Source organism: Micromonospora sp. WMMD967 (assembly GCF_029626165.1).
GTDB classification, from domain to species: Bacteria; Actinomycetota; Actinomycetes; order Mycobacteriales; family Micromonosporaceae; genus Micromonospora; species Micromonospora taraxaci.
The window spans coordinates 6,606,886-6,721,391 of sequence record NZ_JARUBK010000001.1 but is presented as its reverse complement, the minus strand read 5'-3'; the positions used below and the strand labels follow the sequence as shown (position 1 = coordinate 6,721,391).

Below are 114,506 nucleotides of genomic sequence, written 5' to 3'. Positions count from 1 at the left end.
GCGCCTGGAACATCGACTGTCAGCTTGGCCCACTCCACGACATGTTGGAGATCGCCGACATCCATCGACTCGACCCACCCGACGACAATCCCGAACCGTTGTGGCACATCGAAGGTCAGAATTTCGACATTCGCCTGCGGGCTGCCGGATACACCCAGTTCCTCCGGACGCCGCCACAGCACGCCCGCCGGCAGATGCTTACCGTCGCCGAGCGCTCGGGGATCAGTTTCGTCGAGCAGTCGTTCGCCTGACAGTGGTGCCGGTGTCGCAGCGGACTGTTCCGCTGAAGAGGCCCATACCGGCGGGGATCGCTGCGCTCGGCGGATCAGTCGCCGGATCGGCGGGGGCGTAGTCCGTCGAGGGCGGTGGTGACGACCTGGTCGGCGTACTCGGTGGTGAGCGGACAGCTGCGGTAGAGCCACCGGTTGAGCACCGGCCCCCAGATCAGGTCCACTGCCACGTCGAGGTCGAGGTCGTCGGCGAGTTGCCCGACCTGCTGGGCGCTGCGCAGGCGTCGCCGTTTGGCCTCCCGCAGCGGTCCGTCCAACCGTTGGGCGTACGCGGCTGCCAGCTCGGGGTCGAGCGTGATCTCGGTGGCGAGCGCGCGCATCGGTTGCTCGTACCGTGGATCGTTCATCTCCTCGACGGTGGCGCGGAGCACCAGGCGCAGGTCCGCGGCCAGGTCGCCGGTGTCCGGCAGGGTCGGCGGTTCGCCCTCGGCGCCCTCGCTGAGCAGGAGGAAGGCGTCGAAGATGACAGCGCCCTTGGACGGCCACCAGCGGTAGATGGTCTGTTTGCCGACGCCGGCCCGGGTGGCGATGCCCTCGATGCTGACCTTCGTGTACCCGACCTCCTGGAGCAGGTCGAAGGCCGCGGCGAGGATGGCGCGCCGCGACGTCTCGTTGCGGCGGGCCGTGTTGGGCGTCATGGGTCGACACGATATCAGTAACGAGACGGACCGTCTCGTCTTGACGGTGGCGTCATAAGCGCCTAACCTTCTGGCCATAGCGAGACGGACCGTCTCGTCTCGCAATGACCAAGGGGAGACCTTCATGCGTACCTGGTTCATCACCGGCGCCAGCCGGGGCCTTGGCCGCGCCTTCGCGGACGCCGCGCTCGACCGGGGCGACCAGGTGGTCGCCGCGTCCCGCAGCATCGCCCAGAGCGACTTCGACGAGCGGCACGCGGACCGACTGTTGGTCCTGCCGCTCGACGTGACCGACCGGGCGGCGGTCGTCGCCGCAGTGGACACCGCCGTCGCGCACGTCGGACGGCTCGACATCGTCGTCAACAACGCCGGCACCATGTCCACGGGCATGGTGGAGGAGTTCACCGAGGCCGAGGCTCGCGCCCAGTTCGAGGTGAACTTCTTCGGCGCGCTCTGGGTCGGTCAGGCCGTGCTGCCGCACCTGCGGGCGCAGCGGTCCGGCCACATCGTGCAGGTGTCCAGCATCGCCGCGCTCGGCGGTTTCCCGAGCACCGGCATGTACAGTGCGAGCAAATTCGCCCTGGAAGGCATGAGCGAGGCCCTGGCCATGGAGGCTGCGGCCTTCGACATCACGGTCAGCATCGTGCAGCCGGGCGGATACTGGACCGACCTCTACACCAACATCGCCGCCACCACCCCGTTGGAGGCGTACGCGCCACTGCGCGCCGAACTGGAACGACAGTGGGCGGAAGGCTCGATCGACAGCGAACCCCGACTGGCCGCCGAGGCGTTGCTCCGACTCGTCGACAGCGACGACCCGCCGCTGCGACTCCTGCTCGGGAGCATGGTGTACGACCTGGCGTTCGACATCTCCCGCCGGCGGATGGACACCTGGGCTCGCTGGGAGCAGGTCAGTCGAGCCGCCGAGCAGGCGGTCCCAGCCCCCTGACCGCCGTAACGCCACGGGCCCCGGGTGCGGCGTTCTAGGCTCCGAGATATGGCGGTGGCGTGCCCATTTCGACATGGCGCACAGGACCACGAATTCTCCTCGCAGGGCGCAAACCTCAACGGAGAGGAACCCGCATGGCTGTCAAAACCAAGACCCGTCCCGGCACCACGGAGATTCGGCCGTTCTCGGTCGACATTCCCCAGGCCGACCTCGACGACCTGAAAAGGCGCATCAAGGCGACCCGCTGGCCGGACAAGGAGACGGTGGACGACCAGTCGCAGGGCGTGCCTCTCGCGACCATTCAGGCCGTCGCCCGCTATTGGGAGAAGGAGTACGACTGGCGCAAGGTCGAGGCACGACTGAACGCCCTGCCGCAGTTCATGACGACGATCGACGGAGTGGACATCCACTTCATCCACGTGCGCTCCAAGCACGAGGACGCGCTGCCGCTCATCGTCACCCACGGCTGGCCCGGCTCGGTGATCGAGCAGATGAAAGTCATCGAACCGCTCACCGATCCCACCGCCCACGGCGGCAGCGCGGCCGACGCCTTCCACCTGGTGATCCCGTCGCTGCCCGGGCACGGCTTCTCCGGCAAGCCGACCGAGTCGGGCTGGAGCCCGCAGAAGATCGCCACCGCCTGGACCGAGCTGATGAAGCGCCTCGGCTACACGCGGTTCGTCGCCCAGGGCGGCGACTGGGGTGCCGTCATCGTCGACCAGATGGGCCTCCAGGCGCCCCCGGAACTGCTCGGCATCCACACCAACATGCCCGGCGCGATCCCACCCGAGATCGACCTGCTGTTCCAGGGCGACACCACCGGCGCGAACAACGCCATGGGCTCACTGCCGTCCGGTCTCTCCGCCGACGAGATGCGGGCCGCCGAGGAAGCCAACTACGTCTGGAAGCACGTCGCGTACGCCCTGATGATGGCGACGCGTCCGCAGACGCTCACCGGGCTGGCGGACTCCCCGGTCGGCCTGGCGTCCTTCCTGCTCGACCACGACGCGAAGAGTCTCGCGCTGATCGCGCAGGTCTTCGACGGCGCCACTGCGGGCCTGACCCGTGACGACATCCTGGACAACATCTCGCTCTACTGGTTGACCAACACCGCGGTCTCCGCGTCCCGTCTGTACGCGGAGAACAAGCTCTCGTTCTTCGCCGCCAAGGGCGTCAAGGTGCCGGTCGCCGTGAGCGTCTTCCCCGACGAGTTGTACGAGGCGCCGCAGAGTTGGGCCGAGCAGGCGTACTCCAATCTCATCTACTACAACAAGCTCGACGTGGGCGGGCACTTCGCGGCCTGGGAACAGCCGAAGATCTTCTCCGAGGAGCTTCGGACCGCCTTCCGGTCGCTGCGGTAGATGGCCGTGCACCTGCCCCCGCTCAGCGGGGCGGCCGAGTGGCTCAACTCCGCGCCACTCGGCCCGGACGACCTGCGCGGACGCGTCGTCCTGGTGAACTTCTGGACGCTGACCTGCATCAACTGGCTACGCCAGGAGCCGTACGTCCGGGCCTGGTCGCAGGCGTACCGCGACGACGGGTTGGTCGTCGTCGGGGTGCACACCCCGGAGTTCTCGTTCGAGCACGACGTCGACCAGGTGCGCCGGGCGGTCACGGCGCGGTCGATCGACTACCCGGTCGCCGTCGACAACGACTACGCGATCTGGCAGGCCTTCGACAACCACTACTGGCCGGCGCTCTACTTCGTCGACCGCGACGGCGTGTTCCGTGACGAGCACTTCGGCGAGGGGCGCTACGAGCAGTCCGAGCGGAGCCTCCAACACCTGCTCGGCATCGAGCGGGATCCCGTACCCGTCAACGGGGTGGGGCCGGAGGCGGAGGCCGACTGGGACAACCTGCGGACGCCTGAGACGTACCTCGGCTTCCGCCGCGGCGAACACTTCGCGTCGCCGGACGGCGCGGCGCTCGACGAACGCCGCGCCTACCACCTGCCGGAGCGTCTGGGCCTCAACCAGTGGGCGCTGGCGGGGGAGTGGACGATCGGGGCGGAGAGCGTCGTGGCCGGCCAGGCCGGCGGCAGCATCGCGTTCCGGTTCCACGCCCGTGACGCCCACCTCGTGCTGGGCCCCGGGCCGGGACGGTCGATCCCGTTCCGGGTGCTTCTCGACGGGGAGGCTCCCGGCAGGTCCCACGGCGTCGACGTGGACGCCGACGGCAACGGGGTGCTCCAGGACGGTCGCCTCTACCAGCTCGTACGCCAGGACGACGCGGTCCGCGAGCGGACTCTGGAGATCACGTTCGGTGAGCCCGGCGCGGCCGCGTACGCCTTCACCTTCGGGTAGTGCGTGTGTCGGATCCGGGCCGCTCAGCGGCGTAGGTCGACGCTGACCGTGCCGGAAACCGGTGACATGCACTGCACCTGCGGGCCGGGGCGGAGTCGGGTGTCGCTGGCGTACCGGTCGGCGAGGGCCTTCTCCGCTGCCTCGTCGCCGTCGTCGGCGGCCAGCAGCAACGCGGCGATCTCGTCCACGAGCGTGAGGTCGGCGGTGGCGAGGTCCTCGGTCATCGCGCCGAAGCCGTCCCAGAGCAGCAACTCGTCCTTCTGCCGGTGGGCCAGTTCGATCAGGACGTAGTCGTGGATGAACCAGTCGCCTCGGACCGGCAGCTCCGGGCTCACCCCGTAGCGGTCGGGGTCGATCGTCCCGGCCCGGTAGGCCGACCACACCCGCGCCGCCGAGTCGAAGAGCCCGGCCTTCGGGTCGATGTCGTAGCCGTCGAACCCCCAGTCGCCGGCCGGGTCGAGTTCCGGGTCGGCCCAGACCCACCGGTGGCCGTCCCAGTACTCCACCAGCACGTGGTCGTGGTGCCAGTCGGGTGCGAAGTACGAGGCGAAACCGACCCGGCTGCGGCTGGGAATGCCGTGCTGACGCAGCACCGCGACGGAGAGCAGCGTGTGGTCCCGGCAGCAGCCGGCCACCCGGTCCACGGCCGGACGCTCCGCAGCGAGCGGCAGCGGAAATCGGGACTGGTCGGTGTCGAGGATGCGGTCCACCCAGCGGCAGTTCACCTCCTCGAGCCGGTCGGGGGGCAACTCGACGCCGCCCGCGCGGTAGTGGACGATCACGTTGCGGACGGTCGCCGCCACCGAGGCGATGTCGGCCGGGACGGCGTCGAGCAGCGCGGCGTGCCGACCGGGATCGCTGTACGCGGAGTGCTGCCGGTAGTCATCGATGTTCATGCGACGAGTCTGCCGTCCTGCGCCGGGGTCGGTGGGGCCGGACGGCCTGCAATATCGTCAATCTCATGACGACGCCCGAGATCACCATCGCCACCCCAGCGGACCGCGAGGCGGTCGTCGGTTGCCTGGTCGCCGCGTTCGTCAAGGACCCCGTCCTGCGACACCTGTTCCCCGACGAGGCCACCTACCCGCGCTACGCCGCCGCCTTCTTCGGGCACCTCTTCGACAAGCGGGTGCACCTGTCGTCCGTCTGGACGCTGGGCGGCGGCGCGTCGGTCGCCCTGTGGGACCCGCCGGCCGGGCAACCGGCTGCCGTGCCGGCTGCCGTGCCGGCCGCCGCGCACGGGTCGCCGGAGGTGTCTCCCTATCCGGCCGACGTGCGGGCCCGCGTGCAGGGCTACGACGACGCGATGCACGCTGCCCTGCCGACGTACCCGTTCTGGTATCTCGGTGTGCTGGGCACCCACCCGGACAGCGCCGGACGCGGTTGGGGCAGGGCCGTCATGCGGGCCGGACTGGATCGCGCCGCGGCCGAAGGGCTTCCGGCGATCCTGGAGACCAGCAACCCGGGCAACGTCGAGTTGTACCGTCGAGCCGGCTGGGAGGTGCTGGGCTCGCTGTCGGAGCCCGTACCCACCTGGATCATGCAGCAGCCACTGCGCTGAGCATCGTGATTGCGCGCCTCCTACGATCGGCGGTGTGCACACCACCCCCTCCAGCCCCATCGACGTGCCGCAGGTCTTTGCGCCGGTTGCCCCATTGGCACGGACGACCGTCCGGTTGCATCCCCGCCCAGGTTCGCCGACGGCGGACCAGAGTTCGGTGGGCGGCCCGCTGCTGTGGCCGGCCGACGAGGCCTGGCCGATGTGCGACGGACCGGAGCCCGGCGACCACTACGAGGGTGGTCCGGGTGAGCCGGCGGCGCCGTTGGTGCCGGTAGTGCAGTTGCTGGCCGAGGACGTGCCCGAGGTGCCGTTCCCAGCGGGTACGGACGTGCTGCAGATCCTGTGGTGCCCATTCGACCATGACCCGTGGACGACACCTCGCCCTGCACTGCGGTGGCGTCGCCGCGCCGACATCGGTGCCCGACGTCAGGACATGCCCGCACCGGATGGGGAGTCAGATCCAACGCACGTCCCCAACCCGTGCGTGCTCGACCCGGAGCGGGTCACCGAGTACCCGTCCTGGGACCTTCCGGATGCCGTCTGGCCGCAGATCAGAGACACGATGAGTCGGGTGGCGCAGGAGACCGGTTGGGAGTACCAAACCGATCTGGCGGTCGCCCCGGGGATCAAGGTCGGCGGTTACCCCGGCTGGACCCAGTCTCCGGACTGGCCGGTCTGCGGGTGCGGCGCGTCCATGGATCATCTGCTGACAGTCGCGAGTTGGGAGTTCAGCCGCGGTGACGAGAAGCGGTGGATTCCGGTAGAGGATCGTCCGGCGATGGCTGGGTGGGGATGGGACACCACCGACGATCACCCGTGGCGGACGATTCAGAACCCGAGCGGCATCATGCTGGGCGATGTCGGCGGGATCTACCTGTTCGTCTGCACGACGTGCCCCACCAGGCCGTTCGACTACCGCTTCGACTGTTCCTGACGAATCCGGATGGTCATTGGCAGGTTCACACTCTCGGCCTACGGCCGAATCTTGGACAGTTTCCGTTAGCTCCTAACGGAAAGTGTCCAAGATCTACGTGTGCTCCGTCAGGCGGCGAAGATGCGCGCGTAGATCTCGTCGATGACGTCGTTCTTCGCCAGGCTGTAGTCGCGGGGGCGATGCGCGGTGTCCCGTGCGAGGCGTCGCTTCGCCGCGGCGTACCGCTCCCGGTCTTCCGGATGCGAGCGCAACCAGTCGCGGAACAGCCGGTGCCGGACGGGTTCCGGCGCGTTCCGGGGCCAGACGTGCAGGTTGACGTCCTCGGCGGGGCTGAGCAGCATCCGGTGCCCGTGCCACCAGGGCTCCCGCAGGACGAGTCGGTAACCGAGCCGTTCCAGGGTCGGAAGATAGCTCGGCTCCTCAGCGGTGTCCTCGATGACGAGGTCGACGTCGACGACGGGCTTGGCCGCCAGCCCCGGCACCGCCGTGGACCCGACGTGTTCCACACCGACGACCAGCGGTCCCAACGCCTCGGTGAGCGACGCGTGGACGGCGGTGAACAGCTGCGCTCACGCCCTGTCGTACTCCTCGATGACCACGGCCCTCCAGCTCCGGGGCAGCTCGCCGACCAGTCCGGCGTCCACCTGCTCGGGGGTGCCGTGAAAGCGCTGCACGACGTCCTGCGGATACTCGGCCACGTCAACCTCCTCGAAGAAGCAAAGTCCGCCAGGCTACGACAGGACGGTCGACCCGACCATTGCGGGCACCGGATGTCGGGTGCGGCAAGGGCCTCGCTGCCTAGCGTTACTGCTCGAAAGGGAAGGAGATCCTGGTGCTGGAGCGGCTCAACGAAGCCATGACGTACATCGAGCGGCACCTCGAGGAGAAGATCGAGGTGGCGGAGCTGGCGCGGATCGCGCTGACGTCGGAGTACCACTTCCGGCGGCTGTTCTCCGCGCTGGCCGGGATGCCGTTGTCGGAGTACATCCGTCGCCGTCGGCTCACCGTCGCCGGGGCGGACGTGCTGGCGGGGGAGCGGACGTTGCTCGACGTCGCGGTGCACTACGGCTACGGGTCGACCGAGGCGTTCGCCCGGGCGTTCCAGGCCGTACACGGCGTGGGGCCCGGAGAGGCTCGGCGTACGGGGGCGACGCTGCGCGCCCAGCCCCGGATGTCCTTCCGACTCACCGTCGAAGGGAGCGGCAGCATGGATTACCGGATCGTCGACAAGGACGCGTTCGCGCTGGTGGGGCGCAAGGCCCGGGTTCCGCTGGTGCACGAGGGGATGAACCCGGCGATCGTCGCGTTCATCAAGGGCATCGACAAGGAGACGACGGCGCGGATCGAGGCCCTCTCCGATCAGGAGCCGAAGGGGATCGTGAACGTCAGCGACAACCTCGCCGACAGCCGGGCCGAGGGCACCGAGCTGGACTACTGGCACGGGGTGGTGACCGGCGCCGTCCCGCCGGAGGACATGGACGCGTTGCCGGTGCAGGCGGGCACGTGGGCGGTGTTCACCACGTCGGGCGCGTTCCCGCAGGCGGTGCAGTACCTGTGGCGGGACGTGTTCACCCAGTGGTTTCCGTCCAACCCGTACCGCAGCCGACCTGGACCGGAGATCTCCCGGGTCCGGGTCTCCGCGGACGGCACCGAGGCGGACGCCGAGCTGTGGATTCCCGTCGAACGGGTACCCACCCCTATGTAGAGTTCCGATACAGTTGCCGGATGCGGATGACCATTCCGGTGGCGAAGGTGCTCGCGGCGCTGCTCGCCGAACCCGACGCGCAGCGCTACGGGTTGGACCTGATGCGGATGACCGACCTGCCCAGCGGCACCCTCTACCCGGTGCTGCACCGGCTCACCGAGGCCGGCTGGCTGGCCGCCGACTGGGAGGACATCGATCCCGTCGCGGCCGGTCGGCCGGCCCGCCGCTACTACCGGCTCACCGCCGTCGGGGTGACGCGGGCCCGACAGGCGCTCGCCGACCTGCGAGCCGCGATCCCCGACAGCCGTCCATCGTGGGGCGGCACCGAGCCGACCGGAGCGCCGGCGTGGTGAGCCGACGGGTCGCGGCGTTGCTGGTGGAGATGGCCGCCCGCCGCTGGTCCGTCGACGTCCGAGACGACCTGCGCCGCGAATGGGCCGCCGAGTTGCACGTGCTCGCCGAGAGCGGCCGTCGGACGAAGATGCTCGGCTTCGCGATGAGCCTGGCCGTCGGTCGCGCCGGTGCCCCGGTCGTCGACCGTGCCGTCATGCGTGGTCGGGCCGGCAGCACCGTCGCCGCGCTCCTGCTCTCCCCGATCGCCTGCGTCGGGATCGTGCTCGTCAGTGCGTTCGCCCTCAACCCGATCGCGCGCGTACTGGCCGACGGCTGGTCGGAGCGGGCGCAGAAGCCGATCTGGACGACGCTCACCGTCGCGATGGCGGTGCTGCTGGCGATGTTCGCCGGACGCTGGGCCCGGCACACCGCACTCGACGGCCCGTTGCGGATCGCGCTCGGCGTGGTGCTTCCCATCGGCGCGACCACTGTCGTGTTCCTGTCCGCCATCTCCCCGGACGACCTGGCCACCTTCGTGCCCGGGCTGCTGCTCTGGTTGGCCGGGCTGACGCTGGCCCTCTGGGCCGCAGCGAGCCTCGCCTCCCGCAATCGCCTCCGTACGGCCTGGTGGGTGGGCGTCGTCGGCGCGCTCGCCGCCGCCGACCTCGCGGTGATTCTCGCCGTTCTCGACGCCGTCTCGGCAGGCAGTCGCGCCGGCCCGGTCAGCGGTCCGACCCCATTGGGCGGCGTCGACCACATCTCCGCGCCGCTGTGGCTCCTCGCCGCCTGGACGGACTGGAACGTGGGCGTACCCCGGCCCGCCATCCCATGGGAGATCTTCCACATCATCACCAACGAGGTGCTGGCGGAACCCATGCTCTACCTGGCCTGCATGCCGTACGCCCTCGCGTACACCATCGGGGCGGCCCGGGCGACCCCGGCCGAGCCGGTCGCCCTCGCGGCGACCCCGGTGTGAACCTCAGTCGGGCACGTCGTCCCAGGTGGTGCCCGGCTCCAGGTAACCGGCGACCGGGTTCTCGCGCAACGCGTACGCGAGGACCAGCAGGGCGTGCTTGTCCAACTCGGGCAACCGGTCCACCGGGAACCACCCGACGGCCAACGACTCGTCGTCGTTGACCCGGGCGGTGCCGGACACCAACCGGCACAGGAAGCCCAGGTTGAGGTATTCGCAGCGGTCCCCGTTGGGGTAGGTGTGCGGGTGCGAGACGGCGCTGGACAACCGCACCGGCGCGACCTCCAGACCCGTCTCCTCCCGCACCTCGCGGACCAGCGCCGCGGCCGGCTGTTCGCCCGGCTCGACGAAACCACTGATCACCGACCAGCGGCCGTCGTCGGCACGCTGACCGAGCAGCAGCTCACCGGCGTCGTTGCGGACCACCGCGCTGACGCTGGGCAGCCAGAGCAGGTCGTGCCCGACATGCTTGCGCATACCCACGATGTAGTCCGGTGTTCCCATCCGGCGATCATAGGCAGGAGCCCGCCGGCCAGCGCCGTCCCGGCACGCCACGTCGGGCGTCAGGCCGACCAGCTGACGGTACGGCGGAAGCGCTCGTACTCCCGGACGAGCTCAGCGTCGATCTCTTCCATGCGGGCCTCGGTGACCACCACCGAGGGGTCCTGCCACTGTCGGTCGGTGAGCATCCGGCGACGCAGCCCGGCCGGCGGGTGGGCGGCGAACAGCGACGCCTCGTCGCGGACCGACAGTTGGCGCAGCAGCGGCAGCCGATCGGCGTTCGCGGCGCGGGCCTCGGCCAACGCCGAACGCCACCGCTCCGGGCCGTGCCCCGCCCGGGTCTCCCGGCGCACCGCCAGCGCCATCGACTCCGCGCTGAGCAGCGCGTCGAGCAACTCGGTCGCGCCAGCCGAACCGGCCACCCGGGCGGAGAGTTCGTCGGCGAGGTACTCGGCCCGTTGGCTGTCCCGCAGCGCCACGCTCACCAGCACCAGGTGGCCGACGAACAGCACCCGGGACACCACCCACTGGAACGCCCGACCCAGCGCGTCGCCCACCATCTCCACCAGCCCACCGCCGCCGCCGGTCCGCACCGGCCGGAACAGGTCCGCGGCAGAGCCGAGCATGGTGAACGCGGGCTGCGTGAGCAGGCCCCGGCGCGGGTCACCGTTGACGAAGTGGCCCAACTCGTGGCCGAGCAACGCCACCCGCTCGCCGCCGGTGAGCGAACCCCACAGCGGCAGTCCGAGGCACAGCACCTTCCGTCGCCGCAGGCCGACCGTGCCCGCGTACGCGTTGATCTGGCTGTCGACGCCGACCACGTCGGGCGTCGGCGCCCCGATCGCGGTGGCCACCTCGTCGATCAGCGCGAACAACTCCGGCGCCTGGTCCCGGGAGAGCACCTCCAGGTCCGGGTCGAGCCGACCGAAGCGAGGCCGCAGCGCGATCGCCAAACCCACCATCACGACACCGGGCAGGATCGCCAGGTTGGGAAACGGGAACGCCACGGTCAGCCACACACCGGTCACCGCGAGAGCGAGCACCCCCGCGACGAGCACCAGGGACGCCAACGCGGTGAGCGTTCGGGCGCGACCGGACCCGTCGGCGCCCAGCGGTCTCCCGGCCAACTCGGTGAACTGCCGCGTGGTCGCCCGGAACGCCATCCGGTAGGTCCACCTGTCCACCCAGGTCCAGCCGAACTCGCGTTCGCGCCGCACCGGGTCGTACGTGTCCAGATTCCACTCGCAACGGGGGCACCAGGGCACCGCGTCGCGTACGGATCTCGTCGTGGCCCCACACCCCGGGCACGCCCCCGTACCGGTCACCGTGTTGATCACGGGGACGATCCTGCACCAGCCACGCCGTACGCCGGAACTGGCCGTTCAGCCGACGGTCACCGGTGGGAAAAGTGTCCCGGCCTGCGCTTCTTTTGCTGTTCCGGCCCGACGAACGCAATGCATATCTACTGTGGAGAGGGTCGGCGACTTGTGCGATCCGGTGGCGGCCGGCCGGATCGCGGTGCACAGTGATTCCCATGAGCGACAGCGGACGTGGTGGGCAGTTCTACTGGTGCACCCGGCATCACCGGGTCGAGACGGACGCCGACGTGTGTCCGGCCAAGCACGTACTCGGCCCGTACAACTCGGCGGCCGACGCGGAGAACGCCCTGCAACGAGTGCAGGAGCGGAACGAGGCGTGGGATGCCGAGGACGCTCGTTGGGCCGGAGAAGACAGGTAGGCGGCGCGGGACGGCTCGCGCCGAGGCATTTCGTGCTCCGCGAGGACGCACGCGAGAGCACGTCCCCAAGGAGGGAACCACGATGGCCGAAGCACAGCAGGCCACCACCCGCCCGGCTGCCCGACGGACCACCGCGAAGAAGACCGCCGCGGCGGAACGGAACACCGGGGCGAGCCGGACCACCCCCGTCCGCAAGTCCACCGCCGGTGCGACGGCGGCGAAGGCCCCGGCGCGTAAGGCGGCCGGCGGCGCGGGGCGTGCCCCGGCCAAGAAGACCACCACGGCGGCCAAGAAGGCCCCCGCGAAGAAGGCTCCCGCAAAGAAGGCCGCCACGACGAGCAGGACCACCACGACCAGCCGGGCCACGACGGCCAAGAAGGCCCCGGCGAAGAAGACCACCACCCGCACGACGACAGTCGCCGCGAAGCGGGCCCCGGCATCACGCACCTCCACCGCCGCCACGACGCGGCCCGCGACGCGCAAGAGCACCGCGACCGCGAAGAAGACCACCGCCGCCGCGAGGAAGACCGCGGGTACGGCGAAGAAGACCACCGGCGCCGCGAAGAAGACCGCGAGCGCCGCGAAGAAGACCACCACCTCGGCGGCGAAGAAGACCACCGCCGCGGCGAAGGCACCTGCCCGCAAGACCGCCACCGCGACGAGGGCGACGGCACGCAAGACCGCCACCGCGGCGAAGGCCCCGGCGCGCAAGACCGCGACGAAGGCGTCCGCCGCCAAGAAGACGGTGGCGAAGAAGACGGCCGCGACGAAGGCCCCCGCCAAGAAGGCCCCCGCCAAGAAGGCCGCGTCCACCCGCCCCAGCGGCGGCGCCCGCAAGGCCACGGCCAGGACGGCACCCGCCGCGAAGGTGACCGGCACCTCGTCGACCACCGCGCGCAAGGCGGCGGCGAAGAAAGCGCCGGCGAAGAGGACCGCCGCGGCGAAGGCCCCGGCCCGCAAGGTCACCGCCCGTAAGTCGCCGGCCCGCCCGGTCGCCGCACGCGCCACCGCCCCCAGGGGTACGCGTAGCACCGCCCGGAAGGCCACCGGCTGAGCGGGCCGCCCCGGCGCGCCGGGCGGACATCTCGGCCGGTCACCGGAAGCGGATCACCGGTGGCGCTGTCAGGATTGACCCGTGGTCATCCGACGCGTACTCGCGCCCCGCATCGACTTCGGCGCGCTGCGCCGCGAACTCGGCCTGCCCGAGGAGTTCCCGCCCGACGCCCAGCGTGAGGCGGACGAGGCGGCGAGCGCGCCGCCCCGTCCGCCCGTCGACCGCACCGACACACCGTTCGTCACCGTCGACCCGGCGACCTCGCGGGACCTGGACCAGGCGATGCACCTCGCCCGCCGTCCCGGCGGGGGCTACCGGGTGCGGTACGCGATCGCCGACGTCGCCGCGCACGTCAAGCCGGGCGGCGCTTTGGAGGCGGAGACCTGGCGGCGGGGGCAGACCATCTACCTGCCCGACGGGAACGTGCCGTTGCACCCGCACACGCTCAGCGAGGGCGCCGCCAGTCTGCTGCCCGACGACGACCGGGCCGCAGTGGTCTGGACGATCGACCTGGACGCCGACGGCGGCACCGTGGCGGTCGAGCTGGAACGCGCCCTGGTCCGCAGCCGGGCCAAACTCGACTACACCGGGGTGCAGGCGGCAGCCGAGGCCGGCCGGCTGCCCGACCCGATCGCGCTCCTGCCCGAGATCGGCGAACTGCTGACCGCCCGTGGGTTGCGTCGCGGCGCGATCAACCTGCCGCTGCCCGAGCAGGATCTGGAGCCCGACGGTGAGGGCTGGCAGTTGGTGCTGCGCGCACCGGTGCCCATGGAGGAGCACAACGCCCAGATCTCACTGCTGACCGGGATGGCCGCCGCCGACATCATGCTGGCCGGGCGGGTCGGGTTGCTGCGGACCATGCCGGCGCCGAAGCCGGAGGCCGTGCAGCGGCTACGGGCCGCCGCCGCGCCGCTGGGCGTGCACTGGCCGGATGAGATGGGCCCCGGTCAGGTGATCGCCGGTCTGGACGCCTCCCAGCCGCGCGCCGCCGCGTTCATCGACCAGGCGGCCGAGCTGATGCGCGGCGCCGCGTACACCGCCTTCGACGGGACCGTGCCGGAGCAGCCGGAGCACGGCGGTGTGGCGGCGGCGTACGCCCACGTCACGGCGCCCTTGCGACGCCTCGCCGACCGGTACGCCACCGAGGTGTGCCTGGCGCTGCACGCCGGCCAGCCGGTGCCCGACTGGGCCCGTGCCGCGTTGCCCCGACTGCCGGAGGTGATGGCGAGCACCGACCGGACCGCCTCGGCGGCCGCCCGGGGCGCCGTCGACCTGGCCGAGGCCGCCGTGCTGGAGCACCGGGTGGGCGAAACCTTCGACGCGGCCGTCCTCGACGTCGACGCCCCACCCAACGGCCGGTCCCGGCCCCGACCGCCGGGCGGCACCGTGGCCCTGGACGCCCCTCCGGTGCGGGCCCGCTGCCTCGGGCAACTGCCGCTCGGTGAACGGGTCCGGGTCCGCCTGGTCACCGCCGACCCGGCGGCCCGCACCGTCCTGTTCGAGCTGGCCTGAACGACCCGACCGGCGGCGGCCCCGACGTGGTGCCGGGCCGTCCTCTCCGAGCTGGCCCGACCGACCCGACCGGCGGCGGCCCGACGCGGTTGCGGCACCGCCTCTCCGAGCTGGCCTGACTGTGAGCATGGCGGGGTCGGTTCAGCAGTGGTGAGCTGATAGCTGGCAGCGGTGGGCGTGACTCTTGGCCTGACTGGCTTCGTGCCCTTGACCGGACTTGTCCGTCTGCTGCTGCCTGCGCCGGCCCGGCGGGAGACGTTTGGCCTGATCAGGAGCTTGACCGCCAGTTAGCGGCTGGCGTGTCTCATCACAGTCCTGCCATCTCCGCACCGGACCGGACCATTGCGTCCCCACGGTGAGGAGAGAACGCATGTCCATGCTGGCAGATCTGGTCGAGGTCGTCATCGGCGTCGACACGCACCGAGATACGCACACCGCCGCGGTGCTCGACACCCGCACCGGTGGTGTCCTGGCCAGGGCCACGGTGAACACCGACCCGGACGGCTATGCCGAGTTGGTGGCTCTGGCCGGACAGCACTCAGGGCTGCGGGCCTGGGCCCTCGAGGGCTGCGGCGGCTACGGCGCCGGCCTGGCCCGGCACCTGGCCGACGCCGGTGAGCTGGTCGTAGAGCTGGACCGGCCGGTGCGACCGGCGCGCCGCGCGGGGGCGAAGTCCGACCCGATCGACGCCGAACGGGCTGCCCGCGACGCACTGGCCCGCACCCGCTTGGCGCAGCCCAAGACGGGATCCGAGCGGGCGGCGTTGCAGGCACGACTCACCGCCCGCCGGGCAGCTGTGGAAGCCAGTTCGGACGCCCAGCGGCAGCTGCACGCGTTGGTGATCACCGCCCCCGAGGTGGTGCGAGCCCGCTTCCGTGGCCAGAGCACCCGCCTCATGCTCACGACCGCCACCCGACTACGCCCCACCACCAGCGCGGATGTCGACGTGTTCACCTGCCTGAGCGTGTTGCGGGACCTCGCCCGCCGCGTCCGCTTCCTCGAAGCCGAAGCCCTTGAGCACGAGAAGGCGATCCGGACGATCGTGCGTTCCTGGCGCCCGGACCTGCTGCAGCTGACCGGCGTCGGACCGATCGTCGCGGCCACCGTACTCACCGCCTGGTCGCACCCCGGACGCTGCCGCAACGACGCCGCGTTCGCCATGCTCGCCGGCGCCGCACCCATCCCCGCTTCATCCGGCAAGACCATCCGCTACCGGCTCAACCGCTCAGGCGACCGCCAACTCAACCGCGCCCTACACACCATCGTCCTGACCCGCCTACAACGCGACGAGACCACCCGCACCTACGCCGAGCGCCGCCGCGCCCAAGGCAGAACCGATCGCGAGATCAAACGCTGCCTCAAACGCTACGTCGCCCGAGACCTCTACCGACGCCTCGAAAACCCTCCCCAGCCACTTGACGCGTCATAGGAGCGTCCGACCCGACCGGCGGCGGCCCGACGCGGTGCCGGGCCGGCCTCTCCGAGCTGGCCCGACCGACCCGACCGGCGGCGGGCTGACGCGGTGGCGGGCCGGACGGTTTGCGAGGATGACCGCATGGCATACGACGCGAGCACGCTCCCCGACGTGTCCGGGCTAACTGTCGGCATCATCGGTGGCACCGGCGACCAGGGGCGGGGCCTCGCCTACCGGTTCGCACGGGCCGGGCAGACGGTGCTGATCGGGTCCCGCTCCGCCGAACGGGCCGCCGAGTCCGCCGCCGAGATCGCCGCGCTGCCCGGCGTACCGGCCGACGGCAGTGTCACCGGCGCGGCCAACGACGAGGTGGCCCGACGCAGCGATGTGGTGATCATCGCGGTGCCGTGGGACGGGCACGCCGCCACCGTCGCCGCCCTCGCCGAGCCGCTCGCCGGCCGGATCGTCGTCGACTGCGTCAACCCGCTCGGTTTCGACAAGCAGGGCCCGTACGCGTTGACCGTCGCCGAGGGCAGCGCCGTGCAGCAGGCCGCCGCGCTCCTGCCCGACTCCCGCGTGTGCGCGGCGTTCAACCACGTCAGCGCCCCGCTGCTGGCCGACCCCGAGGTCGACCGGATCGACCTGGACGTGCTGATCTGCACCGAGGACCGCGAGCTGGTCGGCATCGTCGGTGCGCTCGCCGCGCGGATTCCGGGGATGCGTGGCATCTACGCCGGCCGGCTGCGCAACGCCCACCAGATCGAGGCGTTCACCGCCAACCTGATCGCCATCAACAAGCGCTACAAGGCCCACGCCGGAATCCGCGTCACCGACATCTGACGCCCCTTGCTTGATGGCGTCTCCTGCCGTCGCTGCGCCCGGCGTGCGGCTGCGCCCGATGGGTCGCTGCACCCGGTGCGTGGGTGGTTGCGCTCCCTAGGTCGCTGCACCCGGTGCGTGGGTGGTTGCGCTCCCTAGGTCGCTGCACCCGGTGCGTGGGTGGTTGCGCTCCCTAGGTCGCTGCACCCGGTGCGTGGGTGGTTGCGCTCCATAGATCGCCGCACCGCTGCGTGGCTGCGCGTGCTGGGGCGGTCCGCGGCGGTGCGGCAGTGCCCGGTGCATGGCGTGCCCGGTGCATGGCGTGCCCGGCCGCGCCTCTGCGCCTCTGCGCCTCTGCGCCTACGCGCCTACGCGCCTACGCGCCTACGCGCCTACGCGACTGGCGTTCGGTGCGTCGTCTTCCTATGTCCGTCGGTGGTAGTGGTTGCGGCGGGGAAGTTGTTGCGGGTCGAGCCAGGCAGGTGGGACGAACTCAGGGTGGCCGTCGTTGGCGAGCTGCACCGTCCAGTCGCTGTGGTGCAGAAGCCGGTGGTGGTGGGCGCAGAGCAGGACGGCGTTGGCGATGCTGGTGCTGCCGCCGTCAGCCCAGTGCTGGATGTGGTGGGCGTCGCACCATCGTGGTGGGCGGTCGCAGCTGGGGAAGGCGCATCCACGATCGCGCAGCACGAGGGCGCGTCGGAGTGGGCCGGTGATGAGGCGGCGTTGGCGGCCGACGTCGAGTGGTTGGCCAGCGCTGTTGAGGACGGCGGGGATGATGGCGGCGTCGCAGGCGAGTCGGCGCACGGCACCGGGCGTGAGCTGTAGGCCGGTGTCGAGGGTGCCGGCTCTGAGCTGTCGGGTCAGCGCGTCGTAGTCGGTGGTGATGACGATCTGGGTGGGGTCGCCGCCGTGTTCGGGCAGGTCGCTGGTGCGCAGGGCGAGGCGGCACACGTCGGCGAGGGCGTCGTGGCGGCGTTGCCCGGCAGTGCGGGTGTCGTCGGGGCCGGATGGTGCGGCGAGCGGGTCGAGTGCGGCGCGCAGCAGGGCTGCTGCCTCGACGTCGAGAACGCCGGAGAGACGTAGCCGACCGTCGGACTGGCTGCTGATGGTGACGTGCCGGTCCCGGACGGCACGCGCCTCCTCCGCGCGCAGCGCCGCCTCGGCGGTCGCGTCGGCGATCTCCGGGGCGACATGGTCGAGGATGCGGGTGGCCATCCGGCGCAGCAGGGTGGGGTCGAACTGCCCGGCCCAGTCGACCAGTACGCCGACGGCCTTGTCGGCGACCTCGGTGCCGGCGGTGGTGGACACCGTGGTGGCCGTCTCGGCGATGACCCTGGCCTGTTCGACGGTGATGGTCGCGTCGAGCAGTGCCTGGCGTACAGCGGGATTGCCGGTGTCGAGGGTGGCAGCGAGGTCGACCAGGCGGCGGGCCGCGGTGACGGTGAGGTGGAGTCGCTCGCGTAGCCACACTGTCGTCGAGGAGGCACCGTGCGCGCGGGCGATGCCTCGACCGTCCAGCTCGCGGATCAGGTCGAGCTTTACCGCGGCGAGGCGTTGCTCGACGCGGTGTGCGGTGTCGAGCGCGGCGATCAACTCATGCGCGGGCAGGGCCCAGGCCGCCGTGTCGGCGCAGGCGGCGACAACCTCTTCCGCCTGCGCCAACGCTTCCACCATGGCGACAGTTTAGAACGCGTGTACGACAGTTTCAGTTACCAAGATCGATCGGCGTGACGTAGGTCCGAGAGTGGGCGGCGGGGCACCGATACTGGACTACGAGCGCCCCGCCGCTGTCGGCTCTAGAAGGTGTGTTCGGCGGCGGGGAACTCCCCACCCCGGACCTCGTCGGCGAACCGGCGGGTGGCGTCGGTGAGGGCGCCGGCCAGGTCCGCGTACCGCTTCACGAAGCGTGGCGTCTTCCCGGTACGCAGACCGGCCATGTCCTGCCAGACCAGCACCTGCGCGTCGGTGTCCGGGCCGGCGCCGATGCCCACCGTCGGGATCGGCACCTCGTTGGTGATGCGCTTGGCCACCTCGCCGGGCACCATCTCCAGCACCACGGCGAACGCGCCCGCCTCGGCCACCGCCCGCGCGTCGGCCAGCACCTCGTCGGCGGCGTCGCCCCGGCCCTGCACGCGGTAACCGCCCAGGGTGTGCTCGCTCTGCGGGGTGAAACCGATGTGCGCCATCACCGGGATGCCGGCACCCACGATCGCGGCGATCTGCGCGGCGCAGCGACGGCCACCCTCCAGCTTCACCGCGTGGCAGCCACCCTCCTTCATGAACCGGACGGCGGTGCGCAGCGCCTGGGCCGGCCCCTCCTCGTACGAGCCGAACGGCAGGTCACCCACGATCAGTGACTGCCGGGTCGCCCGCACCACGGCCCGTACCAGCGGAAGCAGCTCGTCGGCGGTGATCGGCAGGGTCGTCTCGTAGCCGAACACGTTGTTCGCCGCCGAGTCGCCGACCAGCAGCACCGGGACACCGGCCTGGTCGAAGATCGACGCCGTGTACTGGTCGTACGAGGTGAGCATCGGCCACCGCTCACCGCGTTCCTTGGCGGCGATCAGGTCCCGGGTGCGGACCCGTCGGGTGGCCGGGCCCCCGTAAAGGGCTGTCACCTCGTTCGGAGTGGACTCCACCATCTCTGTCTCCCTTCCTCGAGGCCGCGTGCGCGGTCCCCGGGTTCCGTCGCGATCGTCGCACCGCGAGACGGGGCGATGGCAGGGCCCAGTGCAAGATGTCACTCCACCGCGACGCGAGGCCACCGGCGACAGAGCCGCAAGGCCGTCGCGTGCGGCGCCGCGAGGCGGTGCCGGGCCGTGCCACCGACCCGACACCCCACGGTGTACGGCTCAGCCGTGCTCGCGCCACCGGTTGGTGATCGGCAGACGGCGGTCCCGACCGAACGCCTTCATCGAGATCTTCGTGCCCGGCGCGGACTGCCGTCGCTTGTACTCGGCGGTATCCACCAGCCGCAGCACCTTGTCCACCACCGCCGGGTCGTGACCCGACTCGACCAGCCCGTCACGGCCGAGGTCACCGTCGACGTAGCCGATGAGGATCGGGTCCAGGACGTCGTACTCGGGCAGGCTGTCGCTGTCGAGCTGCCCCGGGCTCAGCTCGGCGCTCGGCGGCTTGCCGATCGAGTTCTCCGGGATCGGAGGGGTCTCGCCGCGCCGCGCCGCGTCCGTGTTGCGCCACTTCGCGAGTCGCCAGATCAGCGTCTTCCAGACGTCCTTGACCGGGTTGAAGCCGCCCACCGAGTCGCCGTACAGGGTGGAGTAGCCGACCGCCAGCTCACTCTTGTTGCCGGTGGTCAGCACCAGGTGGCCCTCCTGGTTCGACAACGCCATCAGGATCACGCCACGGACCCGGGCCTGCAGGTTCTCCACCGCCAGACCGGACAGCGACAGGTTGGCCAGGAAACCGTCCACCATCGGCTGGATCGGCTCGATGCGATAGTCCAGGCCGGTGCGCTTGGCCAGGTCCGCGGCGTCCTCCCGGGAGTGTTCGGAGGAGTGCTGGCTGGGCAGCGACACCCCGACCACCCGGTCCGGCCCGAGGGCGTCGACGGCCAACGCGGCCACCACCGCCGAGTCGATGCCGCCGGAGAGGCCGAGCACCACCGACGGGAAGCGGTTCTTGTTGACGTAGTCGCGCAGACCGAGGACCAGTGCCTGCCACACCTCGGCCTCGTCGGCCACCGGCTCGATCAGACCTCCGGTGGCGGCCGGGCCGGTCGGTGTGGCCGGAACGCTGTCCAGCGTGCTGTGCACGATGCGCATGCCGTCCGCGACGTTCTCCGTGGTCGTCGCGGCGGTGGCGGCCGGCAGCTCGACGTCGTGCACGAGCAGGTGCTCGACGAACTGGGGGGCCCGGGTGAGCAGGTCACCGTCCGCGGTGACGATCATCGAGTCGCCCTCGAAGACCAGCTCGTCCTGGCCGCCGACCATGTTCACGTACGCGATGGCGGCGCCCGCCTCGGCGGCCCGGCGACGCACCAGCGGCAACCGGACGTCGTCCTTGTTCAGCTCGTACGGCGAGCCGTTGATGTTGACCACCAGGCCGACGCCGGCGCGCCGGGCGGCGGCGAACGGGCCCCCGGCCTGCCACAGGTCCTCGCAGATGGTCAGCGCGACGTCCACACCGCCGATCCGCACCACGGTCAGCGCGTCGCCCGAGACGAAGTAGCGGTCCTCGTCGAAGACGCCGTAGTTGGGCAGGTGGTGCTTGAAGTAACGGGCGGCGACGGTGCCCCGGTGCAGCAGCGCGGCGGCGTTGCGGGCGCCCCGGCCCGGCTCGGCGTCCCCGCTGACCTGCGGTGGGCCGTCGGCGTCCAGGTAGCCGACCACGACCGGCACCTCACCGAGGCCGTCGGTGGCGAGGTCGGCGGCGAGCCGCTCCACGGCGGCCCGGGACGCGGCCACGAAGGAACGCCGGAAGACCAGGTCCTCGACCGGGTAGCCGGTGAGCATCATCTCCGGGAACAGCACCAACTGGGCACCGGCATCGGCGGCCTGGCGAGTCCAGCTGCGGACCAGGTCGGCGTTTCCGGCGAGGTCGCCGACGCTCGGGTTGACCTGGGACAGGGCGAGACGCAGGGTGGGCATGTCCTCATCTTGCCCCAGCCTCCGCAGGTGAATCTCACCCCTCGGGCGAGATGGTCGCCACGCTGCGGCGGGCGTATCCGCCGGGCGGGGGGTCCGGGCTGGGCTTCGCGGCGGGGCGTCCGTCCGTCGGGCGGGAGGTGAGGGGACGACCGGCGGCAGTTCGCGTAACGTCTGCGTAACCAGGCCCGGGAAGACTGGGCGATCAGGTCGGGTGCAGCCCGGCCAATGCGGACAAATGAGCGTCGCGAGGGGTTGGGGAAGTGGACCGTCAGCAGGAGTTCGTCCTCCGTACGCTGGAAGAGCGGGACATCCGGTTCGTCCGGCTGTGGTTCACGGACGTGCTGGGCACGCTGAAGAGCGTCTCGGTGGCGCCGGCGGAGTTGGAGGCGGCCTTCGAGGAGGGCATCGGCTTCGACGGCTCGGCGATCGAGGGCTTCGCCCGGGTCTTCGAATCGGACATGGTGGCCATGCCCGACCCGACCACCTTCCAGGTCTTCCCGTTCGAGGGCGGGGTCAGCGGCGAGAGCGCCCGGATGTTCTGCGACATCCTGCTGCCCGACGGCGGGCCGTCCTGGGCCGACCCCCGGCACGTGCTGCGCCGGGCGCTGTCCAAGGCCGCCGAGAAGGGCTTCACCTTCTACACCCACCCGGAGATCGAGTTCTTCCTGCTGGAGAACGGTCCGCAGGACGGCTCGCTGCCCACCCCGGTCGACACCGGCGGCTACTTCGAGCACACCACCCACGCCGTGGCCCGCGACTTCCGCCGCCAGGGCGTGCTGGCGCTGGAGCGCATCGGCATCTCGGTGGAGTTCAGCCACCACGAGGTCGCGCCCGGCCAGCAGGAGATCGACCTGCGCTACGCCGACGCGCTGACCACCGCCGACAACATCATGACCTTCCGGCACGTGGTGAAGGAGGTGGCGCTCTCCACCGGTGTGCAGGCCAGCTTCATGCCGAAGCCCTTCACCGACCAGCCGGGCAGCGGGATGCACACCCACCTGTCGCTGTTCGAGGGGGAGCGCAACGCCTTCCACGACAGCGGCGACCCGATGAAGCTCTCCAAGGTGGCCAAGTCGTTCATCGCCGGCCTGCTGGTGCACGCCCGGGAATACACGGCGGTCACCAACCAGTGGGTCAACTCGTACAAGCGGCTCTTCCCGCAGCACCTGCCGGACCGCATCACCGAGAGCCCGGCGTACGTCTGCTGGGGTCACCTCAACCGGTCCGCGCTGGTCCGCGTGCCCGCGTACGGCAAGCCCAACTCGGCCCGGGTCGAGGTCCGCTCGCTGGACTCGGCGACCAACCCGTACCTCGCCTTCGCGGTGCTGCTCGGCGCCGGCCTGAAGGGCATCGAGGAGGGGTACGAGCTGCCGCCCGGCGCCGAGGACGACGTCTGGTCGCTGACCAGCGCGGAGCGGCGTGCGATGGGCTACGAGGCGCTGCCGGAGAACCTGGCCGAGGCGATCGACGTGATGGCCGAGTCCGAGCTGGTCGCCGAGGTGCTCGGCGAGCACGTCTTCGACTTCTTCCTGCGCAACAAGCGGGCCGAGTGGGAGCAGTACCGCCGCGAGGTCACCCCGTACGAGCGGCAGCGCTACCTGGCGCTGTAACGGCGGGGCTGACGCGGTTGCGCCCTGCCGCTATCGTCTCGATCACCGCGCCGGTACCCCTCCGGGCGGAGAGTCGGGAGGCAGTCGGTGCTGGAGGATCTGCTCAGCGGTGCCTGGCAGAGCGTCGTGTTCGGGATCGTGGGCGTCGGGCTCATGGCGGCCGGGTTCGGGCTGGTCGACCTGCTGACCCCGGGCCGGCTGCGGGACCTGATCTGGGTCGACCGCAACGCCAACGCCGGGCTGTTGCTCGCCGCCAACCAGCTCGGCATCGCCGGGATCGTGTTCACCGCGATCCTGACCAGCTACAGCGACTTCGGTAAGGGGCTCGCCTCCACCGTGGTCTTCGGGCTGGTCGGGTTGGCCATCATGGCGCTGGCCTTCTTCGTGCTGGACCTGCTCACCCCGGGCAAGCTCGGCGAGGTCATCTGCTCGCCCGAGCCGCACCCGGCGGCCCGGGTCAGCGCCGCCACCCACTTCGGGGCCGCGCTGATCGTCTGTGCCTGCATCGCCTGAGCACGGTCCGGCTGGTCGTACCCCGGCCGTAGCGTGCCGGGCATGAACCGCACGGACCGTCTCTACGCGCTGGTCGAGGAACTGCGGGCGGTGTCCCCGAGGCCGCGCAGCGCCCGCTGGTTGGCTGCCCGTTTCGAGGTGAGCAGCCGCACCATCGAACGGGACATCGGCGCCCTCCAGGAGGCCGGGGTGCCGATCTGGGCCGAGCCGGGGCGCACCGGCGGCTACGTGGTGGACCGCGCCCGTACCCTGCCGCCGGTCAACCTGACCGCCGCCGAGGCGGTCGCGATGGCCGTCGCGCTGCACCGACTCGCCGGAACGCCGTTCGCCGGGCCGGGCGGCACCGCGCTGCGCAAGCTGGTGGCGGTGCTGCCGGCGGCCGACGCCGCCGAGGCGCACCGCCTCGCCGGCCGGGTGCACCTGGTCGGCGACGGCCCGGCCACGCCCGTCCCGGCCATCGTCGCCGACGCGGTCTCCGCGCGGCGGGTGCTGCGCATCGGGTACGCCGACCGCGACGGCACGGGCTCGCTGCGCGACGTCGAGCCGCTGGGCTACCTCGGCAACACCCGCCACTGGTATCTGGTCGCCTGGTGTCGACTCCGCGACGAGCTGCGCTGCTTCCGGACCGACCGGATCCGCAGCGTCCGGGCGCTGCCCGACGTGGTGTCCCGGGAGTTGCACCTGACGGACCTCGACATCCCGCACCGGCGTGTCCGCCCGCTGAGCCTGGTCTGAGGCGCGGCGGCCGGCTCGTCCGGCGTCTTCGTCGGCACGGAAACCCCGTCGGGTGATCCGGAAACACCGACAGGACGGTGTCGCGGACGGCCCGGAGACTGCTCCGAGACGACGGCCGCAGAGCCGGCACGGGAAACCTTGGAGGCAGCAGATGTCCACGACGACGCCCATCACCTGGTTCGAGATCGGCACCGACCGGCCGGAGGAGGCGGAGCGCTTCTACGGGGAGCTGTTCGGTTGGACCTTCGAGGAGCAGGGATCGGCCGACGGCGGCTCCTACCGGGTGACAGGTGCCGGCGGCGACACCGGGATCGGCGGAGCGATCCGGGCGACCGACGGGACGTCACCGAACTACGCGGTGTTCTACGCCGAGGTCAGCGACGTGGCGGAGACCTGCCGGCAGGCCGAGGCGGCCGGTGGCAAGGTGCTGGTCGCCCCGCGTACGACGCCGGCCGGTCTCACCCTCGCCCACCTGCTCGACCCGGCCGGCAACCACCTCGGCGTGTTCGCGCCGCCGCCCGGCCAGAACTGACGGCCACGCGCCCACGCGCCCCCGACGGCCAGGGGGTCACGCGGCCAGGCGGTCGGTCCCGGACGGGCCTGGCCTGGCGGTGCAGGGCGGTGATCGACTCGGTTTCGCCGGAACCGGGGTGTCCGAATGCCTTCGACACCGCCGATTCCGTGAAACCGAGTCGATCAAGTCCCGGCCGGGCTCACTTGCCGGGCATACCCGCCCACCGCCACCTCGGGGGCACCCTCAGCTTCGGCCTCGACGGGGCGGTGCGGCCTGCGGAGCCGTCACAGCTCGGACGACGATGTCGCCTTCGCGGGCTGCAGGGCCGTGACGGCTCGTATGGCGATGTCCACCGAGGCCTGCAGCTCGTCGTGGCTCGCGCCGGCCGCGGCGTGCACGGCGTGGCCCTCGCTCAGTGCCGTCACGAACCGGGCCAGGGCGCGGGCGTCGACGCCGTCCGGCAGCTCGCCCTCCTGCTCGGCGCGGGTCAGCCGCTCGACGAGGGCGTTCTCGGTGGCGGCGCGGCCGGCGGCCAGGACCTCGGTGATGTGCGAGTTCTCGGGTGAGCAGGCCAGGCCGCCCTGGATGGATAAGCAGCCCGGCGGGTGGTCGGCCACGGTGAACTCCGTGACGCTGGCCCGTAGGAAGGACTCGATGGCGGCGATCGCGGTGGGCTGCTCCAGCGACGCGCGGGCGTTGGCCAGCTGGGTCTCGCGGTAGCGGGCGAACGCGCGGCGGAACAGTTGCTCCTTGCTGCCGAACGTGGCGTACAGGCTGGGCTTGTTGATGCCCATGGCGGCGGTGAGCACGCTCAGCGACGCGCCCTCGTAGCCGTGCCGCCAGAAGGCCGTGGCGGCGCGGTCGAGGACCGTCTCCTCGTCGAAGGCCCGCGGCCGGCCACCGGTGGAAACACTCATGCGTGACATCTTACCGCTCGGTTCAAAAGTGCTTCGCATCACCAACCGATCGGTTCAAAACCTTGTTACGGTCACTGCGTCAGCGACCTACGGGGGGAAAGCATGTCGACCACCATCGCGCCGCCGCACTTGCACCAGAAGGCATCCTGGGCCGGCGTCGTCTCGCTGAGCCTGGGCGTCTTCGCCTTCGTCATGGCGGAGTTCTTGCCCGCCAGCCTGCTGCCGCGCATCGCCGCGGACCTCGGCGTCTCCGAGGGCACCGCGGGCCAGACGGTCACCGTCACCGCCATCGGCGCCGGCCTGGCGGGCCTCCTGCTCCCGATCGCCCTTCCCCGTTTGGACCGGCGCCACGTCATGCTGGGCCTCACCGTTCTCGCCGTCGTGGCCAACCTGCTGGTGGCCGTGGCGCCGAACCTCGTCGTGCTGCTCGCCGCGCGGCTGCTGCTCGGCATCGGCCTCGGCGGCTTCTGGGCCCTGGCCATCGCGATCGCCGCGCAGCTCGTGCCCGGCGACCACATCGGCCGCGCGGTCACCGTCATCAACAGCGGCGTCGCCATAGCCACCATCGGCGCCGTGCCGCTCGGCACCTGGCTGGGCGAGCTGTGGGGCTGGCGGGCCGTGTTCGTGCTCGCCGCCGGGGCCGCCGTGCTCGCCGTCAGCTTCCAGGCCGTCACCCTGCCCCGCGTCACCCCGCAATCGACCGGCGGCCTGCGCGCCCTCGGCACGACCCTGCGCTCCGGCGTCCTGGTGCTCGGCCTGATCGCGATCCTGCTGGTCGCCGCAGGCCAGTTCACCGGCTTCACCTACATCCGCCCGGCCGCGGAAGCCGTCTCCGGCATCGACGCCGGCGGGCTCGCCGTGCTGCTGCTCGTCTACGGCATCGCCAACATGGCCGGCACCGCGCTCGGCGGCTTCCTGGCCGACCGCAGCCTGCGCGTCGCCTCCGTGTTCTTCCCGGCGATCCTCGGCCTGGGCATGCTCGCCATGATCACGACCGGCAGCACCACCGCCGGTCTGTTCGTGGCGGCGGCGCTGTGGGGCTTCGGCTTCGGCGGCTTCCCGACCACCAACCAGACCTGGGGCGCCCGCACCGAACCCGAGCGCCTCGAACAGGTCGGCGGCCTCATCATCACCGTCCTCCAGATCGCCATCGCCCTCGGCGCGGTCGGCGGCGGCCTCCTCGTCGACGGCGTGTCAGCTTCCGCGCCGCTGCTCGCGGGCGGCATCGCCGCCATCGCCGGTGGGGTGCTGCTCGCCAACGCGTACCGGCGCGCCTGACCGGCGCTCAGCTTCCGCCCCACCCGCGGGGGCCGCGGCCGGCCCCGGGGAAGACGCCGGCCTCGACGGCCTTGGTGATGGCGTCGGCCTGCTCCTGGGTGAGCTTGCCGTCCTTGACGGCCTGGTCCAGCCGCTCCTTGAGCGCGGCCTTGCGGTCCTCGCCGGAGGGGCGCTGCGGCCGATCGGCCGGTCGGTGCTGCTCGCGGACCTTCTCCAGGGCGGCGGTCACCTTGTCGGTGGGCACGCCCAGCTCCTTGGCGAGCGCCTCGGCGAACTCGCCCTGCCGGTCGGCCTTCGCACCGGGGGCCGGGGCGCTGCTGACGCTCGGTGCCGGGGTGGGGGTGTCCGCGGCGAACGCGATCGTCGGGGCCGCGATCCCCACGCCGAGGACGCCGGCGGTGGCCAGGCCGGCCAACAGGTGCTTTTTGCGGATGGTGCGGGACATGCTGTCCTCCAGAGGTTCGATCATCCTGCGCTGTCGTCACCGACAGTGACCGGGCAGCCTGGGTGGAAGCCGTGGCGATCCTGTCAGCGGGCTGACAATCGCGGCGGGTGGCGGACGAAACCGGTTGTGCCGTCGCTGGCCGACGGGTCAGGGTGGGCGATCCGACCACGGAAGGACACCGCACGTGACGACCTCCGACATTCGGGAGATACCGCTCGCCGAGCCGGGTGCCGGCCCGTACGGCATCACGGCCGGCCCCGACGGCGCGTTGTGGCTGACGCTGGTCCACGCCGGCGCGATCGCCCGCCTCGGGGTGGACGGCTCGGTCCGTACCTATCCGCTGGAGCCGGCCGGCGGTCGCCCCTTGATCATCACTGCCGGGCCGGACGACGCGCTCTGGTTCACCCGCTCCGGCGACGACCGGATCGGCCGCATCAGCGTCGACGGTGAGCAGCGCACCATCGCCCTGCCCGCCGGCACCGGGCCCGGTGGCATCGCCGTCGGAGCCGACGGCGCGCTCTGGTACGCTGGGATGACCTCCGACACGATCGGCCGGGTGGACACCGACGGCACCCTCACGGTCTTCCCGTTGCCGGTGACCGGCGGGTTCGCCTCGATGATCACCGCGGGCGCGGACCAGGTGCTCTGGTTCACCCTCAACCAGGCGAACGCGATCGGCCGCATCGACCTCGACGGTCGTACCACGCTGCACCCGCTGCCCACCGCGAACGCCGGCCCGGTCGGCATCACCCTCGGCGCCGACGGTGCCGTCTGGTTCGTGGAGATCGCCGCCGGTCAGCTCGGCCGGATCGCCCCGGACGGCGAGATCGTCGAGTTTCCCCTGCCGAACCGTGCGGCCCGTCCGCACGCCATCGTGGCCGACCCGGCGGGCGGCGCGTGGTTCACGGAGTGGGGCGCCAACCGGATCGGTCACCTCGACCCGACCGGCCGGATCGAGGGCTACGACCTGCTCACCCCCAATGCCGAACCACACGGCATCGCCCGCACCGCCGACGGCGTCTGGGCCGCCCTGGAAACCGGCGCGGTAGCCCACCTGCCCCGCCCCACCTGCCCCGCCCCACCCACCTGCCCCGCCCCGCCCGCCCCGCCTAGGTGATCAAGAGGTTTGCGTCAGATTCCGGGCCGGACATGACGCAAACCTCTTGATCACCGGCGGGGGCGGCGGGGGCGGGGGCGGCGGGGGCGGGGCGGGGGCGGCGGAGGGCGGGGCGGGGGCGGCGATCACCGGTGGGGGCGGTGGGGGCGGTGGGGGGAGACGGCGGGGGCGGCGGTCAGGGTGTTGGTTTCCGTGTCCACTGTCGCTCTGGTGCCCACCGGGACCGTCAGTTGGCCGGGGCCGTGGCCGATGGGGAGGCCGCCGAGGACCGGTACGCCCAGGTCGCCGAGGCGTTCGCCGAGCACGTCGACGATCGTGGTGTCCCAGCCGTCACCGCAGTCGGTGAACTGCCCCACCGCCACCCCGGCCAGGCCGTCCAGCGCGCCGGCCCGACGCAGGTGGGTCAACATCCGGTCGACCTTGTACGGGGGTTCCTGCACGTCCTCGATCAACAGCACCGCACCGGTGAGGTCGGGCAGGTCCGGTGTGCCGATCGACGCGGCGATCATGCACAGGTTGCCGCCGAGCAGGGTGCCGGTGGCGTGACCCGGCACGCGGACGTCGAACGTCTCCTCGGTGGGCACCGCGCTGATCGTCACCGGCTCGGTCGTCATCAGCGCCGCGTGCAGGGACTCGGCGGAGCGCAGCGGGGTCCGCTCGTCGCGCCACGCCGCCCCCGGGCCGTGCACCCCGGCCAGCCGGGCGCCCCGCCACAACGCGAACTGCAACGCGGTGATGTCCGAGAAGCCGGCCACCACCTTCGGGTCGTGCCGGACGGCGGCCATGTCGATGGCGTCCACGATGCGCTGGACGCCGTACCCGCCCCGGGTGCAGATGACCCCTCGGATCTCCGGATCGGCGAAGGCGGCGTTCAGGTCGGCGGCGCGCAGATCGTCAGTGCCGGCGAGGAAGCCGTGCCGGGCGTACGCGTTCGGGGCCGGCACCGGGCGCAGACCCCACCCGACGAGCAGTTCCATGCCCCGGGCCACCCGCTCCGGCGAGGTCGGCCCGGACGGTGACACCAGCAGCACCGCGTCCCCCGGCACCAGCACGGGTGGGCGGACGGCGGCGGTGGTGTCCTCGCTGATCACAACCGCAGAGCCTAACGAGCCCACGACGGAGCGAGCCTGTGGCGTGGCACGACGCGGCGTACCCGCTAGCCTCGACGGGTGGCAACCGCGCTGGTGATCGAGAACGACCCGACGGACGACGCCCGCCTCCTGGGCGAGTGGCTGACCGAGGCTGGGCTGGAACTGTGGGTGGTACGCCCGCACGCCGGCGACGAACTCCCCGCCGACCTGGAGGGGTACGCGGCGCTGGTGGTGCTCGGCGGCGAACAACAGGCGTATCCGCTGCCGGACGGATCGCCCGGCGCGCCCTGGTTCCCCGCCGTGGAGGGCCTGCTGCGCAAGGCGGTCCGGCACCGGGTGCCGACCCTGGCCGTCTGCCTGGGCGCGCAACTGCTCGCCACCGCGCACGCCGGGCTGGTCGAACGCAGCCCGTCCGGGCCGGAGATCGGTCCCGGCGTGGTGGGCCGGCGCGACGCCGCCGAGGGCGACCCGCTGTTCCGGTACGTGCCGCTGATCCCGGACGTGCTCCAGTGGCACGTCGACGAGATCACCGAGCTGCCCCGGGGCGCGACGCTGCTGGCCGCGTCGACCCGCTACCCGAACCAGGCGTTCCGGCTCGGTGACCGGGCCTGGGGTCTGCAGTTCCACATTGAGTGCGACGCCGCGATGATCGCCGACTGGTCCACCGACTCGGCCCAACTCGCCGAGCTGGGCTACGACCCGGAGTTGGTGGTGGCGGCCTGCGCCTCGGTGCTGCCCGACATCGAGGAGGTCTGGCAGCCGTTCGCCGCCCGGTTCGCCGCGCTGGCCCTCGGCGAGTTGGACGACAGCGTGACGCGGCGCGGCCTGCCGCTGCTCGGGCACTGATGAGCCGGCCGACCAGGGCGCCGGGGCGGCTCGCCCGGTACGGGTTCGGCACCGCCGAGGGCGACGGCGGCGCGCGCGCCGCGGACCTCCTCGGCCCGGACGGGCTGCGGCTGTGGCGGCCGGAGGAGCAGGAGCCGACCGACGAGGCGGCCGGGGAGTTGCTCGCCGCGCTGTCCCGGGCCGCAGATCCGGACCTGGCGCTGCGTCAACTGCACCGCATCGTCGAGGCCGAACGCCGCGCGACCGAGGGTAGCGGTGCGTCGAGCGGCGGCAGCGGCGACGACGCGCACCCGCCGCTGCTCGCGGAGCTGCACGCCGATCCGGGGCTGCGGCGGCGACTCATCGCCGTGCTGGGCGCGTCGTCGGCGCTCGGCGACCACCTGGTGGCGAACCCCGAGCACTGTCTGACGCTGCGCACCGCGCCCGACGGGCTCGCCCCGATCGCCGAGGGGCGGCTGGAACCGACCGACGGTGGCAACCCGACGGCGGCGTTGCGTTCCGCGTACCGGCTGGCGTTGCTGCGGATCGCGGCGGCGGACCTCACCGGTGGGCGCGGCCTGGAGCAGACCATGGCCGCGCTGTCCGCGCTCGCCGACGCGACGCTGGCCGCCGCGTACGAGATCGCTGTCACGGAGCTGGCGGACGGCACCGAGCGGCCCCGGCTCGCGGTGGTGGCGATGGGCAAGTGCGGTGGTGGGGAGCTGAACTACGTCTCCGACGTGGACGTCATCTTCGTCGCCGCCGAGGACGCCGACCTGTCCGCAGCGACACTGGTGGCGACCCGGTTGATCTCCATCTGCGGGCTGGTCGCCTGGCCGGTGGACGCCGCGCTGCGCCCCGAGGGCAACCGGGGCCCGCTGGTGCGTACCCTCGCCAGCCACCTCGCGTACTACCGGCGGTGGGCGCGCACCTGGGAGTTCCAGGCGCTGCTCAAGGCCCGCCCGGCCGCCGGTGACCTGCCGCTGGCCCAGGAGTGGATCGACCAGCTCGCGCCGCTGGTGTGGCGGGCGGCCGAACGGCCCGAGGCGGTCGAGGACGTCCGCGCCATGCGTCGCCGGATCATCGACCACATCCCGCCGAAGGAGCTGGAGCGGGAGATCAAGCGCGGCCCCGGCGGGTTGCGCGACATCGAGTTCGCCGTCCAGCTGCTGCAACTGGTGCACGGTCGCGGCGACGAGACGCTGCGGGAACCGGGCACCATCCCGGCGCTGCGCGCGCTCGTCGCCGGCGGCTACGTCGGTCGCGCCGACGGCGAGGCACTGCTGCGCGGCTACCGCTTCCTGCGCAGCGTCGAGCACCGGCTGCAACTCCAGGGTCTACGCCGTACGCACACGGTGCCCACCGAGCCGGGCGCGCTGCGCTGGCTCGCCGCCGCGCTGGGTTTCACGGCCGCGCCGGGGCGCAGCGCCGTGGAGAGCTTCCGGGCCGAGTGGGTCACCCACGCCACCGAGGTACGCCGACTGCACGCCAAACTGCTCTACCGGCCGCTGTTGGAGTCGGTGGCCCGGGTGCCGGCGGACGGGCTGCGGCTAACTCCCGAGGCCGCCCGGCACCGACTGGAGATCCTCGGCTTCGCCGATCCGGCCGGGGCGCTGCGGCACCTCCAGGCGCTCACCGGCGGGGTGAGTCGCACGGCGGCCATCCAGCGGACCCTGCTGCCGGTGCTGCTCAGCGAGTTCGCCGACGCGCCGGAGCCGGACCGGGGGCTGCTCAACTACCGCAAGGTCTCCGACAAACTCGGCAGCACCCCCTGGTACCTGCGGCTGCTGCGCGACGGTGGCCCGGTCGCCCGTCGGCTGGCCCGGGTCCTCTCGCTGTCCCGGTACGTGGCCGACCTGCTCGCCCGCGACCCGGAGGCGCTGCGACTGCTGGCCGAGGAGAACGAGCTGGTCCCGCGCTCCCGGGAGGTGCTCCGGGAGGGGTTCCTCGCGGCGGCAGCCCGGCACACCGACCCGGTCGAGGCGACCAGCGCGGTGCGCGCGCTGCGGCGTCGGGAACTGGTCCGGGTGGCCTGTGCCGACGTGCTCTGCCGCGCGGGCTCGCTCGCACCCAGCCCCACCCGGCCGGACGGCACGAGCCGGCCGGCTCCCGGCCTGTCCGACATCACCCAGGTCGGCACGGCGCTCGCCGACGTCACCGACGCCACGCTGGCCGCCGCGCTGCGCGCCGCCCAGGCCAGCCAACCCGCGCCGGAAGGGTTGCGGTTCGCCGTGATCGGGATGGGACGGCTCGGCGGGTACGAGTCGAACTACCTCTCCGACGCCGACGTGCTCTTCGTCTACGACCCGCCCGCCGGGGCCAGCGACAGCGCCGCCAGCGCCGCCGCGCACGCGATCGCCGAGGAGCTGCGTCGGCTGCTCGGCGTGCCCGCGCCCGACCCGCCGCTGGGCGTCGACGCCGACCTGCGCCCGGAGGGCCGGCAGGGTCCGCTGGTGCGCAGCCTCGCCGCGTACGCGGCGTACTACGCCCGCTGGTCGCGGGTGTGGGAGTCGCAGGCGCTGCTGCGCGCCCGGTTCGTCTGCGGAGACGCGGGTCTGGGTGCCGAGTTCGAGGCGATGATCGACCCGGTGCGGTACCCGGCCGAAGGGCTGACCCGTGAGCAGATCGTCGAGATCCGGCGCATCAAGGCCCGGGTGGAGAACGAGCGGCTGCCCCGGGGTGCCGACCCGGCCACCCACACCAAACTGGGTCGCGGCGCGCTGGCCGACGTGGAGTGGGCGGTGCAGCTCGTCCAGCTCCGGCACGCCGGTGCGAACCCGGCGCTGCGCGGCACGCGTACCCTCGACGCTCTCGCGGCCGCCGAGCGGGCCGGCCTGATCGACCCGGCGGACGCCGCCGAGATGGCCGCCGGGTGGTCCCTGGCCGCGCAGGTCCGCAACGCGTTGATGCTGGTCCGCGGTCGGGCCGGCGACCAGTTGCCCCGGCACGGGGTGGAGTTGGCCGGCGTGGTCCGGCTGCTCGGCCGCGACGACCCGGGGGAGTTCCTCGACGAGTACCTGCGCGTCGGTCGTCGCTCCCGGGCCGCCACCGAACGGGTCCTCAATGCCTGACGCGTCGCCACGCCCGTTCGGGCGGCGCACCGGCTGGACGACGGCGACCGGGGTCGCTGTGGTGCTCGCCGTCGCGTTCCTGGTCGCGCCCCGAATGGGCACCGACCTCGCGGCGCAGGTGGCGCGGGCCGAGTTCGCCGACCGGTACGGTGCGACGCCGATCGACCTCGGCTGGTACGGCGGTGTCAACCAGTACGGCTACAGCCTGTTCACGGCCCGGCTGGGCGCGCTGATCGGGATGCGTCCACTGGGGGCGGTCGCCGCCGTGCTCGGCGCGTTCGCGCTGGCGTGGTTGTTCGCCCGGAACCGGGCCCGACGCCCGCTGCTGGCCGGCGTCCTCGGTGCCGTGGTCCTGGTCGGCAACCTGGCGAGCGGACGGGTCACCTTCGCCGTCGGGCTGACGTTCGGGCTGCTCGCGCTCTGCGCCGTCAGCACGGAACGCCCGCCACGTGCCGCCCGGTTGGCGCTCGCCGCGATCTGCGCCGCCCTGGCGACGGCGGCGAGCCCGGTCGCCGGCCTGTTCACCGGGCTGGCCGGCGCGGCGTTGCTGCTGGCCGCCCTCCGCCGTGGGGACGGGCCGGGTCGGGCGCTGGCTGGTGGGTGGCGGGTGGAGGGTCCACTGGCGGAAGGTGTCGTCCTGGCCGTCACGCCCGCTGTCACCCTCGCGCCGATCGCGTTCCTCTTCGGCAACGGGGGCACCCAGCCGTACTCGGCCGAGTCGATGCGGATCAACGTCGCGCTCGCCGTGCTGGTGGCGGTCCTGGTGCCGCGACGCCGCCGGGTGCTGCGGGTCGGCGCGGCGCTCACCGTCCTGCTCCTGGTCGCCGCCTACTACGTGCCCAGCCCGATCGGGTCCAACGCGCTGCGCCTGCCGTTGCTCTTCGCGCTGCCCGTGCTGGCCGGGTACGCTCCGCTGCCCGGCCCGTGGCTGGCCGGGCTGCTCGCCGCGACGGTGTGGTGGCAGTCGCCGGTGATGACGAGCGACGTCACCCGGGCCGGTGCCCCGGAGAGCGCCCCGGCGTTCCACCGCCCGCTCGCGGAGGAACTGCAACGGCGGCAACCCGTCGGACGGGTCGAGGTGGTGCCGCTGCGCGACCACTGGGAATCCGCGTACCTGCCACCGACAGTGCCCCTGGCCCGTGGCTGGGAACGCCAGGTCGACAGCGATCGCAACGCGCTGTTCTACGACGGCACCCTGAACGCGCAGACCTACGGGCAGTGGCTGCACGACGAGGCGGTGACCTACGTGGCGATCGCCCCGGGCGCCCCCGCCGACCGGTGGGGCCGGGACGAGGCCGCGATGATTCGCGCCGGCCTGCCGTACCTGCGGGAGGTCTGGCGCGACAGGACCTGGCGGCTGTACGCGGTGGCCGACCCGACGCCCCTGGTCGGCGCACCCGGCCGGCTCATCGCCTCGGACCGGGGCTCGGTGCGGCTGACCGCCGAGCCCGGCGACATGCCGGTGCGGGTGCGCTGGTCACGGTGGCTGTCGCTCGACGGCCCCGACGGCTGCGTGCGACAGGGCGCGGACGGCTGGACCGAGGTGCGGGTCCGCGCGGCCGGCGACTACACGATCTCCAGCAGTCTGGCCCCGGCCCGGCACTGCTGACGGTTCCTGCCGTCACCCACCGACCGGTGTGCTGGCAGCATGTCGGGCGTGCCTTCCCACCTCGCGCGCTGGACCGGCCTGGTCGGCTCGACGCTGCTCGCGCTGTCCGCGTTCCTCGGGGGAGCGTTCCCCAGCGGCCCGCTGCGCAGCACCCCGGTCAGCATCTGGCAGGGCCCCGACGGGCCACTGGTCCTGGCCGCCTGGGTGGTCGGCACCGGCCTGCTCGCGTACGCCTGGTGGGCGCTGCGCGACGGAGTGCCGTCGACCCGCTGGGCGCTGGTCACCGTAGGGCTGTGGCTGTTGCCGCTGCTCGTCGCGCCACCGTTCGGCAGCCGCGACGTGTACGCGTACGCCTGCCAGGGCGCCAGCTTCGCCGGCGGCATCAGCCCGTACGAGCACGGTGTCTCCGCGCTGCCCTGCCCCTGGCTGGACACGGTCTCCGTCATCTGGCGGGACACCCCGGCACCGTACGGGCCGCTGTTCGTCCTCATCGCGGGCGCGGTGGTCGAGGTGACCGGATCGCTGAACGCCAGCATCGTGCTGTTCCGGGCGCTGTCTCTGATCGGTGTGGCGCTGACCGCGTGGGCGCTGCCGGTGCTGGCCCGCCGAGCCGGGGTTCCGGCCGGACGGGCGGTGTGGCTGGCGCTGGGCTGTCCACTCGTCGCCGCGCACCTGATCGGCGGTCCCCACAACGACGTGTTGATGCTCGCCGCGCTGGTCGGAGGGCTGGCCGTGGTGGCGTCCCACCCGAGCCGGCGCGGGATGCTGCTCGTCGGCGGGCTGCTCCTCGGCGTCGCCGTGGCGATCAAGGTCACCGCCGTGGTGGTGGTCCCGTTCGCCGCCCTGGCGGCCACCGCCGGGCCGTACCGGATCCGGACGCTGATCCGCGACGGCGGTTGGGTGGTCGGCGGGACCATCGCCGCCGTCGTGGCGGTGACAGTGGCCGGCGGGCTCGACTTCGGCTGGATCGGCGGGCTGTCCCAGGGCGGCGCCGCCATCGCCTGGACCTCCCCACCCACCGCCGTCGCGCAGACCATCGGCTACCTCGCGGTGCCGTTCGGCGGTCACGTCGACGCGTTGCCGGTGACGCGCGGGATCGCCGTGGTGCTGCTGGCCGTCCTGCTCGTCTGGCTCTGGTGGCGGGCCCGCACCCGTGACCCGCTGTTCTACGCCGGCCTCGCGCTCGCCGTCACCGTCGCGCTCGCACCGGTGGTGCACCCCTGGTACTGGACGTGGCCGTTGTTCGTGCTGGCCGCCACCGCTCGGCGTACCGGATGGTTCGTCGTGGTCGCCCTGGTCGCGTCGTTCCTGATCCTGCCGGACGGCACCGGGCTTCCCCGGTACACCAAGACGGTCGGGGCGCCGCTGATGACGCTGTTGGTGATCGTGGTGGTCGTCCGGTTGGTACGGTCGGCTCGGGCGGCCCGTCAGCCGGTCGCCGCCGACTGAGGGAAGGTGCGCCGGTGACCGCTCCCGGCCCGCCTGGTGCGTCCGGCCTGCCTGGTTCGCTCGGCCTGCCTGGTTCGCTCGGCCCGGCTGGACCGGTGGCGGCGTCGGGTGCGCGGTACGTCGGCCTGGCCGGCGCGGCACTGCTCGCCGTGGCCGGACACCTCGGCGGTGCGCTGCCCGACGCCCCGCTCGGCGTGACACCGGCGTCGATCTGGCGAGCCCCGGACGGCCCTGCGACGCTGATCTGCTGGCTGGTCGGCACCACGCTGCTGGTCGGCGCGTGGTGGTCGTTGCGCCACGGCGCTCCGTCGACCCGGTGGGCCTACGTCACCGCCGGGCTGTGGGCGTTGCCCCTGCTGGTCACGCCCCCGATGGGCAGCCGGGACGTCTACTCGTACGCCTGCCAGGGCTGGACGTACGCGCACGGCGTCGACCCCTACTCGGTGGGGGTGGCGGCGGCGGGCTGCCCGTGGCTGGACACGGTCGCGCCGATCTGGCGGGACACCCCGGCACCGTACGGGCCGGTGTTCGTGCTGCTCGCCGCGCTCGCCGTCGGCCTCGGCGGCGGGTTGACCGGCACGATCGTGGCGCTGCGGGTGATCGCCGTGGCGGGGCTGCTGCTGGCCGCGTTCTGCCTGCCCGGTCTGGCCCGCGCCGCCGGCGTGCCGACCCGACGGGCCGCCTGGCTGGCGCTGGCCGGCCCACTGGTCGGCGTACACCTGGTGGCCGGGGCGCACAACGACGCCGTGATGCTGGGTCTGCTGCTCTGCGGGCTGCTGGTGGCGATCCGGCGACCGGTCCGGCCCGGGGCGCTGCCGCTGGCCGGGGCGCTGCCGCTGGCCGGAGGGCTGCCACTGGCCGGAGGGCTGCCTCTGGTCGGAGGGCTGCCTCTGGTCGGGCGGCTGCTGCTGGCCGGCGCGCTGCTCGGGCTGGCGGTCACGGTGAAGGCCACTGCCGTGGTGGTGGTGCCGTTCGCCGTGCTGGCCGGGGTGCGGCATCCGTACACGGTGCGGGCGCTGGTGCGCGACGGCGGCTGGCTGGCCGGAGGGCTCGTCGGCGCGGTGCTGGTCACCTCAGTGCTGTCCGGTCTCGGGTTCGGCTGGGTGGGCGGGCTGACGCACAGCGGCGACTCCGAGCAGTGGACGTCGCCACCCACCGCCATCGGGTTCGTGGCGGACTACGCCGGAGCGTTGGTCGGCCGGGACCCGCAGGCGGTACCGGTGATCCGCGCGGTCGCCCTGCTGCTGCTCGCCGGTGTGCTGGTGGTGCTCTGGTGGCGGACGTGGCGGGCACTGCGCCGGCTGAACGACGTGCGGGTGGTGCTGCGCGGTGCGGCGCTGGCGCTTGTCGCCACCGTCGTCCTGTCCCCGGTGTTCCACCCCTGGTACGCCACCTGGCCCCTCGCGCTGCTCGCGCTGACCACCGTCCAAACCAGGTGGTTCACGGTGCCGACGGCGCTGGCGGCCTTCCTCGCCCTGCCCGACGGCACGAACCTGGCCCGCTTCACCAAGGCCCCCGGCGCGCTGGCGATGACCGCGCTGCTCCTGACCGTCCTCCTCCGCGCCACCCGCCGCAGTCGACCCGGATGATCATGAGGTTGACGAGGCTGATCCGGACGGAACGCCTCGCCAACCTCATGATCGTCAGGTCGTCAGGCTCGCGCGCCGCAGGTGGGGCACTGTCGGTCGGAGGGGTGGGGGGTTCGGGTTTGGCGGGAGCGGAACAGGACGGTCAGGAGCAGTGCGGCCGGACCGGCGACCGCGACGACGACGGCGGTCACCGCCAGTTCCGCGAAGGTGATGGGGCCGTACGCCGGGCCGAAGCTGTCGGCCAGGCCGGGCACCGCCAGGAAGCCGGCGGGGGTGAGCAGTGTGACGAGCGCCCAGCCGCCGCGGGTGTCCCCGCCCAGTGCCAGACCCATGGCCAGCAGAGCCCCGACGACCAACAACACTCCACCGACGGTGGGCAGGAAGATCTCCAGGGTGGCGCCGTAGTAGGTGCCGACCGCGTCCAGGCCCACCAGGAACTCCGTCGCCATCACCGCTGACAGTGCGGACAGCGCCGGCGCGAGGCGGATCGCCCGGGAGGATTGGTCTGGCAGGGCGAGCCCCAGCAGGCCCAGGACCACCTGCGGCAGCAGCACCATCAGCGGCGGTCGGACTGCGTCGAGCGCCGCTGCCACCGGTGGCAGCGCAATCGTGAGCAGGAGCGCGAGGGCGATGGCCCACCGGGCGACCCGGCTCGGCGCGAGGGCGATCACCACCGCCGCCAGCAGCCATGCCGCCCACGTGACGACACCGAGCGAGACGAACGGGCCGACGTGGGGGACGCCCCACTCCGCGGGCGGCGGATGCAGCTCCGCCGTCCCCCAGACGCCGGCGAGCGCGCTCGCGGTGACCAGGGCCAGCAGTGCCGCGAGGCGTACCCCCGGGATCAGGCCGGTGACGCCCGCGGCCCGCAGCCGCTGGCGGAGACCGCCGCGCACCAGGTCCGCGGCGTCCGCCGGCGTCGGCCAGCGTTGGTCAGGGGAGGCCAGGTCGAGGTAGGTGCCGACGATCTCGGCGCCGCGGGCGCGCCGGTAGTCGATGGGGTACGCGCGCAGAAGCCGGAGGTAGCGGCGTTCCAGGTCGTTCATGCCAAGCCTCCGGCCGTGCGCGGAATGGTGGGGAGGGTGGCCCGAGAACGTTTGGACAACCGGCTGGTGGCGGCTTCGACGTTGCGGCGCAGCCGCTCGGTCTCGCTGCTCAGCGTGGTCTCACCGCTGGTGGAGAGGCTGTAGTAGCGGCGCAGTCGGCCGTCCACCACCTCCTCCCGGTCGACCTCGACGAGGCCGGCGTCGACGAGTCGGTCGAGCGCACCGTAGAGCGTCCCGGGGCGGAGCGACACGCGGTTGTCGGAGAGGGCGGCGACCTCACCGATCAGCCCGTAGCCGTGCATCGGCTGGGCGGCCAGCGCGGTGAGGATCAGGAAGGTCGGTTCGCGCAGAGGCGTGTCCACACGGAGCAATATATCGGACGCGAAGGTATGCCGGGGGGCGGCGCACAGCGAGCCGGGCCGGCTCCGCGATCGCTCGCCCTACCCGCCTGAGGCTTTTACCGCGTTGTCGCCACCGACGACGCGTGGTGTAGTTCGGTCGTGGGCGACATCGAGACAGCGGCCATGCGGAACATCCGTCGGTGGCTCATGGGCGAGATCTTTAACCGGACTACCGGCATCCGCTTGGTAGGCGGTCCCCGTGACGGCCGATGCCAGATCGTGCAACTGGACATGGATGGCCAGCCCTCGCCGGGATTACGGACAGGCAACGTGGGTGGCGATACGTGGTCCGTCTACCTCCTGTCGGCGACGGGTGGCGACGGCGCCGAGCATTCATGGGTATACCGATTCGCAGGCACGGAGCCTCGATCATGACCTGATGCGGGGAGCCATCTGGCTTCCACGCGCTTGCCTCAGCCCTGGCTCCTCCCGACTGGCCCGCGACACTCAGGCGTCGAGCTTGCAGCAAGGGCCAGGGCGCAGCACGCCCGCCGTCACGCTCAACACTGAGGTGCACGAGTGGCCGGACGTGCTCGATCGCACCCGGCTGCTCATCGACGGTGCGCTCGGCCAACACGAAACGGCGGCCACGCCGGCTGTAAGCCGGGCATGACCGCCGTCCGTGAGGTTGTACCCAACCTGTAACCAAGATCAGTAGCGATCCTGTTGGTGCAGGTCAGAGCCTTGATCAGGCTCAGCAGTCGTAGTACATGGCGAACTCGTGCGGGGTCGGGCGCAGACGCACCGGGTCGACCTCGTTGGCGCGCTTCCAGTCGACCCAGGTGGAGATCAGGTCGGGGGTGAAGACGCCGCCGTCGAGCAGGTAGTCGTGGTCGGCCTCGAGCGAGTCGAGCACGGCCGGCAGCGAGCCCGGCACCTGCTTGACGTCGCCCCACTCCTCCGGCGGGAGGTCGTAGAGGTCCTTGTCGATCGGCGTCGGCGGCTCGATCTTGCTCTTGATGCCGTCCAGGCCGGCCATCATCATGGCGGAGAAGGCCAGGTAGACGTTGGCCGACGGGTCCGGGACCCGGAACTCGACACGCTTGGCCTTCGGGTTGCTGCCGGTCACCGGGATGCGGGTGCAGGCGGACCGGTTGCGCTGCGAGTAGACCAGGTTGACCGGCGCCTCGAAGCCCGGCACCAGGCGGCGGTACGAGTTGACCGTCGGGTTGGTGAAGGCCAGCAGCGACGGCGCGTGGTGCAGCAGACCACCGATGTACCAGCGGGCCATGTCGGACAGGCCGGCGTAACCGGTCTCGTCGTAGAACAGCGGCTCACCGTTGAGCCAGAGGCTCTGGTGGGTGTGCATGCCGGAACCGTTGTCACCGAAGAGCGGCTTGGGCATGAACGTCGCGGTCTTGCCGTTGGCCCAGGCCTCGTTCTTCACGATGTACTTGAAGAGCTGGAGCTGGTCGGCGGCGTGCAGCAGCGTCGAGAACTTGTAGTTGATCTCGGACTGGCCGGCGGTGCCCACCTCGTGGTGCGAACGCTCCACGGTGAACCCGGAGTCGACCAGCCGACGCACGATCGAGTCACGCAGGTCGGCGTAGTGGTCGACCGGCGGCACCGGGAAGTAGCCGCCCTTGTACGCGGTCTTGTAACCGCGGTTGCCGCCCGCCTCTTCGCGACCGGTGTTCCAGGCGCCCTCGATCGAGTCGATGTAGTAGAACGACTGGTGCGCCGAGGTCTCGTGGCGGATCGAGTCGAAGATGTAGAACTCCGCCTCGGCGCCGAAGTACGCGGTGTCGGCGATGCCGCTCGCCGCGAGGTACGCCTCGGCCTTCTTCGCCACGTTACGCGGGTCGCGGGTGTACGCCTCGCGGGTGAACGGGTCGTGGATGAAGAAGTTCAGCGCGAGAGTCTTCTGCGCGCGGAACGGGTCGATGAACGCGGTGGCGACATCCGGGAGCAGGAGCATGTCCGACTCGTGGATCGCCTGGAAACCGCGGATCGACGAACCGTCGAACGCGAGGCCGTCAGTGAAGAGATCGTCGTTGACGGACTCGACCGGCAGGTTGAAGTGCTGCATCACGCCGGGCAGGTCACAGAAACGAACGTCGACGAACTTCACGTCCTCGTTCTTGAGGTATCGCAGCAGTTCCTCGGGGTTGGCGAACACACATCCTCCTGGCACGTCCACGGGGTGGCTAGGCTTCTGGCGACGCTAGGGCCGGGGGGTTGCCCGGCCGTGTCTCCGTTGTTTCTGCCGTGTTACGTCCCTCGCGGAGCGTCAGCGACACTCCGGTCGACGCCTCGGCCCGCTGCGAGCGCCGTACCGACTGTGCCAGTCTAATGACATCTGATGCGTTTAGCCTGAATCGGCACACAGTGGCGGCGGCACCCGGCAAGCCCTCGTTCCGGCGCGGATACCCTTGACCGCTGTGACCAATCCGCACACACCGGCAGCGCCAGCCACCGACCCCACCTTCACCCCGCCGACCCTCGGGCGACGGTTCGGGGCGCTGATCATCGACTGGGTGCTCTGCCTGCTGGTGTCCAACTTCTTCGCCGATCCGGTCCGCGACGGCTGGGCGCCGGTGCTGGTGCTGGTCCTGGTGTACGGCTTCTTTCTCGGCCTGTTCGCCCAGACCCCCGGCATGTACATCACGAAGATCCGCTGCGTGAACTGGCACGACGGCGGCCGCATCGGAGTGCTCCGAGGGTTGATCCGGGGCCTGCTGCTGGCCCTCGTCGTCCCCGCGCTGATCATGGACGAGCACCGCCGAGGGCTGCACGACCGGCTCGCCGACTCGGTCATCGTCGACGCACCCCGCGGCTGATCAGACCCCCTGCGCCCGCCACCGCGCGACTCGTCGCCAAGATCCGCGCAACATCGGGGATGTTGGTGTCTCCTGCGTGTCGGAGGCAGCAACATCGCCGATGTTGTGAGGATCTTGGGCGCGGGGCGCGGGGCGCGGGGCGCGGGGCGCGGGGCGCGGGGCGCGGGGCGCGGGGCGCGGGGCGCGGGGCGCGGGGCGCGGGGCGCGGGGCGCGGGGCGCAGGGCGCAGGGCGCAGCGACGCGAAAAGAGCCGGGCCCGTGCGGGTCCGGCTCTTGTCGGCGTACGTCGAGAGGGGTCAGCGGCCCCGCGACTGGCGGAAGGCACCCGGCGGGCGCATGTTCTTCGGGATCGCGCCCTTGGGCATCTGCGGCCGGGCGGTGAGCGCCTTGAGGCGCTTGTCCAGCGAGTTGACGTCCTTGCCGGAGAGGGCGCGGGGCAGGCGCAGCAGTGTCGTCCGGAGCTTGCGGATGGGCAGCTCGCCCTCTTGCTGCCCGATCACGTAGTCGTGCAGGGGAGCGGAGCCGATCACCTTGGACAGCCGCCGCTTCTCCTGCCCGAGCAGGCCACGCACCCGCTGCGGGTTGCCTTCGGCCAGCAGGATCACGCCCGGGCGGCCGATGACCAGGTGGACCATGTCCATCTGGGTGGTCGAGCTGACCGCCGGGGTCACCCGCCAGTCGCCGCGCATGTTTTCCATGATCTGCGCCGCCGCGCCGGGCTGCCCCTCGGCGGCGTTCATCATCGCCTTGTTGGACCGCAGGTTGAGCACGATCAGCACCGCGAGCAGGATGAACAGGATGCCCAGCGGCAGCCAGATCCAGCCCCAGAGGATGACCGCGACCACGGTGAGGGCGAGCGGGAGCAGCACCGCGGCGGCGACCAGCGGCGCGAACCACCGGTCCTGCTTGGCGGTGAACTGGAACACCATCCCGATCTGCTTCAGCCGCTGGCCGAACGAGACCTTCTCCTGGGGCTTTGCCATGCCGAAGAGTCTAGTGGTCGCCGCCTGCCCCGTTGATCCGCGTCCGGGTGCCGGGGCAACTGAGTACCTTACGTCGCCTCAGGCACCCGGACCGGACGGGTAAGGAGGGTGCCGACCGGGAAGATGAGGCGTCGTGCCCATGCCCGGGTGGGGCCTTCGCGCGAAGAGTCGTCAGCAGACAACGACGACACGACGAAGGAGCCCGACATGTTCGGCAACGACGTAGATTTCCTGCTCACCCTGCACCGTTCCCACGCCGCCGAGTTGCGCGCCGACGCGGCGGCGGACCGGCTCGCGCGGTCGCTGTCCCGCCCGGTCAGTAGAGGTTGGCTGGGTCGGCGCAGGCAGGCCGGCCGCACCGGCGACGCCCGCCGGTGACCGCCCCCACCAGGTCAGCCGCCGGAGTCGAGCCCGACCTCCGGTCGAGCCCGTCCGCCGCACACCGCGGTCGACTCGAACCCGCCCCGCTGCTCGGACACCGGCCGATCGGCGGGGCGGGCGGCGCGGGCCGTCATGGCATGCTCGACCATGTGACCGTACGCGCAGCCAGCTCCGTCCTCGTCGGCCGCCAACGCGAGATCGCGGCACTGCGGGACGCGCTGGGCCGTGCCCGGGCGGGCGAGCCGACCACGGTGCTGGTCGGTGGTGAGGCGGGCGTGGGTAAGACGCGGCTGCTGGAGGAGTTCGCCGGCCAGGCCGTCGGCGGCACGGCCCGGGTGCTCGTCGGTCAGTGCCTGGAGTTGGGCGAGGCCGGCCTGCCGTTCGCTCCGTTCGCCGCCGCGCTGCGTGCGGTGCTCCGCGCGGACGGCCCCGAGGTCTTCGCCGGCTACGAGGCCGAGTTCGCGCCGCTGCTGCCGGAGCTGGGCCGGGCGTCCGCGGCGCTGGCCGGCCCGCGTGCCCTGCCGCTGGGCGACGCCCCGCGCGGCTACCTGTTCGACCTGGTTGCCGAGTTGTTCCTGCGGCTCGCCGACGCCTGCCCGCTGGTCCTGATCATCGAGGATCTGCACTGGGCCGACCGGTCCACTCGGGACCTGATCGGCTTCCTGGTCCGGGCAGCCCGGCCGGGCCGGCTGCTGTTGGTCTGCACCTACCGCACCGACGAGTTGCAGCGTGGGCATCCGCTGCGTCCGTTCCTCGCCGAACTGGACCGGGCGCGTGGTGTGGAGCGGGTCGAACTGGGCCGTCTGGACCGTGACGGCACCGCGGCGATCCTCGCCGACCTGCTCGGTGCCGAGCCACCCGCCCGTGCCGTCGACGACGTCCACAACCGCACCCAGGGCAACCCGTTCTTCATCGAGGAGTTGGCCGTCGCCGGTGACCCGGTGGGCTGCGCCGCGCTCCCCGAGACGCTGCGTGACCTGCTGTTGGCCCGGGTGGAGCGCCTTCCCGAGCCGGCCCAACGGGTGCTGCGCATCGCCGCCGCCGGAGGCACCCGGTTCGCCCACGACCTGATCGCCGAGGTCGCCGGGTTGCCCGACGTCGAGCTGGAGGAGGCACTGCGCGCCGCCGTCGCCGCCCAGCTGGTGGTGGCCGACCGCGACGGTGACTACGAGTTCCGGCACGCGCTGGTCCGCGAGGCCGTACACGACGAGTTGCTCCCCGGCGAGCACGCCCGGCTGCACGCCCGCTTCGCCGCCGCGATCGAGGCGCAGCCGCACCTGGTCGCCGCCGGGCGGGCCCCGGCCGAGATCGCCCACCACTGGCACGCCGCGCACGACCACCCGCGTGCCCTCGTCGCCGCGAAGGCCGCGGCCTGCGCCGCCGCGGAGCGGTACGCGTACGCCGAGCAGCGCCGGCTGCTGGAGCGGGCGTTGGAGCTGTGGGAGTTGGTGCCCGACGCCGCCGACCTGCTCGGCATGGACCACCTGGCGTTGCTGGAGCAGACCCTGGACGCGGCGGTCACCGCCGGCGACTTCAGCCGGGCCAAGACCCTGACCCGGGCCGGACTGGCCGAGGTGGACGCCGACGCCGCGCCGCTGCGGGCCGCCCGCCTGCTGGACCAGAGCGGCCGACTGATGGCCCTGCTCGGCAAGAGTGACGGTGGCCGGGAGCTGGACGAGGCGTACCGGCTGGCGTCCGCCAGCCCGCAGAGCGCGGAGCGGGCCCGGCTGCTGGCCGAGATCGCCGCGCACCTGGTCAAGATCGACCCGCAGAAGGCGGCCCGGGTCGCCGCCGAGGCCGCCGACGACGCCGAGGCGCCCGGCGCACACTCTGCCCTGCTGTCGACGCGGATCGCACTGCTGTGCCACGGCGAGCGGGACCTGACCGGAGGGCTGGTCGAGTTGGGCCGGGCGGCCGCCGCTGCCCGTGCGGCGGGGGACGCCCCGGCCCTGGTGCTCGCCCTGGTGTTCGAGTCGGACATGCTCTGCGAGCTGGGCCGCTACGCCGAGTCCGCGCAGGCTGCCGAGGCCGGCGTGACCGAAGCGCGGCGGGTGGGCATCAGCCGCTCCACCGGGGCGTACCTCCTGTCCAACAGGGCCGAGGCGTTGATCGCGTTGGGCCGGTGGGACGAGGCCGAGGCGGTGTGCGCGGAGGCCGCCCGGATCGACCTGTCCGGTGTCACCGGGCTGCACTGGCTCCAACTGAGCGCCGGACTGCGGCTGGCCCGCGCACGCCCGGGCGCCGACGAGCTGGTCGACCGGGCGCTCACCTTCCTCGGCCGGCCCTACCTGTGGCCGAACCACCGCCTGCCCCTGCACGAACTGGCGATCGAGGCCGCGCTGGCCAGCGACGACAAGGTCGAGGCGGTCCGGGCCGCCCGCGTCGCCGTGGCCGACGACAGCCTGCCGCAGCTCCCCCGGGAGGGGTGGCCGGTGCTCAGCGCGGTAGCGCGTACCGCAGCCCGGGTCGGTGACCGCGACCTTGCGGTGGCCGTGGCGGCGCTCGCCGCCGACCTGCCCGCCCGGCACCCGGCGGCGCGGGCCCACGCAGCCCAGGTCACCGCGCTGCTCGCGGTCGGCGACCAGGCACTGCCGGCCTGGCGTACGGCGGTCGAGGCGTGGCGGGCCGACGGGCAGCCCTACCCGCTGGGCCGTGCGTTGGTGGCGCTGGCCGAGGCGGCTGCCGCCGCCGGTGAGCGCGACGAGACGGCGGCGGCGGTCACCGAGGCCGCCGAGATCGGTCAGCGACTGGGGGCGGTACCGCTGGTGGAGGCGGCCGGCACCCTGGCACGGCGGGTCGGCCTGCGCACCCTCGGGCAGGGCGGGGCGGGCACCGATCTGCTGACCGCGCGGGAGCGGGAGGTGCTGAGACTGGTCGCCGAGGGGCACAGCAACAGCCGGATCGCCGAGCAGCTGTTCATCTCCCCGAAGACGGCGAGCGTGCACGTCTCTCGGATCATCGCGAAGCTGGACGTGACCAACCGCGTGGAGGCCGCCGCCCTGGCCCACCGCCTCGGCCTGCTCAGCGAAACCACAGCGTCGCGCTGACCCGGTCACCGAGGCAGGTAGATCCGCCAGCCGTCGATCGTGACCAGGTCCAGGTCGCCCGCGCGCTGACGCTCGTCCAGCACGTCCGCCAACGGCGATCCGGCCGGTGCCACCCAGGCCGGCGCTGCCGCCTCGTCCACCTCCCGCCGGTAGGCGGGGTAGCGGTCGAAGCCGGGGCGCAGACTGTCGTCGACGACCGCGCAGACGACCCGCTCCGCGCTGGCGAAGATGAGCCGGTTGCAGGTCCAGTAGCCGGCGCGGACGTGTCGTACGCCGAGCTGACGCAGGGTGCTGACCAACTCGGTGTGCCGGGCCTCGGCGGCCCGGGTCGTCGGTGCGGTCTGCGCTGCCCGCCAGGTGGCGTGAGCGGCGGTGCCCACCGTGGCGACCAGCAACACCACAGCGACCGAACGGGCCAGCGCGACCGAACGGGCCACCGTCGAGGAGACTCCGCGCCGGCCGGTCGCCACCGGACGAAGCCCGTCCCGGGCCACCGTCCACACCGGCCAGAGCAGCGCCGGTAGGGAGATGAGCAGGCAGGACAGGTAGCGGGAACTCTCCACCGGGGTCAGGCCGGCGGAACTGCTCACCGTGTACGCGCCCACAGTGGCCACCGCGGCCAGCACGAGCGCCAGCCGGACCGCCGCCGCCACCCGGGCCGACACCCCGGACTCGGCAGCGCCGGCGGAGTCCGAGGCGCCGGCAGGCTCAGCTGCGCCGGCGGAATCCGCCGGGATGGGCGAGCGCAGTGCGCGCCAGGCGCTGACCGCGCCGAGGGCCAGCAGCAGCGGCAGGGCGAGCGCCCACCAGAGTTGCCAGCTGGCGCATCGCCCCGGGTCGCAGAAGCCCATCCCCAGCGACGGGCCGAGCAGCAGGCCGCCGTGCAGCCGGTCGGCCCAACCGGCGGTGGCGTTGGCACCGCTGGCGGCGAGCACCGCGTGCAGCGGGTTGCGTCCGTCCAGCAGGCTGTGCAGCAGCAGCGGGGCCGCCCCCAGCACGGCCGCCGCCCCGAGCAGCGCCCCGGCCGCACCCCACAGCTCCCGCCGGCGGAACCCGACGAGCACCGCCCCGGTCGCCACCACGTACGGGAGCACGAGTGGGTCGACCCAGAGCATCAGGCCGGCCAGGAAACCCCACGTCGCCCAGCGGGCCAGCCGCGGGCCCGCCCGGCCGGTGGCCAGGTCCACGGCGAGTACGGCCAGCGCCACGCCGGCCGCGTTCATCTCGGGGTACCCGCCGCCGGCGATGAGCTGGTTCTTGACGATCCGGTCGGAGCCGAGCGCCAACAGCGCCACCACCAGCAGCCCGAACCACCGGTCCCCGGTCAGTCGCAGTGTCAACCGCCAGGCCAGCAGCAGGAACACCACGTACAGCACCAGCGTGGGCAGTCGCAGACCGACCAGCGACGGCTCACCGGCCAGCGCGAACACCGGTGCGGCCAGGTACGCCTCCAGCGTGCCCATGTACTGCTGGCCGTAGAACCAGACCGGGAAGTCCTCGCCCCGGGCGATGTGCAGCGCGGCCAGCCCCATGGTGGCCTCGTCGCTGTTCGTCGGCGGTGTCGCGTGTGCCAGCAGCCAGAGGCGGTAACCCACGCCGGCGAGCAGCACGAACGCGGTGAGCCAGCCGGCCGGTCCGAGGTGTGCGACGGCCCGCGGACGACCTGCGTCGCGTGGCTGCTCGCGTACCCCGGCGGTCATCGCACGATCATGACACCCGGGCGCCGCACGGTCCGTGCGGCGCTGCCGGTGGGTCAGCCGGCGGTGACGACCGACGCGGCGGCGCGGGCGTCGATGGCCTGCTGGTAGAGCCGGCCGGCCCGGTACGACGAGCGCACCAGCGGCCCGCTCATCACCCCGGCGAAGCCGATTTCCTCGGCCTCCTCGCGCAGCTCGACGAACTCCTCCGGCTTGACCCAACGGGTCACCGGGTGGTGCCGGGGGGAGGGGCGCAGGTACTGGGTGATGGTGATCAGCTCACAGCCGGCGTCGTGCAGGTCGCGCAGCGCCTGCGAGACCTCGGCCCGCTCCTCGCCCATGCCCAGGATGAGGTTGCTCTTGGTGACCAGGCCGTCGGCGCGGGCCTGCCGGATCACGTCCAGCGAACGGTCGTAGCGGAAGGCCGGGCGGATGCGCTTGAAGATGCGCGGCACGGTCTCCACGTTGTGGGCCAGCACCTCCGGGCGGGAACCGAAGACCTCGGCCAGCTGCTCGGGGACGGCGTTGAAGTCCGGGATCAGCAGCTCGACGCCGCAGCCGGGCTGGAGGGCGTGGATCTGCCGGACGGTCTCGGCGTACAGCCACGCGCCGCCGTCGGGCAGGTCGTCGCGGGCGACGCCGGTGATGGTCGCGTAGCGAAGGCCCATCGAGACCACCGACTCGGCCACGCGACGCGGCTCGTCGGCGTCGAACTCGGCCGGCTTGCCGGTGTCGATCTGGCAGAAGTCGCAGCGTCGGGTGCACTGGTCACCACCGATGAGGAAGGTGGCTTCCCGGTCTTCCCAGCACTCGTAGATGTTGGGGCAGCCGGCCTCCTGGCAGACGGTGTGCAGCCCTTCGCGCGAGACGAGCCCGCGCAGTTGGGTGTACTCCGGCCCCATCTTGGCCTTGACCTTGATCCATGGCGGTTTGCGCTCGATCGGCGTCTCGGCGTTGCGCGCCTCGATCCGCAGCAGGCGTCGCCCCTCGGGGGCCGCCGTTGCGGTACGCGCTGCCTGGCCGGTCGTCGGCGCGGAGTGCTCGATCGTCACGAAAACGAGCCTACGCCGGACGGCGGGTGTCTATGTGCGTCGGGCGACCGGCGTCACGCCGCAGATGTTGTGACGCCGGACACCGGCATGTCGAAAATGGGCGTCACACGAGAGGGTTTCGGGTGCTACGGTCAGCGCCAACAGCGACGACGGAGCCGAGTAGCGCCCCGACCCGCCAGTGCAGAGAGCCGCCGGTGCTGAGAGGCGGTCTGGCGCCGGTGCGTGAAGACCCTCCCGAGCTGCGGGCAGAACGGCCGCAACGCCTAGTAGAGCCCGCCCGGTTGGCCCCGGTCATCAGGCGACGAACGAGGCCCCCGCTCCGGCGGGGGTGAAGGTGTGGTGGCACCGCGAGGATCCCGCTCGCCCACACCTCCCTGGGGCTGACGCGACGCATCGCTTCCCCAGGGCGGCGATGGCGTGGCGATCGACCGAGGAGCAGCACGCCATGCAGAGAACCCTGTCCCACGACCTGCCCGCCCGGATCGGCGAGACCGTGCGTATCGCCGGCTGGGTGCACCGCCGCCGACTGCTCAAGTCGGTGGCCTTCCTGATCGTGCGGGACGCCGCCGGCTTGGCCCAGGTGGTCGTCACCGACCCGGCCGTCCGCGCCGACCTGGAGAAACTCACCGAGGAGACGGTCATCGAGGTGACCGCGACGGTCACCGCGAACGACACCGCGCCCGCCGGGGTCGAGCTGACCGACCCGAGGGTACGACCACTCGGGCCGCCCGCCGTGCCACCACCGTTCGACCTGTACCGGCCGGCGCTCACCGCGAGCCTGCCCACCCAGCTGGACAACGCCCCGACCGCGTTGCGACACCCGACCCGGTCGTCCGCGCTACGGATCTCGGCGGCGGCGGTGGCCGGGTTCCGGACCGCCCTCGACGCCCAGCGGTTCGTGGAGATCCACACCCCGAAGGTCGTCAGCTCCTCCACCGAGAGCGGGGCGAACGTCTTCGCGCTGGACTGGTTCGGCGGGCCCGCGTACCTGGCCCAGTCACCGCAGTTCTACAAGCAACTGATGGTCGGTGTCTTCGAACGGGTCTACGAGGTGGGACCGGTCTTCCGGGCCGAGCCGCACGACACCGTCCGGCACCTCGCGCAGTACACCTCGCTCGACGCGGAGCTGGGTTTCGTCGTCGACCACTCCGACGTGATGCGGGTGCTGCGCGACACGGTGGCCGGGATGCTGGACACGGTCGGTGAGCGGGCCGGGGGCGCGCTGACCACGCTCGGCGTCGACGTGCCGGTCGTGCCGGCGGAGATCCCGGCGGTGCACTTCACCGAGGCGCTGGCGATCGCCGGTGCGCCCGCCGACGAGCCGGACCTCGCGCCCGCCCATGAACGGGCACTGGGCGAGTGGGCCCGCCGCGAACACGGGTCGGACTTCGTCTTCGTCACCGGCTACCCGATGGCGAAGCGACCGTTCTACACCCACCCCGACCCGGCGCGGCCCGCGTACTCGAACGGGTTCGACCTGCTCTTCCGTGGTCTGGAGCTGGTCACCGGCGGGCAGCGGTTGCACCGGCACGCCGACTACCTGGCGGCGTTGGCGGCCCGGGGCGAGCCGACCGAGCCGTACGCCGGCTATCTTGACGCGTTCCGGCACGGCATGCCGCCGCACGGTGGCTTCGCCATCGGCCTGGAACGCTTCGTCGCCCGCCTGGTCGGCGCGGCGAACATCCGGGAGGTCACCGCGTTCCCGCGCGACCTGCACCGACTCACCCCGTAGGGCCGTGCGCCGGCTGTGCGCTCAGATTTCGATCAGGGTGGACAGCCGGCGCTCGACCACCGGGAGCACGTCGGCGACGGTGATCGGGCGGCCCAGCTCGGCGGTGAGCGAGGTGACGCCCGCGTCGCGGATGCCGCACGGCACGATCCGGTCGAAGTACGTCAGGTCGCAGTCACAGTTGATCGAGAAGCCGTGCAGGGTGACGCCCCGGGCCACCCGGATGCCGATGGCCGCCACCTTGCGGGCCGGCCCTCGGTCGTCAGCGGGCACCCAGACCCCGCTGCGCCCCTCGACCCGACCAGCGGTCAGCCCGAACTCCGCGCACACGTCGATGAGCAGCTCTTCGGTGCGGCGCACGTAGGCGACCACGTCCACCGGGTCGGGCAGGCGCAGGATCGGGTAACCGACGAGCTGCCCCGGCCCGTGCCAGGTGATCTTGCCGCCGCGGTCCACGTCGACGACCGGGGTGCCGTCCATGGGCCGGTCCCACGGTTCGGTGCGCTTGCCCGCTGTGTAGACGCTCGGGTGCTCCAGCAGCAGCACCGTGTCGCCGCGCTCGCCCGCCACCACCGACTCGTGCAGGCTCCGCTGCTCGTCCCAGGCGGCCTGGTAGTCGAGCAGACCGGCACGGACGGCCGTCAGGCCGGGGGTCGTCGTTGTCACGGCAACCAGCCTAGTCCCGTCCGGGGCTATCATCCCTGGTGAGCCGCCTCACCAGGGTCTGGTCACACCCGAAGTCGGCGGATCATCGGTCGGCGGACGGGATGCGCCAGAGCCACACGTCGTCGACCCGTTGCGGTTCGCCGAACAGGGCGGTCCCGGTACGCCGCAGCGCCTCCTCGTCGACCTCGAACTTCGCGCCGTGCACCTCGTCGGCGAGCACCACCGTCTCGATCCGCCAGTGCCGCAGGTCCGACTGGACCTCCCGGATGGTCCCGTCGGTGATGATCGGCACCAGGCCGGTGCGACCGGCCTGGTCCATCAGGGCGCTGAGGGTGCGCGGGACCGGGCCGATCCGGCCACGCCCGTCCGGCCCGCCGGGGCCGAGGAAGAAGCCGCCGGGAATGGCGAACTCGCCCTGCCGGTGCGACAACGCGTACGCCTGCCAGCGCTGGCCGTCCGGGTAGATGTCGACGGTCAGCGGCACCGGTGTGAGCACACCGTCCGGTGAGACGTACTCCCGCCAGGTGCCGGAGGTGATGAATCGTGGGATGGGTTCCCGCTCGTCGGTCAGCAGCGGGGTGGGCAGCAACGGCACCAGGGCCACCGCGAACCCGATCAGCCAGGCCAACTCCGTGGAGCGGTGCCGGGGCGGCGCGGCGCGCAACTGGTCGACGGCGTACGCCAGCACCAGCCCGATCACCGGTGCGACGATCAGCGCCAGCCGGGCGGGCAGCGCGGCGTTCACCACCGGAAGTTGGCCGAGCACGTCGAACGGCATGGGCAGGTCGGTGCGGCGCCCGTCGACCTTGGCGACCGGGCCGAAGGAGAGCACCGAGAAGATCAGCGCGAGGGCGCCCAGCGCCCAGAGGGTGGCCCGCCGGCTCGCGTCGGCCCGTCGCCAGAGCGCGACGAAGCAGACCACTGTGAGGATCAGCAGCGGGATACCGAAGAAGGAGTTCTCCTCCGTCGGGTTCGGTGCGAGCGAGGTGCCGAGCCCCGCCTCACCGGCCAGTGAGCGGCGTGGGAAGGCGGCGAACGCCGCGATGTCCTCGGAATGGATCACCGGGTCGAATCCTGTGCCGTGGAACCGTTGCGGTCCGGCGAAGTGCAACCACAGCGGGTACGACAGCAGCACGCCGGCGACCACTGCGGTCACCCCGAGCCCGCGCAGGAAGGCGGGCAGCACGGCGCGTGCCTCGGCGCGGTTGGCCGGATGCAGTGACCAGACGGCGACGAACACCCCGAGCGCCAGCGCGGTGAAGAAGAGCCCTTCGGCGGCGATCGAGAAGGCCACCGCCACCAGCACGCCGAGGATCACTCCGTCGCGGAGCCAGTGCCCCGCCCGGCGCAGCGCGAACAGCCGCCAGATCAGCAGCGGCACCAGCCAACCGGCGGTCCAGTTCAGGTGGGCGTTGGCGTGCGACACCATGCCGGGGGAGTAGGCGATGAACAGGGCGCCGATCCCGGCGGCAAGCCGGCTGCGGACCAGGTGCCGGGAGAGGAACCAGTACCAGACCAGCGCGGTGGCGAACAGGTTCAGGGTGAGGATCACCAGGAACGTCGCCGGCGGCCCGATGAGGTACGTGAGCGGTGCGAACACCACCGCGTACACCGTGATCGAGGTGTTGACCGCGAGGTTCACCCCGTCCGGGACGTTGATCAGGTAGGTGAAGAGCGGGTTGTCGCCGTGGGTGACCGCGTGCCCGCCGAAGGCCAGCAGCCACTCGAAGAGAGCCTGGTCGCTGGAGTTGACGGTGATGGTGCGGGTGTTCGGGTCCCGCCACAGGCCACTCGTCACCCAGACGGCGAGCGCGAGCGCCACCACCACGACGATCAGGTCGGCCCGGCGATCTCGGACGACGCGCGGCGGTGACGCTGGCGCGGGCCCGGTGGCCAGCGACGGGGAGGACGGCACGCAGCGGACGTTACCAACCGGACCTGGACACGCCGGTCAGACCGGCGGTTGTCGTGGGTTCCCCTTCCGGTCCGGCGGCCGCTGGCTCGACGTACACAGCGGTCGCCGTAAATGTGTGAGTGTGCCCCATGTCATAGCGGCGACACATCGTCGTAACGTCTCGGCAATTCGACCGTGACCCAGTTCACAGTCCGCCCCTTCCAGGAGGCCGCCGTGCGCCGCTCCTCGTCCATCCTCACCCGGCTGATCGGCGCGGTCGCCGGGCTCTCCCTGGCCCTGGCCGGTGTGTTCGCCATCGCCGCACCCGCCCAGGCCGCCACCCTCACCCAGGTCACCGGGTTCGGCTCCAACCCGGGCAACCTCGCCATGTACGCCTACCGACCGGACAACCTGCCGGCCAACTCCCCGGCCGTCGTCCTCCTGCACGGCTGCACCCAGAACGCCTCCGGATACTTCTCCAACTCGGGTTGGCAGAAGTACGCCGACCAGTGGAAGTTCACGCTGATCGTCGCCCAGCAGCCCTCCGGCAACAACGCCAACTCCTGCTTCAACTTCTTCGAGGCCGGGGACACCACCCGAGGTCAGGGTGAGGCGCTGTCCATCAAGCAGATGGTCGACCACGCCAAGGCCAACTTCGGCGTGAACGGCTCCCGGGTCTACGTCAGCGGTCTGTCCGCGGGCGGGGCGATGAGCGCCGTCATGCTCGCCACCTACCCGGACGTCTTCGCCGCCGGGTCGATCATCGCGGGGATCCCGTACCGCTGCGCCACCAGCATGGTCAACGCGTTCAGCTGCATGAACCCGGGCGCGGACAAGACCCCGGCCGCCTGGGGCGACCTGGTGCGCGGCGCGTACTCCGGCTACACCGGCCCGCGGCCCCGGGTGGCCATCTGGCACGGCACCTCGGACACCACAGTCACCCCGCTCAACGGCACCGAGTCCCGCGACCAGTGGACCAACGTGCGGGGGGTCTCGCAGACCCCGAGCAGCACGTCGTCGCTGCCCGGCAACACGACCCTCGAGGTGTACGGCAACGACGACGTACGCCTCTACCGGGTCTCCGGAATGGGCCACGGCACCCCGGTCGACCCGGGCTCCGGCGCGGACCAGTGCGGCACCGCCGGCGCGTACTTCCTGGACACCATCTGCTCGACGTACCGGGACGCGCTCTTCTTCGGTCTGAACGGCGGCGGCACCACCCCGACCCCCACCCCGACGGTCACGCCCACGCCGACCACTACGGTCACCCCGACGCCCACCCCGACCGTGCCGGCGACCTGCGTGACGGCCAGCAACTACGCGCACGTCACGGCCGGCCGGGCGTACCAGTCCGGTGGCTACGCCTACGCCAACGGCTCCAACCAGCGGATGGGGCTCTACAACACCTTCTACACCAGCGCCCTCAAGCAGACCGGCCCCAACTACTGGGTGATCGGCTGCTGACCCCTCCCGTGCCGCGTTGATCAAGAAGTTTGCGTCAGATTCCGGCTCCCGGATGACGCAAACCTCTTGATCAACGCGAACGGCGGCGGCGCTGGTCAGTCCTTCAGGGCCGCGGCCAGGGCGGTGGGGAGAGTGCTGTGGTGGTACGCGTAGCCGGCTCGGGTGAGGACGGTCGGGAGGACTCTGGTGCTGGTGAGGGCCTCGTGGGCGAAGCCGCCGAGGACCACCTTGAGCGCCAGCGCGGGGATCGGCATGATCGCCGGCCGGTGCAGCTGTCGGGCCAGCTCGCGGGTGAACTCGGCGTTCGTCACCGGGTTCGGCCCCACCACGTTGACCGGGCCGGAGATCTCGTCGTGGTCCAACAGGAAGCGGGTCGCGTCCAGCCAGTCCTCCATCGAGATCCACGGCAGCCACTGCCGGCCGCTACCCAGCCGGCCCGCGATGCCCAGCTTGAACGGCAGCAACTGCGGCTTGAGCAGACCACCGTCGCGGTGCAGCGGCAGGCCGGTACGCAGGCGCACGACGCGTACCCCGGCGTCCTCGGCCGGTCGGGTCGCGGCCTCCCACACCCGGCAGACGTCGGCCAGGAAGCCCTCACCGGCCGGCGCGTCCTCCTCGACCGCCCGGTCGCCGGTGTTGCCGTACCACCCCACGGCCGAGGAGTTGAGCAACACCCGCGGGCGGTCGCCGGCGGGAAGCCCGGCGACGGTGGTCGCCAGCGTCGTGGTGCTGTCCACCCGGCTGGTGCGGATCAACCGCCGGTAGTCGTCGTTCCAGCGCTTGTCGCCCACGCCCGCGCCGGCCAGGTTGACCACCGCGTCCGCCTCCGCGACCGCAGCCGGGTCGAGCTGCCCGGCGGCCGGGTCCCACTGCCGTTCGTCGGGGGTACGCGGCGGCCGCCGGACCAGCCGGGTGATCTGGTGTCCGTCGGCGGTCAGGCGATCGGCCAACCGGGTGCCGAGGAAGCCGGACGCGCCGGCCAGAAGGATCCGCATGCTCATATCTTCGGGTACGGGCGGCAGGTTGGATGCGTCGAGCCCGCGGACCACACGTTTCGCCGCCCGCTCACCCGGTTCCGCGACGTCCCCACCTCACCCGGAGGCCTGGCACGGTGGTCAGACCGCCGAGGCCGGACGCAGGTCGGCCAGGAGACGCTCCACGTCGGCGTACGCCTCGGCGTCGAGCGGCCCGAGCGCCAGGGTGGCCAGGTTCTCGTCGGCCTGCGCCACAGTGCGTAGGCCAGGGATCGGCACCGTACGCGGGCTGCGCGCCAACAGCCAGCCCAGCGCGCCCTGCGCGAGCGTCCGACCGTCGGCGGTGAGCGCCTCGCGGACCTGCTCGACCCGTGCCGCCCAGCGGGGCGTCGGCCGACCGTCGGTGAACCACTCCAGCCACTCCGGTGCCCGACCGCGTACGTCGTCCGCCCCGACCGCCCGGGTCGACCCGGTGAGCAACCCCATCGCCAGCGGGCCACGGTTGAGGCTGGCCAGGTCGTGGGTGTCGCAGACCGCCAGCACCGCCGCGTTGTCCCGCAGCACCGACTCGTCGTGCTGGATGGCGGCACAGTGCGGGCCGGCGGCCGCGAACGCCTCCGCCGAGGCCGGGTCGTCGGTGCTCCAGCCGTACGCCCGGATCTTGCCTTGGTCGACCAGGGCCTCCAGGGTGTCGACCAGATCGAGCGCGGCGGGCACCGGGAGCGCGTTGATGTGCAGTTGGTAGAGGTCGACGTGGTCGGTGCCGAGCCGGCGCAGCGAGTCTTCCAGGCTGCGTACCGCGAAGGCCGGGCTGGCGTCGGTGCCGAGCGCCCGCCGGGTCGCCTCCTCGCTGACGTTGCCGAACTTCGTGGCGATCACCACGTCGTCCCGTCGGCCGGCCAGGGCCCGCCCGAGGATCCGCTCGCTGTGCCCCGCGCCGTAGTTGCTGGCCGTGTCGAACAGGGTCACCCCGAGGTCGAGCGCACGGTGGATGGTGCGGATGGACTCGTCGTCGTCGACGTCGCCCCAGCCGAACGGCTGCCGGTCCGTACCCCAGAGAGGGCCACCGATGGCCCAGCACCCCATTCCGATCGCGCTCACCGTGATACCGCTGCGTCCCAACGTTCGTGTCGTCGTCATGCGGACCAGCCTCCAACCTGGAGCGCGCTCCAGGTCAAGCACTAGGATCGCGCGACATGAGCGGTTACGCCCCCTCGGAGGCCGCCCGCCGCAGCGGCTTCAGTCTGGACACCCTGCGGTACTACGAGAAGATCGGCCTGCTCGCCGACGTGGACCGGACGGCGGGCGGGCAGCGGGTCTTCACCGACGACGACCTCGGCTGGCTGGAGCTGTTCCGTTGCCTGCGCGACACCGGGATGCCGATCGCGCAGATGCGCCGCTACGCCCAACTGGCCCGCGAGGGTGAGCACACCGCCGACGAGCGTCGTGAGCTGCTGCAACACCACGCGGTACGCGTCGAGGAGCAGATGGACCTGCTCCAGCGCCAGTACGAGCACCTCCGGGAGAAGATCCGCTACTACGAGCGGCTGCCCGGCCCGTCGCCGTCATGACGGTGGCGGCGACCGGCCGTTGCGCCGACGTGGTGGTGTCCCGGGATCGGGGACCCCGCCGCATCGGCGATCCGGGTGTCGGTCACGGCTCAGCCGGGGCGTGGCGCGGTCAGGCCGAGCAGTTCCTCGGCGGTCCCGGGTCGACCGGTGAGCGCGTTCAGGGCGGAGACCAGCCGCTTCTCCTCGTAGCGGAAGTGCGACTGGAGCAGGGCGGCCAACCCGTCCAGCTCACCGCGCACCTGGTCGACCGGCACGGCGACGTCGCCGGCCAGTAACGCCTCGACCCGCCCCAGGATGCCCGCCACCACCTCGTGGTCGGTGATCAGGTTCGCGATCACCGGACGCAGTTCGGGGACCTGCTCGGCCAGCAACCGGAACGCGCCGGCGTCCTCACCGGTGTGGTGTCGTCCGAGCGCGGTGCAGAAGGCCAGGCAGTGCGCCCGCAGATCCCGGGACGGGGTGTCGAGGTCTGCCGTGAGACGGGCCAGTTCCGCGCTGAGCCAGAGGTGGATCTCGATCATCTGATTGCCGACAGCGGCGAGCCGGTCGGCCGGTGAACCATGTGGGTGCACGTAAACCCCATGCTGTCCCCGCGCCTCCATGTCCACGGCGGCCTTCGTGCCGGGTACACCGCGACGCTGCGCCGGAGTCTAGCCCGACCGGACCGGCCGGTGCCGCCCGGTCGCCGGGGCCCGTCGCTCAGGGAGCCGAGGGCCGTCGCTCAGGGAGCCGTCGGCTCGTCGCTCTCCGGGACGTCGTGCCAACGCGCACGCCAGGCCGCCTCGTGCGCCTCGTGGCTGGTCCGCTCCTGGAAGACAGCGGACCGCAGCGCGTGCCGGGACTGCGACATCACCAGCACCTCCACCGCCACCAGGCCCACACAGATCACCGCCGCGAGGGTGAGCGTGCCCAGCGCCGGCAGGTGCTGACAGATCGGGAGTGCGGCTGCGAGCGCCACTATGACGCCGACCCTGGTCCAGCTGACGGTGTGCAGGGTGCGCAGCTGGAACGCCAGGTTGACGGCGAAGTAGCAGATCAGTCCGCCGAAGAGCATCGGCACCGCCGGACCGTCGACCGCTTCGGCGATCCCGCCGGCCGGATCGGTGATCTTGTGCAGGATCTCCTCGTTGCCGATCGAGAAGAGGATCACGCCGGCGATCATCAGCAGGTAGAGATACGCGTACGCGTCGCGGGCCATGGCCACCCGGGGGGCGCCCTCCGCCGCGTGCAGGGCGATTCGGGCGGCCGGTCCGATGAAGTCGAAGTGCGCCCACCAGAGGGCGGCGGTGATCACGATGCCGAGTGCGGCGGCGGCCACCGCCGGCCAGGTGACCGGCTTGCCGAGCAGGTTGCCGCCCACCCCCGTGGAGATGATGGACTCACCCAGCGCGATGATCAGGATGAGGTCGTAACGCTCCGTCCAGTGTTCGGCGCTGGTCACCCCCCAGCCCCAGGTGCCGACGATGAAGCCGGTGGCGTACTGCACCACCACCACGGTGATCCACAGTCCGTCGCGGACCAGGGCGGCCTTGTCGGGGTCCCCGATCTGCGGCGGGATCAACGCGGCGGCCAGCAGCAGCACGATGCTCACCGCCAACTCCGGGGCGAAGCGCCGCAGCTGCCGGCGTTCCTGCGGGCTGTCCCGCACCACGTGCTGGTAGAGGATCATGTGGACGGCCCGGACCACGACGTAGCTGATGGCGACCAGCATCGGCCCGCCGGCGACGCCCGTCGGGTCGCTGAACGCCTGTGGCAGCCCCAACGCGAACGCGAACAGGGCGACCATCGCGATCACCATGAGCACCGGGACGTAGCCCTCGCCAAGCCGGACCCGGGTGGCGACCAGGCTGTGCACCACCCAGATCCACCAGAGCACGGCGAGCACCAGCCCGGCGTGCAGCAGTTGCCGGCCGGAGATGTTCGCGGCGGTCGCCCTGGTGATGATGAAGAACGAGAAGACGAACACCAGGTCGAAGAAGACCTCGAACTTGTCGACCCGGGCACCGGGAGCAATCGGGACGGCCGGTCCCAACTGCCCACGCCGCCGGTGACCGCCCACGCACCCACTCTGGCAGCGTCCGGGCAGGTCGGAGGGGCGAACAGCGATGGCGGGGGCATCCCGCGTTACCTCCGGCCCGGGCCGGGAAACCACCCGGACTGCCGCCTTGGCCAGCGGGCCGGTCGGTCCCACCCACCCCGGACAAGGATGGATCATGACCACGAACAAGCCGATCACCACCTCGTTCACCCATCACTCCACCGCCATGGATGTGATCAAGGGCGTCGACCTCGTCCGACGCCGGGCGATCGTGACCGGTGGGTCGTCCGGCATCGGCGTGGAGACCGCCCGTGCTTTGGCCAGCGCCGGAGCCGAGGTCACCCTGGCCGTCCGTAACCCCGACGCCGGGCAGAAGGCCGCCGACGACATCACCGGCACCACCGGCAACGACCGGGTCCTGGTCGCCCCGCTCGACCTCGCCGACCAGGGGTCGATCGCCGACTTCGTCGCCAACTGGGACGGCCCGCTGCACATCCTGGTCAACAACGCCGGCATCATGGCCGCGCCCCTGTCCCGTACCCCGCAGGGCTGGGAGATGCAGTTCGCCACCAACCACCTGGGGCACTTCGCGCTCGCCAACGGGCTCCGCCCGGCGCTCGCGGCCGGGGACGGGGCCCGGATCGTCTCGGTCAGCTCCGCCGCCCACCTGCGCTCACCGGTGGTCTTCGAGGACATCCAGTACGACAACCGGGAGTACGAGCCGTGGCAGGCGTACGGGCAGTCCAAGACGGCCAACGTGCTGTTCGCCGTGGAGGCGACCCGGCGCTGGTCCGACGACGGCATCTTCACCAACTCACTGATGCCCGGCGCGATCCGGACCAACCTGCAGCGCTACGTCAGCGAGGAGGAGCTGAACCGGTTGCGCAGCGGCAACGCGGCGGCCTGGAAGACAGTCGAGCAGGGTGCCGCCACCTCCGTCCTGGTCGCCGCGTCACCACTGCTCGACGAGGTGGGCGGGCGCTACTTCGAGGACTGCCAGGAGGCCGCCCCCGCCCAGCCGGGCCAGCGAACCGGGGTCGCTGACTACGCGCTGGACCCGGAGGCCGCCGAGCGGCTCTGGCAGGTCTCGACCGCGCTGCTCAAGAGCTGAGGCCGGAGACGGGAGAGGGCGCCCCGGTCGTCGACCGGGGCGCCCTCTCGGCGTTCGTGCGGGTGGATCAGGCCAGGCCCAGCTCCGACTCGAAGTTGCCGCCCTCAAGCCGCTCCTTGACCGCGGTCAGGAAGCGGGCCGCGTCGGCGCCGTCGATCAGGCGGTGGTCGTACGACATGGCCAGGTAGACCATCGACCGGACCGCGATGACCTCGCCCAGCTCCGGGTCGTTGACCACGACCGGACGCTTCACCACGGCACCCGTGCCGAGCATCGCCGACTGCGGCGACGGCACGATCGGGGTGTCGAAGAGCGCACCCCGGCTGCCGGTGTTGGTCAGCGTGAAGGTCGCCCCGGCCATCTCGTCCGGGGTGATCTTGTTGGCCCGGGTGCGCTCGGCCAGGTCGGCGATCCGCTTGGCGATGCCGCCCATGTTGAGGTCACCGGCGTTGTGGATGACCGGCACGAGCAGACCGCGCTCGGTGTCCACGGCGATGCCGAGGTGCTCGGCAGCCGGGTAGGTGATCGTGCCACCCTCCAGGTCCATGCTGGCCTGGATGATCGGGTGGGTCTGCAGCGCCTCGATGGCGGCGAGGGCGAAGAACGGCAGGAAGGACAGCTTCACGCCGTGCTTGGCCTGGAACGAGTCCTTGGCCTTCGTCCGCAGCTTGGCGACCTTGGTGACGTCGACCTCGACGACGGTGGTCAGCTGCGCCGTCTCGTGCAGCGACTGCTGCATCCGCTTGGCGATGGTCGCCCGGATCCGCGGCAGCTTCTCCGTGGTGCCCCGCTTCGCGCTGGGCTCCGGCTTGACGGCCGGCTTGGCCGGGGCCGCCGAAGGAGCGGCGGCCGGCGCGGCGGCGGGAGCGGCCTTCGCCTTCTCGGCAGCCTCCAGCACGTCCTGCTTGCGGATCCGGCCACCGACGCCGGTGCCGTTGAGCGCGGACAGGTCCACACCGTGCTCGGCGGCGAGCTTGCGCACCAGCGGGGTGACGTACCCGGCTGCCTCCTCGCCACCACCCTGAGCGGGGGCGGACGGACGCGGCGGCGTCGAGGTCGGCGCGGCGGGCTGCGCGGCCTGCTCGGTCTTCGCCGGCTGCGCCGAGCTCTCCGTCTCCGCGGCCGGCTCGTTGTACGACATGCCCGGCGTCGGCTCCTGGACCTTCGGCTCCGGCTTCGGCTCGGCCTTCGGCGCCGGCTTGGCCTCCGCCTGGGGCTCGGGCTTCGACTCGGGCTTCGCCTGCGCGGGAGCCCCGCCGGCCGCGCCGATGACCGCCAGGTCGGCGCCGACAGCGGCCGTCTCGTCCTCGGCGACCTTGATCTCCAGCACCGTGCCGGCGACCGGCGACGGGATCTCGGTGTCCACCTTGTCGGTGGAGACCTCCAGCAGCGGCTCGTCGACCTCGATGGTCTCGCCGACCTGCTTGAGCCAGCGGGTGACGGTGCCCTCGGTGACGCTCTCGCCCAGGGCCGGCATCTTCACCGCGGTGCCCTCGCCCGACGAGGCGGCGGCCGGAGCCGGCGCGTCCTCGGTCACGTCGTCCTGGACGACCTGGTCGGCGGTGCCCTCGGCGGCGGCCGTCGGCTCGGTGGCCGGCTCGACCGCCTCGGCCGGCGCCTGCTCCTGCGGGGCGGCCTCGCCGCCGCCGGCGGACTCGCCCTCACCGGCGATGACAGCGAGTTCGCTGCCGACCTCGGCGGTCTCGTCCTCGCCGACCACGATCCGGCTCAGCACGCCCGCCGCGGGCGACGGGATCTCGGTGTCGACCTTGTCGGTCGAGACCTCGAGCAGGGGCTCGTCGACCTCGACCGTGTCGCCCTCCTGCTTGAGCCAGCGCGTGACGGTGCCCTCGGTGACGCTCTCGCCGAGCCGGGGCATGGTGACCGATACCGGCATTTTCTGAGACTCCTTCATTCCCCTGGTGGGATCTTCGCCCGTCGCCGGACGCCGCGGTTGATTGTCAGGCGTGCGCGTGCAGCGGCTTGCCGGCGAGGGCCAGGTGCGCCTCGCCCAGGGCCTCGTTCTGGGTCGGGTGGGCGTGCACGAGCTGGGCGACCTCGGCCGGGTAGGCCTCCCAGTTGTAGATGAGCTGAGCCTCACCGATCAGCTCACCGACCCGGGCGCCGACCATGTGTACGCCGACGACCGGGCCGTCCTCCACCCGGACCAGCTTCACGAAGCCGGTGGTCTTGAGGATCTGGCTCTTGCCGTTGCCGCCCAGGTTGTAGTTGTACGACTTGACCTTGTCGGCGCCGTACTGCTCCTTGGCCTTCGCCTCGGTCAGGCCCACCGACGCCAACTCCGGGTCGCAGTAGGTGACACGCGGGATGCCCACCTCGTCGATCACGGCGGGAGTCTGCCCGGCGATCTCCTCGGCCACGAAGATGCCCTGCTGGAAGCCACGGTGCGCGAGCTGGAGGCCGGGCACGATGTCGCCGACCGCGTAGACGTTCGGCACGCTGGTGCGCAGCCGCTCGTCGGTCAGCACGTAGCCGCGGTCCATCTTGACGCCCTGCTCCTCGTACCCGAGGTCGGCGGTGTTCGGGCCGCGACCGACGGCGACCAGCAACAGCTCGGCCTCGACGGTCTCGCCGCCCTGGATGGTGAGCTTGACGCCGCTGTCGGTCTTCTCGACCTTCTCGAACGGCTTGCCGACCTTGAAGTTGATCTTCCGCTTGCGGAAGGCCCGCTCCAGCGCCTTCGACGACTCCTCGTCCTCGGCGGCGACCAGCCGGGGCAGCGCCTCGACGATCGTCACGTCCACACCGAAGGACTTCCACACGCTCGCGAACTCGACGCCGATCACGCCGCCACCGAGCACGATCACCGACGACGGCACTCGGTCCATGACGAGCGCGTGGTCACTGGTGATGATCCGCTCGCCGTCGACGTCCAGGCCGGGCAGGCTCTTCGCGTACGAGCCGGAGGCCAGCACGATGTTGCGGCCGGTGTAACGCTTGCCGTCCACCTCGACCACGTTCTTGTCGACCAGCTTGCCGTGGCCCTCGACGATGGTGATCGACTTGTTGCCCTTCAACATGCCCTGCAGGCCCTTGTACAGGCGGGCGATCACGCCGTCCTTGTACGAGTTGACCCCGGCCATGTCGATGCCGATCAGCTCGGCCTTCACGCCGAACTGCTCCGACTCGCGAGCCTGGTCGGCGATCTCCGCCGCGTGCAGCAGGGCCTTCGTCGGGATACAGCCGTTGTGCAGGCAGGTGCCGCCGAGCTTGCCCTTCTCGACCAGCGCGACCTTCAGGCCCAGCTGGACGGCGCGCAGCGCGGTCGCGTAGCCGCCGCTGCCACCTCCGAGAATGACGATGTCGAAGGTCGCTTCGTTCGGCTCGCTCACGTCCAACTCCCAGGTCGCGTCGCTGCATCGGGGGTCACGGGGTTGTAACACGGACACACCCCACCTCGGTCATCTTGTCACCACTGGGCACAGGGTGCGTACCGAGGTGCCCAACGACACGTCATCGACACGTACCCTTGGCACCGTTGTCGATGACATACAGCTGGGGGAGAGAACCGGTGGGGTTGTTCCGGCGCCGCAAACAGACGGCTGTGCCGAGCCATGACCGTGCCGCCGACCGCGGCGATCTGGACCATCTCGAGAACTTCATCCGGAGTCGACGCGGCGTCGAGGCGTTCATCGAGCCCAGGACGACGGTGACCGAGACCACCGTCATCCTGATCGCCGACGACGGAGAGTGGACCCGTCGGCGCATCGACGGCCCGGACGGCGCGCGGCGCTTCGCGTACCGGATGGGCATCCCGGTCTACGACGTGCGACTGATGGGCTACCCGCAGCGAATGCGCGACTTCAACGAGCGCCGCAAACGTCGCCCCGAGCTCTACTGACAGCGAGGGCCCCCGGCGTCGACCGGGGGCCCTCGCTGTCGGGTCCGTCAGCCGTTGGCGGCGACGTCCTCGACGAGCTGCACCAGGGTACGGACCGGGACGCCGGTGCCGCCCTTGGTCCAGTAGCCGGTCGGCTCACCGGAGTGGTAGCCCGGCCCGGCGATGTCGATGTGCGCCCAGGCCACGTCGTCGGTGACGAACTCGCGCAGGAACACGCCGCCCTGCAGCATGTGACCGGCCCGGTCCATCCCGGCGTTGACCTGCGAGATGTCCGCCACGTCGGACTCCATGCCCTTGCGTACGTCATCCGGCAGCGGCATCGGCCAGGCCGGCTCGCCGACTGCGTCCCCGACCGTCTGGACCCGCTCGCACAGCTCCGGGGTGCCCATCACGCCGGCCATCCGCTTACCCAGCGCGATGACCTGACCACCGGTGAGGGTGGAGGTCTCGAACAGGTAGTCGGTGCCGTCGGCGCAGGCGCGGGCCATGGCGTCGCCCAGCACCATGCGGCCCTCGGCGTCGGTGTTGAGCACCTCGACCCGCTTGCCGTTGAACATCGTGATCACGTCGCCCGGGCGGTAGCTGGTGCCCGACGGCATGTTCTCGGCCATCGGCAGGTAGGCGCTGACCGCCACCGACGGCTTCAGCGCGGCGATCGCCAGCATGGCCGCGCCGACCGCGGCGGCACCCGCCATGTCGGACTTCATCTCCCACATGCCCTGCGCCGGCTTGATCGAGATGCCGCCGGTGTCGAAGGTGATGCCCTTGCCGACCAGCGCGACCCGCTTGCCGTTGCCACCGCTCTGCGGGGTGTAGGTGAGCTTCACCAGCCGCGGCGGAGCCTCCGAGCCCTGCCCGACCGCGACGATGCCGCCGTACCCGCCGGCGACGAGCGCCGCCTCGTCCAGCACCTCGACGTCGAGACCCGCCGCACGGGCGGCGTCGGCGACCGCGTCGGCGAACGACGGCGGACGCAGCTCGTTCGGCGCGGTGTTCACCCAGTCCCGGCTGGTGCGGACCGCGCCCGCCACCGCCTCGGCCCGGGTGACCTCCGCCCGGGCGCCCGCGTCGCCGGCGTCCGGCACCGCGATGAGCACCTCGGCCACCGGCTCCCGCCGGGTCGGCTGGGGACGGGTCTTGTAACCGGCGAACCGGTACCCGCCGAGCAGCGCGCCCTCGGCGACCGCGCGCAGCTCCGCCGTCGCGTCCGCGTCGTCCGGCAGCGGCAGGGCCAGGGCGACCTTCGGCGCGCCGGCCAGGGCCCGCACCGCCGCGCCGGCGGCCCGACGCAGCGTCTCCGGGGCCGGGGCGGCGCCCGACGGCTCCGGACCGAGCCCGACCGCGACGACCAGCGGGGCGGTCACGGTGCCCAACGTGGCCAGCTTGACGACCTCACCCGGCCCGCCCGTCGCGCCGAGCAGCGCGAGGGTCTCGGTCAGCTTGCCGTCGAACGCGGCGGCGATGCTCTCCGCGCCACTGGCGAGCAGCAGGGTGCCGGCGAGGCCGCTGGTGGCGTCCTGCTCTCCGGTCTGGCTGTGCAGGCCGATGACGATCGCGTCGACGGCGAGCTCGGCCGGGTCGGTGTCGACCAGGCTCAGGTTGGTGGTGCGGGGTGATGTCACTGAAGCTACTCCGGGCGGGCCGGGCCGGTCGCGGCGTCGCGTACCGGCGGTGAAGGTCTCCGGCGGAACCTACCCGCCGGACGTGATGGTTGTCCCGCCGACAGCGTCAGCGGGCTCCCGCCGATGCTAACCAGCCACGTTGTCCCCGGTAAGTTGCCACCCATGACCGACGTGACCTCCGCCGCCGCCGCGACCCGGCTGCGACGTTCCCCGCTGCACGAGCGGCACACCGCCGCCGGCGCCAAGTTCGCACCCTTCGGCGGTTGGGAGATGCCGCTGGAGTACGCCGGCGGTGGCGTGCTCAAGGAGCACACAGCGGTCCGGACGGCGGTCGGGGTCTTCGACGTGTCGCACCTGGGCAAGGCCCGGGTGACCGGGCCCGGAGCGGCCGACTTCGTCAACGCCTGCCTCAGCAACGACCTGGGCCGGATCGGCCCCGGGCGGGCGCAGTACACGCTCTGCTGCGACGACGCCACCGGCGGCGTGGTGGACGACATCATCGCCTACCTGTACGCCGACGACCACGTCTTCCTCATCCCGAACGCCGCGAACACCGCCGAGGTGGTGCGCCGGTTGCGCGCCGCCGCGCCCGCGCAGGTCACCGTCACCGACGAGCACGAGGCGTACGCCGTGCTGGCCGTGCAGGGCCCCCGCTCGGCGGAGCTGCTGGCCGCCCTCGGTCTGCCCACCGAGCATGGCTACATGAGCTTCTCCGCCGCGAGCCTGGCCGGGGTGGAGTTGACCGTCTGCCGCACCGGCTACACGGGCGAGCTGGGCTACGAGCTGGTGGTGCCGGCCGAGCACGCGGTGGCCGTCTGGGACGCGCTGTTCGCCGCCGGTGCCGCGTTCGAGCTGCGCGCCTGCGGCCTGGCCGCGCGGGACACACTGCGTACCGAGATGGGCTACCCGCTCCACGGGCAGGATCTCTCCCTGGACATCAGCCCGGTGCAGGCCCGCTCCGGCTGGGCGGTCGGTTGGGGCAAGCCGGCCTTCTGGGGCCGCGACGCGCTGCTCGCCGAGAAGGCCGCCGGCCCCCGGCGTACGCTGCGCGGCCTGGTGGCCGTCGACCGGGCCATTCCGCGTCCGGGAATGACCCTGCACGTCGGCGACCGGCAGGTCGGCGAGGTGACCAGTGGCACCTTCAGCCCGACGAGGAAGCAGGGCATCGCACTGGCCCTCGTGGACACCGACGCCAACCTGACCGACGGCGACGAGGTCGAGATCGACATCCGGGGCCGCCGAGCGCCCCTGACCCTGACCAAGCCCCCCTTCGTAACCCCCTCAGTGCGCTAAACCCCTGCCCCTGCCCCGGTGATCAAGAGCTTTGCGTCAGATTCAGACGGGATTCTGACGCGAACCTCTTGATCACTGGGCAACCGGTCAGGGGGTGGGGGGTTCGCCGGAGTCCAGGACCGCCTGGGTCCAGCCGCCCTGGATGACGCCGGTGGCGTCCAGGACCGCCCAGTCGACGACGTCGGTCGCCTCCACCACCACGGGTGCGCCGATCCGAACGCTTTCGTCGGTGGCGGCGTCGCTGGCGCTCACGCCGACGATCCGCTCCGGCGCCTCCCAGGACGTCACGCCCGCCCAGACGTACTCCGGGCCGTCGTCGCCCGGCAGGCCGTACTTGACCACCAACTGCGACTCCGCGGGCAGTTGTCCGGCGACGAACCGGGCGCGCGCGTCACCCAGCGCGGCGCGGGCGGTGGCGACCGCCTGACTCATCGCGTCACCCGACCGGGCGTAGCGCACGTCCGGCTGGATCCCGGAGAACAGGGTCGCGCAGGCGGCCGCGTAGTAGCGCCCGTCCGGGCCCGGGTGACCGGCCGGCGGGCGCAGGCTGAGGAACGAGTCGGCCTCCGGGTCGGTCGCCGGGTCCAGCTCCAGGCGCAGCAGCACCGGTGCTGTCGCGCCGTGCTGTTCCGGGTTGCCGTACGCCACGGCGATGTCGTGCCCGGTGACGGTGGCGAGCACCGGCAACTGCACGAACGCCGGAACCTCCTCGCCGGTGAGCCCGTCGGTCCAGTCCCGCAGCAGGCGGCGGGCCGCTCCGGTCATCACCGCACCCCAGGCGCGGGTGAGGTGGTCCGGAACCCCCTGGGTCTGCAACTCCAGCAACCCGAAGCGCCGCAGGCCCTTGGTGGTGAACCACAGCCCCTCGGTGTCGGACGAGTACGGCACCAGCACCCAGTCGACCAGCCGGATCCGGCCCTGCTCGTCGGGGAGCGAGCGCAACGCGGTCGCCGGGTCGAGGAACTGCAGACCGAAGACGTCCACCACGTCGCCGTCGTAGGATTCCGCCACGGCGGCCGCTACCGCGCGGGCCGCCCACTCGTGCGCGGGCGGCCAACCCGGCCGGTACTCGGCCTGGACGACCACCAGGTGGGTAGCGGCGGCCAGCCGGGCCAACTGTTCCTCGGTGGCGCCGAACGCGGTGAGCAGGTCCGGCGGCAGCTCCGGGAACTCGCTGATCGGCCGGGTGTCGACGCTCATCAGCGGGCTGTCGAGCATCTGCCGGGCCAACCCGTGCACCGGCTCGGCCAGTCGGCCGGTCAGCGCCGCCACCGCGGTCTTCGCGCTGACCTTCGGCAGCCCCGTCATCGGCACCAGGTAGGTCGCGCTGAGCGACTCCGGCACCGGTACGGGCAGGAAGTCGTCAGTGATGAGCATGGGGTTCCCCCGGTGGCCGTGCCGGTGCTGTCGAGCCGAACGCTACCCGGCCGGTCGTGCCCGGTTCAGCCGGACAGCACCAGACCCAGGTAGACCAGCGTGGTGACCACCTCGACCGTCGCGCCGAGGACGTCGCCGGTGATCCCACCGAGCCGGCGTACCACGTGTGCCAGCAGCGGCGCCGCGACGGCGAGCGCGGCGACGACGGCCAGCGGCCCCTGCCACGGGCGGTCGGGCACGGCGGGCACCGCCAGCAGCGCGACGGCGACCGCGCCGACGGCCAGGGCGACCGGGCCGACGGTGCCGGCCACGAGCGCGCCGAGCCCGTCCGGCCGGGCCGCCGGAACGCCCCGCCGGCAGGCCACCGTGGCGCCGAACCGTCCGGCGGCGGTCGCCGTGACCACCGCCGCGACGCACGCCGGCCAGGACCGTCCGGCCAGGTCGGCGAGCGCCGCCGCCTGCACCAGGAGTACGACCACCAGGGCGACCACTCCGAACGGGCCGACGTCCGGCTTCTTCATGATCTCCAGGGCGGCTGCGCCCCGCCGGTACGAGCCGAGCGCGTCCACGGTGTCGGCGAGCCCGTCCAGGTGCAACCCTCGGGTGAGCAGCGCGGCGGCGCCGACCGTCACACCGGCGGCCACCAGTGGTGGAGCGAACGCGCCGCTCAGCAGCAGCACCCCGGCCAGCAGCGCGCCGAGCAGCGCGCCGACCGCCGGCGCGAGGGCCATCGCGGTGCCGGCGACCGGGCGGTCGATCCGTCCGGCCCGCACCGGCACCGTGGTGAACGTGGTGACCGCCAGTCGGGCTCCGGCGAGGAGCCGCGACTCAGCCGGCACGCCAGCCCGACGCCGGCTGGTCGTCCACCCCGGTGCTGGCCGGACCCGGGCCGGCCGGTTCCGGCTCGGCGAAGTCGGGCTCGGTGCCGTCCGGGTCGCTGTTGCCCGTGTCGAGGTAGCTCGGCTCGTCGATGGTCGGGACCGCTCCGCCGGTCGGGGTCGGCTCGTCGCCGCCTCCGAGTGACGGGTGCACCGGCAGCGCGGCGGACAACGCCAGCACCGAACGCAGCAGCGGCAGCGCGACCAGCGCGTTGGCGCCCTCGCCCAGATCCAGCCGCAGGTCGAGCAGCGGGGTGAGACCCAACACGTCGGCGGCGAGCCGTACCGCCGGGTGCCCTCCGTGGTCGGCGAGCAGGCACCAGTGCCGTGCCTGCCCGGCCAGGTCGCGGCTGACCATGCCGGCGGCCACGCCGACCGGCCCGTCGAGCAGCACCGGCACCCGGCGGGCGGTGGCACCGAGCAGCACACCGGTGGCCACCGCCACGTCGCCGCCGCCCAACTCGGCAAGGATGTCCTTCGCGCCGCGCGACGAGCGGCGGGTGCGGTGCAGGGCGTCGCGCACGGCCGCGCAGCGGACCATCCACGCCGCGTCGTCGATCTCGCCGGTGTCGGTGATCACCCGGCCCAGCACGGTCGGCGGCTCCGCGCCGGCGGTCGCCGCGAGCACCGCCGCGGCCGCCGCCTCGGTGCCGGCTCCGCAAGCCCCCAGGACCAGCAGCTGTACGCCGGCGTCGGCCGCCTGTTCGGCCAACCGCCAGCCGTAGCGCAGCGCGGACTCGACCTGGTCGAGCGTCAACGCCGGCTCGGTCTCCATCGCCGCGGACGCAGGGACGTCGACCACCTGCAGGCTCGCGCCGTTCTCGGCGGCCAACCGCGCCAACACGCCCTGGCCGGCGCGGGCCTGCGCGGCCCGGCGCGCCGACTCACCGGCGACGGCGCCGGCCGACCCTCCGCCGGCGTGGTCGCCGTGCAGCAGCAGCACCCGCACCGAGCCCCACGCCTGCGGGGTCGGGGTGCCCTGGGTGGCGGCGGCGAACCCGACCACCCGGTCCAGCACGCCCAGCCCGGCGCCCGGTACGTCCAGCGTGGCCAGCCGGTCCACCGCCTGCGGGCCCGCGTACTCGTCGGGCATCGGAAGCTCCATGCCCGGCTGAATGACCAGCCCGGTGGCCACCATCGGCAGCGCCATGGTGGGCGCGGCCCAGGGGTTGCCCGGCTCCTGGTTGGGTGCGGGCGGCGGCGTGTGGGTCAACACGTCGGGCAGTTGCACCTCGGGGATGCCCTCGGCGTCGGCCAGGGTCGCCACGACCGGTGCGGTGGCCGGTGCGGCCGTTTCCGCCAATGCGGCGGTGCTGGCGGAGGCCGCCGGTGCGGCGGTGCTGGCGGAGGCCGCCGGTGCGGCAGTGCTGGCGGAGGCCGCCGGTGCGGCGGCGGGCTTCAGCCAGACCGGCTGGCCGGCGACGACCAGCACCACCGCGTCGCAGGCGTCCGCGACCGCGCGGTTGGCCGCGCCCAACGCGTCGGTGAACGCCCGCCCCAGCGGGGTGGTCGGCACCAGCGACAGCCCCACCTCGGGGCTCACCAGCACCACCCGCGCCGAGCAGGCGCGCAGCGCGTCGGCCAGCTCGGCGATCGTCGCCACGTCGTCGGCGGGCTGGTGGTCCGGGTCGAGCAGCACCGTCACCCAGCCGCCCAGGTCGTCGACGAGCAGCGTCTCGTTGGGCTCCGCGGACGCGAGCACGTCGGCCAACCGGCGTGGGTCCTCGGTGGTCTCCTCGGTGGTCCAACTGCCCGGCCGGCGGGCGCGGTGCGCCGCCAACCGGGTCGCCCACTCGGTGTCCTCCGGGTCGCCCTCGGGCGCGGTGGCGACATAGCGGACCACCGGCGCGTCGGTGACCAGGGACTCGGCGAACTCGGACTTGCCAGACCGGATACCGCCGAGCACCAGGACCGTGTTCCACCCCTGTACGGACATGCCCGTACCTTAGTTCTCATCCATCGGGGCTGGGCACGTCGCCCCAACCCTGCCGAAGATCAAAGCCCGTTCCGCAACCATTGCGGGAAAGCGTCCATTTTCCTTCCCGGCACGCGGGGCGACCCCGGGCCGCTTCACCCGCCGCCGCTGGCAATCTTGGACACTTACCGTTAGCGCGTAACGGAAAGTGTCCAAGATCTACCCTGCCAACTCACGCGAGGTCGCGCGCCTCCGGCGCGGGCGGCGATGATCAGTCGCAGTGTTCGAAGCCGCTGCCGTAGCTGGCCCCGCCGGTCGCGCCGCCCCACTTCACGCACGTCCCGGCGGCACTGGCCTTCACCGGTCCGGCGTAGTAGTCGAAGGACCCGCTGTCGGTGCTCCGGGCCCGCCCCTGCACCTCCAGGTACGCGGACGCCGCCGACTTCGTCCCGACCGCGGTGTCCTTGAGGGTGACCACGCAGTTGGTGCCGGTGCCCGAGTGGTACGTCAGGAAGACCCGGCCCTTGCGCTGCCCGTCGGTACCGGTCAGCGTCGCCGAGTCGATCACCTGGTAGCCGCTGCCGCACGCCTGCGCCGCGGTGTACGGGTTGGGCCGGCCGGACGGGGTGCGGCTGGGCGTCGGTCGGCTGCTGGTCGTACCGGTCGGCGTGGCGCCCGGCGCGCCGACGGTCCGGCTCGGCCCGCCGCTGGCCGTCGCGTCGGCCGGGGATCCGGTCGGCTCGGCCGTCGCGGTGCGGGTGGCGCCCGGCGTACCGCTGGGTCGGGGCCCGGTCGTGGTCGCCTGCCCGGGCGGCAGCTGTGCGCCGCTGCCCGCGGCGGACTCGCCGGCCAGCACGGGTGGCTGGTCCGCGGACCCCGGCTTCGTCTCGGGCCGGAGCGCCACCACGGCCACCGCGACGACAAGCGCGACGAGGACGACAGCACCGGCCCCGACCAGCAGTGGACGGCGTCGGCTCACCGGCCCGACCCCGATCGCGTCCTCCCGGGTCGGCTTCGGCTCAGTCGTCGCTTCGACCGCGACGGCCGCCGGTGGGCGTAGAGCGGCGGGCCCCGCCGACACCGACCCGGCGGGCGGCGTCGCCGCGGCCGACGATCCGGCAGCCAGGCTGCCCGGCGACCCGGAGCCCAGGCCGACCGGCGATCCGGCAGCCAGGCTGTCCGGCGATCCGGAAGCCAAGCCGGCGGGAGTGGCGGGGGCCGGGCCGGCCGGCGGCGCGAGGGCCGGGATGGCAGGCGAGGCGGCAGCAGGGACCCCCGGGGTGGGAGCGGCCAACGCCCACGGTGGGCGGGCCGAGACCGGGATGCTCGCCAGCGTCGAGTCGCGGGCGTCGGCGGCGGCCGCCGCCAGCTCGGCAGCGCTGCCGAACCGGTCCTCGGGCCGCTTGCCCAGCGCGCGAGCCACCACGGCGACGACCGCCGGCGGGGTGCCCGGCGGCAGTGGGGGAGGCTCCTCCTGGGTGTGCCGCAACGCCACCGCGAGCGGGTTGTCGCCGTGGAACGGCGGCTGCCCGGCCAGGCAGAAGTACGCCACCGCGCCGAGCGCGTAGACGTCGGTGGCGGCCGAGACGGGCTGCCCGGTGGCCTGCTCCGGGGACATGTACGAGGCGGTGCCGAGCACCATGTTCGCGGCGGTCAGCCCGGCCATGTCGCGGGACCGGGCGATGCCGAAGTCGACCAGCACCACGGTGCCGTCGGCCTTCACCAGGAGGTTGCCCGGCTTCACGTCCCGGTGCACGATGCCGGCGAGGTGCGCGGTGTGCAGCGCGTCGGCGGCCTGGGCCAGCACCGACATGGCGGTGGCGGCGTCCAACCGCCCCGCCGCGCGTACCCGGGCGGACAACGGTTCACCCTCGACGTACTCCATCACCAGGTAGTCGACCTGGCTGCCGTCGGCGAGGACGGCCTGCCCCACGTCGTGCACCGGAACCACGCCGGGGTGCCGCAGCGCCGCCAGCATCCGCGCCTCGGCCCGGAACCGGGCGGTGAACTCCTGATCGGCGACCAGCGACGGCAGCAGCACCTTCACCGCCACCTCGCGTTCCAGCAGCACGTCCGTGCCGCGCCAGACCGCGCCCATCCCGCCCGTCGCCACCCGCTCGCCCAGCCGGTACCGGTCGCCGAGCAGCACTCCCCGAGTCAACACCGGGCCACCGTACCGGTCGCGCTCGATCGAATTGATCCACCTGCCGGGTCCTGGCGGGGGCAGCGAGGGGCCGTTGCGCGCCGGGCCGACTACGCTGGCGGGGGTTCGTCCCACGGGGACTTCAGCGGCGAGGGGAGACGCGGCATGGCGTGGAGCTGGCGGTACGAGGGCACGGACGGTCAGACGGTCGAGGGACCGGCGGAGTCGTTCGGCAGCCAGGCCGACGCCGAATCCTGGATCGGTCAGACCTGGCGGGAACTCGCGACGTCCGGCGTCACCTCGGTCGCGCTCGTCGAGGACGACCGGGTGGAATACCGGATGAGCCTGCTGCCCACGGCCGAGTGATGGCCTACGACCGGCCGGGCACCGACGGGCTGGTCCTCGGCGTGCCCAAGGCGGCGTTCCGGCCCAGCCCGATCTTCCTCGGCCTGGTCGCCCTCTTCGCGGTCAGCGGGGTGCTGGCCTGGAACGGTTACGGCAACGCCCGGTTCAACGTGTTCCTCTTCGTGGTGTCCGGCTGGCTGGTGTCGCTGTGCCTGCACGAGTACGCCCACGCGGTGGTGGCCTACCGGGCCGGCGACCGGGACATCGCCCACCGGGGCTACCTGACGCTCAACCCGTTGAAGTACACCCACCCACTGCTGTCGATCGTGCTGCCGGTGGTGGTGTTGCTGCTCGGCGGCATCGGCCTGCCCGGCGGCGCGGTCTGGGTGGACCGGCACTCCATCCCGGGTCGACTGCGGCACACGCTGGTCAGCCTCGCCGGCCCGGCGACCAACGTGCTGTTCATGCTGGTGCTGGTGGTGGCGGTACGACTGGGCACCCAGTCGGGTGGCCCGGTGGAGTTCTGGGCCGGGGTGGCGTTGCTCGCCTTCCTCCAGCTCACCGCCAGCGTGCTCAACCTGCTGCCGGTGCCCGGTCTGGACGGCGGCAACATGATCCAGCCGTGGCTCAACCCGCAGTGGCGCAGGATGTACGACCTGTTCGCCCCGTACGGCTTCATCCTGCTCTTCGCGCTGCTGTGGAACCCGCGTATCGGCGGCTGGTTCTTCGACGCGGTCTTCGCGGTCGGTGACCTGCTCGGTCTGCCGTCGTGGCTCTACGCCACCGGCCTGGACCTGATCCGCTTCTGGCAGAGCTGACCTGACCCGGGCCGGTTCGAAGCTGAGCTGAGCTGACCCGGCCCGGCCGGCGCGACGATTCGCGCCAGCCGGGCCGGTACGGCGTCAGGGACGCTGCGCGGGGGACTCGGTCTTCGCCGGGTCCCGCTCGGTGACCGGCTCGACGATCTCGTCGATCGCCTTGAGCAGCTCGGCGTCGAGCTTCACCCCGGCCGCCTTCACGTTGTCGTGCACCTGCTCGGGGCGGGACGCGCCGATGATCGCCGACGAGACGTTCGGGTTCTGCAGGACCCACGCCACCGCGAGCTGGGCCATGCTGAGCCCGGCCTGCTCCGCGAGGGGCTTGAGCCGCTGCACCCGGGTGAGCACGTCGTCGTTCATGAACCGGGAGATGAAGCCCGCGCCGGACTTCTCGTCGGTGGCGCGGGAACCGGCCGGCGGCGGCTGACCCGGCAGGTACTTGCCGGAGAGCACACCCTGCGCCATCGGCGACCAGACGATCTGCCCGATGCCCAGCTCCTCGCTGGCCGGCACGACCTCGGTCTCGATGACCCGCCACAGCATCGAGTACTGGGGTTGGTTGGAGACCAGCGGGATGTGCAGCTCCCGGGCGAGCGGGTGGGCGGCGCGCAGCTGCTCGGCGGTCCACTCGGAGACGCCGATGTAGTGCGCCTTGCCGGAGTGCACGACGTCGGCGAACGCCTCCATCGTCTCTTCCAGCGGGGTGCTGTAGTCGTACCGGTGGGCCTGGTAGAGGTCCACGTAGTCGGTGCGCAGCCGGCGCAGCGAGCCGTTGATCGACTCCATGATGTGCTTGCGGGACAGGCCACGGTCGTTGCGGCCCGGCCCGGTCGGCCAGTAGACCTTCGTGAAGATCTCCAGCCCCTCGCGGCGCTCGTTCTGCAACGCCCGGCCGAGCACGTCCTCGGCCCGGGTGCCGGCGTACACGTCGGCGGTGTCGAAGGTGGTGATTCCCGCGTCGAGGGCGGCGCGGACGCAGGCGAACGCGGCGTCCTCCTCGACCTGGGAACCGTGGGTGATCCAGTTGCCGTACGAGATTTCGCTGACCAGCAGGCCGGAACGGCCCAGGTGTCGGAATTCCATGTACCGACCCTAACTCCGCTAGATCACCAACGTCGACCGGCCACTCACAGCACGGGATTGGCGTCGATGAGTAGCCGGTCGATCTCTGCCAGCACCTCCGCGCGGTCGCGGTGCACCGGATCGATCAGTGCCGCGCCGCGCCGGTCCAGCGCACCCCACCGCCCGGTCTCGTTTGCGATCAGGAACGCCACCGGGTGGATGACCAGCGTCGGATGCGCCGGGGGAACGAGCACCGTGCCGGTGCGGTCCACCACGCCGCGCCGTCCGGCCACGTCGACAACCGCGAGGCCCTCCTCGGTGAAACCGTCGACCTGCTGGCCGTCGGCCAACTCGGTGACGAACCCGTGGTAGCGCGTGGGCACGACGATCCGGCCGGTCCGGTCGACCGCCCCCCACCCCTCGCGCCGGACCGCGGCCAACCCACGGCGGAACGGCCGTACCTCGGCGAAGTTGGGTGCCACCTGCACCGTGCCGGTCGCGTCGATCGCGGTCCAGCCGCCGTCGCCGACCACCCAGGCCAACCCGTCGCTGAACGGGTGCGCCGCCCGGAAGGACGGCGGGATCACCGTCGTACCCAGCAGGTTGATCAGCGACCACCGGTCGGTGTCCGGACGGCGTACCCAGGCCAGCCCGTCGTGGAACGGTTGCACCTCGGCGTACCGGGCGGGGACGACAAGGTCGCCGTCCGGGCCGGTGTAACCCCACAGCTGCCCGTCGCGCTCCGGCAGCGGGGGCCGGTCGCGGTCGAGCACCTCGTCACGACCCCGGGGGTACGGCCCGAAGCCACCCGCCGAGGCCCGGACGCTGACCGCGTCGAGCGCCACCCGGATCCGCCCCAGCAGTTCGGGGTCGCCGGCGCCGCGCAGGTCAAGCGCGTCCTCGAAGTGCTCGCAGGCCTCCATGAGCCGTCCCTGGTCGTAACACGACCGCCCGGCGTGCTCGTGCAGCGCGGCCCGCAGCCGGTCGGGTAGCTCGACCGAGTTGGCCTGGGCGAAGAGCTGGTCGGCCTCGGCGAAGTCGCCGCGCCAGCGCAGGACGTGGGCCAACCGGGCCTGGGCCAGCGCGGTCCGGCGCAACTCGCCGGTCGCCTCGGCGTAGGTGAGGGCCAGCCGACCGTCGGCCAGCGCGTCGTCCAGGTCGCCCAGGATCCGCGAGGTCACCGCCCGGAGGCTGAGCAGCCGGGCGCGGGCGCGGTTGTCGACCGCCGAACCCAGCTTCTCGGTCAGTCGTCGCCGGATGGCCCGCAGGTCGTCCGGTTCCGTCAACTCCTCGCGCAGCGTGACCGGGTCCAACCGCCAGCGGTACGCCGCGAGGACCTGCTCCGGGTCACCCGGGTCGGCCAGCGATGGGCGGGCGGCCACCGGAGCGGCCTCGACGGGCGGTGCGGACACCGGCGCGTCGTCCCCGCCGCTCCTGGGGCCGGGAACGGCCGTGGCAGGCGGCGCGGAGATCGGCACGGGTGGCGCGGAGGTCGGCGCCACGGACATGGGCGGTGCGGAGACGGGCGGTGCCGAAACCGGGGCTGCCGAGTCTGGTTCTGCGGCAGCCGGTGGTGCCGAGACCGGCTCCGCGGCGGCCGGTGGTGCGGAGACGGGTGCTGTGGGCGTCGGCAGGGGTGGTGCGGAGGTCGGCAGCACCGACGCGGGCGGTGCGGAGACGGGCGGTGCGGAGACCGGTGTCGCCGGCACGGGCGCGGGGGAGACGGGCGGTGCGGAGACGGGTGCCGTGAAGGCCGGCGCGGGTGGCGCGGACACGGGTTCTACGGGAACCGGGGGCGCGGACACGGGTGCTGTTAAGGCCGGCGCGGGTGGCGCGGACACGGGTTCCACCGAGGTCGGCGGCGCGGGCGGCGCGGAGACGGGTGCTGTGGCGGCCGGCTGTGTGGGCGCAGGGAGTGCGGAGACTGATGCGGGCGGCGCGGCGACGGGTGGCGCGGAGACGGGTTCGTCCAGGTCGTCGTCCGTCGTCTCGGGTCGCCAGACGTCCGCCGGTCCGGTGCTGCTCGGGCCGTCCACACCATCCCACGGGTACTCGTGCGGGGCGGCCACCTCGTCGACCGGCCGCTGCTCGACCGCGTCGGCGTCCTCGACGGGCGTGACCTGCTCGTGGTCGGCGTCGGCTGCGGGCTGGTGGTGCGGCGTCACCTCGGCGGGTACGCCGGAGACCGGCCGGTCGCCGTCCGCCATGGCCCATTCGATGGGCGGCGGTGTGTCGCCAGCGGATTCGTCCGCCCAGCTGGGTGCGCCGCCGGCGGTCGGCTCGGCCGGCGGCGCGGAGACCGGCCCGGGTTCATCGGTCGAGGTCGACCCGCCGGTGGGCTCGTCGGTCGGATGGCCGGGGGACGTCGGTGCCGACATGTCCCGGTCCGTCGTGTCCGACGCGGTGGCGAGGCCGAGGTCGTCGGCCGTCGACTCGTCGTCGGACGACCGCCGGTCCGACGACGGCCGGTTCTGCTCGGGCTCGGCCGGCTGAGCGGGGCTGAACCAGGCGTCCGGCCCGCGGGTGCCCGGAACCTCGTCCGGCTCCCGAAGGGGTGCCACCGGCTCTTCCGAGGGCGGCGGGGGCACGTAGCGGCGCGGCGTGCCGGGGGCCGGCGGAAGCGTCAGTTCGACGTCCTCCACCGGGGAATTCTGGGCCGCCGCCGTCGGAATCGGCGCGGGTCGGCCGGCCGGTGGGTCCTGGACCTGCCAGGCGGGCGGCGGTGCGACCGGCGGACGGGTGTCCGCCGCCGGGGCTGGCCGTTCCGCCGCTGTCGGCCCGTGCGGAGCGACGGGCCGCTCCGGCGAGGTCGGCCACTGCCGCGAGTCGCGCCGCTCCGGCGGGTACGGGCGCTCCTGGGTGTGCGGGCGCTGCGGCGAGTCCGGCTGTGCGGCCGCGTGTGAGCGCTGCGCCGAGTCGGGCCGTTCCGGCGAGTACGGGCGTTCGGGTGACGGCGGGCGTTCCGCGGAGTGGGTGAAGTCCGGCGGGGCCGGGCGGCGATCGGTCGGCGTGCTCCCGCCCGCCAGATCGCCAGCCCGTCGACGATCCGGGCCCGGCTCCTGGCCGCGCCGCTCGACCGGGCGGTCGCCGACGTCCGGGCCGAGGTAACGCGGCGGCGGTGTCGGATGCGGCCGGTCAGCCGCCGCCGGTCCGGTCGTCGTCCGTCGCTCGGGTGTCGGCGGGACGTCCGGCCGTTCGTCGACGTGCGGCGGATCCACCGGCGCGGGCAGGTACTCCAACCGCAGGCGTGCGGCAGGCGGACCCGAGACGGGAACATCGCTGGCCGGGGACACCGGGGCGGCCGACACCGGACGGTCCCGGCCGGGCGCGGCGGGGGAGACGGGCGCCGTCGAGGAGATGGGTGCGGGGGATACGGGCGCCGGCGACACCTGTCGCTCCGGGGTGACCGGCGGAACGGGTGTGGCACGGCCCGGTGGGGCCGGTGTCGCTGGCGCCGTCGCGGCGGGACGCACCGGCCGCTCGTCGTACCGGGAGGGGGCGGTCGGCTGTCGCTCGTCCGGGCGGGCCGGTGGCCGCTCCGGCCGCGACGGCCTGGCCGGCTCCTCGCCTCGGTTCGGGTGCGTGGTGCGGTGCGGCTCCGCCGTGCGGTACGGCTCGGTGCGGTGGCTCTGCTCGCGTGTGCGGTCCGGACGAACCGGGCCCGGTGGCGGCCAGGGCAGGCTGCCGTCGGGCCGCTGGCCGGGCCGAGGCTCGCGGTAACCGTTCTCCTGGTGCCCGTCGTCGCGGCGTGCGTTTTCGCGGTGCCCGTCGTCGCGGCGTCCGTTGTCGCGGTACCCGTCCTCGCGGTAGGCGTCCGGGCGGGCCTCCTCGCGGGAACGCCACTCCGGGTACGCCTCGGCGCGCGCGACGGCCTCACGGGGCTGCTGCCGGTGTGGGTCGGTGTCGGGCCGACGCCGGTCGTCGTCGCGGCGGGGCTGTTCCGGCATGTCCGGCTCGGGCCGGTGCCGTCGTCCACCGTTGGGCGTACGGGCCGCCTCGGCCGCCTCGTCCGCCCGGTAGTGCCGCTCCGGCCGACGGCCGTCGTCCACGGTCCGGTCCGGGTACCCGTCGGCGCGGTACCGCGCGCGGCCGTCCACCGACGCCCACCGGTCGGCGCCGTCGGCGGGTCGATCATCGGCGGTGCGGCCGTTGCGGTCACGGGCGGGCCGTTCGCCGTACCCGTCGCCGGGGTGCCGCTCGTAGCCGGCGGCCGGGCGGTCGTGCGTGCCTCGGCGACGAGCCGGGTCGTCCGGCTCGGGCATCCAGCCGACGTCGGACCGCGGCGCCGGGGACACCGGCGGTGTGCCGAGGTATCCCCGGTCCCGGTCGGCGGGTTCCGGTCGCGCACGCCGACCGTCGTACCGCTCGGAGGCGGGCTGGTCCCGGTGCCAGGCGGCCTCCCGTGCCGGTCCCCGCTCGTCGGCGGGGCGTCGGTCGGACCAGGCGGTACGCCGGTCCGTGTCGGGCGAGCGACGGTCGTCGCGCCGGGGTGGCTCCGGTAGTGGCCGGCGGTACGGCTCGTGGTCGTAGGTGCGGGAGTCGCTGGTGTCGGGGCGGCCGTAGGTGGCCCCGTCGAGGTCGCCCCGGGGTCGACCGTAGGTCGGTGTCTCGCCCGCGTCCTCGTCCACCCAGGACCTGGTGGGTGGCGGCTCCGCGGGCGGTTCGTCGGCCCAGGACCGGCCGAGGTACGTGCCGTCGGGGCGGGTCGGGGCCAGCGGTGGGACCTCGGCTCGGCCGGTCACCGTCGCACGACCGCGCGACGGCGGCTGGTGGAGCGCACCGATGTCGCCCGGGTAGCGCTGGCCGGGGAACTGGGGGTGCCACTCGGTCGTCGGTTCGACCACCCAGGACGGTTCGTTGGGGTCCGGCCACCGGTCGTCGTAACGGCCGTTCATCCGTCGAGCCCGTCGCCGTATCCGAGCACTCGGCCGACCCTCGACGGAGGTGAGCTGTGGGCAGCCACGACCGAGTGAACCCCGGGCGTCCGGTCGCCGCCTGCCACGCTCCGGTGGCCGGCTCGCGTCCGCTCGCTCACGGCGTTGTCACCTCGTTGCAAATTGTCGCGCTGGGGCCTCGCGTGCCGGGTCAGGTCGCCCGTTCCGGCAGCCCGTGGCTGCGGATGGAGGGTAACGGCGTGGACTCGCTCACCGCCACTGTGGTGCTGCCGATGGGCGCAAACGTTATCCCATTGGTTTCGGACATTTGGTCCTATAACCGAATCTGGTCTTCGACCATACCGCACCCCACGGCCATCCGACCCGGGTGGGATCCGTCTCCGGTCAGGGGTGCTCCATGATGAGGACCGCGAAGGTGCCGGGCGCGAGTGCCTCGTAGCTGTGCGGGGCGTCACCGGGAAACGTGGCGTAGTCGCCGGGGTCGAGTTCGACAGGCGCCGTCTCCGGGCCCGCCCGCAGTCGGCCGGCGGCCACCACCACGTGTTCGACGCTGCGCGGGGTGTGCGCGTCCGCGGTTCGGACGGCGCCCGGTTCCAGCTCGATCAGGTAGACGTCCCGCCGCAGGTGCGCGGTGCCCGCGCTGAGCAGCGTGCCGGTGAAGTCGGCCTGCTCCGAGCGGACGTGCGGCCCGTCTCCGGCCCGGACCACCCGTACGTCGAGGTCGTCGGGCTCCACCAGCCGACTGAACGGTACGCCGAGTGCCACGCCCAGAGCCCAGAGCGTCTCCACGCTCGGGTTGCCGGTGCCCGCCTCCAGTTGGGAGACGGTGGACGTCGACACGCCTGCTCGGTGGGCCAGCTCGGTCACCGAAATGCCTACCCGTTCCCGCTCCCGACGCAGGGCTGCGGCGATCGTGGCCAGCGGGGCCGCGGGTTCCGGAGCCATGCCGTCACTCCATTGCGTCGAGCGTTCGGGGCGCACGTTCAGCCTGGGGAACTCTTCGTACGCTACAGCGAACAGCCGCCCTGCCCCGGCAGGACCGGGAAGGAGCGGCAGGGCCGGCCCACCAGAGCGAAACTGCTGCCTCGCGGATCGCGAGGCAGCAGTTCGGGGATCGTGACGGTACGTGGGGGAGTCGGGTCAGACCTTGTCGCCGAGCTTGACCTGCGGGGCCGGAGCGCGCATCCGCCGGAACGTGATCGACCGCATGACCGCGTAGAGGTAGAGCGACCCCATCCGCTGGTCGGTCTTCGGGAAGCGCTCCCGGACCAGCTTGCCGATCTTGCGACAGATCAGCACCGAGTCGACGACCACACCCAGCGCCAACGCGCCCCAGAGCAGGTTGGAGATCAGACGGACCGGCGCCGGCATGGCCGCGTTCGACCCGATCAGCACGATCAGCGCGCCGCCGAAGAACCAGGTGCCGACGGTACGCCGGGAGTCGACCACGTTGCGGGCCAGCAGCCGCTCCGGGCCACGGTCGCGCGGGCCGCCCTCGCGGCGGAACTCCGATGCGGCCTCGGCGCGCAACTGACGGCGACGCTCCCGCTCCTCCTCCTTGGTGAGGGGGCGGCTGGGGCCGGCCGGGCGGCGACCGACGGTCGGCCGCTTCGGAGTCTCCCGACCCTTGGCAGGGGTGTAACCCCGGGGACGCTCGGCGGTCTCCTCGGGGGTCACCGAGGTGACGGCCTCGTCGACGAGGTCGGTGGACTTGCGGCGAAAGAGCGACGGCACGCGGCAAGGGTAGCCAACGGTTCGCGCCCGGTGCACATCGCGGGTGGACCGACGACGGCTCCAGCCCGGACGCGCCGAGCTGGAGCCGTCGTCGTGATCGGGAGGTGGTGGACGTTACGGACGTTCGGCGTGCGCGCCCAGGTCGGCGAGCTTCGCCTCGAAGTCCTCGTAGCCCCGGTTGATCAGGTCGACGCCGTACACCCGGGAGGTGCCCTCGGCGGCGAGTGCCGCGATCAGGTGGCTGAACCCGGCGCGCAGGTCCGGGATGACCAGGTCGGCGGCGTGCAGCTTGCTCGGCCCGGCGATCACCGCGGAGTGCTTGAAGTTACGGCGGCCGAAACGGCACGGGGTGCCGCCGAGGCAGTCCCGGTAGACCTGGATGTTGGCGCCCATCGAGTTGAGCGCGTCGGTGTAGCCCAGCCGCTGCTCGTAGACCGTCTCGTGGACGATCGACAGGCCACGGGCCTGGGTGAGCGCCACGACCAGCGGCTGCTGCCAGTCGGTCATGAAGCCGGGGTGCACGTCGGTCTCCAGCGCCACGGCGTTCAGCTCGCCGCCGGGGTGCCAGAAGCGGATGCCGCCCTCCTGGCCCGGGTCGCCCAGCTTCGGCGCGCGCGCGTCGGTGACCTCGTACTCGCCGCCGACCGACCGGAAGATGTTCAGGAAGGTCATCATGTCGGCCTGCTGCGCGCCGAGCACCTCGACGTGACCGCGGGTGGCCAGGGCGGCAGCCGCCCAGCTCGCCGCCTCGATCCGGTCCGGGATGGGCCGGTGGGTGTAGCCGTGCAACTTCGGCACGCCCTGGATCTCGATCACCCGGTCGGTGTGGACCTTGATGATCGCGCCCATCTTCTGCAGGATGCAGATCAGGTCGATGATCTCCGGCTCCACCGCCGCGTTACGCAGCTCGGTGACACCCTCGGCCATCACCGCGGTCAGCAGCACCTGCTCGGTGGCGCCGACGCTCGGGTACGGCAGGGCGAACTTGGTGCCGTGCAGCCCGTTCGGCGCGGACAGGTGCAGACCCTCCGGCCGCTTGTCGACAGTGGCGCCGAACTCGCGCAGCGCCTGGAGGTGGAAGTCGATCGGGCGCGGGCCGATGTGGCAGCCGCCCAGGTCCGGGATGAACGCGTGCCCGAGCCGGTGCAGCAGAGGACCGCAGAACAGGATCGGAATCCGGCTGGACCCGGCGTGCACGTTGATCTGGTCGGTGCTGGCGCTCTCCACGTTCGCCGGGTCGAAGACGAGCTCGCCGTCCTCGGTGCCGTCGGTGACCTTGACGCCGTGCAGACCGAGCAGACCCCGGACCACCTCGACGTCACGGATCTTCGGCACGTCGAACAGCCGGCTCGGGCTGTCGCCGAGAAGCGCGGCGACCATCGCCTTCGAAACCAGATTCTTCGCGCCGCGCACGCGGATCCGCCCTTCGAGCGGAGTGCCTCCGTGCACAACCAGGACGTCGTCGGTCAACGCAACCTCCAGCGCGTCGGTGCTGCCGTGTTGATGGTGGGGCGCCTGAACGTTGTCGCTACCCCGGATGCGGCCATGTCGAAACGGCCCGCTTGTGTCGTCGCTCCGGCAGCATAGCCCTCGGTGACGAAAAAGGACTCGGTCACATCGGCGTGTGTGGCATTAATCGGTGATCCGGCACTTTTGCGTACCAAGAACGCTACGGATCGTGATCAGGCCACCGCCGGTGGCGGGGTGTCCGAACCGGGCAGGGCGAGCATCTTGTCCAGCGCGGCCCGGGCGTGCTGCGCCGTGTCCGCGTCCACCGTGATCTGGTTGACGACCCGGCCCGCGACCAGCTCTTCCAGCGCCCAGACCAGGTGCGGCAGGTCGATCCGGTTCATCGTCGAGCAGTAGCAGACGGCCTTGTCCAGGAACATGATCTGCTTGTCCGGGTGCGCCAGCGCGAGCCGGCGGACCAGGTTCAGCTCGGTGCCGAGCGCCCACGCCGAACCGGCCGGAGCCGCCTCAATGGTCTTGATGATGTATTCGGTCGAGCCCACGTAGTCGGAGGCGGTGACGACCTCGTGCCGGCACTCCGGGTGGACCAGGACGTTGACCCCGGGCACCCGCTCCCGCACGTCGTTGACGCTGTCCAGCGTGAACCGACCGTGCACCGAGCAGTGCCCCCGCCAGAGGATCATCTTGGCGTCCCGCAGCTGCTCCGGGGTGAGCCCGCCGTTCGGCTTGTGCGGGTCGTAGAGCACGCAGTCGTCCAGCGACAGGCCCATCTCCAGCACCGCCGTGTTGCGGCCCAGGTGCTGGTCGGGCAGGAAGAGCACCTTCGACCCCTGCTCGAACGCCCAGTCCAGGGCGCGCTTGGCGTTGGAGGAGGTGCAGACCACGCCACCGTTGCGGCCGACGAAGCCCTTGATGTCGGCCGACGAGTTCATGTACGTCACCGGCACCGTCTCGCCGGCGATGCCCAGCTCGGTCAGCGTGTCCCAGGCGGCCTCGACCTGGCCGAGGACGGCCATGTCCGCCATCGAACAGCCGGCGGCCAGATCGGGCAGGATCACCCGCTGCGCGTCGGTGGTGAGGATGTCGGCGCTCTCGGCCATGAAGTGCACGCCGCAGAAGACGATGTACTCCGCGTCCGGACGGGCGGCGGCCTCCCGGGCCAACTTGAACGAGTCGCCGGTCACGTCCGCGAACTGGATCACTTCGTCGCGCTGGTAGTGGTGCCCCAGCACGAAGACCTTGCTGCCCAGCTTCGCCTTCGCGGCCGTGGCGCGAGCCACCAGATCCGGGTCGCTGGGCGCCGGCAGGTCGCCCGGACACTCCACGCCACGCTCGGTGTCGGGGTCGCTGCCCCGGCCGAGCAGCAGCAGAGCCGTCGCCGTGTTGGAGGGTTCCACCCAGGTCGAAGTCACGTAGCCCATGGTCCCACAGCGCGAGCGCGCCGCAGCTTCCTCCGGTGTGGGCTGCCACACTGCTCGGCATGCGCGTGCTGCTCTGCCCGGACAAGTTCGCCGGCACCCTGTCCGCACCGGAGGTGGCCGCCGCGGTAGCCGACGGTTGGCATTCCGTAGCCCAGGGCGACGACCTGCTGATCCGGCCGCTCGCCGACGGTGGGCCGGGCTTCGTGGAGGTGCTCGCCGAAGCCCTCGGCGGGCGGCGGGTGCCGGTCCCGACGGTCGACCCGCTGGGACGGCCGGCGGCCGGTGAGATCCTGCTCACCGCCGACGGCACGACCGCCTACCTGGAGAGCGCCCAGGCGTGCGGCCTGCACCTGCTCTCCGCGACCGAGCGCGACCCGAAGACCACCACCTCGTACGGACTGGGGCTGCTGGTGGCCGCAGCGGTGGAGAGCGGCGCCCGGACGGTGGTGATCGGGCTGGGCGGCTCGGGCACCAACGACGCCGGCGCCGGGATGCTCGCCGCGCTGGGCGTCACACCGCTCGACGGGGGTGGCGCCGCGCTCCCGTACGGCGGGGCGGCGCTCGCCGCTGTCGACGCGGTTGACGGCGTACCCCGGCTGCGTGGCGTCCGGCTCGTCGCGGCCACCGACGTGGACAACCCCCTGCTCGGCCTGCACGGCGCGAGCAACGTGTTCGGCCCGCAGAAGGGCGCCGACCGTGCTGACGTGCTGCTGCTCGACGCCGCGTTGGAGCGCTTCGCGGCGGTGCTGGAGCGGGACCTGCCCGGCTGCCCGGCAGGGCTCGGCACGGTGCCCGGGGGCGGCGCCGCCGGCGGCATCGGTGCCGCGCTGCTCGCCCTGGGCGGCGGATGCGAATCGGGCATCGGCCTGGTCACCGCCGCCACCCGACTGGACGACGCGCTGGACACCGCGGACCTGGTGATCACCGGTGAGGGGTCGTTCGACCACCAGTCGCTGCGCGGGAAGGTGGTCGCCGGGGTCGCCGGGGCGGCCCGTGACCGGGGTGTCCCGTGCGTGGTGGTGGCCGGGCAGGTGAGCACCGGCCGGCGGGAGGCCGCCTCGGCGGGGGTCACCGACGCGTACAGCCTGGTGGAGCACTTCGGTGGCGAGGAGGGCGGCGGGCTCGACGCCGCGCTGAGCCGACCCGCCGAGGGTCTACGCGAGCTGGGCGCCCGACTGGCCCGGCAGTGGAGCCGCTGAGCGCTCCGGCACCGGGCTCACCTGCGGCGGGCGTCACGCCACCCGGGTGCACCCGGCCGAGGCGGCGTACGATCGGCTGAGGACCACAACCGGGAATCACTGGACGGCGCGCGGCGTTGGCCAGTGCGTCCGGACCCAAACCGCGCAGGGAGACTTCCACGTGACCACGCCAGCGCAGACCGAGTCGACCGAGGCCCAGGCCCCTACTTCCGTCGTCCTCACCGACGTCGCGGCGCAGAAGGTCAAGGCCCTGATCGAGCAGGAGGGCCGCGACGACCTGCGGCTCCGCGTCGCCGTGCAGCCGGGCGGCTGCTCCGGCCTGCGGTACCAGCTCTTCTTCGACGAGCGTTCCCTCGACGGTGACGTCGTCACCGATTTCGGTGGTGTCGAGGTCGTCGTCGACCGGATGAGCGCCCCGTACCTTTCCGGCGCGACGATCGACTTCGCCGACCGGATCGACGCCCAGGGCTTCACCATCGACAACCCCAACGCGGGCAACTCCTGCGCCTGCGGTGACTCGTTCAACTGAGTCACACACCACGCATCAGCGATGACGGGGCCGTCCTTCGGGGCGGCCCCTTCGTCGTGACGGCCGGACGTGCTCGTGACGAGCGGGTTGCCGTTGTCCGACCGACCGGTCACCGGTGGGTTGCCGGGCCGGTAGGCTGACCGCGCCCTGCTCCCGACCCCGAGGGTTGACATGAAGATCGCCGTCACCGGCTCGATCGCCACCGATCACCTGATGAGCTTCCCCGGTCGCTTCGCCGACCAGCTCATCGCCGATCAGCTGCACAAGGTGTCCCTCTCCTTCCTGGTGGACGACCTGGTGCTCCGCCGCGGTGGCGTGGCGGCGAACATCTGCTTCGGCATGGGTCAGCTCGGGTTGCGCCCGGTGCTGCTCGGCGCGGTGGGCGCCGACTTCGCCGACTACCGCTCCTGGCTGGAGCGCCACGGCGTGGACTGCGACTCGGTGCACATCAGCGAGGTGGCGCACACGGCCCGGTTCGTCTGCACCACCGACACGGACATGTGCCAGATCGCGTCGTTCTACGCCGGTGCGATGAGCGAGGCGCGCAACATCGAACTGGCGCCGGTCGCCGACCGGCTCGGCGGCCTGGACCTGGTGCTGGTCAGCGCCAACGACCCCGAGGCGATGCTGCGGCACTCGGCCGAGTGCCGCACCCGGGGGTACGCGTTCGCCGCCGACCCGTCGCAGCAGCTCGCCCGGATGGGCGGCGAGGACGTGGTGGCGCTGATCGAGGGCGCCGAGTACCTGATGACCAACGACTACGAGAAGTCGCTGCTGCAGAGCAAGGCGCAGCTGAGCGACGACCAACTGCTGGACCTGGTCAAGGTGCGGGTCACCACGCTGGGCAAGCACGGTGTGGAGATCGCCGGTCGAGACATCGACCCGATCCACGTACCGATCGCGCGGGAGATCCGGGCGGTCGACCCGACAGGTGTCGGCGACGCCTTCCGGGCCGGTTTCTTCACCGCGCTCTCCTGGGGCGTCGGCCTGGAGCGGGCCGCCCAGGTCGGCTCCCTGCTGGCCACGCTGGTCCTGGAGACCGTCGGAACCCAGGAGTACGACGTGCGCCCCGACCTGTTCGTCAAGCGCCTGGCCGAGTCGTACGGCGACACCGCTGCCGACGAGATCCGCGCCCACCTCCTGCCCTAACCGTGCCGTTTACCCGTCGATCATGGAATGGTGGTGACCGAATGGTGCCTTGTGTACCCGTCTGTCCCCACCACAACTCGATGATCGACGGGTCTGGCCGGACGCGTGGCCTCAGTGGGAGCGGCGGACGTCGTAGGCGGGGCCGTCGGGGCCGCTGACCGCGCCCAGGAACTCCTGGCCGCGCATCCGGCACCACGCGGGGATGTCGACAGCTGCCGCCGGGTCGTCGGCCAGCACCCGGACCACGGTTCCCACCGGCACCTGCGGCAACCGCCGGGCGGCCGCGATCACGGGCAGCGGGCAGCGCTGCCCCCGGCAGTCGATGACCTGGTCCGGCATCGTCACAACCCCACCACCCCGGCGTCGGCACGCAAGTCGGCCACGATCGTCGGCAGCTCACCGAGGAACCGCTCGACGTCCGCCTCGGTCGTCTCCCGGTGCAGGCTGACCCGCACGTTCCCGTGCGAGAGCACGCCCATCGCCTCCAACACGTGCGACGGGCGCAGCGTGGACGAGGTACAGGACGAACCGGACGACACGGCGAACCCCCGCCGGTCCAGCGCGTGCAGCAACGTCTCACCGTCGACGTACAGGCACGAGAAGGTCACCAGATGCGGCAGCCGGAGTACCGGATCGCCGACCACCTCCACGTCGGGCACCTCCGCCGCGACCCGCGCCCGGATCCGGTCCACCAACGGAGCCAGCCGGGCCGCCTCGGCCGCCGCGTCGGCCGCCGCCGCCCGCAGGCTCGCCGCCGCAGCCACCACCGCGGGCAGATTCACCACCCCTGGGGTACGCCCACCCTCCCGCTCGTCGGCCGGCCAGGGTGACTCCCAACGGGTGCCCTTACGAACCGCCAGCACTCCCACCCCGGGCGGACCGCCCCACTTGTGCGCGCTCGCGCTGAGCACCGACCAGCCGGCCGGCAGGGGCACCCGGGCGACCGACTGGGCGGCGTCCACGTACAGCGGCACCCCCACCTCCGCGCAGGCGGCCGCCGCCTCGGCGACCGGCTGCACGGTCCCCACCTCGTGACTCGCAGTGATCAGGGAGGCCACCGCGACCCCGGGTTCGCGCACAGCCGCCGACCACGCGTCCAGATCCAACCGACCCGACCGGTCGACCGGCACGCCCACCGCCGCACCGCCCGCCGCGACGTGCCGCTCCGCCGCGTGCAGCACCGCCGAGTGCTCGATCGCCGAGTGCACGAGCGTCGACCCGACCCGACGCCGCCCCGCCAGGGCACCGAGCACCGCGCCGTGGGCCGCGGTCGTACCACTGGAGGTGAAGGACACCTCGTCGGCGCGGACACCGAGCGTCAGCGCGGTGGCCTCGCGCGCGGCGTCGAGCAGTTGCCGGGCCCGCCGGGCCTGCGTGTAGAGCTTGCCCGGGTCGGCCCAGCCGTCGTCGAACGCCGCCAGCAACGCCTGCCGCGCCACCGGATGCATCGGCGCGGCGGACGCCGCGTCCAGGTACACCGGGGTTGGCAACCCCGGCTCGATCGTCGCGCTCACGGGACCGCCTTCGTTCGCGGCTGCGGGGCTCGCAACCCCGGCTCACTCCTCGCGCTCACGGGACCGCCTTTGTTCGCGGCTGCGGGGCTCGCAACCCCGGCTCACTCCTCGCGCTCACAGGACCGCCTTTGTTCGCGGCTGCGGGGCTCGCAACCCCGGCTCACTCCTCGCGCTCACAGGTAGCAACGCTATCGCGGAGGTATGGCCGGGATCCCCCCGATGGGGGCGGACAGTGACCCCACCACGGTCGAGTCCGTCATGGTCGAGTAATCTGCGACCGTCGGTGACGCCTTTGCCGTCGGTGCTGAGGAAAGACGCACCGCGGCGCGCTAGGGAGGCAGGACCAGGTGGTCGCAAGGAGTTCGGAGGTACGGCCGTCGGCCGTACGGCACAGCGCTTCCCCGGGGGTTGGTGGACGCCGGGGGCGTGGTGCTGGTCGGTTGGCCGGGCTCGGTCTCGGTGGCGTGGCGCTGCTGGTTCTGCTTACGGGCTGTGACGTGGGGCAGACCTTCCACGGCTTCGGCTGGCCGCAGGGCGGCATCACGCCGGAGTCGAAGCGGATGTACGACCTGTGGATCGCCTCCTGCATCGCCGCGCTCGCGGTCGGCGTCTTCGTGTGGGGTCTGATCTTCTGGTGCGTCGTGCGCTACCGCAAGCGTGGCAACGCGCTGCCGGTGCAGACCCGCTACAACCTGCCGATGGAGTTCCTCTACACCATCGCGCCGATCCTGATCGTCTCCGTGCTCTTCTACTACACGGCGATCGTGCAGACGGACGTCGACAAGCTGTCGAAGAACCCGGACGTCACGGTCGAGGTCGTCGCCTTCAAGTGGAACTGGCAGTTCAACTACCGCGACGGTCAGGGCCCGGACGCCAAGACCACCGCGTCGACGCTCGGCACCAGCGAGGTCATCCCGGTGCTGGTTCTCCCGACCAACCGGTCCATCCGGTTCGAGGAGACGAGCCGCGACGTCATCCACTCGTTCTGGGTGCCGGAGCTGCTGTTCAAGCGTGACGTGATGCCGGGCAAGATTCGCAACGTGTTCGAGGTCTCCAGCCTGGACGCCGAGGGTGCCTACGTCGGGCGTTGCGCCGAACTGTGCGGCAGTTACCACGCCTTCATGAACTTCGAGCTGCGGGTCGTCTCGCCGGAGAAGTACGACCAGTTCCTGGCGGCCAAGCAGGCTGGCAAGTCCACCCAGGAGGCGCTCACCGAGATCGGTGAGGAGCCGTACGCGGAGACCACGCGGCCGTTCGACACCCGGCGGACGCAGGACAACTTCAACCCGGACGACGTTCCGGCCCGTACGGGAAGCTGAGGCAGCCGCATGAAGACCGAGTGGCGTATCTTCCTGATCATCGCCGTGTTCCTCTTCGGTGCCACCATCCTCTACGGCGCCTGGACGCACGGTGAGTCGGGCGGCATCGAGTGGGTCGGGACCGTCGCCCTCCTGCTGTCGTTCCTGCTCTGCTCGATGTGCGGTGGCTTCTTCTGGTTCGTCTCGCGCCGGATCGACCTGCGTCCGGAGGACCGCCCGGACGCCGAGATCGCCGACGGTGCCGGTGAGGTCGGCTTCTTCAGCCCCGGTAGCTACTGGCCGTTCGGCCTGGCGCTGGCCGCCGCGATCGCCGCGCTCGGCCTGGTGTTCTGGCAGTACTGGCTGATCGGCGCCGGCCTGGTGGCGGTCGTCTTCGCCGCCTGCGGGTTGTTGTTCGAGTACTACAGCGGCACCCGGCGCACCGCCGAGCACTGATCGGACCCGATCCACCACGAAGGCCCGTTCCCCAGGGGGGAGCGGGCCTTCGTCGTGCGGTTGCGTGGCTGTCTGTGAGTGCTGGCGTGCCGTCTCGCGGATGATCGACTGCCGGGGCGCGCTGGCGTGCCGTCGAGCGGGATGATCGACTCCACATCGGCGAGGTGGCTGTCACAGCGCGACGGGATGCCGCCAGATCGGCGATGTGGTGTTGATCGAGCCGGGCCACGGTGGGAGCCTGCCGGTGGCGGGGCCAGGTGGCGCGGCGGACGGTCTGGTAACGGGGTCGGGCGGCGCGGCGGGCGGCCGGTGGCGGGCTCAGATGGCGCGGCGGGCGGCCCAGATGGCGCGGCGGGCGGCCCAGATGGCGCGGCGGGCGGGCCGGGCTGGTGGCGGGGTCAGGCAGACCGTGATCTGGTCAGGCGGCGCGGCGGGCGGGCCGGTGACGTCGGCCTTCGGCCGACCGGGAGACCGGAACCATGAAGGTGGCGATCACCACGGCGGCGCCGCAGCCGGTGCAGATCAGCTCGGGACAGTCGATGCCGTGCCCGTCGACGCAGGGCGGCACCTCGAACAGTGCCACGCCCTCGCAGACGTCGCAGTAGAGCTCGCGGTGCGACACCGTCGTCTCCTCTCACGTCAGGCGAACCGCCCCCGGATGCGACAACCACGCACGGACGAGAGCGGAGAACTACTCGCCTGTAGTTTTCCACGCGGGTCCGACAAATCTCCGCACGGAGGTCCTACGTCGGCTGCTGCTCGACCACGTCGCAGCTTAAGAGGGATGATCCACTCGGGTTCCTTGATGACGTGGTGTCTCAGCGCGAGGACACCGCGGTTTCCAGGAACCCGAGTCGATCACCGGCCGTGACGCCGGGCGGGGCCTGCCGGGACGACGGGGGGCCAGCCGTGACATCGGGCGAGGCCAGCCGTGACGTTGGGGAAGGCCTACCGGGACGGCCGGGGGAGCCCTTCGGGACGCCCGAGGGGGTCCGCCCGGACGCGGGGGGAGGTGCGGCCGGTCAGGCGGCGGTGGCGGCCTTGATCCAGCGGTCGAGGGTCGCGGCGGCGGCGCCGGAGTCGATCGACTCGGCGGCGCGGTCCAGGCCGGCGCGCAGCGCCTCGGTCAGGTCACCGTCCAGCGGGCCCTGGGTCGCCAGCGCCGCCGCCGCGTTGACCAGCACCGCGTCGCGGACCGGGCCGGCTTCGCCGGCGAGCAGGCGACGGGCCACGCCGGCGTTGTAGGCGGCGTCACCGCCCCGCAGGTCCCCGAGGGTGGCCCGGGGCACCCCCAGGTCCGTCGCGTCCAGCACAGCCTCGCGTACGGTGCCTCCCTGAGCTGCCCAGACCCGGGTCGGCGCGGCGGTGGTGAACTCGTCCAGGCCGTCCTCGCCGCGCATCACGATCGCCGAGTCGCCACGGGCGGCGAACACGCTCGCCATCACCGGGGCCATCCGGGAGTCGAAACAGCCGACCGCGCCGGCCCGAGGGCGGGCCGGGTTGGTCAGCGGGCCGAGGAAGTTGAAGAAGGTGGGGACGCCCACCTCACGGCGCACCGGACCGGCGTGCCGCATCCCGGGGTGGAACCGGGCCGCGAAGCAGAACCCGATGCCGGCCTCCTCGACGCACCGGGCGACCTGCTCCGGGCCGAGGTCCAGGGGAATGCCGAGGTATTCCAGGAGGTCGGCGGTGCCGCACAGGGAGGAGGCGGCCCGGTTGCCGTGCTTGACGACGCGTACGCCCGCGCCGGCGACCACCAGCGCGGTCATCGTGGAGATGTTCACGGTGTGGGCGAGGTCACCGCCGGTGCCGACCACGTCGAGCGCGGTGTCGCGCAGGTCGTCGGAGAGCACCACCGGGACCGAGCGACCCAGCATCGCCTGCACCAGGCCGCCCAGCTCGGCCGGGGTCTCACCCTTGGCCCGCAACGCCACGGCGAAGCCCGCGATCTGGGCGCTGGTCGCCGAGCCGGTCATGATCTCGTCCATCGCCCACGCGGTGTCGGCGGTGGACAGCTCCTCGCCGCGCAGCAGCGAGTTGAGCAGGTTGGGCCAGGTCCGATCGCCCATGGCGGGCCTCCCGAGCGTACGAAGTGCGGGTGGGCTGGAACCGGCGCCGGCTGGTCCGGCGCCGTGACGGTGCCGGTGAGCGGGGGGACGTCAGGCGGGTGCGTGCGTCCGCAGCAGCTCGGCCACCGTGCCGCCGGTGGTAACCGGGTCGAGCGGGTGCACCAGCGTGGCGTCGACCTCGGCGTACGCGGCGAGCCATCGGTCGGCGGCGCGGGCGATCACGAGGCAGGTCGGGGGAGCGTCGTCCCGGTCGTCCTTGATCTGCCGGGCGATGCCGATGCCACCACCGGGGCTGGCCTCGCCGTCGAGCAGCAGCAGGTCGATCTCGTAGTCGTCGACCAGACGGATGGTCTCCGCGTAGGTGGACGCGTCGACGAACTCGATCTGCAGCCCGGGGGCGGGACGGGTGCCGACGGCCATCCGCATCCGGTCACGGACCTGCGGGTCGTCGCTGTAGAGCAGGACGGTGCAAAGACGATCACTCATGCCGGCACTCCGCTTTCACCTGGTGGCTGCCCGCCGATCGTACCGGTCGACGTGACGTAGCCGACATCCCGCCCGCCGCCGCCGGTCGGGCGTACCGTCCGGGCAGCTCAGGCGGCCGTGGCGTCGGCGGCGCGTTCGCGGGCCTCCTGGCGGTCCAGCTCGCGGTCGACCCGGCGGGCCTCCCGCTCGGACTGCTTAACCCACTGGACGACCAGCACCGCGAGCATGGTCACACTGACGAACTCGCCACCGGCCCAGAGGATGCCGCCGGCGACCACCTGGTCCTGCCAGGGGTCGACCCAGCCGAGGTTGAGCGACGGGTACCAGTCGCCGCCGAAGAGCGTGCTGCTCTGCATGATGGTGAGCCCGAGCACGGTGTGGAACGGCACCGAGAGCAGCATCAACAGCGCGCGGGCCGGGTACGGCCAGCGGCCGGGCAGCGGGTCGAGCCCGAGCAGGGGCCAGAAGAACACGCAGCCGGTCATGATGAAGTGGGCGTGCACCAGCTCGTGCGCCCAGGCGTGTTCGAGGGTGTAGCGGTACAGGTCGCTGAAGTAGAGCACGAACGGGTTGACCACGAAGATGGCGAACGCCACCAGCGGGAAGCTGTAGACCCGGGCGACCCGGCTGTGCACGATCGCCAGCAGGCGCTTGCGGGGCCCGACCGGCAGCGTGCGCAGGGCCAGGGTCATCGGCGCGCCCAGCGCCAGGAAGATCGGCGCCACCATGGACAGCACCATGTGCTGGATCATGTGCACGGACAGCAGTGCGGTGTCGTACGCGTGCAGCCCGCTGACCGTGACCAGCGCGATGCCGCCCAGGCCGGGGCCGAGAAAGAACACGGTACGGGCGATCGGCCAGCGGTCGCCGCGCACGCGCAACCGGTGCACCCCGTAGAGGTACAGGCCGGCGGCGAGCACCAGGCCGAGGGCCAGCCAGCTGTCCAGCCGGGTCTCGGTCAGCACCGCTCCGACGGTGAACGGCGGCGGGGCCGAGGTGGCGGCGAAGATCGGATCGACGTGCAGCACGCTTTTCAGGCTAGGCCAGGCGAACCGGACCCTGACGCTCGGGCCACGGAAGGCGCACGTTTGCCACCCCGCTGATCGCCGGCCGTGGTCAGGGGCAATAATGACGGCGTGACTGCGGCCCCAGCCATTGACAAGAGCCGGATCCACTCTCTGACCCGACCGAACATGGTCAGCGTCGGGACGATCGTGTGGCTCTCCAGTGAACTCATGTTCTTCGCGGCGCTGTTCGCGATGTACTTCTCGATCCGCGCGGCTGCGCCGGAGCAGTGGGAGAAGCACACCGAGGCGCTGAACATCCCGTACGCGACCACCTTCACGGTGATCCTGGTGCTGTCCTCGGTGACGTGCCAGCTCGGCGTCTTCGCGGCGGAGAAGGGTGACGTGCACGCGCTTCGGCGCTGGTTCACCGTCACCTTCGTGATGGGCCTGATCTTCGTGCTCGGCCAGCTGAACGAGTACCGGCACCTGGTCGCCGACGGCATCAAGATCAACGAAGACGGTTACGGGTCGGTGTTCTACCTGACCACCGGCTTCCACGGCCTGCACGTGACCGGCGGTCTGATCGCCTTCGTCATCTTCATGGTCCGCACGACCATGGGCCGGTTCACCCCGGCGCAGGCGACCTCGGCGATCGTCGTGTCGTACTACTGGCACTTCGTCGACGTCGTGTGGATCGGGCTGTACGCCATGATCTACTGGCTTCAGTGATCTTGCGCGTCACGTTCCGCACTGCTGCTCCGTCCCCTGAGACAGGTCCAACCGGTTAAGGACACCGCTCATGACTTCTGACAACGACCGCCGACGCGGTCTGCTCGCGCGGTTGCGCGAGCGGCCCGCCGCGCGCAGCAGGGGCCGCCGCCGGCTGGGCGCCGCGGTCCGGCTGATCGCCGCGCTGATGCTCGCCGGCGGCGCCTACACCGTCTTCGCCCCGGGTGCCCAGGCGCAGGACAACCCGCAGCTGACCGGCGCCGCCGCCGAGGGCAAGGCGCTGTTCGACGTGAGCTGCGTGACCTGTCACGGTCGCAACGCCCAGGGTGTCGAGGGTCGCGGCCCGAGCCTGATCGGCGTCGGCGCGGCCTCGGTCGAGTTCCAGGTCAGCTCCGGGCGGATGCCGCTGGCCCGCCAGGAGGCCCAGGCCCACCGCAAGCCCCCCGTCTTCACCGACGAGCAGACCCGTCAGCTGGCCCAGTACATCCAGGAGCTGGGTGGCGGCCCGGTCGTGCCGGACGGTGACGACCTCCGCGAGGACGGAAACATCGCGGCCGGCGGTGAGCTGTTCCGGATCAACTGCTCGCAGTGCCACGCGTTCGGTGGTGGCGGCGGCGCGCTGTCCTCGGGCAAGTTCGCCCCGAGCCTGCACCCCGCTACCGACCGTCAGATCTACGCGGCGATGCTGAGCGGCCCGCAGAACATGCCGGTGTTCGGCGACAACCAGCTCCGGCCGGAGCAGAAGGCCGACATCATCGCCTACATCCAGGAGACGCTGAAGCACGACCAGGACCCGGGCGGGTTCAACCTCGGGCGGTACGGCCCCTCCACCGAGGGCCTGGCGATCTTCCTGGTTGGCATCGTGGCGCTCGTCTTCGCCAGCCTGTGGATTGCGGGCAAGTCGTGACCGAGCGCACACTCAGTTTCAGCGCCGTGGTGCCGCTCGGCACCACCCGTAGCGAGGTGACGGCATGAGCACCCACACCGAGCACCAGGCCCCGCAGGGCCGGGAGCCGCTCGACGTGAACGACCCCAAGCTGACCCGGTTCGACATCGTCCGTGAGGGCGCGCGTCGGGACGACATCGAGATCGTCCACTACGAGCCGCAGGTGCTGCCCGGCACGAAGGCGGAGCGTCGGCTGACCCGGGTGGTCGCCGGGTTCTTCCTGATCACCGGTCTGGCCGCGACCGCCTTCCTGGCCATCTACATCTGGTGGCCGTGGCAGTACGAGGCCGGCCGTGGCGGCGACAAGTTCTACACCCCGCTGCTCGGGTTCACCCTCGGCGTGGCGTTGCTCGCCGTCGGCTTCGGCATCCTGACCTGGGGCAAGAAGTTGCTGCCCAAGGAGGTCTCGATCCAGGACCGGCACGAGGGCCAGGTGGACGAGGAAGGCCGTACGATCACCGGCCAGACCATGCTCTACATGGCGGACGAGCTGGGTGTGAAGCGTCGCCCGCTGCTCGGCATCTCGCTGCTGGCCGGTCTCGCGCCGGTCGCCGCGGTCGCCGCCGCCCCGCTGGTCGGCGGTCTGATCTCGCAGCCGCACAAGAACAACCAGATGTTCACCACCGGGTTCGCCCCGGCCGAGGGTGGCGAGCTGATCCGCCTGGTCCGCGAGGATGGTCGTCCGGTCCGTCCGGCGGACATCAGCGCCGGGGGCCAGCTGACCGTCTTCCCCGGCATCGATCACGGCGTGAGCAACAAGCACGCCGACTCGCCGACGCTGCTGATCCACCTCCGCGACTCCGACGCGCAGGAGTCGCGTCGGGCCAACGAGAGCATCGGCCACGGCGACTACATGTGGGGCAACTACGCGGCCTTCTCCAAGATCTGCACGCACGCCGGCTGCCCTGCCAGCCTGTACGAGCAGCAGACCAACCGGCTGCTCTGCCCGTGCCACCAGTCCCAGTTCCTCATCACCAACAACGCCAAGCCCGTCTTCGGGCCTGCCAGCCGGCGGCTGCCGCAGTTGCCGATCGAGGTGGACTCCGAGGGCTTCTTCGTGGCGAAGTCCGACTACACCGAGACCGTCGGGCCTGACTTCTGGGAGCGGCCGTGAAGCGTCGTAAGTTGGACCTGGCGGCGACGCCGGGCAAGGCCGCGGTGGGAGTGGACGACCGCTTCGCGGTGGCCACCCCGCTGCGCAAGCTGCTGAACAAGGTCTTCCCGGACCACTGGTCCTTCCTGCTCGGCGAGATCGCGCTGTTCTCGTTCGTCGTGCTGCTGCTGACCGGTGTGTTCCTCACCTTCTTCTTCGAGCCGGCGATGACCGAGGTGGTCTACGACGGCAGCTACGCGCCGTTGCAGGGCACCCCGATGTCCGCCGCGTACGCCTCCAGCCTGGACATCTCATTCGACGTCCGTGGCGGTCTGGTGATGCGGCAGATGCACCACTGGGCGGCGCTGCTGTTCATGGCCGCGATCGTCGTGCACATGCTGCGGGTCTTCTTCACCGGCGCGTTCCGCAAGCCGCGTGAGACCAACTGGATCATCGGTTCGCTGCTGTTCTGGGTCGGCTTCCTGGCCGGCTTCACCGGTTACTCGCTGCCGGACGACGGCCTCTCCGGCACCGGCCTGCGGATCGCCTCGGCGATCATGCTGTCCATCCCGGTGATCGGCTCCTGGGTCACCTCGTCGGTCTTCGGCGGCGAGTTCCCGGGCACGATCATCATCAGCCGGTTCTTCATCGCCCACGTGCTGCTCATCCCGGGTCTGCTGGTCGCGCTGATCAGCGTCCACCTGGGGCTTGTCTTCAAGCAGAAGCACACCCAGTGGCCCGGCCCCGGCCGGACCAACAACAACGTGGTCGGCGAGCGGATGTTCCCGCGGTACGCGTTGAAGCAGGGCGGCTTCTTCATGGTCGTCTTCGGCGTCATCGCGCTGATGGGCGGTCTGTTCCAGATCAACCCGATCTGGCTGTTCGGCCCGTACGAGGCGTGGGTGGTCTCGGCCGCCAGCCAGCCTGACTGGTACGTCATGTTCCTCGACGGCTCGACCCGACTCATGCCGGCCTGGGAGATCAACATCCCGCTCGGCGACGGGTACGTGATTCCGCCGCTGTTCTGGCCGACGGTCGTGCTGCCCGGCATCCTGGTCGGCCTGTCGACGATGTACCCGTTCCTGGAAGCGCGTCAGCGCAAGGACTACAAGAGCCACAACCTGCTCGAGCGGCCCCGGGATGCTCCGGCCCGCACCGCCGTCGGCGCGATGGCCGTCGCGTTCTACGTCGTGCTGACGCTCTCCGGCGCCAACGACGTGATCGCCGACAAGTTCCAGATCAGCCTGAACGCGATGACCTGGGCTGGTCGGATCGGTCTGCTGGTGCTCCCACCGATCGCGTACTACGTCACGTACCGGCTCTGCCTGGGTCTGCAGCAGCACGACCGGGAGGTGCTCGCGCACGGCGTGGAGACCGGCATCATCCGACGCCTGCCGGACGGCCGGTTCGTCGAGGTGCACCAGCCGCTCAGCGCGTCGAACGGGCACGCGGACGGCCACGGTCAGCTGGACTACGTCGGCTGGGTCGTCCCGAAGAAGATGAACCGGCTGGGTGCCCTCGGGCCGGCCATCCGGGGCTTCTTCTACCCGATCGAGAAGCCGGTCGAGGCACCGGTCTCGCCGGGGCACCCACCGGTCGAGGCCCGGCCCGAGCGCGAGGAGATCACCAGCGGCGAGAGCCGTCGCTGATCACCCGATCGCACCGATACGTGGCGCCCGCCGGTTTTCCGGCGGGCGCCACGTCGTATGCGTACCCACTGCTCATCCGAGGCGGAGTCGGACGCCCGCGGAAGGACCGGTCGACCCCGCGCGACGGGCGATCGCAGGAATAACCCCGGTGAGCCGGGTATCCGTGCGGTCCAACGTCTCAAGGGGGGGAAGCATGTTGGGTATCAAACGCCTCGGCCTGTTGGCCGCGCTGGTACTGGTCGGTGTCGCGCCGGCTGCGGCCGCGCAGGCCGCGGCACAGCCGTCGACGCAGGACACCCAGTACCTGCAGGCGGTTCACCAGGTCAACCTGTTCGAGATCACCGCCGGTGACCTGGCCCAGCAGAAGGGCCAGAACCAGGGGGTGAAGGACCTGGGTGCGATGTTCAAGACCGACCACACCCAGCTGGACCAGGCGGTGCAGCAGACCGCGTCCCAGCTCAACGTGGAACTGCCGAACGAGCCCACCGCCGACCAGCAGGCGGTCATCGACCAGCTGAACAACGCCAGCGGTGCGGAGTTCGACCGGCTCTGGGTGACCAGTGAGCTGGCTGGTCACGTCCAGGCCATCCAGGCCACCCAGACGGAGATCTCGCAGGGCTCCGAGCAGTCGGTGGTCCAGTTGGCCCAGACCGCCCTGCCGACGCTGCAGGCGCACTACGACGAGCTGGTGCAGCTCGCCAACCAGTTGGGCATCCCGGTCCCGCAGACCAGCGCCAGCGGTACGCCCAGCCCGGGCGTCACCGGGGGCACCGAGTCGCCGGCTCCGGGCGGCACCGGCACCGAGTCGCCGGCCCCGGGTGGCAACACCGAGGCCCCGGGCGGTGGCACCACCGAGACGCCGGCTCCCAGCGAGAGCTGACGTAGCGACAGCAGACGGCCGGTCCACCCGAGCGGTGGACCGGCCGCCGTGCGTGCGGTGAGTCTCGAACGGGCGGGTCAGTCGGCGCTGGCCAGGCCGATCGCGAACGCCTCCTCCAGGTCGTGCTGGGAGTACGCGCGGAAGGCGATGTGCGACTCGGTGTTGAGCACGCCGGGCACCTTGGAGATGCTGCCCGCGATGACCTGGGCGATCTGGTCGAACTCGCGGACCCGGACGATGGCGATGAGGTCGACGTGCCCGGCCACCGAGTAGACCTCGCTCACGCCGGGGAGGTTGGCCAGGGTCTCGGCCACCTCGGGGATCGCGTCGGTGGCGCAGTCGATCAGCACGATCGCGGTGATCACGGGACATTTCTCCGTTCGTCGGCGTCGTCGCTCATGCTAGATGTTTTCCGGCCGGGCCGAGCAGGTGCTGCCGGTCCGGCTCGGGGAGCGTGGGCACGGTGCCGTTGTCGAACCGGATGACGTCGACCAACCGTTCCCCGGCGTGAACCGTCGCGCCCGGCCACACCACGCTGCGCAACACGTCGCCGTCGACCTGTGCGCCCGCGCCGACCACCGATTCCACACAGCGACCGGCGACCCGCGCCGACGGGTCGACGAGGGTGTCGCCGGCTGCGGCGTGCAGGTTGGCCGCCAGGTAGTCGGCGGGCGTGCCGGTGTCGAAGAAGGTGCCCGGGTAGGGCACCACCTCCAGGGCGTCCGCCGCCTCCGCCGGACGCCAGACGACATGGACCAGGTCGGAGACGACCACCGGCAGGTCACGGACCAGTCGCCAGGGCAACAGTGAGAACCCCGTGAAGCAGTGCCCGTCGAAGGTGCCCGGCGCCGTGGGGTTCGCGGCGGGCTGGCCCAGCAGGCGGACGCTGTGCCCGTCCCAGCCGTCGAGCATCGCCGCCACGTCCGGGCCGGGTGCGGCCGCCGGGTCGGCGAGGTACGCGTCGGCGTTGCCGACCAGCACCGGCCGCCCGTCGATCCAGTCCCGCAGGTTCGCCACCCCGCCGGCGGTGCCCAGCGGGTCGCCCACCTCCACGGACAGGTGCGCGCGGTCGCCGACGTGTGCGACCACCTGGTCGCCGAGGTAGCAGGCGTTCACCGCGACCCGGTCGGGGCCGGTCAGGCCGAGCCCGGCCAGCCGCGCCAACGCGCGGTCGAGCAGCGGCACGTTGCCCACCGGGCACAGCGCCTTGGGGACCCGTTCGGTGAGCGGGCGCAGCCGGGTGCCCTCGCCGGCGGCGAGCACCACCGCGCACAGCTCCGCCGCAACGCCCGCGCCCGTCATGGCAGATCGTCCGGGATCGGTGGCGGGAACTGTCCGGCCAGCGGCCCGATGTCGTAGTAGGCGAGCAGCCGGGCGGTCGGCCAGGTCAGCTTGGGCAGGTCGTCCAGCGGGTGCCAGGCGGCCTCGAAGACCTCGGCGCCGTCGACCGCCAGCTCGGTGGTGGACGCCGGCACCTCCGTCTCGAAGACCATGTCCACCCAGCCCTTGGCGTGCACGATCGCGTTCGGTGCCGCCGGCCGCAGCCGCGACGGGGGGAGCCGGATGCCGGATTCCTCGAACAGCTCGCGGGCCGCTCCCACGACGGGGGCCTCGCCGCGGTTCAGCAGGCCTGCGGGGAGGGACCAGCCCTTGCCGGGCGGTTGGCGCAGCATCAGCAGGCGGCCCGCGCCCGTCGCCTCGGCGTCGCGGACCAGGGTGACCGCGCCGACGATGTACTTGGGCACGGCCAGCCGGACCAGGCGCCGACGCACCGGCAGCGGCATTCGGTAGAAGGCCTGGTAGAAGATGGCCCGACCGGTGGCGCGGGAGCGGGGGATCATGACCCCAGGCTAGTGGTCACGAATGTCCTTCGGACGCGCCGGGGCGGGCTCGGTCACTGCCGGTGGTCGACCAGGTCGATGAGCTGGCGTACCACGGTGTCCGGTTCGATCACCCGGTCGAAGACCGCGACCAGCAGGGTCTCCAGGTCGGGGTAGCCCAGCTCCTCGGAGAGACGCAACAGCGGCAGGTCACTGGCGAGGCCACGGTTGTGCTTCCGCAGGGCCAGCCCGATGGTGGCCCGACCGAGGCGGACCTTGTCGCTGATCGTGATGCCCGGCTCGGTGTGCTCCGCGAACCACCTGTTGATCTGCATCTGCGCGTTCGGGGACTTGACGAAACTCAGCCACTCCCGGCGGGGGCCGCGCGGCGCCACCCCGGCCTCGAACCCGTTGTCGCCGTCGCTCTCGGTGAAGATTTCCACCACGTCGCCCTCGTCCAGCTCCGAGCTGAGCGGTGCCAGCCGACCGTTGATCCGGGCGGCGAGGCAATGGTCGCCCCGCTCGTTGCCCAACTCGTAGGCCAGGTCGACGGGGGTCGCGCCGGCCGGCAGCACGACCTGCTGCCCGTCCGCGAAGACCTGGATCTGGCCCTCGGCGAGGTCGCAGCGCAGCGACTCGTAGAACTGTGCCGGGTCGGCGGCGTCCGGCTCCCAGTCGAGCACCCGACGCAGCCAGTCCAACTGCTCGGCGCGGGCCGCCGCGCTGCCGCTGTTGCCCGAGCGCGGGAAGCGGAAGTCGGCGGCGATGCCGTACTCCGCCGAGCGGTGCATCTCCTCGGTGCGGATCAGCACCTCGACGGTGCGGTCCTGCGGGCCGCAGACGCTCGTGTGCAGTGACCGGTAGAGGTTGTTCTTCGGTGAGGCGATGAAGTCCTTGAAACGGCCGGGGATCGGTCGCCACGTGCCGTGGATGGCACCCAACGCGGCGTAACAGTCCGTTGCCGGGCCGTCGACCACCACCACGATGCGGGGCAGGTCGTATGGAGCGGTGTGACTGCCGGCGATGGTGTCCTTCCAGATCGAGTAGAGGTGCCGGGGACGAGGGCTCACCTCGGCGTCGACCCGGCTGCGTTTGAGCGCCACCCGGGCCCGGGCGACCACCGAGTCGAGGTACGCGTCCCAGCCCGGCCGGTCGTGCACGTGCCGGGCCAGCCGGGCGTGCTCGTCGGGCTCCAGGTGCAGCAACACCACGTCGTCCAGCTCGCGCTTGAGGGTCTGGATGCCCAGCCGGTCACAGAGCGGGACCAGCACCTCCTGGGTCTTGCGGGCGATCCGTTCCCGCGAGGCCGCCGACCGCACACCCAGGGTGCGCATGTTGTGCAGGCGGTCGGCCAGCTTGATGATCAGCACCCGGACGTCCTTCGCGGCCGCCACGATCATCTTGCGGACCGTCTCCGCCTCGGCGGCCTTGCCGTAGAACGCCTTGTCGAACTTGGTCACACCGTCGACCAGGTGGGCCACCTCGCCGCCGAAGTCCTCGGAGAGCGCCTGGAGGGTGTAGCGGGTGTCCTCCACGGTGTCGTGCAGCAGCGCCGCGACCAGTGTGGTGGCGTCCATCCCCAGCTCGGCGCAGATCTGCGCCACCGCGAGGGGGTGGGTGATGTACGGTTCCCCGCTCTTGCGGAACTGCCCGCGGTGCATGTTCTCCGCGATCGTGTACGCCCGGCGCAGCACCGCGGGGTCGGTGCCGGCGTGGATCCCCCGGTGCGTGCGCACCAGGTGGGTCACCGGGTCGGAGTCGGTGGTCGGCCAGCTGAGCAACGACCGCAGCCGGCGGGCGAGCGGCAGCTCACCCGGCTGTGTCGGAAGGGCGCCCCCCAGGGCGGCGCCGTGTCCGGCGTCGACGTCCACGAGGGACACCTCCTCACCCCGGCTCCACGACGCCGGAGGCCGGCGGCGGGAGCAGGCCCACGAATCGGGCAGGACTGCACTTCTCTAACAGCCTAAGCGAGTCGACGTAGTCCGATCGGTCAGTTGGTCATGAGCGTTCGGTCGAGAGTTGCGGGGACGAGCCGTTCTCGGCCTTCGCCAGCAGGTCACGGAACCGCCCCGCGCCAGCGGCCGGGGAGGACCAACCGGAGGACATCTCCACCAGTCGGGTCTCCGGTCGCTCCAACCAGGACAGGATCCGCTCGGACTCCTCGGCGGTGGCGGCCGGCACCGGGCCGTGCCCGCCCGACACCGTCTCGGCGGTGGCCCGGATGGCGGTCAGCGTGGGCCGCGGGTGGACACCCGGCGGGGACACCCCCGCGCCGGCCAGCCGACCGTGCCGCACCAGCGCCAACTCCCAGCCACCCCGGGCGGCCGGCCGCGCGGCGGCCAGCTCGACGATGCCGGTCAACGCGGCCAACCGTTGCATCCGCACGGTGGCCCGCAGCACCGCCGCCAGCCGGGACCGCACCACTGCCGCCTCCTCGTAGCGCTGGTCGGCCGACAGCACGTCGATCCGGGCGAGCAGAGCGTCCACCACCGGCTGGGGGTCGTCGGTCGTGGCGCTGCGGAAGGGCGCGGCGGCGCTGTCGTCGTACTCCTGCGGGGTGATCTTGTGTTCGCAGGGTGCCGGGCAGCGACCCAGCTCGGCCAGCGCGCACGCCGGCGTGACGGTGCGTAGCGAGAGTCGGTGCGTGCACTGGCGCAGCGGCACCGCGTCGTGGAACCCGGCGGCGGCCAGCTCCGCGGCGCGCCGGGAGGTGAACGGCCCGAGGTACGCGGTGTCGGTGGGGGAGAGGTCGCGGACTATCGACAGCCGAGGGTACGGACCGTCGGTCAGCTTGAGCCAGACCATCCGCTCCGGGTACTTCGACCGTCGGTTGTACGGCGGGGCGTGCGCGGCGATCAGCCGCAGCTCACGGACCTCCGCCTCCAACGAGTGCGCGCACTCCACCGCCTCGACCCGTTCGGCCGCGGCCAGCATCTCGGAGATCCGGGCCCGCTTCTCCCCGGCGGTGAAGTAGCTGCGCACCCGGGTGGCGATGTCCACGGAGGTGCCCACGTAGAGCGGACGGTCGTCGGCGGCCCGGAAGATGTAGACCCCGGGGACCTTGGGCAGGCCCTCGGCGAGGTGCCGTTTGCGGCGCTGCGTCGGGGTGACCGCCCGGGCGAACTCGATGGCGTCGCCGACCGTGTCCACCCGGTGGCCGCCGAGCCGACCGATCAGGCCGTGCAGCACGTCGACGGTGGCCTTCGCGTCGTCCAGCGCGCGGTGGGTGGGCTGGGTGTGGGTACGGAAGTAGGCGGCCAGGGTGCCGAGCTTGCGGTTGGGCACCTCGTCGCGGGTCAGCACCCGGCGGGCCAGCGCCGCAGTGTCCAGCACCCGGGGGTTGGGCCACCGGTAGCCGTGCCTGGCGCAGGCGGCCTTGAGGAAGCCCACGTCGTACGGGGCGTTGTGGGCCACCAGCACGGCGTCGTCGATGAACTCCAGGAAGCTCGGCAGCACCTGCTCGATCGGCGGCGCCGGCAGCAGCATCGCCTGGGTGATCCCGGTCAGCACGGTGATGAAGGGTGGGATCGGCTGCCCCGGGTTGACCAGCGTGGCGAGCACACCCAGTTGCTCGCCACCGCGCACCTTGACCGCGCCGATCTCGGTGATGCCGCCGCCGTCCGGCGCGCCGCCGGTGGTCTCCAGGTCGACCACCACGAAGGTGGTCGCGTAGAGCGGCAGCGCCGGATCGACCCCACCGACCGCCGGGTCGAGACCAGCGAGGGACTCCTGGACGTACTCCGCCTGTGCCATCGGCGGCACGCTAGCGCGCCGGTCCGACACTCCCGTCGCATGCGTCCCACGAGTCACCATGGGGCTAGGATGAGAGATCGGCTCACTCACCGGGCGGTGGGCCCGGTCGCGGTGGGAGACTTGCCACATGCCCCTCGCCGAGCCGCACGACGACCACCTCCCAGAGGAGGATCTGGTCGCGCTCGACGGGGCCCTGGGCAACCCGGACGACAACGTAGTCAGCGAGACATCCGACGCCTCCGACCCCACGGAGACCGGCGACAGCCCGGCCACCGAGCCGGAGCCGACGCTGCCCGAGCCGGTCCGGCAGCGGATCGTGACGCTGACCGCCGCGGTGCTGCCCACCCTGCCCGCCGACGAGGTGCCGGTGCCGTTGCGCCGGGTGGCCAAGTTCGCACCCAACCGGCGGGCCCGGCTCGGCGCGCCGGTCATCGCCGCCCAGCTCACCGCCGACCCGCTGTTCCGACAGCGGGTCACCGCCCGCGTCCTGGCCGACGCCGGTGACCTCGGGGCCGCCGTCGTCGAGGGCACCGCTCCCGCCGCCGCCGACCCCGTCGAGGTCGCCGCCCTGGCCTACCTGGCCCGTCCCCGTGGCTGGCGGGAGCTGATCGACGCCAGCGGCGCCGCCGTTCGCGCCGAGGCCGACAGCGCGGTGGTCGCCGAACTGGTCCGCGAGGCCGAACAACGCGCCACCCGCGCCGAACACGACCGCGCGGTGGCGCGGGTCGAGGCGGAGAAGCTGCGCGACGAGCTGGCCCGCGTCCGTGAGGAGCTGGGTCAGCTCCGCGAGGAGTCCCGGCAGGTGGCCCGTACCCTGCGGGAGACCCAGGCCCGCGAGCGCAAGGCCACCGAGTTGCTGGCCACCGAGCGTGGCCGGGCCGCGCGGGCCAGCGCGGACGTGGACGCCGAACTACGGCGGGCCCGGGCCCGGTTGGCCGAGGCGGAGGCCGCCGCCGGGGTGGCCCGGGCGAGTGCCAAGGAGGCACGTTCGGTCGACGACGCCCGGCTCTGGCTGCTGCTGGAGACCATCGGCCAGGCCGCCGTCGGCCTGCGCCGGGAGCTGGCGCTCGACCCGGTGGACAAACTCCCCGCCGACTTCGTGGCCGACGCGTTCGCCGAGCAGCCGGGCACCGCCCCGGCCGGTCCGGCCGCCCGTGCCCGCGACACCGACGACCCCGCCCGGCTCGACCAGTTGCTCGCCCTGCCCCGGGCGCACCTGGTGGTCGACGGCTACAACGTCACCAAGCGCGGCTTCGGCGAGATGTCCCTGGAGCAGCAGCGCAAGCGCCTCATCACCGGGCTCGGCGGCATCGCCGCGCAGACCGGCGACGAGGTCACCGTCGTCTTCGACGGCGCCGAGCGGATGCACGGGCTGCCACCCGCGCCGCGCGGCGTACGGGTGCTCTTCTCCCGCAAGGGCGAGACCGCCGACGAGCTGATCCGACGGTTGGTCCGTGCCGAGCCGGCGGGGCGTCCGGTGGTCGTGGTCTCCTCCGACCGCGAGGTCGCCGACGGGGTACGCCGACACGGCGCCTACCCGTTGGGCGCGGACTCGCTGCTGCGGCGGCTCGCCCGCTCCTGACCGCGGGCTGCCGGTGCGTGTCGGACCCGAGCGCTAGCATCGCCGCGACCACGGAGATGGGAGTCGCGATGGTGCCGGACGACGTCACAGTCTTCGTCGACGAGGATCTGCGGGGGGCACGGTTCAACCGCTCGACACTCGCCGGCGCGGTGATGCGGGGCGTCGACGTGAGTGGCGTGGACATCGACGCGCCGTGGTTGGCCGGAAGCGCGCTCCTGGTCAACGGCGTCGACGTGGTGCCGCTCGTCGAGGCCGAGCTGGACCGTCGGTTTCCCGGCCGCGACCTCAGGCGGGCCAGCGAACCCGCCGATCTCAGGGCGGGGTGGGCGGCGGCCGAGCGAGCCTGGGCGGCGGCGGTCGACCGGGTCCTCGCCATGCCCGAGGGGGCGGTGGACGTGTCGGTCGACGGCGAGTGGTCGTTCGCGCAGACGCTGCGTCATCTCGTGTTCGCCGCCGACGTGTGGTTGGGCAAGGCGATCCTGCGCCTGCCGCAGCCGTTCCACCCGCTCGGTCAGCCGCACGCCGAGTACGAGACCGACGGCTTCGACATGTCGGTCTTCACCACGGAGCAGCCGACCTTCGAGGTGGTCCTGCGGGTGCGGGCCGAGCGCCAGGCCATGGTGCGCGATTTCCTCGCGACCGTCACGCCGGACGTGCTCGCCGAGTCCCGGCCGAGCGCGTGGTCGCCCGAGCACATCGTGTCCGTCCGGCACTGCCTTCACGTGATTCTCAACGAGGAGTGGCAGCACCTGCGCTTCGCCCTGCGTGACCTCGACGCGCAGCGCTGACACCTGTCCCCGACGGCCGCTCGGCCGGCCCGGCGCTCGGACCGCAGCCGGTCAGCTGGCCGGTAGTCGCCGGGTCAGCTCGCGACGCAGGGCGTCGGTGCCCGGCTCCATCCAGCTGAGCTGGACGACCAACTCGTAGGGGCCGCGTCCGGGAGTCGACCACTGCCCGGCTCGCATGGGTGGACGAGCCTGCTGTGGGTCGCGGGGCACGATCACCAGCCGCGGATCCAGGCGTCCCCGCACCTGGGCGCTGGCCACGTCGACCCAGTCGATGCTGAGTGTGGTCCCCTTCGGTCCGCTCATCTGCAGCGTTCCGTCGGTCAACCGCAGCGGCAGGCGAGGCTGACGGCGCAGTTGCCAGTTGGTGGTCAGCCCGACGGCGGCGCCGATCATGCCGAAACGCAGCAGGACCTTCCACCACGCCTCGTCGAACACCACCGTGTAGAAGGTGAGGAGAGCCGCGCCGACGAGCACGGCGAGAACCATGGCGAGGCGAACCCGGCGCGGGGAGCGCCGGAATTCCACGACTGACGATGCATCGGGGTCGGCCACTGTCGCCCAGTGCCCGGCGGGTCGGTCGGCCAAACGGTGCCCCTCCGTCGCCCGGTCGGCACGAGCTCGTCGGGTTCGTCGATGTCGGGGCTCCCGGGCGGGTGGGATACCCCGATATCGCTGATCTGGAGTGGATCTAGCCCTGAAACAGGCGGTCGGACGGGGTTCCTGTCGTACCCGGTGGTTAGTGTCGATGTCACCGACGGTGCTCGGTCGGCGACGGCAGGAGTCGCCCGCGCGCCGCAAGCCGACCAGGAGGCGTGATGCTCATCGACTGCGACGGGTGCGCGAGGCGGGCCGACGGCTGCTCCGGCTGCCCGCTGACCGCCCTGTTCGACGACACGTCCCCGGCGGCCGGGTTGGTCGCCGCCGAGGTCGAGGCCATCGAGGTGTTCGCCCGGGCCGGCTTCGACGTGGAGGTGCTGGCCGCGCCCGCACGCCCGGAGGTGGCTCGCCGCCGGGCCACCCGCCGGGTCGCCTGAGCGCCACACCGCGCCGGAAGCAGGCTTCTCCCGGGCCATAGGATGAGCGGTCACGGCGGGAGGAGCGGCGGGATGGGCGGGGTACGACGCGACGAGGGAACGGCTGTCGGCGGCGCTGCGTTCGGTGGCGGCGACCCGGCCCGCCGGGCGGTGTCGCGGTGACCCCGCGCGGGTGGGCGCTACTGGCCCTGGCCGGGTTGACCGTCGCGTTGGTCGTGATCGCCGCGCTGCTGATCCCCTGGCACCGGCCGCCCGCGCCCCGGGCCGACCAGCTCGCGGCGCTGCGTGACCTACCGGCCGAGCAGGTGGCCAAGGGGCGGGAGTTCCGGGCGGCGTTGCGCCCCGGCAGCTACACCGCCCTCGCCGTCGGCCTGCTTGTCGCTCTCGCGCTCGGGCTCACCCCGCTGGGCAGCCGCCTGGTCGAGCTGGTGGGTCGACCCTTCGGGGGGCACTGGGCGGCGCAGGCCGTGCTCGGCGGGTTGGCCGTCGTGCTCGTCGCCGACCTGGTGACACTTCCGTTCGCCGCCTGGCGGCAGAGCGTGCTCACCCGCTACGGGCTGAGCACCAACGGCTGGAGCGGCTGGGCTGTCGACCTGCTCAAGTCGTACGCGGTCAGCGCGGTGATCGGCGCGGTGGCGCTGTTCGGCTTCTACGCCGTCATCCGGCTCGCGCCGCGCTGGTGGTGGGCGTTCGGCGCGGGCGGGGCGGCAGTGCTGGTGATCCTGCTGTCGTTCGTGTTGCCGGTGCTCGTGGAGCCGGTGTTCAACAAGTTCACGCCGATGGAGCAGGGGCCGCTGCGCACCGAGCTGATGAGCATGGCCGCCCGGGACGGGGTGCCGGTGCGTGACGTGCTGGTCGCCGACGCCTCCCGTCGCACCAAGGCGGTCAACGCGTACGTCTCGGGTCTCGGTCCGACCCGGCGGGTGGTCGTCTACGACACGTTGCTGACCGAGGCGACGCCGGCCGAGGTGACGGCCGTGGTGGCGCACGAGTTGGGGCACGCCAAGGACTCCGACGTGGCGGTCGGCACCCTGACCGGGGCGCTGGGCGCCGCCGCTGCGGTGGTGGCGCTCTATCTGCTCGGGTCGTGGGGGCCGCTGCTTCGGCTGGCCGGTGTCGACTCGGTCGCCCAGCCGAGGGCGTTCCCGTTGCTGCTGGCGCTCGTCACGGTGGCCGGGTTGGTGGCCGCGCCGGTGCAGGCGTTGATGTCGCGGCGGGTGGAGGCACGGGCCGACGCGCACGCCCTCGCGCTCACCGATGACCCGGAGGCCTTCGAGTCGATGCAGCGGCGGCTCGGCTCGGTCAACCTGGGCGACCCCGACCCGCCGCGCTGGGAATACCTCTACTCGGCCTCGCATCCGTCCACCGTGGAGCGGATGGCCGCCGCCCGCGCGTACGCCCGGGAGGCCGGCCGATGAGTCGCACGCTGCTGATCACCAACGACTTTCCGCCCCGCCCGGGCGGCATCCAGTCCTTCGTGCACAACCTCGCGGTACGGCAACCGGCCGGTTCGGTGGTGGTGTACGCGTCGAACTGGCGCGGGTCCGCGAAGTTCGACGCCGACCAGCCGTTCGAGGTGATCCGGGAACGCACCCGGGTGCTGTTGCCGACCCCGTTGATCGCCCGCCGGGCGGCGCGGTTGGCGCGCGCGTACGACTGCGACACGGTGTGGTTCGGTGCGGCGGCCCCGTTGGGGCTGCTCGCGGGCGGTCTGCGCCGACGGGCCGGCGTACGTCGGGTGGTGGCGCAGACCCACGGCCACGAGGTCGGTTGGGCGGCGTTGCCCGCCGCCCGGCCGGCGCTGCGGCGCATCGGTCGGGGTGTGGACGTCACCACCTACCTCGGTGAGTACACCCGCAGCCGGCTGGCCCGGGTGCTCGACGGGGTGACCGAACTGCGCCAGTTGGCGCCCGGCGTCGACGTGGACACCTACCATCCGACGGTGGACGGCGAGCCGGTCCGGGCGCGGCTCGGGTTGACCGACCGGCCGGTGGTGGTCTGTGTGTCCCGGCTGGTGCCCCGCAAGGGCCAGGACATGCTGATCCGGGCTCTGCCGGACATCCGCCGTCGGGTGCCGGACGCGGCGCTGCTGATCGTCGGCGGTGGGCCGTACCGGGCCACGCTGGAGAAGCTGGCCCGGCAGACCGGTGTGGAACGGGACGTGGTGTTCACCGGCTCGGTGCCGTCGGCCGAGTTGCCCGCGCACTACGCGGCCGGTGACGTCTACGCGATGCCGTGCCGCACCCGTAACCGTGGGCTCGACGTCGAAGGGCTGGGCATCGTCTACCTGGAGGCCTCCGCGACCGGCCTGCCGGTGGTCGCCGGTGACTCCGGGGGCGCGCCGGACGCGGTCCGTGAGGGCGAGACGGGTTACGTCGTCCGTGGCCGGGACGTCGCCCAGCTCGCCGACCGGGTTGCCCGGCTGCTGGCCGACCGGGACCTGGCCCGGCAGCTGGGTGCCGCCGGCCGGGCGTGGGTCGAGCGCGAGTGGCGCTGGGAGGCTCAGGCGGAACGGATGGCGGCGCTGCTCGCCGGCTGATCGGCGCCCGTCAGCTCTCCCGGGGCGGGGCGTAGCGCGGCACGTACTCCTGGCCGGTCAGCTTCTGGATCTCCGCCATCACCTCGTCGGTGATCGTTCGGATGTCGCGGGGGCCGGTGATCCGGTCGGCGACCGGGATGGGTGGGCCGAACCGCAGGGCGACCGGGTGACGGCGGGGCAGCCGCGCGTCGACCGGCAGCACCTCGGCGGTGCCGAGCACGCCGACCGGGATGATGGGCACCTCGGCGTCGCGGGCCAGGCGGGTCATCCCGACCCGGCCCCGGTAGAGCCGCCCGTCGGGGGATCGGGTGCCCTCCGGGTAGACGGCGACCAAGCCGCCGGAGCGCAGCACCGGTACGGCGGCGTCGAGGGCGCGCAGGGCGGCCCGGCCGTCGGCGCGGTCGACCCGGATGGCGCCCATGCCGGCGACGATCTGCCGGTTGAGCCAGCCGCCCGGACCTCGGCCGGTGAAGTACTCGGCCTTGGCCCAGAAGGTCACGTGTCGGGGTGCCGCGGTGACGAGGAACAGTTCGTCGGCAACGGAGAGGTGATTGCTGGCGAGGATCGCTCCTCCGTGCCGGGGCAGATGCTCCAGCCCTTCCACGTGAGGTCGCCAGCCGAGACGCAGCGCGGTGCCGACGGTCAGCTTGGTGAGGTCGTACAGCAGCGGCACGCGTCCTCCGGGGGTGGGTTCATGCGGGTCTCGGGCCGAGGTGGGCATCGAGTGCGGCACGCACCAGGGCGTCGTCGTCGGTGGCACCGGTGGCCAGCGGCAGGCTGCCCCAGGCCCAGAGTTGGGCGATGCCGTGCAGGTTGGCCCAGAGCGCGCCGGCGAGCACCGGCGCGGGGGCGTCGGTCGGCCGTCGTAGCTGGGCCACCAGGTCGGCCAGCACGGCGAACAGCGGGAGGCTCGTCTCCCGCAGCCGTAGCCGGCCGCTGTCCAGCAGGTCGTGGCGGAACATCAGCTCGAACATGCCGCGGTGGGCCGCCGCGAAGTCCAGGTACGTCCGGGCCAGCGCGGTCAGTTGGGTACGCGGGTCGGGCTCGACGTCGCGCATGGTCTTCTCGACGCGGGCGGTGAGGTCGGCGAAGCCCTCGCGGGCGATGGCGGAGAGCAGGTCGACGTGGGCGGGGAAGTAGCGGCGCGGTGCGCCGTGCGAGACGCCGGCGCGGCGGGCGATCTCCCGCAGCGACACCGCCGACTGGCCCTCCCGCAGCACCAGGTCCACTCCGGCGGCCACCAGTCGCGCCCGCAGCCCGGTCTCGTCCACGTCCATAGACACTGTCTACCAGCCCGCGTAGACAATGTCTACGCCGCGTCGGCGCTGGCGCTGGCGCTGGTGCTGGCGCCGGTGCTGGTGCTGGTGCCGCTGCTGGTGCTGGTGCCGCTGCTGGTGTCGGTGCGGCGTGCGCAGGCATCTCGCGCCGTACGTCTTCACACCATCAGCGAAACTGCTGCCTCAGCCGCGCGGGAGACACCAACAAACCTGATGTTGCGCGGACCTTGAGGAGGAACGCGCGGCGCGGACCGGATGATCGCGCTCGAACCAGGATGCAGTGGTCTCCGCTCGGCTCACCGAGACCCACTACATCGATGATTGAGCACGATCATGGGCTGGGCCGGGTGGGCCAGCCCGGAGCCGGCGGCCCTGCCAGCGCGCGGCGGCCTAGCCGGCGGGGTGGCCTAGCCGGCGTGGTGGCCCTGCCGGCGCCGGCCCGGACGACTCAGCGGATGCGGGCGAGGATGCGGTCGGCGGGGGCCGGCCGGCCGAAGTGCCAGCCCTGGGCGGCATCGCAGCCGATCGCTCGAAGCCGTTCGGCCTGCCCGGCGGTCTCCACGCCCTCGGCGGTCACTGTCAGGTCGAGCGCGTGCGCCAGCGAGACCAGCGACGCGAGGATCCGTTCGTCGGTACGGCCGACCGACGGCGACCGCAGGCCGGCCACGAACTCCCCGGCCACCTTCAGTTCGGTCACCGGCAGGTCCCGCAGGTACGCCAGATTGCTGTAACCGGTGCCGAAGTCGTCGATGGCGATCCGTACCCCGAGGTCGGCCAGGACCCGCAGGGCGCGGACCGGCTCCTCGGCGGTGCTCATCATCGTGCTCTCGGTGATCTCCAGTTGCAGCCGCTCCGGCGGCAGACCGGTCTGCCGCAGCAGGGCGCGGACCTCCTGCACCAGCCCGGGCCGGTGCACCTGGCGTACCGCCAGGTTGACGCTGAC

At 72.3% G+C, this 114,506-nt stretch carries 105 protein-coding genes (2 of these 105 only partly in view); 52 read left to right on the top strand and 53 right to left on the bottom strand.

Annotated elements, in window-relative coordinates:
* Positions 1 to 251, top strand: partial view of a hypothetical protein gene (locus tag O7631_RS30145; protein WP_278147359.1) — the 3' portion only. The gene continues 244 nt to the left of window position 1, outside the view; 251 of the gene's 495 nt are visible here — the last part of the coding sequence; its start codon lies beyond the left edge, outside the window; the stop codon is at positions 249 to 251.
* Positions 252 to 325: 74 nt separating this feature from the next.
* Here the strand turns inward: O7631_RS30145 and O7631_RS30140 are convergent, their stop codons facing one another.
* On the bottom strand, positions 326 to 928 hold the full coding sequence (locus O7631_RS30140; protein ID WP_278147358.1) for a TetR/AcrR family transcriptional regulator: 603 nt from the start codon (positions 926 to 928) through the stop codon (positions 326 to 328).
* 124 nt (positions 929 to 1,052) lie between these two features.
* Between O7631_RS30140 and O7631_RS30135 the strand changes: the two genes are divergently transcribed.
* The 3 genes from O7631_RS30135 to O7631_RS30125 all read left to right on the top strand — a co-directional run bounded on the left by O7631_RS30135 (position 1,053) and on the right by O7631_RS30125 (position 4,180).
* Positions 1,053 to 1,877, top strand: coding sequence for an SDR family NAD(P)-dependent oxidoreductase (locus tag O7631_RS30135; protein WP_278147357.1), 825 nt, complete (start codon positions 1,053 to 1,055; stop codon positions 1,875 to 1,877).
* Positions 1,878 to 2,011: 134 nt separating this feature from the next.
* On the top strand, positions 2,012 to 3,238 hold the full coding sequence (locus O7631_RS30130) for an epoxide hydrolase family protein (RefSeq protein ID WP_278147356.1): 1,227 nt from the start codon (positions 2,012 to 2,014) through the stop codon (positions 3,236 to 3,238).
* Positions 3,239 to 4,180: a redoxin family protein gene (locus O7631_RS30125; RefSeq protein ID WP_278147355.1), complete on the top strand. Its 942-nt coding sequence runs from the start codon at positions 3,239 to 3,241 to the stop codon at positions 4,178 to 4,180. It abuts the gene before it with no gap.
* Between the two features lie 23 nt (positions 4,181 to 4,203).
* On the opposite strand, the gene O7631_RS30120 is transcribed toward O7631_RS30125, so the two are convergent.
* The gene (locus tag O7631_RS30120; protein WP_278147354.1) at positions 4,204 to 5,076 is read right to left on the bottom strand and encodes a transglutaminase domain-containing protein; all 873 of its coding nucleotides are present in this window, start codon (positions 5,074 to 5,076) and stop codon (positions 4,204 to 4,206) included.
* A gap of 65 nt (positions 5,077 to 5,141) precedes the next feature.
* Between O7631_RS30120 and O7631_RS30115 the strand changes: the two genes are divergently transcribed.
* Entirely contained in the window at positions 5,142 to 5,741 is a 600-nt protein-coding gene (locus O7631_RS30115) for a GNAT family N-acetyltransferase (protein WP_278147353.1), read from the top strand.
* 34 nt (positions 5,742 to 5,775) lie between these two features.
* A complete protein-coding gene (locus tag O7631_RS30110; RefSeq protein WP_278147352.1) occupies positions 5,776 to 6,675 on the top strand; it encodes a hypothetical protein in 900 nt (299 codons plus the stop codon).
* A 107-nt stretch (positions 6,676 to 6,782) separates the two neighbouring features.
* Here the strand turns inward: O7631_RS30110 and O7631_RS30105 are convergent, their stop codons facing one another.
* The gene (locus O7631_RS30105) at positions 6,783 to 7,238 is read right to left on the bottom strand and encodes a GrpB family protein (protein ID WP_278148065.1); all 456 of its coding nucleotides are present in this window, start codon (positions 7,236 to 7,238) and stop codon (positions 6,783 to 6,785) included.
* Between the two features lie 6 nt (positions 7,239 to 7,244).
* Positions 7,245 to 7,373 (bottom strand): hypothetical protein, encoded by a 129-nt coding sequence (locus tag O7631_RS30100; protein WP_278147351.1) that lies wholly within the window; start codon positions 7,371 to 7,373, stop codon positions 7,245 to 7,247.
* A gap of 134 nt (positions 7,374 to 7,507) precedes the next feature.
* Between O7631_RS30100 and O7631_RS30095 the strand changes: the two genes are divergently transcribed.
* Genes O7631_RS30095 through O7631_RS30085 form a run of 3 tightly spaced genes read left to right on the top strand, consistent with a single transcriptional unit; the run spans position 7,508 to position 9,689 of the window.
* Positions 7,508 to 8,380, top strand: a complete 873-nt coding sequence (locus O7631_RS30095; RefSeq protein ID WP_278147350.1) for an AraC family transcriptional regulator — start codon at positions 7,508 to 7,510, stop codon at positions 8,378 to 8,380.
* A 20-nt stretch (positions 8,381 to 8,400) separates the two neighbouring features.
* A complete protein-coding gene (locus O7631_RS30090; protein ID WP_088988285.1) occupies positions 8,401 to 8,733 on the top strand; it encodes a helix-turn-helix transcriptional regulator in 333 nt (110 codons plus the stop codon).
* Positions 8,727 to 9,689: a hypothetical protein gene (locus O7631_RS30085; protein WP_278147349.1), complete on the top strand. Its 963-nt coding sequence runs from the start codon at positions 8,727 to 8,729 to the stop codon at positions 9,687 to 9,689. Before O7631_RS30090 ends, O7631_RS30085 begins: the two co-directional genes overlap by 7 nt.
* Positions 9,690 to 9,692: 3 nt before the next feature.
* On the opposite strand, the gene O7631_RS30080 is transcribed toward O7631_RS30085, so the two are convergent.
* Positions 9,693 to 10,190 (bottom strand): NUDIX domain-containing protein, encoded by a 498-nt coding sequence (locus O7631_RS30080; protein WP_278147348.1) that lies wholly within the window; start codon positions 10,188 to 10,190, stop codon positions 9,693 to 9,695.
* Between the two features lie 59 nt (positions 10,191 to 10,249).
* On the bottom strand, positions 10,250 to 11,524 hold the full coding sequence (locus O7631_RS30075) for a M48 family metallopeptidase (protein WP_278147347.1): 1,275 nt from the start codon (positions 11,522 to 11,524) through the stop codon (positions 10,250 to 10,252).
* Between the two features lie 197 nt (positions 11,525 to 11,721).
* Between O7631_RS30075 and O7631_RS30070 the strand changes: the two genes are divergently transcribed.
* The 5 genes from O7631_RS30070 to npdG all read left to right on the top strand — a co-directional run bounded on the left by O7631_RS30070 (position 11,722) and on the right by npdG (position 16,745).
* A complete protein-coding gene (locus O7631_RS30070) occupies positions 11,722 to 11,925 on the top strand; it encodes a hypothetical protein (protein WP_278147346.1) in 204 nt (67 codons plus the stop codon).
* Between the two features lie 82 nt (positions 11,926 to 12,007).
* Positions 12,008 to 12,979 carry a histone gene (locus tag O7631_RS30065; RefSeq protein WP_278147345.1) on the top strand — a complete coding sequence of 324 codons (972 nt, stop codon included), beginning with the start codon at positions 12,008 to 12,010 and terminating at the stop codon, positions 12,977 to 12,979.
* Positions 12,980 to 13,060: 81 nt separating this feature from the next.
* Complete coding sequence (locus O7631_RS30060) at positions 13,061 to 14,491, top strand: RNB domain-containing ribonuclease (RefSeq protein ID WP_278147344.1); 1,431 nt, start codon at positions 13,061 to 13,063, stop codon at positions 14,489 to 14,491.
* 370 nt (positions 14,492 to 14,861) lie between these two features.
* Positions 14,862 to 15,920: an IS110 family transposase gene (locus O7631_RS30055; protein WP_278143465.1), complete on the top strand. Its 1,059-nt coding sequence runs from the start codon at positions 14,862 to 14,864 to the stop codon at positions 15,918 to 15,920.
* A gap of 126 nt (positions 15,921 to 16,046) precedes the next feature.
* Positions 16,047 to 16,745: an NADPH-dependent F420 reductase gene (gene npdG, locus O7631_RS30050; RefSeq protein ID WP_269682969.1), complete on the top strand. Its 699-nt coding sequence runs from the start codon at positions 16,047 to 16,049 to the stop codon at positions 16,743 to 16,745.
* 402 nt (positions 16,746 to 17,147) lie between these two features.
* Here npdG and O7631_RS30045 read toward each other — a convergent pair whose 3' ends face one another.
* The 3 genes from O7631_RS30045 to O7631_RS30035 all read right to left on the bottom strand — a co-directional run bounded on the left by O7631_RS30045 (position 17,148) and on the right by O7631_RS30035 (position 21,334).
* Complete coding sequence (locus O7631_RS30045; RefSeq protein ID WP_278147343.1) at positions 17,148 to 18,398, bottom strand: HNH endonuclease signature motif containing protein; 1,251 nt, start codon at positions 18,396 to 18,398, stop codon at positions 17,148 to 17,150.
* 122 nt (positions 18,399 to 18,520) lie between these two features.
* Positions 18,521 to 19,366 (bottom strand): 3-methyl-2-oxobutanoate hydroxymethyltransferase, encoded by an 846-nt coding sequence (gene panB, locus O7631_RS30040; RefSeq protein ID WP_278147342.1) that lies wholly within the window; start codon positions 19,364 to 19,366, stop codon positions 18,521 to 18,523.
* Positions 19,367 to 19,576: 210 nt separating this feature from the next.
* Complete coding sequence (locus O7631_RS30035) at positions 19,577 to 21,334, bottom strand: NAD+ synthase (RefSeq protein WP_278147341.1); 1,758 nt, start codon at positions 21,332 to 21,334, stop codon at positions 19,577 to 19,579.
* 260 nt (positions 21,335 to 21,594) lie between these two features.
* Between O7631_RS30035 and glnA (O7631_RS30030) the strand changes: the two genes are divergently transcribed.
* From glnA (O7631_RS30030) to O7631_RS30015, 4 genes are all read left to right on the top strand, one after another.
* Complete coding sequence (glnA, locus tag O7631_RS30030) at positions 21,595 to 22,944, top strand: type I glutamate--ammonia ligase (RefSeq protein ID WP_203151084.1); 1,350 nt, start codon at positions 21,595 to 21,597, stop codon at positions 22,942 to 22,944.
* A gap of 87 nt (positions 22,945 to 23,031) precedes the next feature.
* Positions 23,032 to 23,457 (top strand): DUF350 domain-containing protein, encoded by a 426-nt coding sequence (locus O7631_RS30025; RefSeq protein WP_088988294.1) that lies wholly within the window; start codon positions 23,032 to 23,034, stop codon positions 23,455 to 23,457.
* A 42-nt stretch (positions 23,458 to 23,499) separates the two neighbouring features.
* Positions 23,500 to 24,192 (top strand): WYL domain-containing protein, encoded by a 693-nt coding sequence (locus O7631_RS30020; protein WP_278147340.1) that lies wholly within the window; start codon positions 23,500 to 23,502, stop codon positions 24,190 to 24,192.
* 151 nt (positions 24,193 to 24,343) lie between these two features.
* Entirely contained in the window at positions 24,344 to 24,724 is a 381-nt protein-coding gene (locus O7631_RS30015; RefSeq protein ID WP_278147339.1) for a VOC family protein, read from the top strand.
* A 266-nt stretch (positions 24,725 to 24,990) separates the two neighbouring features.
* Here the strand turns inward: O7631_RS30015 and O7631_RS30010 are convergent, their stop codons facing one another.
* Entirely contained in the window at positions 24,991 to 25,623 is a 633-nt protein-coding gene (locus tag O7631_RS30010) for a TetR/AcrR family transcriptional regulator (RefSeq protein WP_278147338.1), read from the bottom strand.
* 102 nt (positions 25,624 to 25,725) lie between these two features.
* Between O7631_RS30010 and O7631_RS30005 the strand changes: the two genes are divergently transcribed.
* Positions 25,726 to 26,901 carry an MFS transporter gene (locus O7631_RS30005; RefSeq protein WP_278147337.1) on the top strand — a complete coding sequence of 392 codons (1,176 nt, stop codon included), beginning with the start codon at positions 25,726 to 25,728 and terminating at the stop codon, positions 26,899 to 26,901.
* A 7-nt stretch (positions 26,902 to 26,908) separates the two neighbouring features.
* On the opposite strand, the gene O7631_RS30000 is transcribed toward O7631_RS30005, so the two are convergent.
* Entirely contained in the window at positions 26,909 to 27,346 is a 438-nt protein-coding gene (locus tag O7631_RS30000) for a hypothetical protein (RefSeq protein ID WP_278148063.1), read from the bottom strand.
* A 184-nt stretch (positions 27,347 to 27,530) separates the two neighbouring features.
* On the opposite strand from O7631_RS30000, the gene O7631_RS29995 reads away from it, so the two are divergent.
* Positions 27,531 to 28,463, top strand: a complete 933-nt coding sequence (locus O7631_RS29995) for a virginiamycin B lyase (RefSeq protein ID WP_278147336.1) — start codon at positions 27,531 to 27,533, stop codon at positions 28,461 to 28,463.
* 125 nt (positions 28,464 to 28,588) lie between these two features.
* Here the strand turns inward: O7631_RS29995 and O7631_RS29990 are convergent, their stop codons facing one another.
* Entirely contained in the window at positions 28,589 to 29,554 is a 966-nt protein-coding gene (locus O7631_RS29990; RefSeq protein ID WP_278147335.1) for an LD-carboxypeptidase, read from the bottom strand.
* A 78-nt stretch (positions 29,555 to 29,632) separates the two neighbouring features.
* Here O7631_RS29990 and O7631_RS29985 point away from each other — a divergent pair, with 78 nt between their 5' ends.
* The 5 genes from O7631_RS29985 (at position 29,633) to mptB (O7631_RS29965) (ending at position 38,097) form a co-directional block, all read left to right on the top strand.
* The gene (locus tag O7631_RS29985) at positions 29,633 to 30,400 is read left to right on the top strand and encodes a type 1 glutamine amidotransferase (protein WP_145779615.1); all 768 of its coding nucleotides are present in this window, start codon (positions 29,633 to 29,635) and stop codon (positions 30,398 to 30,400) included.
* A complete protein-coding gene (locus O7631_RS29980) occupies positions 30,400 to 33,450 on the top strand; it encodes a bifunctional [glutamine synthetase] adenylyltransferase/[glutamine synthetase]-adenylyl-L-tyrosine phosphorylase (protein ID WP_278147334.1) in 3,051 nt (1,016 codons plus the stop codon). Before O7631_RS29985 ends, O7631_RS29980 begins: the two co-directional genes overlap by 1 nt.
* On the top strand, positions 33,443 to 35,059 hold the full coding sequence (locus tag O7631_RS29975; protein WP_278147333.1) for a hypothetical protein: 1,617 nt from the start codon (positions 33,443 to 33,445) through the stop codon (positions 35,057 to 35,059). Before O7631_RS29980 ends, O7631_RS29975 begins: the two co-directional genes overlap by 8 nt.
* Before the next feature lie 48 nt (positions 35,060 to 35,107).
* Positions 35,108 to 36,508 carry a polyprenol phosphomannose-dependent alpha 1,6 mannosyltransferase MptB gene (mptB, locus tag O7631_RS29970; RefSeq protein WP_278147331.1) on the top strand — a complete coding sequence of 467 codons (1,401 nt, stop codon included), beginning with the start codon at positions 35,108 to 35,110 and terminating at the stop codon, positions 36,506 to 36,508.
* A gap of 65 nt (positions 36,509 to 36,573) precedes the next feature.
* A complete protein-coding gene (mptB, locus tag O7631_RS29965) occupies positions 36,574 to 38,097 on the top strand; it encodes a polyprenol phosphomannose-dependent alpha 1,6 mannosyltransferase MptB (RefSeq protein ID WP_278148062.1) in 1,524 nt (507 codons plus the stop codon).
* 62 nt (positions 38,098 to 38,159) lie between these two features.
* On the opposite strand, the gene O7631_RS29960 is transcribed toward mptB (O7631_RS29965), so the two are convergent.
* The 3 genes from O7631_RS29960 to glnA (O7631_RS29950) all read right to left on the bottom strand — a co-directional run bounded on the left by O7631_RS29960 (position 38,160) and on the right by glnA (O7631_RS29950) (position 41,663).
* A complete protein-coding gene (locus O7631_RS29960; RefSeq protein WP_278147330.1) occupies positions 38,160 to 39,143 on the bottom strand; it encodes a hypothetical protein in 984 nt (327 codons plus the stop codon).
* Complete coding sequence (locus O7631_RS29955; protein ID WP_278147329.1) at positions 39,140 to 39,505, bottom strand: PadR family transcriptional regulator; 366 nt, start codon at positions 39,503 to 39,505, stop codon at positions 39,140 to 39,142. Before O7631_RS29955 ends, O7631_RS29960 begins: the two co-directional genes overlap by 4 nt.
* Positions 39,506 to 40,238: 733 nt before the next feature.
* Positions 40,239 to 41,663: a type I glutamate--ammonia ligase gene (glnA, locus tag O7631_RS29950; RefSeq protein WP_269682983.1), complete on the bottom strand. Its 1,425-nt coding sequence runs from the start codon at positions 41,661 to 41,663 to the stop codon at positions 40,239 to 40,241.
* A 262-nt stretch (positions 41,664 to 41,925) separates the two neighbouring features.
* On the opposite strand from glnA (O7631_RS29950), the gene O7631_RS29945 reads away from it, so the two are divergent.
* Positions 41,926 to 42,324, top strand: coding sequence for an RDD family protein (locus tag O7631_RS29945; RefSeq protein WP_278147328.1), 399 nt, complete (start codon positions 41,926 to 41,928; stop codon positions 42,322 to 42,324).
* 296 nt (positions 42,325 to 42,620) lie between these two features.
* Here O7631_RS29945 and O7631_RS29940 read toward each other — a convergent pair whose 3' ends face one another.
* Positions 42,621 to 43,307, bottom strand: a complete 687-nt coding sequence (locus O7631_RS29940) for a DUF4191 domain-containing protein (protein ID WP_278147327.1) — start codon at positions 43,305 to 43,307, stop codon at positions 42,621 to 42,623.
* 207 nt (positions 43,308 to 43,514) lie between these two features.
* On the opposite strand from O7631_RS29940, the gene O7631_RS29935 reads away from it, so the two are divergent.
* Positions 43,515 to 43,685: a hypothetical protein gene (locus O7631_RS29935; RefSeq protein ID WP_278147325.1), complete on the top strand. Its 171-nt coding sequence runs from the start codon at positions 43,515 to 43,517 to the stop codon at positions 43,683 to 43,685.
* A 14-nt stretch (positions 43,686 to 43,699) separates the two neighbouring features.
* Here the strand turns inward: O7631_RS29935 and O7631_RS29930 are convergent, their stop codons facing one another.
* Complete coding sequence (locus tag O7631_RS29930) at positions 43,700 to 43,837, bottom strand: hypothetical protein (RefSeq protein ID WP_278147324.1); 138 nt, start codon at positions 43,835 to 43,837, stop codon at positions 43,700 to 43,702.
* Between O7631_RS29930 and O7631_RS29925 the strand changes: the two genes are divergently transcribed.
* On the top strand, positions 43,838 to 46,735 hold the full coding sequence (locus O7631_RS29925; protein WP_278147323.1) for a helix-turn-helix transcriptional regulator: 2,898 nt from the start codon (positions 43,838 to 43,840) through the stop codon (positions 46,733 to 46,735).
* Positions 46,736 to 46,740: 5 nt separating this feature from the next.
* Here O7631_RS29925 and O7631_RS29920 read toward each other — a convergent pair whose 3' ends face one another.
* Both O7631_RS29920 and lipA read right to left on the bottom strand, forming a co-directional pair.
* On the bottom strand, positions 46,741 to 48,435 hold the full coding sequence (locus O7631_RS29920) for a hypothetical protein (protein WP_278147322.1): 1,695 nt from the start codon (positions 48,433 to 48,435) through the stop codon (positions 46,741 to 46,743).
* Positions 48,436 to 48,488: 53 nt separating this feature from the next.
* The gene (lipA, locus tag O7631_RS29915) at positions 48,489 to 49,484 is read right to left on the bottom strand and encodes a lipoyl synthase (RefSeq protein WP_145779627.1); all 996 of its coding nucleotides are present in this window, start codon (positions 49,482 to 49,484) and stop codon (positions 48,489 to 48,491) included.
* Positions 49,485 to 49,929: 445 nt separating this feature from the next.
* Here lipA and aspS point away from each other — a divergent pair, with 445 nt between their 5' ends.
* Positions 49,930 to 51,216 carry an aspartate--tRNA(Asn) ligase gene (aspS, locus tag O7631_RS29910; protein WP_278147321.1) on the top strand — a complete coding sequence of 429 codons (1,287 nt, stop codon included), beginning with the start codon at positions 49,930 to 49,932 and terminating at the stop codon, positions 51,214 to 51,216.
* Between the two features lie 21 nt (positions 51,217 to 51,237).
* Here aspS and lipB read toward each other — a convergent pair whose 3' ends face one another.
* The gene (gene lipB, locus O7631_RS29905; RefSeq protein ID WP_088988311.1) at positions 51,238 to 51,879 is read right to left on the bottom strand and encodes a lipoyl(octanoyl) transferase LipB; all 642 of its coding nucleotides are present in this window, start codon (positions 51,877 to 51,879) and stop codon (positions 51,238 to 51,240) included.
* Between the two features lie 82 nt (positions 51,880 to 51,961).
* Positions 51,962 to 53,794 (bottom strand): DUF2079 domain-containing protein, encoded by a 1,833-nt coding sequence (locus O7631_RS29900; RefSeq protein WP_278147320.1) that lies wholly within the window; start codon positions 53,792 to 53,794, stop codon positions 51,962 to 51,964.
* 213 nt (positions 53,795 to 54,007) lie between these two features.
* Here O7631_RS29900 and O7631_RS29895 point away from each other — a divergent pair, with 213 nt between their 5' ends.
* The gene (locus O7631_RS29895) at positions 54,008 to 55,237 is read left to right on the top strand and encodes a PHB depolymerase family esterase (protein ID WP_278148061.1); all 1,230 of its coding nucleotides are present in this window, start codon (positions 54,008 to 54,010) and stop codon (positions 55,235 to 55,237) included.
* A 95-nt stretch (positions 55,238 to 55,332) separates the two neighbouring features.
* On the opposite strand, the gene O7631_RS29890 is transcribed toward O7631_RS29895, so the two are convergent.
* Complete coding sequence (locus tag O7631_RS29890; protein WP_278147319.1) at positions 55,333 to 56,232, bottom strand: TIGR01777 family oxidoreductase; 900 nt, start codon at positions 56,230 to 56,232, stop codon at positions 55,333 to 55,335.
* Between the two features lie 120 nt (positions 56,233 to 56,352).
* Complete coding sequence (locus tag O7631_RS29885; RefSeq protein WP_278147317.1) at positions 56,353 to 57,351, bottom strand: aldo/keto reductase; 999 nt, start codon at positions 57,349 to 57,351, stop codon at positions 56,353 to 56,355.
* Positions 57,352 to 57,407: 56 nt separating this feature from the next.
* Between O7631_RS29885 and O7631_RS29880 the strand changes: the two genes are divergently transcribed.
* On the top strand, positions 57,408 to 57,782 hold the full coding sequence (locus tag O7631_RS29880) for a MerR family transcriptional regulator (RefSeq protein ID WP_278147316.1): 375 nt from the start codon (positions 57,408 to 57,410) through the stop codon (positions 57,780 to 57,782).
* 89 nt (positions 57,783 to 57,871) lie between these two features.
* On the opposite strand, the gene O7631_RS29875 is transcribed toward O7631_RS29880, so the two are convergent.
* Both O7631_RS29875 and O7631_RS29870 read right to left on the bottom strand, forming a co-directional pair.
* The gene (locus O7631_RS29875; protein WP_278147315.1) at positions 57,872 to 58,354 is read right to left on the bottom strand and encodes a hemerythrin domain-containing protein; all 483 of its coding nucleotides are present in this window, start codon (positions 58,352 to 58,354) and stop codon (positions 57,872 to 57,874) included.
* Positions 58,355 to 58,503: 149 nt separating this feature from the next.
* Complete coding sequence (locus tag O7631_RS29870; protein WP_278147313.1) at positions 58,504 to 59,841, bottom strand: low temperature requirement protein A; 1,338 nt, start codon at positions 59,839 to 59,841, stop codon at positions 58,504 to 58,506.
* Between the two features lie 154 nt (positions 59,842 to 59,995).
* Here O7631_RS29870 and O7631_RS29865 point away from each other — a divergent pair, with 154 nt between their 5' ends.
* Entirely contained in the window at positions 59,996 to 60,931 is a 936-nt protein-coding gene (locus tag O7631_RS29865; RefSeq protein WP_278147311.1) for an SDR family NAD(P)-dependent oxidoreductase, read from the top strand.
* Between the two features lie 67 nt (positions 60,932 to 60,998).
* Here the strand turns inward: O7631_RS29865 and sucB are convergent, their stop codons facing one another.
* Positions 60,999 to 62,828, bottom strand: coding sequence for a 2-oxoglutarate dehydrogenase, E2 component, dihydrolipoamide succinyltransferase (gene sucB, locus O7631_RS29860; RefSeq protein ID WP_278147309.1), 1,830 nt, complete (start codon positions 62,826 to 62,828; stop codon positions 60,999 to 61,001).
* Between the two features lie 64 nt (positions 62,829 to 62,892).
* Positions 62,893 to 64,284, bottom strand: coding sequence for a dihydrolipoyl dehydrogenase (gene lpdA / locus O7631_RS29855; RefSeq protein WP_278147308.1), 1,392 nt, complete (start codon positions 64,282 to 64,284; stop codon positions 62,893 to 62,895).
* A gap of 179 nt (positions 64,285 to 64,463) precedes the next feature.
* Here lpdA and O7631_RS29850 point away from each other — a divergent pair, with 179 nt between their 5' ends.
* Positions 64,464 to 64,793: a hypothetical protein gene (locus tag O7631_RS29850; RefSeq protein WP_269683001.1), complete on the top strand. Its 330-nt coding sequence runs from the start codon at positions 64,464 to 64,466 to the stop codon at positions 64,791 to 64,793.
* Positions 64,794 to 64,840: 47 nt separating this feature from the next.
* Here the strand turns inward: O7631_RS29850 and O7631_RS29845 are convergent, their stop codons facing one another.
* Positions 64,841 to 66,415, bottom strand: coding sequence for a leucyl aminopeptidase (locus O7631_RS29845; protein WP_278147307.1), 1,575 nt, complete (start codon positions 66,413 to 66,415; stop codon positions 64,841 to 64,843).
* Between the two features lie 162 nt (positions 66,416 to 66,577).
* Here O7631_RS29845 and gcvT point away from each other — a divergent pair, with 162 nt between their 5' ends.
* Complete coding sequence (gene gcvT / locus O7631_RS29840; protein WP_278147306.1) at positions 66,578 to 67,708, top strand: glycine cleavage system aminomethyltransferase GcvT; 1,131 nt, start codon at positions 66,578 to 66,580, stop codon at positions 67,706 to 67,708.
* Positions 67,709 to 67,795: 87 nt separating this feature from the next.
* Here the strand turns inward: gcvT and O7631_RS29835 are convergent, their stop codons facing one another.
* The 4 genes from O7631_RS29835 to O7631_RS33300 all read right to left on the bottom strand — a co-directional run bounded on the left by O7631_RS29835 (position 67,796) and on the right by O7631_RS33300 (position 74,042).
* Positions 67,796 to 69,085: a DUF2314 domain-containing protein gene (locus O7631_RS29835; RefSeq protein WP_278147305.1), complete on the bottom strand. Its 1,290-nt coding sequence runs from the start codon at positions 69,083 to 69,085 to the stop codon at positions 67,796 to 67,798.
* Positions 69,086 to 69,150: 65 nt separating this feature from the next.
* Complete coding sequence (locus O7631_RS29830) at positions 69,151 to 69,924, bottom strand: adenosylcobinamide-GDP ribazoletransferase (RefSeq protein ID WP_278147304.1); 774 nt, start codon at positions 69,922 to 69,924, stop codon at positions 69,151 to 69,153.
* Entirely contained in the window at positions 69,914 to 71,899 is a 1,986-nt protein-coding gene (locus O7631_RS29825) for a bifunctional adenosylcobinamide kinase/adenosylcobinamide-phosphate guanylyltransferase (protein ID WP_278147303.1), read from the bottom strand. The genes O7631_RS29830 and O7631_RS29825 overlap by 11 nt, the downstream gene beginning before the upstream one ends.
* Before the next feature lie 250 nt (positions 71,900 to 72,149).
* Positions 72,150 to 74,042: a protein kinase gene (locus O7631_RS33300; RefSeq protein WP_347403528.1), complete on the bottom strand. Its 1,893-nt coding sequence runs from the start codon at positions 74,040 to 74,042 to the stop codon at positions 72,150 to 72,152.
* A 144-nt stretch (positions 74,043 to 74,186) separates the two neighbouring features.
* Between O7631_RS33300 and O7631_RS29815 the strand changes: the two genes are divergently transcribed.
* Both O7631_RS29815 and O7631_RS29810 read left to right on the top strand, forming a co-directional pair.
* Positions 74,187 to 74,387, top strand: coding sequence for a hypothetical protein (locus tag O7631_RS29815; RefSeq protein ID WP_088988327.1), 201 nt, complete (start codon positions 74,187 to 74,189; stop codon positions 74,385 to 74,387).
* The gene (locus tag O7631_RS29810; protein WP_278147302.1) at positions 74,387 to 75,184 is read left to right on the top strand and encodes a site-2 protease family protein; all 798 of its coding nucleotides are present in this window, start codon (positions 74,387 to 74,389) and stop codon (positions 75,182 to 75,184) included. The genes O7631_RS29815 and O7631_RS29810 overlap by 1 nt, the downstream gene beginning before the upstream one ends.
* Before the next feature lie 84 nt (positions 75,185 to 75,268).
* Here O7631_RS29810 and O7631_RS29805 read toward each other — a convergent pair whose 3' ends face one another.
* The 6 genes from O7631_RS29805 to nadA form a co-directional block, all read right to left on the bottom strand.
* Positions 75,269 to 76,267 (bottom strand): aldo/keto reductase family protein, encoded by a 999-nt coding sequence (locus O7631_RS29805; protein ID WP_278147301.1) that lies wholly within the window; start codon positions 76,265 to 76,267, stop codon positions 75,269 to 75,271.
* Positions 76,268 to 76,311: 44 nt separating this feature from the next.
* Complete coding sequence (locus tag O7631_RS29800; protein ID WP_278147300.1) at positions 76,312 to 81,141, bottom strand: WG repeat-containing protein; 4,830 nt, start codon at positions 81,139 to 81,141, stop codon at positions 76,312 to 76,314.
* Between the two features lie 384 nt (positions 81,142 to 81,525).
* Complete coding sequence (locus tag O7631_RS29795; RefSeq protein ID WP_278147299.1) at positions 81,526 to 82,086, bottom strand: XRE family transcriptional regulator; 561 nt, start codon at positions 82,084 to 82,086, stop codon at positions 81,526 to 81,528.
* Between the two features lie 195 nt (positions 82,087 to 82,281).
* A complete protein-coding gene (locus O7631_RS29790; RefSeq protein ID WP_269683010.1) occupies positions 82,282 to 82,875 on the bottom strand; it encodes a DUF3043 domain-containing protein in 594 nt (197 codons plus the stop codon).
* 114 nt (positions 82,876 to 82,989) lie between these two features.
* Positions 82,990 to 84,345: a UDP-N-acetylglucosamine 1-carboxyvinyltransferase gene (gene murA, locus O7631_RS29785; protein ID WP_145779648.1), complete on the bottom strand. Its 1,356-nt coding sequence runs from the start codon at positions 84,343 to 84,345 to the stop codon at positions 82,990 to 82,992.
* Positions 84,346 to 84,557: 212 nt separating this feature from the next.
* On the bottom strand, positions 84,558 to 85,757 hold the full coding sequence (gene nadA / locus O7631_RS29780) for a quinolinate synthase NadA (RefSeq protein ID WP_278147297.1): 1,200 nt from the start codon (positions 85,755 to 85,757) through the stop codon (positions 84,558 to 84,560).
* Between the two features lie 68 nt (positions 85,758 to 85,825).
* On the opposite strand from nadA, the gene O7631_RS29775 reads away from it, so the two are divergent.
* From O7631_RS29775 to O7631_RS29765, 3 genes are all read left to right on the top strand, one after another.
* A complete protein-coding gene (locus tag O7631_RS29775) occupies positions 85,826 to 86,965 on the top strand; it encodes a glycerate kinase (protein WP_278148060.1) in 1,140 nt (379 codons plus the stop codon).
* Between the two features lie 160 nt (positions 86,966 to 87,125).
* Complete coding sequence (gene erpA / locus O7631_RS29770; protein WP_007463211.1) at positions 87,126 to 87,494, top strand: iron-sulfur cluster insertion protein ErpA; 369 nt, start codon at positions 87,126 to 87,128, stop codon at positions 87,492 to 87,494.
* 171 nt (positions 87,495 to 87,665) lie between these two features.
* Positions 87,666 to 88,643 (top strand): carbohydrate kinase family protein, encoded by a 978-nt coding sequence (locus O7631_RS29765; protein WP_269683012.1) that lies wholly within the window; start codon positions 87,666 to 87,668, stop codon positions 88,641 to 88,643.
* 111 nt (positions 88,644 to 88,754) lie between these two features.
* Here O7631_RS29765 and O7631_RS29760 read toward each other — a convergent pair whose 3' ends face one another.
* Positions 88,755 to 88,988, bottom strand: a complete 234-nt coding sequence (locus tag O7631_RS29760) for a sulfurtransferase TusA family protein (protein WP_145779651.1) — start codon at positions 88,986 to 88,988, stop codon at positions 88,755 to 88,757.
* Positions 88,985 to 90,133, bottom strand: coding sequence for an aminotransferase class V-fold PLP-dependent enzyme (locus O7631_RS29755; RefSeq protein ID WP_278148059.1), 1,149 nt, complete (start codon positions 90,131 to 90,133; stop codon positions 88,985 to 88,987). The genes O7631_RS29760 and O7631_RS29755 overlap by 4 nt, the downstream gene beginning before the upstream one ends.
* A gap of 371 nt (positions 90,134 to 90,504) precedes the next feature.
* Between O7631_RS29755 and coxB the strand changes: the two genes are divergently transcribed.
* Together coxB and O7631_RS29745 are read left to right on the top strand one after the other, a co-directional pair.
* Positions 90,505 to 91,476: a cytochrome c oxidase subunit II gene (gene coxB / locus O7631_RS29750; RefSeq protein WP_278147295.1), complete on the top strand. Its 972-nt coding sequence runs from the start codon at positions 90,505 to 90,507 to the stop codon at positions 91,474 to 91,476.
* Between the two features lie 9 nt (positions 91,477 to 91,485).
* On the top strand, positions 91,486 to 91,911 hold the full coding sequence (locus tag O7631_RS29745) for a cytochrome c oxidase subunit 4 (RefSeq protein WP_278147294.1): 426 nt from the start codon (positions 91,486 to 91,488) through the stop codon (positions 91,909 to 91,911).
* Positions 91,912 to 92,329: 418 nt separating this feature from the next.
* Here the strand turns inward: O7631_RS29745 and O7631_RS29740 are convergent, their stop codons facing one another.
* From O7631_RS29740 to O7631_RS29725, 4 genes are all read right to left on the bottom strand, one after another.
* Positions 92,330 to 92,533 carry a hypothetical protein gene (locus O7631_RS29740; protein ID WP_278147293.1) on the bottom strand — a complete coding sequence of 68 codons (204 nt, stop codon included), beginning with the start codon at positions 92,531 to 92,533 and terminating at the stop codon, positions 92,330 to 92,332.
* Between the two features lie 400 nt (positions 92,534 to 92,933).
* Positions 92,934 to 93,980 (bottom strand): anthranilate phosphoribosyltransferase, encoded by a 1,047-nt coding sequence (gene trpD / locus O7631_RS29735; protein ID WP_278147292.1) that lies wholly within the window; start codon positions 93,978 to 93,980, stop codon positions 92,934 to 92,936.
* Between the two features lie 90 nt (positions 93,981 to 94,070).
* Positions 94,071 to 94,466, bottom strand: a complete 396-nt coding sequence (locus O7631_RS29730; RefSeq protein WP_145779657.1) for a hypothetical protein — start codon at positions 94,464 to 94,466, stop codon at positions 94,071 to 94,073.
* Positions 94,467 to 94,573: 107 nt separating this feature from the next.
* A complete protein-coding gene (locus tag O7631_RS29725; protein WP_278148058.1) occupies positions 94,574 to 95,503 on the bottom strand; it encodes a cytochrome c oxidase assembly protein in 930 nt (309 codons plus the stop codon).
* 99 nt (positions 95,504 to 95,602) lie between these two features.
* Here O7631_RS29725 and O7631_RS29720 point away from each other — a divergent pair, with 99 nt between their 5' ends.
* The 5 genes from O7631_RS29720 to O7631_RS29700 all read left to right on the top strand — a co-directional run bounded on the left by O7631_RS29720 (position 95,603) and on the right by O7631_RS29700 (position 100,770).
* Positions 95,603 to 96,202, top strand: a complete 600-nt coding sequence (locus O7631_RS29720) for a heme-copper oxidase subunit III (protein WP_030337743.1) — start codon at positions 95,603 to 95,605, stop codon at positions 96,200 to 96,202.
* A gap of 70 nt (positions 96,203 to 96,272) precedes the next feature.
* Positions 96,273 to 97,109 (top strand): cytochrome c, encoded by an 837-nt coding sequence (locus tag O7631_RS29715; RefSeq protein WP_145779658.1) that lies wholly within the window; start codon positions 96,273 to 96,275, stop codon positions 97,107 to 97,109.
* 64 nt (positions 97,110 to 97,173) lie between these two features.
* Positions 97,174 to 98,262: a Rieske 2Fe-2S domain-containing protein gene (locus tag O7631_RS29710; RefSeq protein WP_278147291.1), complete on the top strand. Its 1,089-nt coding sequence runs from the start codon at positions 97,174 to 97,176 to the stop codon at positions 98,260 to 98,262.
* Entirely contained in the window at positions 98,259 to 99,890 is a 1,632-nt protein-coding gene (locus O7631_RS29705; protein WP_278147290.1) for a ubiquinol-cytochrome c reductase cytochrome b subunit, read from the top strand. Before O7631_RS29710 ends, O7631_RS29705 begins: the two co-directional genes overlap by 4 nt.
* 193 nt (positions 99,891 to 100,083) lie before the next feature.
* Positions 100,084 to 100,770, top strand: coding sequence for a DUF4142 domain-containing protein (locus O7631_RS29700; RefSeq protein WP_278147289.1), 687 nt, complete (start codon positions 100,084 to 100,086; stop codon positions 100,768 to 100,770).
* A gap of 77 nt (positions 100,771 to 100,847) precedes the next feature.
* On the opposite strand, the gene O7631_RS29695 is transcribed toward O7631_RS29700, so the two are convergent.
* The 5 genes from O7631_RS29695 to O7631_RS29675 form a co-directional block, all read right to left on the bottom strand.
* A complete protein-coding gene (locus tag O7631_RS29695) occupies positions 100,848 to 101,135 on the bottom strand; it encodes an Lrp/AsnC ligand binding domain-containing protein (protein WP_088988344.1) in 288 nt (95 codons plus the stop codon).
* A gap of 31 nt (positions 101,136 to 101,166) precedes the next feature.
* Positions 101,167 to 102,072 (bottom strand): sugar phosphate nucleotidyltransferase, encoded by a 906-nt coding sequence (locus O7631_RS29690; RefSeq protein WP_278147288.1) that lies wholly within the window; start codon positions 102,070 to 102,072, stop codon positions 101,167 to 101,169.
* Positions 102,069 to 102,611, bottom strand: coding sequence for an NUDIX domain-containing protein (locus O7631_RS29685; RefSeq protein ID WP_269683021.1), 543 nt, complete (start codon positions 102,609 to 102,611; stop codon positions 102,069 to 102,071). Before O7631_RS29685 ends, O7631_RS29690 begins: the two co-directional genes overlap by 4 nt.
* Before the next feature lie 53 nt (positions 102,612 to 102,664).
* Entirely contained in the window at positions 102,665 to 104,461 is a 1,797-nt protein-coding gene (locus O7631_RS29680; protein WP_269683810.1) for an HD domain-containing protein, read from the bottom strand.
* 127 nt (positions 104,462 to 104,588) lie between these two features.
* On the bottom strand, positions 104,589 to 106,343 hold the full coding sequence (locus O7631_RS29675) for a DEDD exonuclease domain-containing protein (protein ID WP_278147287.1): 1,755 nt from the start codon (positions 106,341 to 106,343) through the stop codon (positions 104,589 to 104,591).
* A gap of 127 nt (positions 106,344 to 106,470) precedes the next feature.
* Here O7631_RS29675 and O7631_RS29670 point away from each other — a divergent pair, with 127 nt between their 5' ends.
* Positions 106,471 to 107,925: an NYN domain-containing protein gene (locus O7631_RS29670; protein WP_278147286.1), complete on the top strand. Its 1,455-nt coding sequence runs from the start codon at positions 106,471 to 106,473 to the stop codon at positions 107,923 to 107,925.
* A 68-nt stretch (positions 107,926 to 107,993) separates the two neighbouring features.
* Positions 107,994 to 108,713, top strand: coding sequence for a DinB family protein (locus O7631_RS29665; RefSeq protein WP_278147285.1), 720 nt, complete (start codon positions 107,994 to 107,996; stop codon positions 108,711 to 108,713).
* Positions 108,714 to 108,764: 51 nt separating this feature from the next.
* Here the strand turns inward: O7631_RS29665 and O7631_RS29660 are convergent, their stop codons facing one another.
* Complete coding sequence (locus tag O7631_RS29660) at positions 108,765 to 109,298, bottom strand: hypothetical protein (protein ID WP_278147284.1); 534 nt, start codon at positions 109,296 to 109,298, stop codon at positions 108,765 to 108,767.
* 230 nt (positions 109,299 to 109,528) lie between these two features.
* Between O7631_RS29660 and O7631_RS29655 the strand changes: the two genes are divergently transcribed.
* From O7631_RS29655 to O7631_RS29645, 3 genes are all read left to right on the top strand, one after another.
* Entirely contained in the window at positions 109,529 to 109,747 is a 219-nt protein-coding gene (locus tag O7631_RS29655; protein WP_278147283.1) for a hypothetical protein, read from the top strand.
* Positions 109,748 to 109,905: 158 nt separating this feature from the next.
* The gene (locus O7631_RS29650) at positions 109,906 to 111,165 is read left to right on the top strand and encodes a M48 family metallopeptidase (RefSeq protein ID WP_278147281.1); all 1,260 of its coding nucleotides are present in this window, start codon (positions 109,906 to 109,908) and stop codon (positions 111,163 to 111,165) included.
* Entirely contained in the window at positions 111,162 to 112,286 is a 1,125-nt protein-coding gene (locus tag O7631_RS29645; protein WP_278147280.1) for a glycosyltransferase family 4 protein, read from the top strand. The genes O7631_RS29650 and O7631_RS29645 overlap by 4 nt, the downstream gene beginning before the upstream one ends.
* 10 nt (positions 112,287 to 112,296) lie before the next feature.
* On the opposite strand, the gene O7631_RS29640 is transcribed toward O7631_RS29645, so the two are convergent.
* Both O7631_RS29640 and O7631_RS29635 read right to left on the bottom strand, forming a co-directional pair.
* Positions 112,297 to 112,959, bottom strand: a complete 663-nt coding sequence (locus O7631_RS29640) for a lysophospholipid acyltransferase family protein (protein WP_278147279.1) — start codon at positions 112,957 to 112,959, stop codon at positions 112,297 to 112,299.
* A gap of 19 nt (positions 112,960 to 112,978) precedes the next feature.
* Positions 112,979 to 113,563, bottom strand: coding sequence for a TetR/AcrR family transcriptional regulator (locus O7631_RS29635; RefSeq protein ID WP_278147278.1), 585 nt, complete (start codon positions 113,561 to 113,563; stop codon positions 112,979 to 112,981).
* Between the two features lie 75 nt (positions 113,564 to 113,638).
* Between O7631_RS29635 and O7631_RS29630 the strand changes: the two genes are divergently transcribed.
* Positions 113,639 to 113,794: a hypothetical protein gene (locus O7631_RS29630; protein WP_278147277.1), complete on the top strand. Its 156-nt coding sequence runs from the start codon at positions 113,639 to 113,641 to the stop codon at positions 113,792 to 113,794.
* Between the two features lie 217 nt (positions 113,795 to 114,011).
* Here the strand turns inward: O7631_RS29630 and O7631_RS29625 are convergent, their stop codons facing one another.
* Positions 114,012 to 114,506: the 3' portion of a bifunctional diguanylate cyclase/phosphodiesterase gene (locus tag O7631_RS29625; protein WP_278148057.1), read on the bottom strand. 1,164 nt of this gene lie beyond the right edge of the window; only the last 495 of its 1,659 coding nucleotides appear in the window; its start codon lies off the right edge, out of view; the stop codon is at positions 114,012 to 114,014.

Coding starts and splice junctions, on each gene's coding strand:
- O7631_RS29815 (WP_088988327.1), top strand. CDS start 74,187: ATGGCGTGGAGCTGGCGGTACGAGGGCACGGACGGTCAGACGGTCGAG.
- O7631_RS29890 (WP_278147319.1), bottom strand. CDS start 56,232: ATGCGGATCCTTCTGGCCGGCGCGTCCGGCTTCCTCGGCACCCGGTTG.
- O7631_RS30115 (WP_278147353.1), top strand. CDS start 5,142: ATGACGACGCCCGAGATCACCATCGCCACCCCAGCGGACCGCGAGGCG.
- O7631_RS29795 (WP_278147299.1), bottom strand. CDS start 82,086: ATGGCTCCGGAACCCGCGGCCCCGCTGGCCACGATCGCCGCAGCCCTG.
- O7631_RS29930 (WP_278147324.1), bottom strand. CDS start 43,837: ATGGTCGAGCATGCCATGACGGCCCGCGCCGCCCGCCCCGCCGATCGG.
- gcvT (WP_278147306.1), top strand. CDS start 66,578: ATGACCGACGTGACCTCCGCCGCCGCCGCGACCCGGCTGCGACGTTCC.
- O7631_RS30055 (WP_278143465.1), top strand. CDS start 14,862: ATGTCCATGCTGGCAGATCTGGTCGAGGTCGTCATCGGCGTCGACACG.
- O7631_RS30090 (WP_088988285.1), top strand. CDS start 8,401: ATGCGGATGACCATTCCGGTGGCGAAGGTGCTCGCGGCGCTGCTCGCC.
- O7631_RS29975 (WP_278147333.1), top strand. CDS start 33,443: ATGCCTGACGCGTCGCCACGCCCGTTCGGGCGGCGCACCGGCTGGACG.
- O7631_RS29730 (WP_145779657.1), bottom strand. CDS start 94,466: ATGAGTGATCGTCTTTGCACCGTCCTGCTCTACAGCGACGACCCGCAG.
- O7631_RS29690 (WP_278147288.1), bottom strand. CDS start 102,072: ATGACGGGCGCGGGCGTTGCGGCGGAGCTGTGCGCGGTGGTGCTCGCC.
- O7631_RS30010 (WP_278147338.1), bottom strand. CDS start 25,623: ATGAGTGTTTCCACCGGTGGCCGGCCGCGGGCCTTCGACGAGGAGACG.
- sucB (WP_278147309.1), bottom strand. CDS start 62,828: ATGCCGGTATCGGTCACCATGCCCCGGCTCGGCGAGAGCGTCACCGAG.
- O7631_RS29685 (WP_269683021.1), bottom strand. CDS start 102,611: ATGATCCCCCGCTCCCGCGCCACCGGTCGGGCCATCTTCTACCAGGCC.
- O7631_RS29960 (WP_278147330.1), bottom strand. CDS start 39,143: ATGAACGACCTGGAACGCCGCTACCTCCGGCTTCTGCGCGCGTACCCC.
- O7631_RS30035 (WP_278147341.1), bottom strand. CDS start 21,334: ATGCCCACCCTGCGTCTCGCCCTGTCCCAGGTCAACCCGAGCGTCGGC.
- O7631_RS29805 (WP_278147301.1), bottom strand. CDS start 76,267: ATGGAATTCCGACACCTGGGCCGTTCCGGCCTGCTGGTCAGCGAAATC.
- O7631_RS29835 (WP_278147305.1), bottom strand. CDS start 69,085: ATGCTCATCACTGACGACTTCCTGCCCGTACCGGTGCCGGAGTCGCTC.
- O7631_RS30140 (WP_278147358.1), bottom strand. CDS start 928: ATGACGCCCAACACGGCCCGCCGCAACGAGACGTCGCGGCGCGCCATC.
- O7631_RS29920 (WP_278147322.1), bottom strand. CDS start 48,435: ATGACCGCCGGGGTACGCGAGCAGCCACGCGACGCAGGTCGTCCGCGG.
- O7631_RS29710 (WP_278147291.1), top strand. CDS start 97,174: ATGAGCACCCACACCGAGCACCAGGCCCCGCAGGGCCGGGAGCCGCTC.
- O7631_RS29745 (WP_278147294.1), top strand. CDS start 91,486: ATGAAGACCGAGTGGCGTATCTTCCTGATCATCGCCGTGTTCCTCTTC.
- O7631_RS29825 (WP_278147303.1), bottom strand. CDS start 71,899: ATGTCCGTACAGGGGTGGAACACGGTCCTGGTGCTCGGCGGTATCCGG.
- aspS (WP_278147321.1), top strand. CDS start 49,930: ATGCAGAGAACCCTGTCCCACGACCTGCCCGCCCGGATCGGCGAGACC.
- O7631_RS30000 (WP_278148063.1), bottom strand. CDS start 27,346: ATGTCCCGCACCATCCGCAAAAAGCACCTGTTGGCCGGCCTGGCCACC.
- O7631_RS29670 (WP_278147286.1), top strand. CDS start 106,471: ATGCCCCTCGCCGAGCCGCACGACGACCACCTCCCAGAGGAGGATCTG.
- O7631_RS29665 (WP_278147285.1), top strand. CDS start 107,994: ATGGTGCCGGACGACGTCACAGTCTTCGTCGACGAGGATCTGCGGGGG.
- panB (WP_278147342.1), bottom strand. CDS start 19,366: ATGGTGGAGTCCACTCCGAACGAGGTGACAGCCCTTTACGGGGGCCCG.
- O7631_RS29880 (WP_278147316.1), top strand. CDS start 57,408: ATGAGCGGTTACGCCCCCTCGGAGGCCGCCCGCCGCAGCGGCTTCAGT.
- O7631_RS29645 (WP_278147280.1), top strand. CDS start 111,162: ATGAGTCGCACGCTGCTGATCACCAACGACTTTCCGCCCCGCCCGGGC.
- O7631_RS29700 (WP_278147289.1), top strand. CDS start 100,084: ATGTTGGGTATCAAACGCCTCGGCCTGTTGGCCGCGCTGGTACTGGTC.
- O7631_RS29765 (WP_269683012.1), top strand. CDS start 87,666: ATGAAGATCGCCGTCACCGGCTCGATCGCCACCGATCACCTGATGAGC.
- O7631_RS29675 (WP_278147287.1), bottom strand. CDS start 106,343: ATGGCACAGGCGGAGTACGTCCAGGAGTCCCTCGCTGGTCTCGACCCG.
- O7631_RS30020 (WP_278147340.1), top strand. CDS start 23,500: ATGAACCGCACGGACCGTCTCTACGCGCTGGTCGAGGAACTGCGGGCG.
- O7631_RS30130 (WP_278147356.1), top strand. CDS start 2,012: ATGGCTGTCAAAACCAAGACCCGTCCCGGCACCACGGAGATTCGGCCG.
- O7631_RS30015 (WP_278147339.1), top strand. CDS start 24,344: ATGTCCACGACGACGCCCATCACCTGGTTCGAGATCGGCACCGACCGG.
- O7631_RS29655 (WP_278147283.1), top strand. CDS start 109,529: ATGCTCATCGACTGCGACGGGTGCGCGAGGCGGGCCGACGGCTGCTCC.
- trpD (WP_278147292.1), bottom strand. CDS start 93,980: ATGGGCGATCGGACCTGGCCCAACCTGCTCAACTCGCTGCTGCGCGGC.
- O7631_RS30065 (WP_278147345.1), top strand. CDS start 12,008: ATGGCCGAAGCACAGCAGGCCACCACCCGCCCGGCTGCCCGACGGACC.
- O7631_RS29775 (WP_278148060.1), top strand. CDS start 85,826: ATGCGCGTGCTGCTCTGCCCGGACAAGTTCGCCGGCACCCTGTCCGCA.
- O7631_RS29800 (WP_278147300.1), bottom strand. CDS start 81,141: ATGAACGGCCGTTACGACGACCGGTGGCCGGACCCCAACGAACCGTCC.
- O7631_RS30135 (WP_278147357.1), top strand. CDS start 1,053: ATGCGTACCTGGTTCATCACCGGCGCCAGCCGGGGCCTTGGCCGCGCC.
- O7631_RS29635 (WP_278147278.1), bottom strand. CDS start 113,563: ATGGACGTGGACGAGACCGGGCTGCGGGCGCGACTGGTGGCCGCCGGA.
- O7631_RS30070 (WP_278147346.1), top strand. CDS start 11,722: ATGAGCGACAGCGGACGTGGTGGGCAGTTCTACTGGTGCACCCGGCAT.
- O7631_RS29810 (WP_278147302.1), top strand. CDS start 74,387: ATGGCCTACGACCGGCCGGGCACCGACGGGCTGGTCCTCGGCGTGCCC.
- O7631_RS30120 (WP_278147354.1), bottom strand. CDS start 5,076: ATGAACATCGATGACTACCGGCAGCACTCCGCGTACAGCGATCCCGGT.
- O7631_RS30080 (WP_278147348.1), bottom strand. CDS start 10,190: ATGGGAACACCGGACTACATCGTGGGTATGCGCAAGCATGTCGGGCAC.
- O7631_RS29980 (WP_278147334.1), top strand. CDS start 30,400: ATGAGCCGGCCGACCAGGGCGCCGGGGCGGCTCGCCCGGTACGGGTTC.
- O7631_RS29865 (WP_278147311.1), top strand. CDS start 59,996: ATGACCACGAACAAGCCGATCACCACCTCGTTCACCCATCACTCCACC.
- npdG (WP_269682969.1), top strand. CDS start 16,047: ATGGCATACGACGCGAGCACGCTCCCCGACGTGTCCGGGCTAACTGTC.
- O7631_RS30125 (WP_278147355.1), top strand. CDS start 3,239: ATGGCCGTGCACCTGCCCCCGCTCAGCGGGGCGGCCGAGTGGCTCAAC.
- O7631_RS30045 (WP_278147343.1), bottom strand. CDS start 18,398: ATGGTGGAAGCGTTGGCGCAGGCGGAAGAGGTTGTCGCCGCCTGCGCC.
- O7631_RS30005 (WP_278147337.1), top strand. CDS start 25,726: ATGTCGACCACCATCGCGCCGCCGCACTTGCACCAGAAGGCATCCTGG.
- O7631_RS29885 (WP_278147317.1), bottom strand. CDS start 57,351: ATGACGACGACACGAACGTTGGGACGCAGCGGTATCACGGTGAGCGCG.
- O7631_RS29940 (WP_278147327.1), bottom strand. CDS start 43,307: ATGGCAAAGCCCCAGGAGAAGGTCTCGTTCGGCCAGCGGCTGAAGCAG.
- O7631_RS29715 (WP_145779658.1), top strand. CDS start 96,273: ATGACTTCTGACAACGACCGCCGACGCGGTCTGCTCGCGCGGTTGCGC.
- O7631_RS29935 (WP_278147325.1), top strand. CDS start 43,515: ATGTTCGGCAACGACGTAGATTTCCTGCTCACCCTGCACCGTTCCCAC.